102 protein-coding genes, 1 tRNA gene and 14 pseudogenes (1 of these 117 cut by a window edge) are annotated in these 111,381 nt (G+C 64.2%); 58 read left to right on the top strand and 59 right to left on the bottom strand.

Annotated elements, in window-relative coordinates:
- Positions 1-734, bottom strand: partial view of a helix-turn-helix domain-containing protein gene (locus ABIF91_RS38365; protein ID WP_028181846.1) — the 5' portion only. Its footprint begins 244 nt before the window's first position; only the first 734 of its 978 coding nucleotides appear in the window; it begins with the start codon at positions 732-734; its stop codon lies off the left edge, out of view.
- 199 nt (positions 735-933) lie between these two features.
- Between ABIF91_RS38365 and ABIF91_RS38360 the strand changes: the two genes are divergently transcribed.
- From ABIF91_RS38360 to ABIF91_RS38350, 3 genes are all read left to right on the top strand, one after another.
- Positions 934-2,448 (top strand): caspase family protein, encoded by a 1,515-nt coding sequence (locus ABIF91_RS38360; RefSeq protein WP_028181845.1) that lies wholly within the window; start codon positions 934-936, stop codon positions 2,446-2,448.
- Positions 2,449-2,836: 388 nt separating this feature from the next.
- On the top strand, positions 2,837-3,250 hold the full coding sequence (locus tag ABIF91_RS38355) for a hypothetical protein (RefSeq protein WP_035675947.1): 414 nt from the start codon (positions 2,837-2,839) through the stop codon (positions 3,248-3,250).
- Positions 3,251-3,403: 153 nt separating this feature from the next.
- Positions 3,404-4,651, top strand: a complete 1,248-nt coding sequence (locus ABIF91_RS38350; protein WP_424579716.1) for an FAD-dependent oxidoreductase — start codon at positions 3,404-3,406, stop codon at positions 4,649-4,651.
- A gap of 78 nt (positions 4,652-4,729) precedes the next feature.
- Here the strand turns inward: ABIF91_RS38350 and ABIF91_RS38345 are convergent.
- Positions 4,730-5,421 (bottom strand): annotated as a pseudogene (locus ABIF91_RS38345) (IS5 family transposase); the annotation flags it as partial.
- Positions 5,422-5,882: 461 nt separating this feature from the next.
- On the opposite strand from ABIF91_RS38345, the gene istA (ABIF91_RS38340) reads away from it, so the two are divergent.
- From istA (ABIF91_RS38340) to istB (ABIF91_RS38325), 4 genes and pseudogenes are all read left to right on the top strand, one after another.
- On the top strand, positions 5,883-7,640 hold the full coding sequence (gene istA, locus ABIF91_RS38340) for an IS21-like element IS1631 family transposase (protein WP_100214066.1): 1,758 nt from the start codon (positions 5,883-5,885) through the stop codon (positions 7,638-7,640).
- A gap of 4 nt (positions 7,641-7,644) precedes the next feature.
- Entirely contained in the window at positions 7,645-8,412 is a 768-nt protein-coding gene (istB, locus tag ABIF91_RS38335; RefSeq protein ID WP_038952109.1) for an IS21-like element IS1631 family helper ATPase IstB, read from the top strand.
- 298 nt (positions 8,413-8,710) lie between these two features.
- Positions 8,711-10,301 (top strand): annotated as a pseudogene (gene istA / locus ABIF91_RS38330) (IS21 family transposase).
- Positions 10,210-11,073 (top strand): IS21-like element helper ATPase IstB, encoded by an 864-nt coding sequence (istB, locus tag ABIF91_RS38325; protein WP_038952122.1) that lies wholly within the window; start codon positions 10,210-10,212, stop codon positions 11,071-11,073. Before istA (ABIF91_RS38330) ends, istB (ABIF91_RS38325) begins: the two are co-directional and overlap by 92 nt.
- A 2-nt stretch (positions 11,074-11,075) precedes the next feature.
- Here the strand turns inward: istB (ABIF91_RS38325) and ABIF91_RS38320 are convergent.
- The 4 genes and pseudogenes from ABIF91_RS38320 to parE all read right to left on the bottom strand — a co-directional run.
- Positions 11,076-11,819: pseudogene (locus tag ABIF91_RS38320) on the bottom strand (SDR family NAD(P)-dependent oxidoreductase); the annotation flags it as partial.
- Positions 11,820-11,840: 21 nt separating this feature from the next.
- A complete protein-coding gene (locus tag ABIF91_RS38315; protein WP_028177579.1) occupies positions 11,841-12,026 on the bottom strand; it encodes a hypothetical protein in 186 nt (61 codons plus the stop codon).
- Positions 12,027-12,334: 308 nt separating this feature from the next.
- The gene (locus ABIF91_RS38310) at positions 12,335-13,117 is read right to left on the bottom strand and encodes an outer membrane protein (RefSeq protein ID WP_028177578.1); all 783 of its coding nucleotides are present in this window, start codon (positions 13,115-13,117) and stop codon (positions 12,335-12,337) included.
- A 478-nt stretch (positions 13,118-13,595) separates the two neighbouring features.
- Entirely contained in the window at positions 13,596-15,638 is a 2,043-nt protein-coding gene (gene parE / locus ABIF91_RS38305; protein ID WP_028177577.1) for a DNA topoisomerase IV subunit B, read from the bottom strand.
- A gap of 273 nt (positions 15,639-15,911) precedes the next feature.
- Here parE and ABIF91_RS38300 point away from each other — a divergent pair, with 273 nt between their 5' ends.
- Complete coding sequence (locus ABIF91_RS38300; protein WP_028177576.1) at positions 15,912-16,442, top strand: DedA family protein; 531 nt, start codon at positions 15,912-15,914, stop codon at positions 16,440-16,442.
- A 39-nt stretch (positions 16,443-16,481) separates the two neighbouring features.
- On the opposite strand, the gene ABIF91_RS38295 is transcribed toward ABIF91_RS38300, so the two are convergent.
- A complete protein-coding gene (locus ABIF91_RS38295) occupies positions 16,482-17,483 on the bottom strand; it encodes an MBL fold metallo-hydrolase (RefSeq protein ID WP_028177575.1) in 1,002 nt (333 codons plus the stop codon).
- Positions 17,484-17,874: 391 nt separating this feature from the next.
- On the opposite strand from ABIF91_RS38295, the pseudogene ABIF91_RS38290 reads away from it, so the two are divergent.
- From ABIF91_RS38290 to ABIF91_RS38275, 4 genes and pseudogenes are all read left to right on the top strand, one after another.
- Positions 17,875-18,574, top strand: a pseudogene (locus tag ABIF91_RS38290) (FMN-binding negative transcriptional regulator).
- Positions 18,571-19,569, top strand: coding sequence for an N-acetyl-gamma-glutamyl-phosphate reductase (argC, locus tag ABIF91_RS38285; RefSeq protein ID WP_028177574.1), 999 nt, complete (start codon positions 18,571-18,573; stop codon positions 19,567-19,569). The pseudogene ABIF91_RS38290 and the gene argC (ABIF91_RS38285) overlap by 4 nt, the downstream one beginning before the upstream one ends.
- 100 nt (positions 19,570-19,669) lie before the next feature.
- Positions 19,670-20,717 (top strand): annotated as a pseudogene (gene argC / locus ABIF91_RS38280) (N-acetyl-gamma-glutamyl-phosphate reductase).
- Between the two features lie 14 nt (positions 20,718-20,731).
- Positions 20,732-21,325, top strand: coding sequence for a class I SAM-dependent methyltransferase (locus ABIF91_RS38275; protein ID WP_028177572.1), 594 nt, complete (start codon positions 20,732-20,734; stop codon positions 21,323-21,325).
- 3 nt (positions 21,326-21,328) lie between these two features.
- Here ABIF91_RS38275 and ABIF91_RS38270 read toward each other — a convergent pair whose 3' ends face one another.
- Positions 21,329-21,727 (bottom strand): MAPEG family protein, encoded by a 399-nt coding sequence (locus tag ABIF91_RS38270; protein ID WP_028177571.1) that lies wholly within the window; start codon positions 21,725-21,727, stop codon positions 21,329-21,331.
- Positions 21,728-21,789: 62 nt separating this feature from the next.
- Positions 21,790-23,598 carry a PHA/PHB synthase family protein gene (locus ABIF91_RS38265; RefSeq protein ID WP_028177570.1) on the bottom strand — a complete coding sequence of 603 codons (1,809 nt, stop codon included), beginning with the start codon at positions 23,596-23,598 and terminating at the stop codon, positions 21,790-21,792.
- 251 nt (positions 23,599-23,849) lie between these two features.
- On the opposite strand from ABIF91_RS38265, the gene ABIF91_RS38260 reads away from it, so the two are divergent.
- The 4 genes from ABIF91_RS38260 to glpX all read left to right on the top strand — a co-directional run bounded on the left by ABIF91_RS38260 (position 23,850) and on the right by glpX (position 27,986).
- Complete coding sequence (locus tag ABIF91_RS38260) at positions 23,850-24,125, top strand: hypothetical protein (RefSeq protein ID WP_028177569.1); 276 nt, start codon at positions 23,850-23,852, stop codon at positions 24,123-24,125.
- Positions 24,126-24,337: 212 nt separating this feature from the next.
- A complete protein-coding gene (locus ABIF91_RS38255) occupies positions 24,338-25,558 on the top strand; it encodes an LL-diaminopimelate aminotransferase (protein WP_028177568.1) in 1,221 nt (406 codons plus the stop codon).
- Positions 25,559-25,587: 29 nt separating this feature from the next.
- Complete coding sequence (locus ABIF91_RS38250) at positions 25,588-26,904, top strand: homoserine dehydrogenase (protein WP_028177567.1); 1,317 nt, start codon at positions 25,588-25,590, stop codon at positions 26,902-26,904.
- 80 nt (positions 26,905-26,984) lie between these two features.
- Complete coding sequence (glpX, locus tag ABIF91_RS38245; protein ID WP_028177566.1) at positions 26,985-27,986, top strand: class II fructose-bisphosphatase; 1,002 nt, start codon at positions 26,985-26,987, stop codon at positions 27,984-27,986.
- 77 nt (positions 27,987-28,063) lie between these two features.
- Here glpX and ABIF91_RS38240 read toward each other — a convergent pair whose 3' ends face one another.
- A complete protein-coding gene (locus ABIF91_RS38240) occupies positions 28,064-28,258 on the bottom strand; it encodes a hypothetical protein (RefSeq protein ID WP_028177565.1) in 195 nt (64 codons plus the stop codon).
- The gene (locus tag ABIF91_RS38235; protein ID WP_245285426.1) at positions 28,255-29,331 is read right to left on the bottom strand and encodes a hypothetical protein; all 1,077 of its coding nucleotides are present in this window, start codon (positions 29,329-29,331) and stop codon (positions 28,255-28,257) included. Before ABIF91_RS38235 ends, ABIF91_RS38240 begins: the two co-directional genes overlap by 4 nt.
- Before the next feature lie 88 nt (positions 29,332-29,419).
- On the opposite strand from ABIF91_RS38235, the gene ABIF91_RS38230 reads away from it, so the two are divergent.
- On the top strand, positions 29,420-30,148 hold the full coding sequence (locus ABIF91_RS38230; RefSeq protein WP_028177564.1) for a haloacid dehalogenase type II: 729 nt from the start codon (positions 29,420-29,422) through the stop codon (positions 30,146-30,148).
- Between the two features lie 7 nt (positions 30,149-30,155).
- Here the strand turns inward: ABIF91_RS38230 and ABIF91_RS38225 are convergent, their stop codons facing one another.
- Positions 30,156-30,749 carry a TetR/AcrR family transcriptional regulator gene (locus ABIF91_RS38225; protein WP_050995170.1) on the bottom strand — a complete coding sequence of 198 codons (594 nt, stop codon included), beginning with the start codon at positions 30,747-30,749 and terminating at the stop codon, positions 30,156-30,158.
- A gap of 275 nt (positions 30,750-31,024) precedes the next feature.
- Here ABIF91_RS38225 and ABIF91_RS38220 point away from each other — a divergent pair, with 275 nt between their 5' ends.
- Positions 31,025-32,230, top strand: a complete 1,206-nt coding sequence (locus ABIF91_RS38220; RefSeq protein WP_035680729.1) for an efflux RND transporter periplasmic adaptor subunit — start codon at positions 31,025-31,027, stop codon at positions 32,228-32,230.
- A 5-nt stretch (positions 32,231-32,235) separates the two neighbouring features.
- Positions 32,236-35,381: pseudogene (locus ABIF91_RS38215) on the top strand (efflux RND transporter permease subunit).
- A gap of 49 nt (positions 35,382-35,430) precedes the next feature.
- On the opposite strand, the gene ABIF91_RS38210 reads toward ABIF91_RS38215, so the two are convergent.
- From ABIF91_RS38210 to ABIF91_RS38195, 4 genes are all read right to left on the bottom strand, one after another.
- On the bottom strand, positions 35,431-36,402 hold the full coding sequence (locus ABIF91_RS38210) for an MBL fold metallo-hydrolase (protein WP_028177561.1): 972 nt from the start codon (positions 36,400-36,402) through the stop codon (positions 35,431-35,433).
- Between the two features lie 400 nt (positions 36,403-36,802).
- Positions 36,803-37,231, bottom strand: coding sequence for a cupin domain-containing protein (locus ABIF91_RS38205; RefSeq protein WP_028177560.1), 429 nt, complete (start codon positions 37,229-37,231; stop codon positions 36,803-36,805).
- Positions 37,232-37,280: 49 nt separating this feature from the next.
- Positions 37,281-38,024, bottom strand: coding sequence for an SDR family oxidoreductase (locus tag ABIF91_RS38200; RefSeq protein ID WP_028177559.1), 744 nt, complete (start codon positions 38,022-38,024; stop codon positions 37,281-37,283).
- Positions 38,025-38,425: 401 nt separating this feature from the next.
- Positions 38,426-39,502, bottom strand: a complete 1,077-nt coding sequence (locus tag ABIF91_RS38195; protein WP_028177558.1) for a methyl-accepting chemotaxis protein — start codon at positions 39,500-39,502, stop codon at positions 38,426-38,428.
- A gap of 289 nt (positions 39,503-39,791) precedes the next feature.
- On the opposite strand from ABIF91_RS38195, the gene recJ reads away from it, so the two are divergent.
- The 3 genes from recJ to ABIF91_RS38180 all read left to right on the top strand — a co-directional run bounded on the left by recJ (position 39,792) and on the right by ABIF91_RS38180 (position 43,402).
- Positions 39,792-41,633 (top strand): single-stranded-DNA-specific exonuclease RecJ, encoded by a 1,842-nt coding sequence (gene recJ, locus ABIF91_RS38190; protein ID WP_028177557.1) that lies wholly within the window; start codon positions 39,792-39,794, stop codon positions 41,631-41,633.
- 64 nt (positions 41,634-41,697) lie between these two features.
- Positions 41,698-42,507, top strand: a complete 810-nt coding sequence (locus ABIF91_RS38185) for an SDR family NAD(P)-dependent oxidoreductase (RefSeq protein ID WP_028177556.1) — start codon at positions 41,698-41,700, stop codon at positions 42,505-42,507.
- 97 nt (positions 42,508-42,604) lie between these two features.
- Positions 42,605-43,402: an aldolase gene (locus ABIF91_RS38180; RefSeq protein WP_028177555.1), complete on the top strand. Its 798-nt coding sequence runs from the start codon at positions 42,605-42,607 to the stop codon at positions 43,400-43,402.
- Between the two features lie 130 nt (positions 43,403-43,532).
- Here ABIF91_RS38180 and ABIF91_RS38175 read toward each other — a convergent pair.
- Positions 43,533-44,763 (bottom strand): annotated as a pseudogene (locus ABIF91_RS38175) (lytic murein transglycosylase).
- Between the two features lie 148 nt (positions 44,764-44,911).
- On the opposite strand from ABIF91_RS38175, the gene ABIF91_RS38170 reads away from it, so the two are divergent.
- The gene (locus ABIF91_RS38170; protein WP_028177553.1) at positions 44,912-45,169 is read left to right on the top strand and encodes a hypothetical protein; all 258 of its coding nucleotides are present in this window, start codon (positions 44,912-44,914) and stop codon (positions 45,167-45,169) included.
- Positions 45,170-45,235: 66 nt separating this feature from the next.
- Complete coding sequence (locus tag ABIF91_RS38165) at positions 45,236-45,487, top strand: hypothetical protein (protein ID WP_028177552.1); 252 nt, start codon at positions 45,236-45,238, stop codon at positions 45,485-45,487.
- Positions 45,488-45,553: 66 nt separating this feature from the next.
- Here ABIF91_RS38165 and ABIF91_RS38160 read toward each other — a convergent pair.
- Positions 45,554-46,337, bottom strand: a protein-coding gene (locus ABIF91_RS38160) for an IS5-like element ISBj2 family transposase (protein ID WP_424579715.1) whose coding sequence is annotated in 2 segments (ribosomal slippage) — positions 45,554-46,300 and positions 46,302-46,337 — 783 coding nt in all. Because the reading frame shifts where the segments join, the coding sequence is not laid out codon by codon here.
- 40 nt (positions 46,338-46,377) lie between these two features.
- A complete protein-coding gene (locus ABIF91_RS38155) occupies positions 46,378-46,905 on the bottom strand; it encodes a MarR family winged helix-turn-helix transcriptional regulator (protein ID WP_028177551.1) in 528 nt (175 codons plus the stop codon).
- A 54-nt stretch (positions 46,906-46,959) separates the two neighbouring features.
- On the opposite strand from ABIF91_RS38155, the gene ABIF91_RS38150 reads away from it, so the two are divergent.
- Positions 46,960-47,439 (top strand): carboxymuconolactone decarboxylase family protein, encoded by a 480-nt coding sequence (locus ABIF91_RS38150; protein ID WP_028177550.1) that lies wholly within the window; start codon positions 46,960-46,962, stop codon positions 47,437-47,439.
- 21 nt (positions 47,440-47,460) lie between these two features.
- On the top strand, positions 47,461-47,964 hold the full coding sequence (locus ABIF91_RS38145; RefSeq protein WP_028177549.1) for a cupin domain-containing protein: 504 nt from the start codon (positions 47,461-47,463) through the stop codon (positions 47,962-47,964).
- A gap of 27 nt (positions 47,965-47,991) precedes the next feature.
- On the opposite strand, the gene ABIF91_RS38140 is transcribed toward ABIF91_RS38145, so the two are convergent.
- From ABIF91_RS38140 to efp, 3 genes are all read right to left on the bottom strand, one after another.
- Positions 47,992-48,978, bottom strand: a complete 987-nt coding sequence (locus tag ABIF91_RS38140) for a DUF808 domain-containing protein (protein ID WP_424579714.1) — start codon at positions 48,976-48,978, stop codon at positions 47,992-47,994.
- A gap of 84 nt (positions 48,979-49,062) precedes the next feature.
- A complete protein-coding gene (locus tag ABIF91_RS38135; protein ID WP_028177547.1) occupies positions 49,063-50,664 on the bottom strand; it encodes a peptidase M23 in 1,602 nt (533 codons plus the stop codon).
- Between the two features lie 44 nt (positions 50,665-50,708).
- Positions 50,709-51,275: an elongation factor P gene (gene efp, locus ABIF91_RS38130; RefSeq protein WP_028177546.1), complete on the bottom strand. Its 567-nt coding sequence runs from the start codon at positions 51,273-51,275 to the stop codon at positions 50,709-50,711.
- 162 nt (positions 51,276-51,437) lie between these two features.
- On the opposite strand from efp, the gene epmA reads away from it, so the two are divergent.
- From epmA to ABIF91_RS38115, 3 genes are read left to right on the top strand one after another with little or no spacing between them, the layout of a single operon-like run.
- Positions 51,438-52,490 (top strand): EF-P lysine aminoacylase EpmA, encoded by a 1,053-nt coding sequence (gene epmA, locus ABIF91_RS38125; protein ID WP_028177545.1) that lies wholly within the window; start codon positions 51,438-51,440, stop codon positions 52,488-52,490.
- Positions 52,487-53,581, top strand: a complete 1,095-nt coding sequence (locus ABIF91_RS38120; protein ID WP_424579713.1) for a lysine-2,3-aminomutase-like protein — start codon at positions 52,487-52,489, stop codon at positions 53,579-53,581. Before epmA ends, ABIF91_RS38120 begins: the two co-directional genes overlap by 4 nt.
- Positions 53,582-53,623: 42 nt before the next feature.
- A complete protein-coding gene (locus tag ABIF91_RS38115; RefSeq protein ID WP_028177543.1) occupies positions 53,624-53,878 on the top strand; it encodes a hypothetical protein in 255 nt (84 codons plus the stop codon).
- A 167-nt stretch (positions 53,879-54,045) separates the two neighbouring features.
- On the opposite strand, the gene ABIF91_RS38110 is transcribed toward ABIF91_RS38115, so the two are convergent.
- From ABIF91_RS38110 to ABIF91_RS38075, 8 genes are all read right to left on the bottom strand, one after another.
- Entirely contained in the window at positions 54,046-55,131 is a 1,086-nt protein-coding gene (locus ABIF91_RS38110; protein WP_028177542.1) for a 3-deoxy-7-phosphoheptulonate synthase, read from the bottom strand.
- A gap of 235 nt (positions 55,132-55,366) precedes the next feature.
- The gene (locus tag ABIF91_RS38105) at positions 55,367-55,945 is read right to left on the bottom strand and encodes an HdeD family acid-resistance protein (protein ID WP_028177541.1); all 579 of its coding nucleotides are present in this window, start codon (positions 55,943-55,945) and stop codon (positions 55,367-55,369) included.
- Positions 55,946-56,018: 73 nt separating this feature from the next.
- Positions 56,019-57,059 carry a PrsW family glutamic-type intramembrane protease gene (locus ABIF91_RS38100; protein ID WP_424579712.1) on the bottom strand — a complete coding sequence of 347 codons (1,041 nt, stop codon included), beginning with the start codon at positions 57,057-57,059 and terminating at the stop codon, positions 56,019-56,021.
- A gap of 313 nt (positions 57,060-57,372) precedes the next feature.
- Complete coding sequence (locus ABIF91_RS38095) at positions 57,373-57,645, bottom strand: hypothetical protein (protein WP_035675605.1); 273 nt, start codon at positions 57,643-57,645, stop codon at positions 57,373-57,375.
- Positions 57,646-57,748: 103 nt separating this feature from the next.
- The gene (locus ABIF91_RS38090; RefSeq protein WP_028177538.1) at positions 57,749-58,369 is read right to left on the bottom strand and encodes a PilZ domain-containing protein; all 621 of its coding nucleotides are present in this window, start codon (positions 58,367-58,369) and stop codon (positions 57,749-57,751) included.
- A 174-nt stretch (positions 58,370-58,543) separates the two neighbouring features.
- Positions 58,544-59,215 (bottom strand): hypothetical protein, encoded by a 672-nt coding sequence (locus ABIF91_RS38085; protein ID WP_028177537.1) that lies wholly within the window; start codon positions 59,213-59,215, stop codon positions 58,544-58,546.
- A gap of 462 nt (positions 59,216-59,677) precedes the next feature.
- Positions 59,678-60,523 carry a hypothetical protein gene (locus tag ABIF91_RS38080; protein ID WP_284279706.1) on the bottom strand — a complete coding sequence of 282 codons (846 nt, stop codon included), beginning with the start codon at positions 60,521-60,523 and terminating at the stop codon, positions 59,678-59,680.
- Between the two features lie 80 nt (positions 60,524-60,603).
- Positions 60,604-60,735 carry a hypothetical protein gene (locus ABIF91_RS38075; RefSeq protein WP_283805386.1) on the bottom strand — a complete coding sequence of 44 codons (132 nt, stop codon included), beginning with the start codon at positions 60,733-60,735 and terminating at the stop codon, positions 60,604-60,606.
- Positions 60,736-60,776: 41 nt separating this feature from the next.
- Between ABIF91_RS38075 and ABIF91_RS38070 the strand changes: the two genes are divergently transcribed.
- Positions 60,777-60,914, top strand: coding sequence for a hypothetical protein (locus ABIF91_RS38070; RefSeq protein WP_155251805.1), 138 nt, complete (start codon positions 60,777-60,779; stop codon positions 60,912-60,914).
- Between the two features lie 39 nt (positions 60,915-60,953).
- On the opposite strand, the gene ABIF91_RS38065 is transcribed toward ABIF91_RS38070, so the two are convergent.
- Positions 60,954-61,028: transfer RNA gene (locus tag ABIF91_RS38065), tRNA-Glu, on the bottom strand.
- A gap of 221 nt (positions 61,029-61,249) precedes the next feature.
- Here ABIF91_RS38065 and ABIF91_RS38060 point away from each other — a divergent pair.
- The 3 genes from ABIF91_RS38060 to ABIF91_RS38050 are packed head-to-tail and all read left to right on the top strand — an operon-like array spanning position 61,250 to position 61,979.
- Positions 61,250-61,504: a PilZ domain-containing protein gene (locus ABIF91_RS38060; protein ID WP_028177535.1), complete on the top strand. Its 255-nt coding sequence runs from the start codon at positions 61,250-61,252 to the stop codon at positions 61,502-61,504.
- A gap of 56 nt (positions 61,505-61,560) precedes the next feature.
- Entirely contained in the window at positions 61,561-61,806 is a 246-nt protein-coding gene (locus tag ABIF91_RS38055; RefSeq protein WP_028177534.1) for a hypothetical protein, read from the top strand.
- Between the two features lie 5 nt (positions 61,807-61,811).
- Positions 61,812-61,979 carry a hypothetical protein gene (locus tag ABIF91_RS38050; RefSeq protein WP_035678397.1) on the top strand — a complete coding sequence of 56 codons (168 nt, stop codon included), beginning with the start codon at positions 61,812-61,814 and terminating at the stop codon, positions 61,977-61,979.
- A 217-nt stretch (positions 61,980-62,196) separates the two neighbouring features.
- Here the strand turns inward: ABIF91_RS38050 and ABIF91_RS38045 are convergent, their stop codons facing one another.
- From ABIF91_RS38045 to ABIF91_RS38035, 3 genes are all read right to left on the bottom strand, one after another.
- Positions 62,197-62,835, bottom strand: coding sequence for a glutathione S-transferase family protein (locus ABIF91_RS38045; RefSeq protein WP_424579711.1), 639 nt, complete (start codon positions 62,833-62,835; stop codon positions 62,197-62,199).
- 288 nt (positions 62,836-63,123) lie between these two features.
- On the bottom strand, positions 63,124-63,576 hold the full coding sequence (locus ABIF91_RS38040; protein WP_028177532.1) for a VOC family protein: 453 nt from the start codon (positions 63,574-63,576) through the stop codon (positions 63,124-63,126).
- A 137-nt stretch (positions 63,577-63,713) separates the two neighbouring features.
- Positions 63,714-64,373: an oxidoreductase gene (locus tag ABIF91_RS38035; protein WP_028177531.1), complete on the bottom strand. Its 660-nt coding sequence runs from the start codon at positions 64,371-64,373 to the stop codon at positions 63,714-63,716.
- Positions 64,374-64,625: 252 nt separating this feature from the next.
- Here ABIF91_RS38035 and ABIF91_RS38030 point away from each other — a divergent pair, with 252 nt between their 5' ends.
- The 3 genes from ABIF91_RS38030 (at position 64,626) to ABIF91_RS38020 (ending at position 67,261) form a co-directional block, all read left to right on the top strand.
- A complete protein-coding gene (locus ABIF91_RS38030) occupies positions 64,626-64,775 on the top strand; it encodes a hypothetical protein (protein WP_424579710.1) in 150 nt (49 codons plus the stop codon).
- A gap of 37 nt (positions 64,776-64,812) precedes the next feature.
- On the top strand, positions 64,813-66,072 hold the full coding sequence (locus tag ABIF91_RS38025; protein WP_424579709.1) for an IS256 family transposase: 1,260 nt from the start codon (positions 64,813-64,815) through the stop codon (positions 66,070-66,072).
- Between the two features lie 59 nt (positions 66,073-66,131).
- A protein-coding gene (locus tag ABIF91_RS38020) for an IS3-like element ISRj2 family transposase (protein WP_424578686.1) occupies positions 66,132-67,261 on the top strand; the annotation gives its coding sequence in 2 pieces (ribosomal slippage) (positions 66,132-66,390 and positions 66,390-67,261; 1,131 coding nt in all).
- Positions 67,262-67,296: 35 nt separating this feature from the next.
- Here ABIF91_RS38020 and ABIF91_RS38015 read toward each other — a convergent pair.
- From ABIF91_RS38015 to ABIF91_RS38005, 3 genes and pseudogenes are all read right to left on the bottom strand, one after another.
- The gene (locus ABIF91_RS38015; protein ID WP_424579708.1) at positions 67,297-68,994 is read right to left on the bottom strand and encodes a TonB-dependent siderophore receptor; all 1,698 of its coding nucleotides are present in this window, start codon (positions 68,992-68,994) and stop codon (positions 67,297-67,299) included.
- A 539-nt stretch (positions 68,995-69,533) separates the two neighbouring features.
- Positions 69,534-70,067 carry a KUP/HAK/KT family potassium transporter gene (locus tag ABIF91_RS38010; RefSeq protein WP_424579851.1) on the bottom strand — a complete coding sequence of 178 codons (534 nt, stop codon included), beginning with the start codon at positions 70,065-70,067 and terminating at the stop codon, positions 69,534-69,536.
- Positions 70,047-70,510: pseudogene (locus tag ABIF91_RS38005) on the bottom strand (KUP/HAK/KT family potassium transporter); the annotation flags it as partial. The pseudogene ABIF91_RS38005 and the gene ABIF91_RS38010, both read right to left, overlap by 21 nt.
- 95 nt (positions 70,511-70,605) lie before the next feature.
- On the opposite strand from ABIF91_RS38005, the pseudogene ABIF91_RS38000 reads away from it, so the two are divergent.
- The 3 genes and pseudogenes from ABIF91_RS38000 to ABIF91_RS37990 all read left to right on the top strand — a co-directional run.
- Positions 70,606-71,280: pseudogene (locus ABIF91_RS38000) on the top strand (IS630-like element ISRj1 family transposase); the annotation flags it as partial.
- A 59-nt stretch (positions 71,281-71,339) separates the two neighbouring features.
- On the top strand, positions 71,340-72,566 hold the full coding sequence (locus ABIF91_RS37995; protein WP_038960272.1) for an IS256 family transposase: 1,227 nt from the start codon (positions 71,340-71,342) through the stop codon (positions 72,564-72,566).
- 75 nt (positions 72,567-72,641) lie between these two features.
- Positions 72,642-73,041, top strand: a pseudogene (locus ABIF91_RS37990) (transposase); the annotation flags it as partial.
- Between the two features lie 140 nt (positions 73,042-73,181).
- Here ABIF91_RS37990 and ABIF91_RS37985 read toward each other — a convergent pair.
- Both ABIF91_RS37985 and ABIF91_RS37980 read right to left on the bottom strand, forming a co-directional pair.
- Positions 73,182-73,439 (bottom strand): hypothetical protein, encoded by a 258-nt coding sequence (locus ABIF91_RS37985; RefSeq protein WP_028180553.1) that lies wholly within the window; start codon positions 73,437-73,439, stop codon positions 73,182-73,184.
- A gap of 46 nt (positions 73,440-73,485) precedes the next feature.
- Entirely contained in the window at positions 73,486-73,608 is a 123-nt protein-coding gene (locus ABIF91_RS37980; protein WP_424579707.1) for a hypothetical protein, read from the bottom strand.
- A 113-nt stretch (positions 73,609-73,721) separates the two neighbouring features.
- Here ABIF91_RS37980 and coaD point away from each other — a divergent pair, with 113 nt between their 5' ends.
- From coaD to queA, 5 genes are all read left to right on the top strand, one after another.
- The gene (gene coaD, locus ABIF91_RS37975) at positions 73,722-74,219 is read left to right on the top strand and encodes a pantetheine-phosphate adenylyltransferase (RefSeq protein WP_028180552.1); all 498 of its coding nucleotides are present in this window, start codon (positions 73,722-73,724) and stop codon (positions 74,217-74,219) included.
- Positions 74,220-74,254: 35 nt separating this feature from the next.
- On the top strand, positions 74,255-74,818 hold the full coding sequence (locus ABIF91_RS37970) for a peptidylprolyl isomerase (protein ID WP_028180551.1): 564 nt from the start codon (positions 74,255-74,257) through the stop codon (positions 74,816-74,818).
- Positions 74,819-74,826: 8 nt separating this feature from the next.
- Entirely contained in the window at positions 74,827-75,237 is a 411-nt protein-coding gene (locus tag ABIF91_RS37965; RefSeq protein ID WP_028180550.1) for a hypothetical protein, read from the top strand.
- Complete coding sequence (locus ABIF91_RS37960; protein WP_028180549.1) at positions 75,234-75,698, top strand: peptidylprolyl isomerase; 465 nt, start codon at positions 75,234-75,236, stop codon at positions 75,696-75,698. The genes ABIF91_RS37965 and ABIF91_RS37960 overlap by 4 nt, the downstream gene beginning before the upstream one ends.
- Before the next feature lie 144 nt (positions 75,699-75,842).
- Entirely contained in the window at positions 75,843-76,916 is a 1,074-nt protein-coding gene (gene queA, locus ABIF91_RS37955; RefSeq protein WP_028180548.1) for a tRNA preQ1(34) S-adenosylmethionine ribosyltransferase-isomerase QueA, read from the top strand.
- Positions 76,917-77,014: 98 nt separating this feature from the next.
- Here the strand turns inward: queA and ABIF91_RS37950 are convergent, their stop codons facing one another.
- From ABIF91_RS37950 to ABIF91_RS37935, 4 genes are all read right to left on the bottom strand, one after another.
- Positions 77,015-78,052, bottom strand: a complete 1,038-nt coding sequence (locus tag ABIF91_RS37950; protein WP_035678929.1) for an aspartate-semialdehyde dehydrogenase — start codon at positions 78,050-78,052, stop codon at positions 77,015-77,017.
- A gap of 231 nt (positions 78,053-78,283) precedes the next feature.
- Positions 78,284-78,886, bottom strand: a complete 603-nt coding sequence (locus tag ABIF91_RS37945; RefSeq protein ID WP_028180546.1) for a PepSY domain-containing protein — start codon at positions 78,884-78,886, stop codon at positions 78,284-78,286.
- 250 nt (positions 78,887-79,136) lie between these two features.
- Entirely contained in the window at positions 79,137-79,883 is a 747-nt protein-coding gene (locus ABIF91_RS37940; RefSeq protein WP_028180545.1) for a TetR/AcrR family transcriptional regulator, read from the bottom strand.
- A 134-nt stretch (positions 79,884-80,017) separates the two neighbouring features.
- Complete coding sequence (locus tag ABIF91_RS37935; protein ID WP_028180544.1) at positions 80,018-81,202, bottom strand: patatin-like phospholipase family protein; 1,185 nt, start codon at positions 81,200-81,202, stop codon at positions 80,018-80,020.
- A gap of 215 nt (positions 81,203-81,417) precedes the next feature.
- Here ABIF91_RS37935 and tgt point away from each other — a divergent pair, with 215 nt between their 5' ends.
- Positions 81,418-82,563 (top strand): tRNA guanosine(34) transglycosylase Tgt, encoded by a 1,146-nt coding sequence (tgt, locus tag ABIF91_RS37930; protein WP_028180543.1) that lies wholly within the window; start codon positions 81,418-81,420, stop codon positions 82,561-82,563.
- 1 nt (position 82,564) lies between these two features.
- Here the strand turns inward: tgt and ABIF91_RS37925 are convergent, their stop codons facing one another.
- Positions 82,565-82,783: a hypothetical protein gene (locus ABIF91_RS37925; RefSeq protein ID WP_028180542.1), complete on the bottom strand. Its 219-nt coding sequence runs from the start codon at positions 82,781-82,783 to the stop codon at positions 82,565-82,567.
- 218 nt (positions 82,784-83,001) lie between these two features.
- Here ABIF91_RS37925 and cysK point away from each other — a divergent pair, with 218 nt between their 5' ends.
- On the top strand, positions 83,002-83,979 hold the full coding sequence (gene cysK / locus ABIF91_RS37920; protein WP_028180541.1) for a cysteine synthase A: 978 nt from the start codon (positions 83,002-83,004) through the stop codon (positions 83,977-83,979).
- A gap of 3 nt (positions 83,980-83,982) precedes the next feature.
- The gene (locus ABIF91_RS37915) at positions 83,983-84,222 is read left to right on the top strand and encodes a BrnA antitoxin family protein (RefSeq protein ID WP_035678505.1); all 240 of its coding nucleotides are present in this window, start codon (positions 83,983-83,985) and stop codon (positions 84,220-84,222) included.
- 85 nt (positions 84,223-84,307) lie between these two features.
- Here ABIF91_RS37915 and ABIF91_RS37910 read toward each other — a convergent pair whose 3' ends face one another.
- From ABIF91_RS37910 to ABIF91_RS37900, 3 genes and pseudogenes are all read right to left on the bottom strand, one after another.
- Positions 84,308-84,961, bottom strand: coding sequence for a peptidoglycan-binding domain-containing protein (locus ABIF91_RS37910; protein ID WP_424579850.1), 654 nt, complete (start codon positions 84,959-84,961; stop codon positions 84,308-84,310).
- 75 nt (positions 84,962-85,036) lie between these two features.
- A pseudogene (locus ABIF91_RS37905) lies at positions 85,037-85,695 on the bottom strand (caspase family protein); the annotation flags it as partial.
- Between the two features lie 237 nt (positions 85,696-85,932).
- Positions 85,933-86,808: a DMT family transporter gene (locus tag ABIF91_RS37900; RefSeq protein ID WP_424579706.1), complete on the bottom strand. Its 876-nt coding sequence runs from the start codon at positions 86,806-86,808 to the stop codon at positions 85,933-85,935.
- 151 nt (positions 86,809-86,959) lie between these two features.
- Here ABIF91_RS37900 and ABIF91_RS37895 point away from each other — a divergent pair, with 151 nt between their 5' ends.
- Entirely contained in the window at positions 86,960-87,358 is a 399-nt protein-coding gene (locus ABIF91_RS37895) for a RidA family protein (RefSeq protein ID WP_028180537.1), read from the top strand.
- Between the two features lie 49 nt (positions 87,359-87,407).
- On the opposite strand, the gene ABIF91_RS37890 is transcribed toward ABIF91_RS37895, so the two are convergent.
- The 3 genes from ABIF91_RS37890 to ABIF91_RS37880 all read right to left on the bottom strand — a co-directional run bounded on the left by ABIF91_RS37890 (position 87,408) and on the right by ABIF91_RS37880 (position 89,008).
- Complete coding sequence (locus ABIF91_RS37890) at positions 87,408-87,953, bottom strand: hypothetical protein (RefSeq protein WP_028180536.1); 546 nt, start codon at positions 87,951-87,953, stop codon at positions 87,408-87,410.
- Positions 87,898-88,248 carry a hypothetical protein gene (locus tag ABIF91_RS37885; protein WP_035678507.1) on the bottom strand — a complete coding sequence of 117 codons (351 nt, stop codon included), beginning with the start codon at positions 88,246-88,248 and terminating at the stop codon, positions 87,898-87,900. Before ABIF91_RS37885 ends, ABIF91_RS37890 begins: the two co-directional genes overlap by 56 nt.
- A gap of 172 nt (positions 88,249-88,420) precedes the next feature.
- Positions 88,421-89,008 (bottom strand): formyltransferase family protein, encoded by a 588-nt coding sequence (locus tag ABIF91_RS37880; protein WP_028180535.1) that lies wholly within the window; start codon positions 89,006-89,008, stop codon positions 88,421-88,423.
- A gap of 477 nt (positions 89,009-89,485) precedes the next feature.
- Between ABIF91_RS37880 and ABIF91_RS37875 the strand changes: the two genes are divergently transcribed.
- The gene (locus tag ABIF91_RS37875; RefSeq protein ID WP_028180534.1) at positions 89,486-89,704 is read left to right on the top strand and encodes a hypothetical protein; all 219 of its coding nucleotides are present in this window, start codon (positions 89,486-89,488) and stop codon (positions 89,702-89,704) included.
- 67 nt (positions 89,705-89,771) lie between these two features.
- On the opposite strand, the gene ABIF91_RS37870 is transcribed toward ABIF91_RS37875, so the two are convergent.
- The 3 genes from ABIF91_RS37870 to ABIF91_RS37860 all read right to left on the bottom strand — a co-directional run bounded on the left by ABIF91_RS37870 (position 89,772) and on the right by ABIF91_RS37860 (position 92,380).
- A complete protein-coding gene (locus tag ABIF91_RS37870) occupies positions 89,772-90,074 on the bottom strand; it encodes a hypothetical protein (protein ID WP_028180533.1) in 303 nt (100 codons plus the stop codon).
- Between the two features lie 205 nt (positions 90,075-90,279).
- On the bottom strand, positions 90,280-91,623 hold the full coding sequence (locus ABIF91_RS37865; protein ID WP_208086440.1) for an IS1380-like element ISBdi2 family transposase: 1,344 nt from the start codon (positions 91,621-91,623) through the stop codon (positions 90,280-90,282).
- Between the two features lie 529 nt (positions 91,624-92,152).
- Complete coding sequence (locus ABIF91_RS37860; protein ID WP_028182318.1) at positions 92,153-92,380, bottom strand: hypothetical protein; 228 nt, start codon at positions 92,378-92,380, stop codon at positions 92,153-92,155.
- Positions 92,381-92,656: 276 nt separating this feature from the next.
- Between ABIF91_RS37860 and ABIF91_RS37855 the strand changes: the two genes are divergently transcribed.
- Positions 92,657-93,742, top strand: coding sequence for an AI-2E family transporter (locus tag ABIF91_RS37855; RefSeq protein ID WP_035719594.1), 1,086 nt, complete (start codon positions 92,657-92,659; stop codon positions 93,740-93,742).
- A 145-nt stretch (positions 93,743-93,887) separates the two neighbouring features.
- Complete coding sequence (locus ABIF91_RS37850) at positions 93,888-94,280, top strand: NUDIX hydrolase (protein WP_028182320.1); 393 nt, start codon at positions 93,888-93,890, stop codon at positions 94,278-94,280.
- Positions 94,281-94,361: 81 nt separating this feature from the next.
- Here the strand turns inward: ABIF91_RS37850 and ABIF91_RS37845 are convergent, their stop codons facing one another.
- Positions 94,362-94,598 carry a hypothetical protein gene (locus ABIF91_RS37845; RefSeq protein WP_028182321.1) on the bottom strand — a complete coding sequence of 79 codons (237 nt, stop codon included), beginning with the start codon at positions 94,596-94,598 and terminating at the stop codon, positions 94,362-94,364.
- A 277-nt stretch (positions 94,599-94,875) separates the two neighbouring features.
- On the bottom strand, positions 94,876-96,144 hold the full coding sequence (locus ABIF91_RS37840; RefSeq protein ID WP_038952271.1) for an IS256 family transposase: 1,269 nt from the start codon (positions 96,142-96,144) through the stop codon (positions 94,876-94,878).
- A 590-nt stretch (positions 96,145-96,734) separates the two neighbouring features.
- On the opposite strand from ABIF91_RS37840, the gene ABIF91_RS37835 reads away from it, so the two are divergent.
- The 3 genes from ABIF91_RS37835 to ABIF91_RS37825 all read left to right on the top strand — a co-directional run bounded on the left by ABIF91_RS37835 (position 96,735) and on the right by ABIF91_RS37825 (position 101,549).
- A complete protein-coding gene (locus ABIF91_RS37835; RefSeq protein WP_028181765.1) occupies positions 96,735-99,842 on the top strand; it encodes a DEAD/DEAH box helicase in 3,108 nt (1,035 codons plus the stop codon).
- A 373-nt stretch (positions 99,843-100,215) separates the two neighbouring features.
- Positions 100,216-100,878 (top strand): hypothetical protein, encoded by a 663-nt coding sequence (locus ABIF91_RS37830; protein WP_028181764.1) that lies wholly within the window; start codon positions 100,216-100,218, stop codon positions 100,876-100,878.
- A gap of 401 nt (positions 100,879-101,279) precedes the next feature.
- Positions 101,280-101,549, top strand: coding sequence for a hypothetical protein (locus ABIF91_RS37825; protein WP_424579705.1), 270 nt, complete (start codon positions 101,280-101,282; stop codon positions 101,547-101,549).
- 46 nt (positions 101,550-101,595) lie between these two features.
- Here ABIF91_RS37825 and ABIF91_RS37820 read toward each other — a convergent pair whose 3' ends face one another.
- Together ABIF91_RS37820 and ABIF91_RS37815 are read right to left on the bottom strand one after the other, a co-directional pair.
- On the bottom strand, positions 101,596-101,838 hold the full coding sequence (locus ABIF91_RS37820; RefSeq protein ID WP_028181762.1) for a hypothetical protein: 243 nt from the start codon (positions 101,836-101,838) through the stop codon (positions 101,596-101,598).
- Between the two features lie 460 nt (positions 101,839-102,298).
- Positions 102,299-102,469, bottom strand: coding sequence for a hypothetical protein (locus ABIF91_RS37815; RefSeq protein WP_162832031.1), 171 nt, complete (start codon positions 102,467-102,469; stop codon positions 102,299-102,301).
- A 681-nt stretch (positions 102,470-103,150) separates the two neighbouring features.
- On the opposite strand from ABIF91_RS37815, the pseudogene ABIF91_RS37810 reads away from it, so the two are divergent.
- Positions 103,151-104,420, top strand: a pseudogene (locus tag ABIF91_RS37810) (IS256 family transposase).
- A 544-nt stretch (positions 104,421-104,964) separates the two neighbouring features.
- Positions 104,965-106,073: pseudogene (locus tag ABIF91_RS37805) on the top strand (IS3-like element ISRj2 family transposase); the annotation flags it as partial.
- Between the two features lie 212 nt (positions 106,074-106,285).
- Here the strand turns inward: ABIF91_RS37805 and istB (ABIF91_RS37800) are convergent.
- Both istB (ABIF91_RS37800) and istA (ABIF91_RS37795) read right to left on the bottom strand, forming a co-directional pair.
- A complete protein-coding gene (gene istB, locus ABIF91_RS37800) occupies positions 106,286-107,047 on the bottom strand; it encodes an IS21-like element ISFK1 family helper ATPase IstB (RefSeq protein WP_011090937.1) in 762 nt (253 codons plus the stop codon).
- Between the two features lie 18 nt (positions 107,048-107,065).
- Positions 107,066-108,606 (bottom strand): annotated as a pseudogene (istA, locus tag ABIF91_RS37795) (IS21-like element ISFK1 family transposase).
- Between the two features lie 206 nt (positions 108,607-108,812).
- On the opposite strand from istA (ABIF91_RS37795), the gene istA (ABIF91_RS37790) reads away from it, so the two are divergent.
- A complete protein-coding gene (gene istA / locus ABIF91_RS37790; RefSeq protein WP_424579704.1) occupies positions 108,813-110,534 on the top strand; it encodes an IS21-like element IS1631 family transposase in 1,722 nt (573 codons plus the stop codon).
- A gap of 4 nt (positions 110,535-110,538) precedes the next feature.
- Positions 110,539-111,306 carry an IS21-like element IS1631 family helper ATPase IstB gene (gene istB / locus ABIF91_RS37785; RefSeq protein WP_038952109.1) on the top strand — a complete coding sequence of 256 codons (768 nt, stop codon included), beginning with the start codon at positions 110,539-110,541 and terminating at the stop codon, positions 111,304-111,306.
- Positions 111,307-111,381 lie beyond the last annotated feature (75 nt).

The following is a 111,381-nucleotide window of genomic DNA, read 5'->3' as shown; positions in this document are numbered from 1 at the left end:
AGCAGGTCGGCCACCATGGCCGGTGCGAGATGGGGGTCCTGAAGGTGGCGTGCGATCAGGCGCCGGGCCTGCGACAGGCGGGCCGTTCGCAGCGCGGCCTGGCCGCGCCGGCTGCCGGGCCGCACGATGCCGCGCTCGATCAGCGCCAGATGGGCCAAAGCTTGAACCAGGGAGGCCTGGACGAGAGGGGGCGCATCCGCGGCGGCAGGATCATCCGCGGCCTCGCCGAGATCGGCAAAGCAGGCAGCGAGCAGGGGCGCCAGGGTCGGATCGTTGAACGTCCGGGGCGCAAGCTCGCGCATGCGCCTGTCCTGCGTCGGGATGCTGCTCACGGGAATCTTCAGGATCCGCAGGTGGAAGCCCGCGGCGCCCTGTGGCGCGGTGCGGTAAGGCAGGTCGGTATGGCTGGTGGCAAAGCTGCCGTTGGCGATCGAAAAGTCGCTTGCGCGCATGCCGCCGAACCAGCCGCCGCTGCCGAGCTGCTGGTAGACGCAGATTGCGTCACCCGGGGCGTTGGCGATGTCGGACGCGCTGCGCTCGACCGCGTAGGGCGAGGCCTTCAGCTCGACGAGGCCGGCCCCGCCAAGCCGGCGCAGCGAGAACTCGCCGAAGAAGTTCGTTCGCCGCTCGCGCTCGAGCTCGGCGGTAATGCCGAACAATCCCTTGGCGCGCACCTCGCGCCAATACTCGAAGCGGTCGTGTGGGTCCACCTCGTCCGTACACCAGTGAAACACGGCTGCCCCTCACGTCCGGCGAAATCGTCCAAGAAGAACCAGATTCCAACGCAATCTGCCAGAGCCAGATCGAGGAATCGGCGCCCAGGGCCCTTGAACCGTCGTTGCCTCTGGGCCGACTATCACACAGCGGCAGGGGATCCCGTGAACTGCTGTTCGAAGGAACCGGCGCAGGGCCGATCTGCAGGGAAATTTTGCGATGACGCGTCGGCTTTTCGGAATTCTGGCGGCCCTTGGTCTTGCGGCTTGCCTGAGCGGCTTCGCAGCGCCTGCCCATGCCGAGAAGCGCGTCGCGCTCGTCGTCGGCAACAACGACTACAAGAACGTCCCGAAGCTGCTCAAGGCCGTCAACGACGCCCGCACCATGGGCGACACGCTGAAGCAGCTCGGCTTCTCGGTGATGGTCGCCGAGAACCAGAGCCGGCAGCAATTCTCGGAGACGCTGCTCGCCTTCGACAAGGCGATCGAGCCCGGCGACACGGCGTTCTTTTTCTATGCCGGGCACGGCTTCGAGATCGCCGGCCAGAACTATCTGCTGCCGACCGACGTGCCGGCGGCGACCGAAGGTCAGGAAGAACTGGTGCGCGACGCCTCGATCCTGGCCGACCGCATCGTCGAGCGCCTTCAGAACAAGAAGGCGCGGACCTCGATCCTGGTTTTCGACGCCTGCCGCAACAACCCGTTCGAGCGCAAGGGCACCCGCGCGGTCGCCGGCGGCGGCGGGCTCGCGCCGATGACGCAGCTGCCCGAAGGCGTGTTCTCGGTGTTCTCGGCAGGACCTCGCCAGACCGCGCTCGATCGCCTGTCCAACGACGACGCCAATCCCAATTCGGTGTTCACGCGCACCTTCGCCAAGGAGCTGCTCAAGCCCGGCGAGAACCTGGTGCAGGTGGCGCAGCGCACGCGCCGTGCCGTCAGCGAGATGGCCGACACGGTCAAGCACAGGCAGGTGCCGGTCTATTTCGATCAGATGGTCGACGACGTCTTCCTCAGCGGCATGGCGAAGGATGCGGCCGCGCGCCCGGCCGATCCGCCGCAGCAGAAGCTTGCGGCACTGCCGCCGGTGTCGGTGCCACAGATGCCGAAGGAGGAGACCATCAACGCGCCGATCGCGAGCTTCTCGCGGCACAATGGCGGCTGGAGCGTTACCTTCTCCTTCGCCGACCCGACGCTCGGCATTTCCTGGCGCATGGCCGGCAAGAGCGATTTCCGCGAGACCGGATTCATCGACACGCTCGATCCGCGCACGCGCAAGCGGATGCCGAACCCGTCGATCGAGCTGCCGCCTGATGCGCAGGCCGGCACCATCGAGGTCCGCTATGTCGATCAGTCCGGCGAGATGCAGGGACCGTTCCCGATCAGGTTCGATCCCGAGGCCGCGCTGATCCGCGACCAGCGCAAGATCCTCGACATGACCTCGACGAGCTGGCTGTCGTTCCGCGAGTTCAACGGGCTCCTGGTCTACTACACGCATCTCGTGTCCTACCGCTGCGCCATCCGCGAGGTGCGCATCGGCATCGACACCGCCGTGCCCAACCAGGTGCTGAAGATGCCGCCTTGCGACATGCGCGATCCCAGCGCCGTCACCGCCGGCATGCCGCTCTACATGAAGCTCGCGCCAAGCACGCAGTCCGTCTCGGTGGAACTGACCTACCGCGATGGCAGCGTCTCGGAGATCAAGAGTTTTCGTAGCGCGAACCGCAGTAACAATTGATGTGCTGTTCAGCCGGCGGATTGTGACGGGATCACCTGACGGAGTGGACGAACTTAAATCGGGACAGGCCAAGGTGAAAGTGCTAGAGCCGGGGATGACAAAGTTCATCATCGTCGCGGTCGTTACGACGCTTCCGGTTTTGGCCCAAACGACTCCCGCCCCCACAGCGCCGCCACTCACCGACCGTGAACGTGTCCAGGCGGACCGCGCGAAGGCCGCCGCGGATGAGAAGGTAGCTCCGATCACGCGACCCTGGGATCGCGACGCCGACGGAAAGCGCCCATGGGAACGGAAGTCGTCGAAGCCCTGAGGCAAGCGCACGTCGATCTCCGCGGAAGGAACAACTCCTTGGGCACCTGGATTGTCTGTCAAACCAGGGAGACGATCCATGATCCGCAAATCCATCGTCGTAATCATTGCTTGTGCTGCGCTGTCGACGGCCGCCTTTGCGCAAGGGGGAGGTGGTGGCGGAGGCGGTGGTGCGGGTGGCGGTGCCGGTGCGGGTACCGGTGGCGCCAGCGCGGGATCTGCGGCCAGCTCAGGCGCCGGAATGGGCACGTCATCCAGCAGCGCCAACTCGGGGCCGTCGGCTCCCTCGGGAATGGGGACGCATGGCACCACGACCGGAGCGAACATCAGTACCAACAACAGCCTGAACAATCCGAACGCGCAGCCCCCGACCGCGGCCGGCAAGACGCCCGCGGCGGCGCAAGCCGAGCGAAATGCGGGTGTCGGTCATGCGCCCAATGGGCTGCCGATCGGCAGTCCGGGCACCGGGACCAGCAACGAGGACCAGAAATAGTCATCCCGCTTTCAGGCAAAGGCCCGCGATCTGCGGGCCTTGGTGCTGCGAACCGGCCGCGGCGGGCGATTGCTGCAAATTGAGACCGCCTTAGGACTGAATTGCGCTAGTATCGTCAGGCGTATCTCGATCGATACTTGAATCGCGGCGGCAATGACATCCGACCGACAACCAAACCGCACCATGAAGGTCCGCTGCTGCGTCGTCGGCGGCGGGCCGGCCGGCATGATGCTCGGCTATCTCCTGGGGCGGGCCGGGATCGACGTGGTGGTGCTGGAGAAGCATGCGGATTTCTTCCGCGACTTCCGCGGCGACACCGTGCATCCCTCGACGCTTCAGGTGATGGACGAGCTCGGCCTGATCGACGGCTTCCTGAAGCTGCCGCATCAGCGCTTGCAGAAGATGGACGGCTTGTTCGGCGGCACGCCGGTGCGCATTGCCGATCTCAGCCGGCTCCATACCAAATACCCCTTCATCGCCTTCATGCCGCAATGGGACTTCCTGAACTTCCTGCGCGAGGCCGGGCGGCGCTTTGCCTCGCTCGAGGTGATGATGAGCACGGAGGCGGTCGATCTGATACGCCGCGGCGAGACCGTCGCCGGCGTACGGGCGAAAACGCCTGACGGCATCATCGACATCGAGGCCGATCTCACCATTGCCTGCGACGGCCGGCATTCGACCGTGCGCGAGCGCGCCGGCCTCGAGGTCGAGGAGATCGGCGCGCTGATGGATGTGCTCTGGTTCCGCGCCGGCCGCAGACCCGACGAGACCGAGAACGTGTTCGCGCGGGTCGAGCCCGGCAAGATGATGATCACGTTCGACCGCGGCGACTATTGGCAATGCGCCTATGTCATCGCCAAGGGACAATACGAAGCGGTGAAGGCGGGGGGATTGCAGGCGTTGCTCGACGACGTCGTGCGCATGGCGCCGATCCTTCGATCCGGCATCACTGATGTGAAGAGCTTTGACGATATCAAGCTGCTCACGGTCGCGATCAACCGCCTCAAGCGCTGGACGCAGCCGGGCCTGCTGTGCATCGGCGACGCCGCGCATGCGATGTCGCCGGTCGGCGGCGTCGGCGTCAATCTCGCCGTGCAGGACGCGGTCGCGACCGCCAATCTGCTGGCGGACAAGCTTCAGCGCGGCTGCCCGACCGAGGACGAGCTCGATGCTATCAGGCGCCGACGCGAATTTCCGGTGAAGATGACGCAACGCATGCAGGTGATCGTGCAGAACAACATCATCAGCGGCGCCTTGCAGGGCGGCGATCGGCCACTCAAAGTGCCGCTGGTCGTGCGCCTCGTCACCGCGCTGCCGTGGCTACAGGGCATTCCCGCGCGCCTGCTTGCGCTCGGTGTGAGGCCCGAGCACGTGCACTCGAGGGCCGCGCCGGGATACTAGGGTCCGGACTCAATTGATCCACCAAGTGATCGCAGCGGCCAGAAGGATTGCAGACAGGAAGATGTCTGCACGCTTGTCGTATCGGGTTGCGATCCGGCGGAAGTCCTTGAGACGGCAGAACATACGCTCGATGACGTTGCGCCCTTTGTAAGCGGTCTTATCGTAGCGATGCGGATGCTTGCGGGTCGGATTTGGCGGGATCACAGCCTTGATGCGGCGTGCGGCCAGTTCGTCGCGCAAGCTCCTGGCATCGTAGGCACGATCAGCCAACAGACGGCGCGGGGTACGAACCATGCTGATCAAACCGCGTGCACCGACCAAGTCGTGGGTGTTGCCAGGGGTAATCAAGAAGGCAAGCGGACGGCCGATATCGTCGGTCAGCGCGTGGATTTTGGTGGTCTGCCCGCCGCGTGAGCGGCCGATCGCATTGTTGAAGGCCCCCCCTTTGCGCCGGCCGCGGAGCGATGGGCTTTGATGTAGCTGGAATCCACCGACATCGATCCGTACATGCCGGTCGATCCGGTCAGGGCGTAAAAAATATCCGTCCAAATCCCCTGTCGGCTCCAGCGGTTGAAGCGGTTGTAGGCCGTCGTGTAGGGGCCGTAGACTTCCGGGCAATCGCGCCAGCGCGAACCAGATTTCAGCATGTGCATAATGCCGCTGATCACGCGTCTATCATCGACCCGATGCGCTCCCTTGCGCCCTCGTGGCAACAACGGCTCAATCCGCCGCCATTCCGCATCGCTGAGCCAGTAGACCTGCTTTGCCATTCAAGCCTCCCTTCCGCTGAGAAGCTTGAATCACAGTCCAATTCCAGATGGAATCTGGAGGGTTCTGTGAGGTCGCGCTCACGCGAGGGCGCGGCAAGCGCTTGTAACGCGACCTCATTGAAGCCGGATTGAACGAAGCCGCGGGAGAATATGCACGGTGGTGCGGCTATGGGGATAGTTTGAGATCGCGGGTTGCTATCGGCAGACTGCGGAGCTGACGCGGCGACGTTTTGGTTGCGCAATGGCGGCAACTTGAGACAGAGAGCATTTTACCGGCTGTAGCGATCGATGGCCCGCTGCATCGAACAATTTCCATCGCGCTGTTTGGCCGCACGGATTCGGCAGCGTCTGCGACCCCGTGGGTCGGTCAAAATCCCCCGGGTATGGTCACTTGAAACTCCCCCACCTGATGATCGCCGTCAGCGCCGCTGAACAGCAGTAGCCGGTCAGGCAGGACGTTTATGTTCGACCCCTTTAGCCAGCAAGGGGCCGGGGAGTTGAACGTCTTGAAGCGACATCTGCAAAGCACCGTACTTACATTACTTGATCGCAACACCAGCCAGCGCGAGATTCACCGGCTGACGGGTGTCGATCGCAAGACGATCCGGCGTTATCAGGCGCTGCGGGCCGGTGCGGAGGCAAATTCCCCCGGGGAAGTGACCACCGGCTCGGTGAGCGCGGACGGCCAAATTCCTCCACCCCGACCACCGGCTTTTGGGACATCGGAAGCGACGGTCACCAGCAGCCTGGCCCGTTCGGCTTGCGAAGCGCATCGGACGTGGATCGAAGAACAGGTCCGGCTGAAGCGGAACGCGCAGGCGATTTACCAGGACCTGGTTGATCAATTTGGCTTTCCGTCCAGCTACCAGAGTGTCAAGCGGTTTGTGCGCCGGTTGCGGCACGCTGATCCTGAGCAGTTTGATCGTCTTGAGTTCCTCCCCGGCGAGGAAGCTCAGGTCGACTATGGCGAGGGCGCGCCGACGGTTGATCCGAAGAGCGGGCGGTACCGTCGTCCCCGCCTGTTCGTGATGACGCTACGCTACTCGCGGCGCAGCTTCCGGCGGGTAGTCTGGAAGTCCAGCCAACAAGTCTGGGCGCAGCTCCACGAAGAGGCGTTCCGGTATTTTGGCGGGGTCCCCAGCTATGTCGTGCTCGACAACCTGAAGGAAGGCGTCCTCAAGCCGGATTTGTACGAGCCCCAGCTCAACCCGATTTACAGCGCGATGCTGGCTCATTACGCCGTGGTCGCCGATCCCGCGCGCGTGGCCGATCCAAATCGGAAAGGATGCGTCGAGAATGCGATTCAACATACCCAGGGCACTGCGCTGGCCGGACGGCGCTTCGAGACGCTGGAGGCGCAAAACGAGTTCTTGAGGCACTGGGAGGAGAACTGGGCTTCCAAACGCATCCACGGCAGCACGCGCCGTCAGGTCGAGGCGATGTTCCAGGAAGAGAAGCCGCACCTGCGGCCGCTGCCTGTCGCTCCCTTCCGCATCTTCACCGAAGTCGTCCGGACTGTCTGCGACGACACCACCGTACGCGTCGACAACAGCTATTACGCCGCGCGGCCCGCGCCGATCGGCAGCCAGGTCGTCGTGCGCATCTACACCACCACGATCGAGATCCGTGATCGCCACACCCGTGCGCTGCTGCGTGTTCATTCCCGGATGGCGCACCCCGGTTCTGTCGTCCTGCCGACCAGCGAACGGCCGTTCAACCCGTCGCGGCAAACCGCCGTGCTGCTGGCGAGCGCCGAGCGCATCGGACCGCAGACCAGGGCCTTGTGCCAGCAGGTGTTCGACACCGAAGGGCGCCCCGGACAGCGCGCGATGTGGGGCATTGTCGGGCTGGGCCGGAAGTATCCGGCGCGGCTGGTCGAGCAGGCCTGCGCGCACGCCATCGACAACCGCATCTACCGCTACAAGCACGTGCGTGCGACCGTCGAGCGGTTGTTCGAACAGGCGATCGAGCAGGTTGGAGTGACGCCACAGCCGGCATCGCCGCTCACCCAGGATCATCCGCTGATCCGTACCCCCGCGGAATACGGCGACCTCTTCAGCCGCGCTGTGCGGCGCGACGCCGACGACAATGGTCGGCAGGCCGAGGCTCACGACGATCACGCCACGGCAATCCGCGCTCGTGTCGCCTGCGCAACCCCGGCCAACTCCGGCGCCACGAGCGCTCCCGCTGCACCTTCTCACCTTAAACTGGAGACCTAGCCACATGATGACCATGCCGGAAATTGAGCGTTGCCTACGACAGCTGCGCCTGTCGGGTGTCCGCGACACGCTGCAGACGCGCGTGCTCCAGGCGCAGGGCGCCAACCAGCCCTTCCTCGAGACCTTCTCCCTTATCCTGCAGGATGAACTGGACCGTCGTCAGTCCCGTCTTATCGAGCGGCGATACCAGCAATCCGGGCTCGACGAAAAGCTGACGCTCGCCGAGTTCGACTGGTCCTTCAATCCCAAACTGCCACGTCAGACCTGCTTCCAGCTCCACACCCTGGCGTTCATTGCCGCTGGCGAGAACGCTCTGCTTGTTGGCAAACCTGGCACCGGGAAGTCGCACATCGCCAAGGCGATTGCCTATCAGGCGATCCTGCAAAGCCACAAGGTCCAGTATCTTGAGACCGACGACTTCTTCCACCGCTACGCCCTGAACTCTCCGGCACAACGCGAGGTCCGGCTGCGAACCATCATCGACTGCGATCTCCTCGTGCTGGACGATCTATTCCTCGCACGCGCCATCCCCGACGACGCCGGCACTTTGCTGCAGACCCTGATCCATCAGCGTTACAAACTGCGCCGCAGCGTCATCGTCACCTCCAATCGCGTCGTGCAGGATTGGGGGGCATACCTTGGGGACAACACTATGAGCACGACGATCCTCGATCGCCTTATGCATCATTGCCATCTGCTTGAGTTCGACGGACGCAGCTATCGGCTCAAAGAAGCCGCTGAAGCTCTTGCCCGGGAAACAAACTCAAACTAACAGTCCCTTGTCCTGCCTCGCGGGTGGAGGAATTTGACTGACCACACCCGGAGGAATTTGAAGTGACCCGCGGGGTCTGCGATGATCGAGACGATGGGATCATAATGACGAATGACGATCTTCGTGCACGGTATAAGTTGGCTCACGATGTGTCGCACCGGTACGATTGGGTGGGAGCGCCGGAACTGTGTTTCGGCATGGAATAAGGACCCCGTTTTCGGGGTGATCGGCATCCAATCGGGACCCCGGGATAAGGGTCCACAGTGGCTTCCATCGAGTCATGGAAGCCGAGGTTGGGATGCTGGTGGTGGAGACGATTGGTAAGATCCGTCGCGCCTACTTTGTTGATGGTCGTCCGATCAAGGCGATCTGCCGAGAACTTGGCGTATCGCGGAAGGTGGTTCGCAAGGTCATTCGTTCTCAAGCGACGGAGTTCCGGTACGAGCGCGAGACGCAGCCGCTCCCGAAGATGGGTGCCTGGAGTGCCGAGCTTGATCGGTTGCTGGCAGGGAATGAGAGCAAGGCGGCGCGGGAACGGCTGACGCTGATCCGGCTATTCGAGGAGCTTCGCGGCCTGGGTTATGCCGGCGGCTATGATGCGGTTCGTCGATACGCACGACGGTGGAGCAAGGAACGCGGCACCTCGACAGCGTCGGCTTATGTGCCGCTGAGCTTTGCACCCGGCGAAGCTTACCAGTTCGACTGGAGCCACGAGGTCGTCCTGCTGAGCGGCACCACGGTGATGGTGAAGGCTGCTCATGTCCGGCTCTGTCACAGCCGCATGCTGTTCGTGCGGGCCTATCCGCGGGAGACGCAGGAGATGGTGTTCGACGCCCACGACCGGGCATTCGCCTTGTTCAAAGGCACCTGCACCCGCGGCATCTACGACAACATGAAGACCGCGGTGGAGACGATCTTTGTCGGTAAAGGCCGTCTCTACAATCGCCGCTTCCTGCAGATGTGCAGCCACTATCTGGTCGATCCGGTCGCCTGTACGCCAGCGTCGGGCTGGGAGAAGGGGCAAGTCGAGAACCAGGTCGGGCTGGTCCGGGAACGCTTCTTCACGCCGCGGCTGCGGTTCAAAACCCTCGACGAGTTAAACGCCTGGCTGCTCGACAAATGCATCGCCTACGCCAAGGCTCATCGCCATCCGGAGCTGACCGATCAGACGATCTGGGACGTGTTCGAAGCCGAACGCCCCAAACTCGTTCCCTATGCCGGCCGCTTCGACGGCTTCCATGCGGTGACGGCATCGGTCTCGAAGACCTGCCTGGTGCGCTTCGACAACAACAAGTACTCGGTCGCAGCCAGCGCAGTCGGACGACCGGTCGAGGTTCAAGCCTATGCCGATCGCATCGTGATCCGTCAGGATGGACGTATCGTTGCCGAGCACCCGCGATCATTCGGTCGCGGCGAGACGGTCTACGACCCTTGGCACTATGTGCCCGTGCTGGTGCGCAAGCCCGGTGCCTTGCGTAATGGCGCTCCCTTCAAGGACTGGGTGCTGCCCGCAGCGATTGAGCGTGTACGGCGCAAACTCGCCGGTGCCGACGATGGCAATCGACAGATGGTCGACATCCTCAATGCGGTGCTGACAGACGGATTGCCCGCGGTGGAAGCCGCCTGCGCCGAGGCGGTCGCTCATGGCGTTCATTCCGCCGATGTCGTTCTCAATATCCTGGCCCGTCAACGTGAACCCGCCCCACCGGCCAACATCATGACGCCGGCCGCACTGACGCTCCGTCATGCACCGATCGCCGATTGTGCCCGCTACGACAACCTCCGGAGGACCATCTGATGGAACGAACCCAAATCTTCGACCTCATGGGCGAACTCAAGCTCTACGGCATGAAGGCTGCCTTCGACGAGATCATGGCAACTGCCGTTAAGCGCCAGCACGAACCTCAGCGCATTGTCGGCGACCTGCTCAACGCCGAGATCAACGAGAAGCAAGCCAGGTCGATCAAATACCAGCTCACCATTGCCAAGCTGCCGCTCGCCAAGGACATCGCCGACTTCCAGTTCGACGGCACGCCGATCAATCAGACTCTCGTCAATGATCTCGCTGACGGCGGCTTCATCGCCCAACAACGCAACGTCGTGCTGGTTGGCGGCACCGGTACAGGCAAAACACACCTGGCCATTGCCGTCGCCAGAAGTTGCATCCGCAATGGCGCTAGAGGACGCTTCTACAACGTCGTCGACCTCGTCAACCGGCTCGAGACCGAAACCCGCAACGGTCGGCAGGGACGGCTCGCCGAGCATCTGACCCGCATGGACTTCATCGTCCTCGACGAGCTGGGCTATCTGCCGTTCGCGCAATCCGGCGGTCAGCTCTTGTTCCATCTCATCAGTCGGCTCTACGAGCGCACCTCAGTCATTGTCACCACAAATCTTGCGTTCGGCGAATGGCCGAGCGTGTTCGGCGATGCCAAAATGACCACCGCGCTACTCGACCGATTGACCCATCACTGCGACATCGTCGAGACCGGCAACGACAGCTGGCGATTCAAAAGCCGCGACGATGTTCAAACAACCCGCGCTCGCGCCGTCTCCGCAACCCCGACCAGCTCCGACGACCCGAGCGCTACCAGCAGAGCACGCCGATCAAAGGGGTCCCTTTTGGAGGCCGATAGGGGGTCCCAGTCAAACGCCGATTGACAGACGGGGATCGCTGTGCCCGTGACGAAGTTCGACGCGGGCGAGGCGAGGAACACGGCGATGCCGGCGAAGTCGTCGATGTCGCCCCAACGCCCCGCAGGCGTGCGCGCCAGCACGCGCTCGTGCAGCCCCGACACCTGCTGCCGCGCGCCGCGGGTGAGGTCGGTGTCGATCCAGCCCGGCAGGATGGCGTTGACCTGGATGTTGTCGGGCGCCCAGGCGTTGGCGCAGGCGCGGGTGTACTGCACGATGCCGCCCTTGCTCGCGGCATAGGCCGTTGCGAAGCTCGCGCCGAAGATCGACATCATCGAACCGATATTGATCACCTTGCCGTTGCCGGACGCCTTCAGCGCCGGGTAGGCCAGCTTCGAGCACACGAAAGCGCTGGTCAGGTTGGTGTCGATCACCTTGTTCCACTCGTCGAGCTCGAGCTCGTGCGGCGGCTTGCGGATGCTCATGCCGGCGTTGTTGATGAGAACGTCGATGCGGCCGAGCTCCCCGACGACGCGCTCGATCATCGCAGCGACCGCCGCCTTGTCGGTCACGTCGGTGGTGACGGCGATCGCCTTCACGCCGCGCTGCCTGAGATCGGACACGGCGGCGGCGGACTTGGTCTCGTTGCGTCCGACCACGGCGATATCGGCGCCGGCGTCGGCAAGGCCGCGCGCCATGCCGAGGCCGATGCCACCATTGCCTCCCGTGACGATCGCGACCTTGCCGCGAAGATCGAACCGGCTGGATGTCATGCTTTCATTCCCTGGTTTATCTTATTGATGACTCTGCCAGATCAGCACCAGCCCGAAGCCGGCCATGGCAGCGCCATAGCCGGCCCATTGCAGCTGGTTGACCATGAAGCTCGATCGCGGCCACGGAACGGCGCCCGTGCCCTGTCCGATCCAGAGCAGCCCGACGGCAGTCGCAAGCAGGCCTGCGACCAGCAGAAATCTGCGCATGGATTCCCTCCCATCGGTCCGCTCCTGTCAGCGGTGCGGCGATGAAGGATCGCCGCGCCGCGAAAGCTTGAGCGCACACTAACCGTAGCTTCGGTGTGGATACAATGGCGGCACCGGCGCAAGCTGCCGGCGGGGAGGAAGCGTGTCCCTGGAAAGGCATTTCGCGGCTGGGCGATCGGCCGTGCCGATAGTCGGCGAGCGGAGCCCGGCTCGCCGTACAAGTCATTGCAGACGAGCCTCGGCCGCTCGGACCAAAACGAAAAAGCCCCGGCGATGCCGGGGCTTTGACGTTTGATCGTGAGATCGGATCAGTACTTCGCGACGACCGGACCGGTCCAGTTGAAGCGGTAGACCAGCGAGGTCGAGATCGTCTGGTTCCAGCTGTTGGCGCGGATGCTGTTGCCGACCGGAAGGTTGGTGCCGTCGAACAGTTCGTCCTGAGTCTTGGCATTGTAGAAAGCCGAACGATACTCGGTCTTCATGAACCAGCCGGGCGACGTGATGCCGAAGATGTTCAGGCTGTTCTCGACGCCGCCACCCACGAACCAGCCATGCCGGTCGTAGCTGCTGAGATGGGCGCCCACGGGAGTGCCGCCCAGCGTCGTGAAGTTGGTCTGGCCGAAATGAGCGCCCGAGTAACCGCCGTTGACGTAGGAGAGAACGTTCGGGGCGACCAGCCAACCGAGGCGAACACCCGCGGCCCAGGAGGTTTCCAGCTTCTGGTTGCCGGTGATGTCGAGGGTCGGATCCTGGATGGTGGCGCGGATGCTGCCGAACTGACCGTCGGCGAACACACCAGCGACCCAGGTGCCGCTGAACTGCCAGTCGTAGCCGGCGCCAACCGTACCGAACCAGCCCGAACCGCCCTGGCGCTGGGTGATCGTCAGCGGGGTGCCCGTGCCGGTGTCGACAACGCTCTGGTCGGCATTCGAAAGGCCGCCGCCGCCACCGCCGAACACGTAGAAGCCGGTCCAGTTGGCAACGGGCGCCGGCATCGGGGCCTTCACGTAGGGACGGGCGCCAAGGTCAGCCGCCGAGGCCGAACCGGTCATCGCCGCAACCGCGGTCAGAGCGAGCAAAGTCTTCTTCATGTTAAAATCCCCAACCTTGGTCTGTCGTAGCAGGCGCGAGCGCGCTGAAGTTCGTGTCATCTGATGGTCGGACTATAGACGGTTCTCGCCGAAATGCTGTTGCCGGGCAGGCACAGTCGCCGGAAAACGCCGGTGCTGGGGTATTTCGAAGGCTGTTGCTCGAATCCGTAATAGTCCATATCTTTCAATATGTTGTTTGGGGTCTCAAGACTTCGGTTTCGGGTAACTTGTCGTTAGCAAATCCGGCTTTGTTCGAAATGGAGGCAATCCTGGCTCGGCGTTTGAGTTCCTGAGTCGATGGCCGAGTCGCCCGGTCCGGCGCGAATCGAGTCGTCCGCGCCGTGGCCGACTTGGAGGAGCCAAAAAGCAAAAAGCCCCGGCCGAGGCCGGGGCTGGTTTCGAAGAAGCGGCGGCGCGGTCCTTCGCCACCGCCGGACCACCGAGCTTGTAGCTGGCGCGCCCGGCACGGACCAATCCCTCAGACGTCCAGCAGCTCTTCGCTGGCAAATTCGGCCTTGTCCGAGATGAAGGCGAAGCGTGCCTCGGCCTTGGTGCCCATCAGGCGCTCCACGGAATCCGCGGTGGTGTCGCGGTCGTCGGCGAGCAGGACCACCTTGAGCAGCGTCCGCTTGCTTGGATCCATGGTGGTCTCCTTGAGCTGCGCCGGCATCATCTCGCCGAGACCTTTGAAGCGGTTCACCTCAACCTTGGCGTTGGCGTTGAACGCGGTCTTGATCAACTCGTCCTTGTGCTTGTCGTCGCGGGCGTAGACCGATTTGGTGCCGTGCGTGAGTTTGTAGAGCGGCGGCACGGCGAGGAAGAGGTGGCCCTCGTCGATCAGCCGCGGCATCTGCCGATAGAAGAAGGTGATCAGGAGCGAGGCGATGTGCGCGCCGTCGACGTCGGCGTCGGTCATGATGATGATGCGCTGGTAGCGCAGATCCTCCTCGCGGTACTGCGCCAGCGTTCCGCAGCCGATCGCCTGCACGAGGTCGGCGAGCTGGGCGTTCGCCGTCAGCTTGTCCTTGCCGGCAGAAGCGACGTTGAGGATCTTGCCGCGCAGGGGCAGTACGGCCTGGGTCTTGCGGTCGCGCGCCTGCTTGGCGCTGCCGCCGGCCGAGTCACCCTCGACGATGAACAACTCCGAGCCATCGGTGCCGGCGTCGGTGCAGTCGGCGAGCTTGCCGGGCAGGCGCAGCTTCTTGCCGGCGGTTTTTCGCGCGGTCTCTTTCTCTTGCCGCCGCCGCAGCCGTTCTTCGGCGCGGTCGATCACGAAGTCGAGCAGCCGGTTGGCCATGTTCGGATTGCCCGACAGCCAATGGTCGAACGGATCCTTCATCGCCTGCTCGACGATGCGCTGCGCCTCTGCGGTGGCGAGGCGATCCTTGGTCTGGCCCTGGAATTCCGGCTCGCGCACGAAAACCGACAGCATCACGGCGGCGCCGACCATCACGTCTTCGGAGGTGACGGAGGCCGCGCGCTTGCCCTGACCGACGCGCTCGGCGTGATCCTTCAGGCCGCGCAAAAGCGCGCTGCGCAGGCCGGATTCGTGCGTGCCGCCATCCGGCGTCGGCACGGTGTTGGTGTAGGAGGAGAGGAATCCGTCGGCATCCGCGGTCCAGGCCACGGCCCATTCGCAGGCGCCATGCGCGCCATTGCGGCCCGACTTGCCCGAGAAAATGTCGGGATGCACCAGCGTGTCGGCGTGGATCGCCGCGGCGAGATAATCCTTGAGGCCGCCGGGGAAGTGGAACGTCGCTTCGGCCGGCACGTCCTCGATGCCCTTGAGCAGCTCGGGCGCGCAGTTCCAGCGGATCTCGACGCCACCGAACAGATACGCTTTCGAGCGCGTCATCTTGAACAGGCGCTGCGGCTTGAACGCGGCCTTGGCGCCGAAAATATCGGTATCGGGCTTGAAGCGCACGCGCGTGCCGCGGCGGTTGTTGATCTTGCCGAGGTCCTCGAGCTTGCCCTTCGGGTGGCCGCGCTCGAACGTCATGCGGTAGAGTTTCTGGCTGCGCGCGACCTCGACCTCGAGACGCGAGGAGAGGGCGTTCACCACGGAGATGCCGACGCCGTGCAGGCCGCCCGAGGTCTCGTAGACCTTGCTGTCGAACTTGCCGCCCGAATGCAGCGTGCACATGATGACTTCGAGCGCCGACTTCTTCGGGAATTTCGGATGAGGATCGATCGGAATGCCGCGGCCATTGTCGGTCACGGTCAGGAACCCGTCCGCGCTCAGATCGACCTCGATGAAGGTTGCGTGCCCGGCGAGCGCCTCGTCCATCGAGTTGTCGATGACTTCGGCGAACAGATGATGCAGCGCCTTCTCGTCGGTGCCGCCGATATACATGCCAGGCCGGCGACGCACCGGTTCCAGGCCTTCGAGCACCTCGATGTCGGCTGCCGTGTAATCGGCTTCGCCGCCGCTTCCGCGCGGCGCCGCCTTGGCGGCACGAGGTTTCGGCTCGTCGCCGCCGAAAAAGTCGTCTTTTGCTTTAGGCTTCAACTGCTTGGACATATATCTTGATGCGTTTTGAGGGCCGCAGGGGCGGCGAATCGGTTGGGCCGACTATGCCACTTCTGCCTTGGAAAGGTTACCGCGCCGGGGCTGGCGGTGTGGGTTGGGAGCCAATCCCGGCGATTTTACGCCGCAGGGCCCACAAGTTCCCGGCAATTTGACGGTTCGCTAGGTGTCATGTCGGGTTTTGTGACTTGATGTCACACAAGTCCTTGGCTTACCAGTCCTTTTCATCGAGCAGCACCTTGAGACGGGGCGGGAAGGCTATTTTTGATGGAGCAATTTGCGCACGCCCTGGCCGATTTCGTGCGCGTTCACCAGGCCTGGGCGGCACCGATCGTGTTTCTGCTCGCCTTCGGGGAGTCGCTTGCGTTCATCTCGTTGCTGGTTCCGGCCTGGGGCGCGCTGGTGGCCATCGGTGCGCTGATCGGGGCCAGCGGCATCAGTTTCTTTCCGGTCTGGATTGCCGGCGGCCTTGGCGCGGCGCTGGGCGACTGGGTCTCCTACTGGTTCGGCTACCGCTACAAGGAGAGGGTTGCCCAGATGTGGCCGCTCTCGCGCTATCCCGACCTGCTGCCCAGAGGCGAGGCTTTCGTGCGCAGCTGGGGCATACCCAGCATCTTCATCGGGCGCTTCTTCGGCCCCTTGCGCGCCTCCGTGCCGCTTGCGGCCGGCATCTTCGAGATGCCCTACTGGAGCTTCCAGGCCGCCAATTTCGTCTCGGCCCTGATCTGGTCCGCCGTGCTCCTGCTGTTCGGCGACGTGCTCGCCAAGATCATGGAATGGATCTGGCGGGTGATTTGACCGGGCGGCTGGGCCACCCGGCCAGCGCGTCAAACGAGCCTATAGCGAGGCGTTCCAGATCGACGGAATCCAGCGATAGCCCGAGCCATCCTTTTCCTTCTCGACGCGGACAAGACCCGGGAAGGCGGCGTGGAAGGCCTGGATCGGCATCTTCTCGGCAATGGCCATATCGTAGAGCTTGCGCCGCGTTGCCTGTGCCAGAGGCTTGTCGACGTCGGAGGCGATGTTCCATTCGGGATGCTTGACGAACAGGAAGGCCGCACCGGCGGTGATGTCGACCTGCACCAGGACCTTTTCGGGACCCGATGCGACAATGAACGAAGTGTGGCCGGGCGTGTGACCGGGGCTCGCGACCGCTGTGATGCCGGGAGCTACCTCCTTGCCCGACTCATATTGCGTGACCTTGCGGCCGAGCGCGTCGAACACGCGGCGGATGTTCTTGAAATTGTTCTCGAGGATAGGATTGCCCATCCCCTTGCTCATCTCGCCGTCGTCCATCCAGAACTTCCATTCCACCGCCGGCACCATGATTTCGGCGTTGGGGAAGGCGGGCTTGTTCTCGGCTGCCAGCAGGCCGTTGATGTGGTCGCCGTGGAAGTGGGAGATGACGACGGTATCAACCGCCGAGCGGTCGATGCTGGCGGCTGCAAGGTTGCTGTGGAACTGTCCGACCTTGCCCTTGCTCTGCGCGAACTGGTCGGGCCCGAGACCGGTATCGATGACGACGAGCTTCGGTCCGGTGTTGACGACGACGGGGTTGAATGTGTGAGTCACCTTGTCGATCGGCAGATGATGCTCGGCGAAGACCTTGTTAATGTCGTCCTTGCTGGCGCCCGCCGCGTAATTGTCGGTCAAATTGACCGTGGCAACGCCGTCGCAGACCACCGTGACCTGATGGGTGCCGACATTGTAGCGATAAAAGCTCGCATTCTGCTTGTCGGCCAAGGGCGCGGCGGCGCTCGCAGGCGAGGTGTTGACGATAGGCAGGAGCGCCGAAGCGGCGACGCCGGCGAGCGTTGCGCGACGAGTAATCTCGGTCATGGCGATGTCCTATGGCGAGGCTGGTTATGAGACTTGACCGGCGGGGCCGTGCCCCTCAGTCCTTCTCGCAAACCCCTATTGCTAGTGGAAATTCCGTGGCAGTCCGATGACATTCCGTGCGGTCTCCTGCATCGCGAGGTGCGGCATCCTGCCGTCACGTCGGATCGATTTGCTCTTGACCTTGGAACCCGTCGGCCTTATAGCCGCGCGCCATGATCAACGCCGCGACCATCCTGTTCGCCCGTCGCCGCCGCCGCTCCTTAGCGGTTTGGGCGGTCGATCGCGTTTGAGATCATCGTCTTTGCCGCTGGATCCGATCCGCGGCATTCTCTCTCCTGTCAGCGCGATCTGATCCGGCGGCTCCCCCGAGGAGGCCCAGCAGGAGACCACGATGTACACGCCACCCTTTTTCAAGCAGGACCGCGCCGCGAGCCTGAAGTTTGCCGACGAGCGCGGCTTCGGGACCATGTGCGCCCCCCGACGAGCGCGGCTTCGGGACCATGTGCGCCTTCGACGGCCACAAGCCCATCGCCTCGCCATTGCCGTTCTATCTGACCTACGGCGCTGACGGCACGCCGCAGGCCGCCTTTCATCTGGCCCGTCACAATCCGCTGCTAAAGCTGGCGGATGGCGCTGTGTCCTGGCTGCTCGCAGTCAACGGCCCAGATGCCTATGTATCGCCGGACTGGTACGTCTCGCCGGATCAGGTGCCGACCTGGCTCTATCAGTCGGTGCATCTGAGCGGGCCCGTGCGGCTGCTGTCGGATGACGAGCTGTCGGTGCAGGTCGACACGCTCAGCGAAAAGTTCGAGAGCTGGCTGTTGCCGAAGAAGCCATGGACGTCGGGCAAAATGACCGCCGGGCGGTTCGAGGCGATGAAGAAGGCGATCGTGGGTCTGGTCATGACGGTTGAAGAGGTCGAGGGCAGCTTCAAGCTGAACCAGCACAAGTCGGATGCCGATTTCGCAGCGATCGCGAACGCGCTTGGCGCCGGTGACGCCGACGCAAGAGAGATTTCACGGTTGATGCGGCACACCCGGCCGCAGATCTTCGCAGACGACACGAACATGCTCGAAAGGAGCGCGCCATGAGCCTTTCTGAAACCGGCCTCGCTGAGACCACGAAAGCCCCGACCACCAGCGCGGCCAGGAAGCCCGCGACCGTCTTCGTCGACGGCGGCTCCGGCACCACCGGCCTCGGCATCAACGAGCGCCTCAAGCTCCAGAGCGATGTTGTGGTGAAGACCATCGCCGACGACAAGCGCAAGGACCCCGCGGCCAAGAAGGCGCTGATGGAGGAGGTGGACCTCGTCATCCTCTGCCTGCCCGACGATGCCGCCAAGGAGACCGTCGCGCTGGTCGACAGCATGGGCGCGTCGGCGCCGAAGGTGCTGGACGCCTCGACGGCGTACCGGGTCGTGCCGGACTGGGCCTACGGCTTTCCCGAGCTCACGCCGGACCAGGCCGGCAAGATCAGGGCGGCGAAGAAGGTCTCCAATCCCGGCTGCTATCCGACCGGCGCGATCGCACTGTTGCGGCCGATCGTCGATGCCGGCCTGCTGCCATCAGATTATCCCGTCACCGTCAATGCCGTGAGCGGCTATTCCGGCGGCGGCAAGTCGATGATCGCGAGCTTCGAAGATGGCAGCGCGCCGTCCTTCGAGCTCTACGGCCTCGGCTTCGAGCACAAGCATCTGCCGGAGATGCAGCTCTACTCCAACCTGACGCGGCGCCCGATCTTCATTCCCTCGGTCGGCAACTACCGCCAAGGCATGCTGGTCTCGGTGCCGCTGCAGTTCGACGCGCTGCCGGGCAAGACCGGCGGCGCCGACCTGCAGGCGGCGATGGCAAAGCGCTACGCCGGGTCGAAATACGTCAAGGTGATGCCGCTCCAGAACGAGGCGACCAAGGCCGGCCGGCTCGAGCCAGAGGCGCTCAACGAGACCAACATGCTCGAGCTCTACGTCTTCGCCAGCGACAAGTACCATCAGGCACTGCTGGTCGCCCGGCTCGACAATCTCGGCAAGGGCGCATCGGGCGCCGCCGTGCAGAACATGCGGCTGATGCTGGGCCTTGCCGACAAGTAGCTGATCGAGCGTTGCTCGCGAGGCCAGCCCGGTGAAGGAAGCGGCGCTGCAACTTTCTACCCCGGCAAGACGATCCAATGACGCCTGGAAGGGACGCGTGATGAGCTCGAAGAAGATCGGCATTCTCGGCGCCTCCGGTTACACCGGGGCCGATGCGGTGCGCCTGTTGGCGCGGCATCCGGATGCCGAGATCGTCACGCTCACCGCCAATACCCACGCCGGCAAGTCGATGGGCGACGTGTTTCCGCATTTCTTCATGCTGAACCTGCCGAAACTGGTGGAATGGGAAAAGGTCGACTGGAGCAAGCTCGATGCGGTGTTCTGCGGGCTGCCGCACGGCACCACGCAGGAAATCATCGCCGCGGTCCTCAAGGCAAATCCCAAAATCAAGGTCCTCGACATGTCCGCCGATTTCAGGCTGCGCGGACAAGAACACCTATGCGCAATGGTACGGCCACGAGCACCGGGCGCTCGAATTGCAGGCCGAAGCGGTCTATGGCCTGACCGAATTTTATCGCGAGGAGATCACATCGGCGCGGCTGGTCGCCTGTCCCGGCTGCTATCCCACGGCGGCGCTGCTCGCGCTGGTGCCGCTCGCGAAAGCCAAACTGATCGACATCGACGACATCGTCATCGACGCGAAATCGGGCGTCACCGGCGCCGGCCGCGGGCTGAAACAGAACACGTTGTTCAGCGAGGCGGGCGAGGGGCTGTCGCCCTATTCGGTCGGCACCCACCGACACGCGCCCGAGATCGAGCAGGAGATCGGCGTCGCCGCCGGTTCCGCGGTGACGATCAACTTCACGCCGCATCTTATTCCGATGGCGCGCGGCGAACTCTGCACGTCCTATGTCAAGCTCAACGGCGCGACACCGGACGATCTGCGAACCGTGCTGGAGCAGGCTTATGCCAACGAGCCCTTCGTGCATGTTGCCAGGAAGGGCGTGCTGCCGCAGACCCAGAATGTGCGCGGCTCCAACTATGTGCAGATCGGCGTCGTCGCTGACCGGATCAAGAACCGGGCGATCGTGATTTCCACGCTCGACAGTCTGGTGAAGGGGTCGGCCGGGCAGGCGATCCAGAACATGAACCTGATGTTCGGGCTGCCCGAGACGACGGGGCTGGAGCAGATCGCGCTGTTCCCATGACACGAGGTACTGCGGTGGACGAAGCGACCTTGCAATTCTACCGCGGCCATGCCGCGTCCTATGCTGGCTGGGCGAAGGCACCGTCGACGCGGCTGCTTGACTTCCTGGCCCTGCTGCCATCCGGCGGCGCGATCCTCGAGCTGGGCTGCGGCGCCGGCAATCATGCGGCGGTGATGCTGGCCGAAGGATTTTCGGTGCGCGCGACCGACGGTTCGCCTGAAATGGCCGAGATTGCCTCGCAGCGGCTCGGTCATCCCGTCGAGACGATGCGGTTCGACCAGCTGGACGCGCAGGAGGCCTATGACGGCGTCTGGGCCAGTGCCTGTCTCCTGCACGTCCCGCGCGATGAGCTTGCCGGCATCCTCGGGCGCATTCATCGTGCGCTCAAGCCTTCAGGCGTGTTCTACGCCAGCTACAAGATGGGCGAGGGTGACGGTCGCGACAGCCTCGATCGCTACTACAACTATCCGCCGCGCGAATGGCTCGAGGCGACTTACGCTGGCGCAGGTCCGTGGATCACGCTGTCAGCCGAAACCAACGTGATCCAGAGTTTCGACAAGACGCCGGCCAACATGCTGCATCTCGTCGTTCGCAAGGTCGCGGCCTGATCTCTAGAAGATATTGAAGATCGCCAGCGCCAGCACGGCCTGCGCGAGGAAGCCGACGGTGAAGGCCAGGGTGCGGAACACCGGGATTCCCATCGTGTAGACGATGATATGTGCGACACGCGACCAGAAATAGACGGCGCAGGCGAGTACGGTCCATTTCGTGGAATAGTCGATCGCGTTCAGGATCAGAACCAGCGGGGCGAAGACGATGAGGTTCTCGACCGCGTTGTCATGCGCGAACATCAGCCGGTTCGCCCACTCCGCCTGCGGCTTGTCGCCGCGCGAGGGGTTGGCCATGGCACCGCTAAGCCCGCGAACCTGGCAGCGGTTGATGGTGTAGGGAACCCAGAGGATCCCGGTCAGGATCACCGTCAGTGTCAGCCAGAACAATTCGCGCGTCATAGTCCGGTTCCCTCAGTCGTCGCGGTGCTGCAAGCGAGTTTATACAAGCGCGGGAGATTCCGCTATGCGCGAACCCTGACATAGCTGCCGGGTGCATCCTCGATCGGTGGGAATGCTTCGCTGCCGACCGCGCGCGCCGGGATTTCCTCGGGATCGAGTTCGCCCAGCCATTGGCGCCAGTCCGGCCACCACGAGCCCTTGTGCTCCACGGCGCCCTTCATCCACTGCGCGATACTGATGTCCTTGACGTTGTCGTTGGTCCAGTACTGGTACTTGTTCGAGGCGGGCGGATTGACCACGCCGGCGATGTGGCCCGAGCCGGACAGGACATACTTCACCGGACCGCCGAAGAATTGCGAGCCGTACAGCACCGATTCGGCCGGCGCGATGTGGTCCTCGCGGGTGGCGAGATTGTAGACGGGCACCTTCACCTTGGAGAGGTCGAGCAGGGTGTTGTCGAGCACCATCGTGCCGGTGGAGAGCCGGTTCTCCAGATAGCAATTGCGCAAGTAATAGGAATGGTTGGCTGCGGTCATCCGTGTCGCGTCCGAGTTCCAGTGCAACAGGTCGAACGCGCCCGGCTGCTGGCCCTTCAGATAGTTGCTGATGACATAAGACCAGATCAGGTCGTTGGAGCGCAGCATGTTGAAGGCCATCGCCATCTTGGAGCCTTCGAGCACGCCGGCGGCCTTCATGTCCTGCTCGAGCGCCGAGACCTGCTCCTCGTCGACGAACACGAGGAGATCGCCGGCATGGGTGAAGTCGATCTGGGCGGCGAAGAACGTCGCGGACGACACGCGCTGGCGGCGCTTCTCGGCGAGCCAGGCGAGCGTGGTCGCGAGCATGGTGCCGCCGACGCAATAGCCGGCGGTGTGCACCTTCATCTCGCCGGTGACCTTCTCGATCACGTCCATCGCCGTGAGCGGGCCCTCCTTCATGTAGGCTTCCCAGCTCTTGTTGCCGAGCCGCTTGTCGGGATTGACCCATGAGATCACGAACACGGTGATGCCCTGATCGACGCACCACTTGATGTAGGATTTCTCCGGCTTCAGATCGAGGATGTAGAACTTGTTGATCCAGGGCGGCACGATCAGGAGCGGCGTGCGCAGCACCTTCTCCGTGGTCGGAGCGTACTGGATCAGCTGCATGATCTCGTTCTGGTAGATCACCTTGCCCGGCGTCGTTGCCATGTTGACGCCGACGACGAGATTGTCCGGATCGGACTGGCGGATCTTCAGCATGCCCTTGCCGGCCGCGATGTCCTCGGCCAGCATCTTCAAGCCGCGCGCGAGGTTCTCGCCGCTGCTCGCCACCGTCTCGCGCAGCACCTCCGGATTGGTCAGGACGAAGTTGGACGGCGACAATGCGTTGATGACCTGCTGGACGTAGAACTCCGCCTTGCGGCGGGTCTGCGGATCGAGCCCTTCGGCATCGCGCACCAGCTCCTGCGCCCATTTGGTCGTGAGCAGATAGAGCTGCATGACGAAGTCGAAGAACTGGTTCGACTTCCATTCCGGATCGGCAAAGCGCTTGTCGCGCGGCGAGGGCGCGATCGCGGGCTGGGCGTCCTGACCGGCCATGCGGCGCACCGCCGAGCCCCAGAGGTCGAGATAGTCCTTCGCGAGCTTGGTCTGCAGATCGGAGGAGCGGGAGGTGTCCGACAGCCAGTATTCGGCGACCGACGTGAAGGTCCTGACGACCTCGGCAAGCTCGGCCGGCGGGCGGTCCTGCACCTCGCCGCTCTCGCGCGGCTTGAGATAGGCGGCGAGCGCCTTGCCGCCGCTCTCCATCGCCCGCGCGACATTCATCGCGAAGGCTTCCGCGTCGAACTTCGTCCCGGGTTTCGGCGTGTCGGTTGTGGCCATGCTCATGAGCAGAACAGTAACGATTCATTCCGTATTCGTCACCGCGAAGCTCGCATGTTTGACGTTAAACACTCTCGAAGATGTGTTGCACTGCGACAAATCTTCTTGGTTCCGTCACAATCGAGCCGCACCGCTCGTCTTGTTGGGCAGGGGCTGTTTTCGCTCGCACCATTTGGGCAGCAATGGTTTGAGCTTGGGCGCGGTCTTGGGTAAGGTTGCCCGGGGCCGTGCTTTGGGACGAGTAGGGGATTTCCCAAGTGTTGGCGTTATGGGACCTGCAAAAGACGCGGCCGATCTGCGGCGCGATGCTGATCGCGGCACTCGCTCTCGGCGGATGCTCGAGTCAGCTCGCGGATCTGACGCCGGGGGATGCACAGCCGCATGTCAGGGAGCCCGGCACTTATCTGCCGGTGCATGACCTGCCGCCGGACCGCGATGAGGCGATCATCCCGCCGGAGCGGCGCGCCAAGATCGAGGCCGAGCTCGCCGCGGCACGCGATCGCCAGGCGGTGGCCGCCAAGGACGCCAAATGAGGCGCAAGGTAATCGCTGGCGCCTCCGCCTTGCCGTGCTAAAAGATCCCGGTTCAGCCAGAGTCAGGGCGAACGACTTCAGTCCTCGTCGACGATGATTGCTCTAAGTATTTGATTTTGAGTGATTTTCGCGATGATCATGAGCGCCTTTTGACATGGCCCTCGTGGCCTGTCGATTCTGTCCTGACCGGTTGCCCGGAGCCCTAGAGAGCCATGGAAGAGTTTTACCGCATCCGCCGCCTGCCGCCTTACGTGTTCGAACAGGTCAACCGGGCCAAGGCAGCCGCGCGGAATGCCGGCGCCGACATCATTGACCTCGGCATGGGCAATCCGGATCTGCCGGCGCCGGCGCATGTGCTGGAGAAGCTGAAGGAGACGCTGGGCAAGCCGCGCACCGACCGCTACTCGGCCTCCCGCGGAATTCCCGGACTGCGCAGGGCCCAGGCCGGCTACTACGCCCGCCGTTTCGGCGTGAAGCTCAATCCCGAAACCCAGGTGGTGGCGACGCTGGGTTCGAAGGAAGGCTTTGCCAATGTGGCGCAGGCGATCACCGCGCCCGGCGACGTCATCCTCTGTCCGAACCCGAGCTATCCGATTCATGCCTTCGGCTTTTTGATGGCGGGCGGTGTGATCCGCTCGGTGCCGTCCGAGCCGACGCCGCAATTCTTCGAGGCGGCGGAGCGGGCGATCGTGCATTCGATTCCGAAGCCGCTGGCGCTGGTGGTCTGCTATCCCTCGAACCCGACCGCCTATGTCGCGAGCCTCGATTTCTACAAGGACCTCGTCGCCTTCGCGAAGAAGCACGAGATCCTGATCCTGTCCGATCTCGCCTATGCCGAGGTCTATTTCGACGAGAACAACCCGCCGCCCTCGGTGCTCCAGGTGCCCGGCGCGATGGACGTCACCGTCGAATTCACCTCGATGTCGAAGACCTATTCGATGGCCGGCTGGCGCATGGGCTTTGCGGTCGGCAATGAGCGCGTGATCGCGGCGCTCGCCCGCGTCAAATCATACCTCGACTACGGCGCGTTCACGCCGGTCCAGGTCGCCGCGACCGCCGCGCTGAACGGGCCGGACGATTGCATCAAGGAGATGCGCGACACCTACCGCAAGCGCCGCGACGCGCTGGTGGAATCGTTCGGGCGCGCCGGCTGGGAGATCCCGGCGCCGGAGGCCTCGATGTTCGCCTGGGTGCCGCTGCCGGAAGCCTTCCGCAGCGTCGGCAGCATGCAGTTCGCGACCCTGTTGGTGGAGAAATCCGGCGTTGCGGTCTCGCCCGGCGTCGGCTTCGGCGAGCATGGTGAAGGATATGTCCGCATCGCCATGGTGGAAAACGAGCAACGGATCAGGCAGGCCGCGCGCGGCGTGCGCCGCTTCCTTGAAAGCGGCATCGAAACGTTGCACAACGTCGTTCCGCTCGCCAATCGGCGTTGAGTTCTCTTCGGCAGGTTTTCTAAGACACCATGGTTGCACCCCTGAAAGTGGGCATAGCGGGGCTCGGCACCGTGGGCGCCGAAGTTGTCCGTTTGATCGAAACGCAGGCGCGCGTGCTCGCGGGCCGCAGCGGCCGCGGCATCCGCGTCGTCGCCGTCACGGCGCGCTCGAAGGCCAAGAAGCGCGGCGTCGACCTGCGCGGCGTCGAATGGGCCAGGGATCCGATGGCGCTGGCCACCCATCCCGAGGTCGACTGCTTCGTCGAACTGATGGGCGGCGCCGGGGATCCGGCGCTGTCGGCGGTGGAAGCCGCGCTGAACGCCGGCAAGTCGGTGGTCACCGCCAACAAGGCGCTGCTGGCCAAGCACGGCCTCAAGCTCGCCAAGGCGGCTGAAAAGCACGGCGGCGCGCTGAATTTCGAGGCAGCGGTCGGCGCGGCGATCCCCGTCATCAAGACGTTACGTGAAGGTCTCGCCGGAACCGGCATCGACCGCGTCTACGGCATCCTCAACGGCACCTGCAACTACATCCTGACCCGGATGGAACAGGAGGGGCTGTCCTTCGCCGAATGCCTCAAGGACGCGCAGCGGCTCGGCTATGCCGAGGCCGATCCGTCCTTCGACGTCGACGGCCACGACACCGCGCAGAAGCTCGCCATCCTCGCCAGCCTCGCCTTCGGCACGAAAGTTGCTCAAAGTGCCGTGTATGTCGAAGGCATCTCATCCATCGCGCCGGAAGATCTGCGGGCGGCGGCCGATCTCGGCTACCGCGTCAAGCTGCTCGGCGTTGCGGTCCGCACCACCAAGGGCATCGAGCAGCGCGTGCATCCGACCATGGTGCCGAAATCATCCTCGATCGCACAGGTGATGGGCGTCACCAATGCGGTCACGATCGACGGGGAGGGCATTCCGCCGATCACGCTGGTCGGTCCCGGCGCCGGGGGGGCTGCGACCGCGTCCGCCGTCGTCGCCGACATCGCCGACGTTGCGCGCGGCATCCGTGCCAATCCGTTTGGCCGGCCGATCTCGCAGCTTCGCGACACCAAGAAGGCGCCGATGGAGCGCCACGAGGGCGGCTATTACATTCGCCTGCTCGCGCGCGATTTCCCCGGCACCGCGGCCGCGATCGCGACGCGGCTGGCCGAGCAGAAGATTTCGATCGAGTCGATCGTGCAGCGTCATCCCAATGGCGGCGCTGCGCCCGCTGACGGCAAGGCGGTCCCGGTGCCCGTCATCCTGATCACCTATGCCACACACGAGGATGCCGTCCGCCGTGCGCTCGCCGCCGTGCAGAAGGACAAGGTGATCAGCGGGCGGCCGCAGGTCATCAGGATTGAGAAGAACTGACACGGTTCGAACGAACTGTGGGTGTTACGAGTTGATGCGGACGGAGATTTCCGGCCCAAACGTTTCGAAGGAGTGAGCCGATGTCGACCCATATTGAAGTCCCCCCGCACGCCTTGCTCGAGCGCATTCTCACGCTGGAGATCGTGCGGGTGACGGAGCGGGCGGCGGTGTCCTCGGCGCGGCTGCGCGGGCACGGCAACGAGAAAGCGGCCGACCAGGCCGCCGTCGACGCCATGCGGCGCGAGCTCAACAAGCTGCCGATCCAGGGCACCATCGTGATCGGCGAGGGCGAGCGCGACGAGGCGCCGATGCTCTATATCGGCGAGGAGGTCGGCCTCAAGACCGGACCCGAGGTCGACATCGCGGTCGACCCGCTCGAGGGCACCACGCTGTGCGCCAAGAACATGCCGGGCTCGATCGCCACCATGGCGATGGCTGACGGCGGCACGCTGCTGCACGCCCCCGACGTCTACATGCAGAAGCTCGCGATCGGCCCCGGTTACGACAAGGGCGTCGTCGATCTCGATGCCAGCCCTGCCGACAATGTCCGCCGCCTCGCCAAGGCCAAGGGGGGCAAGCCGGAAGGCATCACGGTGCTCGTGCTCGATCGTCCGCGCCATGCCGACATCATCGCGGGCGTGCGCTCGACCGGCGCCGCCGTGCGCCTGATCACCGACGGCGACGTCGCCGGCGTGATCCACTGCGCCGACCCCGACAACACCGGCGTCGACATGTATCTCGGCACGGGCGGTGCGCCGGAAGGCGTGCTCGCCGCCGTGGCACTGCGCTGCATCGGCGGCCAGATGCAGTGCCGCCTCATCCTCGATTCCGACGAGAAGCGCGAGCGCGCTGCCAAGATGGGCGTCAACGACCCCAAGATGATCTACGGCATCGAGGACATGGCGCGCGGCGACTGCCTGTTCGCCGCCACCGGCGTCACCACGGGCTCGCTGCTGTCAGGCGTCAAGTTCCGCAAGGACGGCGTCATCGAGACCGAGACGGTGGTGATGCGCTCCGTGACCGGCACCGTGCGCTACATCAAGGCCGAGCACCGCGAACTGGCGAAGTTCCATCTGGATTGATGTCGCGACCGTCCGCGCGCGATCGTTCGGCTGGTCCGGTCGGACGTCCGCCGCGGACTTGATCCATTGTCTGTCAGCTACAGGCTGCGGAGCGGCGCGGGCATGAACAGGAACGCGTCGCACAAGGTGAGGCCGAGCTTGGCGGCCAGCTGAAGCTCGCCGACTTCCTCGGCCCAGGGCTGGAGAATGGACCTCGCGGACGCCATGTCTCCATTCGCGAGCGCACGGCGCGCGTTCGTGTCGGCCTCGGCATAGATGTCGGTTGACATCATGCCGGACAGCGCCCGTGAGAGGCCTTGATCGAAGGCCTCGAGGCGGACCTCTGTTTGGTAGTGATCCGGCCTGAGCCTGATTTGGTTCTCTGCCTTTGCAGGATCGAAAAGCCCGACCTTGCCCAGCATGACGAGCAGCGGATGATTCCGGGCGATGGCGGGGGGATAATAGGGTAGGTCCTAATTCTCCCCGATCGATCATCAAGGGATGAGAATGAGATGACCGGCCCGATGTTGAAGCGCGAGTTGCGATGGAGCACCGCGACGCGATGATCGATTTCGGAGTCGGCCTCGAACACCGCGCCGCTCTTGGGTCCGTCGTCCGGGCCGTTTCCGATCAGGTATGCCGACAGCTGGGCGACACGGACGGTGACGGTGTGTTGATCGAGCCCATCGACCTCGAACTCAATCTCTCGTCCAGTGAACGCGGACAGTCCGACCGTATAGGCTCCTATGGTCTTGCCCGAACGGTAGGGGACGATCTCCATCCACAATGCGAACGGTTGATCTGGATAAGGGGCAAACGCGCTGCGTGACTGCTCCAGCCACATCTCGGGCGAACGGCCGACGTTTCCCAGCCAGACGACGGCGACGACACCAGGCAGAGCCGCGACCACGGCCCCCACAAAGGCCGTCGCGAGGCGAGCATTCTCGGCAAACCCCAGCGCCTTCACTCCAGCGTTGCTTTCGGCAGGGCCCATCGGCGAGACGATGAGGTGCGCACGATGGCGGCCGGCGGCGTGGAGCGCTTCCGGCCACAGCCAGGAGGCCCGTTGCCACAGTTGCTGATCGAAAGGTATGGGAGCCGGCATCATCCGGATCGTCATGAGATGATCGCCGGCACGGATGAACATCGGACCGCCGGCGCCGTCGCTTGGTGCGACCGTGCTGCGGCTCCACCGCAAGTCGGGATGACGAGCGCGCAATGTCCGGATCAACGTCTCCTCGTCCGGGAGGCGGGCATCCTCGAGCAAAATGTATGCGACAGGGATGGTTGTCATGGCAGATGCATACGGACCCCAACCGGTTGAGGCATGACATTGCTCGTCGCGGACGAACTCGATGGCGGACAACCGCTATTGTTGCATGGAAAGGATCATGCTTTAAAGCCCTCGATCTCGACTTGAGCCAACTGGGCGCAGGAAATCCGCGGAGCGAAACATGACGCCGACATCCGATCTCTCCGCCGTCAAAGCCCTCGTCTTCGACGTGTTCGGCACCGTCGTCGACTGGCGCACCAGCCTGATCTCCGACTTCATGTGGTGGGCGAAAGGCCGCGGCGTCAGCGCCGACTGGACCGCGCTGGTCGACGGCTGGCGCGGCATGTACATGGCCTCGATGGACGACGTGCGCCAGCATCCCGAGCGTGGCTATGTCATGCTCGACGATCTGCATCGCCGCTCGCTGGAGAAGCTGGTCGAGAAGTTCGCGATTCCGGGCCTCACGGACTCCGATCTCGATTACCTCACCAAGGGCTGGCATCGCCTGCATCCCTGGCCGGACAGCGTCGCCGGCCTCACGCGGCTGAAGTCGAAATTCGTCATCGCGCCGCTGTCGAACGGCAATGTCGCGCTGCTCACCAACATGGCCAAGTTTGCAGGGCTGCCGTGGGACCTCATCCTGTCGGCCGAGCTGTTCGAGCACTACAAGCCCGATCCGGAAACCTATCTCGGCGCCGCGCGCCTGCTTTGCCTCAAGCCGGAGCAAGTGATGATGGTCGCCGCCCACAACGGCGATCTCGCAGCCGCGCAGAAGAACGGATTGAAGACGGCGTTCGTGGCGCGGCCGACCGAGTACGGACCGTTGCAGAAGGTCGACTTCGAGGCGACCGGCAACTGGGACATCGTCGCAAAGGATTTTGGCGGGATCGCCGACAGGCTCGGCTGCTGATCGTCGCTCAACCCGGGCGAGGCAGTTCGTCGGCCTTGTCGTCGGGCGCGCAGAAGGTTGCGATCGCAAGGTCGATCCGTCGGTCCACGACGCGGCGGTTGAGCCTGAATCCGGTGTCGGTCAGCAGCCTGAAATGATCATGGCCGAACACCATGCCGAACAGCATCTCGGCGATGAGGCGGAGCGGCACGGCCTCGAAACGAGGCTGCAGACGAACCGACTTGAGCAGGTCGACGACGTGTTCCGTGCCTGCGTCGATGATGATCTCCGCGAACATGCGACCGAGTGCAGGCGAGGCCTGGCGTTCGCCAATGATCAGGCGTTGCAGCGCGATCTCGCCGGGCGTAAGCGCCACGTCCGCGGCCTCTCTCAGGGTATTCCGAAGCCGGCTCGTCGGTGATCCCTCCCAGGGAGCGTCTGCGAAATCGGTATCGGGCAGGCTGCCCAGCAGCATGGCGCGGAACAGCTCGGTCTTGCTCTCGAAAAGTTTGTAGAGCGTTTTCTTCGACATCCCTGCGGCGCCGGCGATGTCGTCCATCGTCGTCGCGGCAAACCCCTTGCGGGTGAACGTGTCCTTTGCCGCCGCCAGCAATTGCGTCATGCGCGCGTCCGGGGCGGGGCGGTCGCGATCCCGCTTGCTTCGCGCTGGGGGCGGGCTGCCCTCGATGGGCCTGTGGCCGCCGGATCCTCTCGCCATGTCAAACCTGCCGCCGAATGTGAGCCGCTTCACGACTGCTTGAATGCAAATCTGCGGGCAGTCTAGCACTTGACTTCGGGTTTGGAAACTACCAAGTTTCCCGAGGGAAACTGAAAAGTTTCCAATTGTTTCCGCCCGCGACCTCGTCGAGGCGGCGTAACTTCACCGATGGATCGTTCATGCGTGCCCAGATCGTCCAAATCGTTCCCTTGATCGCTCTGCTGTCGCTCACGGCCTGCGGAGAGCAGGGACAGATGCCTGCCGCGCGACAGATGGCGCCGGAGGTGGGCGTGATGACGCTGAAGCCGCAGGAGGCGGAGATATCGACCGTCCTGCCGGGGCGCGTCGTCGCCTACCAGGTCTCGGAGGTCCGGCCGCAGGTCACGGGCATTCTGCTCAAGCGCGACTTCGTGGAAGGCGCCGAGGTCAAGGAGGGCGATCTTCTCTATGAGATCGATCCGGTGCAGTACAAGGCCGCGCTGGCGAGCGCCGAGGCTTCGGTGCAGCGGGCGGAGGCGACGCTCGTCAGCGTGCGCCTGAAGGCCGCGCGCAAGACCCAGCTGCTGCAGACCAATGCGGCCAGCCAGCAGGACGTCGACGACGCCGTCGCCGCCTACAAGCAGGGCGAGGCCGATCTGCATGCGGCGCAGGCCAACCGCGACACCGCGGCGATCTCGCTCGACCGCACCAGGGTGACCGCGTCGATCTCGGGCCGGATCGGCAAGTCGACCATCACGCCCGGCGCGCTCGTCACCGCGAGCCAGTCCACCGCGATGACGACGATCCAGCAGCTGGATCCGGTCTATGTCGATCTCGACCAGTCGACCTCCGAGATGGAGCGCCTGCGGAGCGAGATCGCCAGCGGCAAGCTCAAACGTCCGGCCGGGGGCGTGCAGGTCGAACTCCTGATGGAGAGCGGCAAGGTCTACGGCCACAAGGGCAAGTATGGCTTCACCGATACGAGCGTCAACGAGAGCACCGGCTCGGTGTCATCGCGCGCGATCTTCGCCAATCCCGACCGCCTGCTGCTTCCCGGCATGTATGTGCGCGCACGCATCGTCGCCGGCGTCGACACGGCCGCGATCCTGGTGCCGCAGCGGGCGGTCTCGCGCAATCCGCTGGGGCAGGCGGTGGCGATGTTCGTCGACAGGGACGGCAAGATCGAGCAGCGGACGCTGGACCTCGGAGAGGCGGTCGACGGCAACTGGCTCGTTCGCGCCGGTGCCAAGGCCGGCGATCGCCTGGTCGTCGAGGGAACGCAGAAGGCGCTTCCCGGCGCGCCGGTCAAGACCGTCGAAGTCACGGTGGACCGGGCGACCGGCCTCACGGTGAGCCCGATCCGGCAGGCCGAGGCGCAGCCGGCAGCCGCGGCAACGGAGCGGTAATCGTCATGTCGCATTTCTTCATCAAGCGGCCGATCTTCGCCTGGGTCATCGCCATCCTGGTCATGCTGGGCGGCGTGCTCGCCATCATGCGCCTGCCGATCGCGCAATACCCGCAGATCGCGCCGACCGTCGTCACGATCAGCGCGACCTATCCCGGCGCCAACGCCCAGACGGCCGAGAACTCGGTGACCAAGGTCATCGAGCAGAACATGACCGGCCTCGACCATCTGCAATACATGTCGTCGTCGAGCACCTCGACCGGTGCCGTGTCGATTTCGCTGACCTTCACCAACGAGGCCGATGCCGACATCGCCCAGGTGCAGGTGCAGAACAAGCTCCAGCTCGCCACGCCGCTGCTGCCGCAGGTCGTGCAGCAGCAGGGCATCAAGGTCGTGAAGTCGTCGTCGAGCTTCCTGATGGTGCTCGGCTTCGTCTCCGATGACGGCCGGCTCAGTGCCAGCGACATCGCCGATTACGTCGCGTCTCAATCAACGACCCGATCAGCCGTGTCGCCGGTGTCGGCCAGGTGCAGCTGTTCGGCGCCGAATACGCGATGCGGATCTGGCTCGATCCCGACAAGCTCGCCAAATACAATCTGATGCCGGGCGACGTCACCGCGGCGATCCAGACCCAGAATACCCAGGTGACGTCCGGGCAGCTCGGCGGTCTTCCGGCCGTCGGCGGCCAGCAGCTCAATGCCACCATCACCTCGCAGAGCCGCCTGCAGACGGTCGAGCAGTTCAAGGACATCATCCTGCGCACGGCCACGACGGGCCAGACCGTCCGTATCGGCGACATTGCGCGCATCGAGCTCGGCTCGAAATCCTACGACTCCAGCGCGCGCTACAACGGCAAGCCGGCCGCCGGCATGGGCATCAGCCTTGCAACCGGTGCCAATGCGGTCTCAACCTCGGAAGCGGTGAAGGCGCGCATCGCCCAGCTCACGGCCGCCATGCCGGAGGGGCTGCGCGTCATCTATCCCTACGACACCACGCCGTTCGTGAAACTGTCGATCGAGAAGGTGATCCATACGCTGGTCGAGGCGATCGCGCTCGTCTTCGTCGTGATGTTCGTGTTCCTGCAGAGCTGGCGCGCCACCATCATTCCGACCATCGCCGTGCCGGTGGTGCTGCTCGGGACGTTCGGCGTGCTTGCGCTGGCTGGTTATTCCATCAACACGCTGACGATGTTCGCGATGGTGCTCGCGATCGGCCTGCTGGTCGACGACGCCATCGTCGTGGTCGAGAACGTCGAGCGCGTGATGGCGGAGGAACATCTCTCCCCGCGCGAGGCAACCGAGAAGTCCATGCGCGAGATCACCGGCGCGCTGGTCGGGATCGGCGTCGTGCTGTCGGCCGTGTTCATCCCGATGGCGTTCTTCAACGGCTCGGTCGGGATCATCTATCGGCAATTCGCGCTGACCATCGTCACGGCGATGCTGCTGTCCGTCCTGGTGGCGCTGGTGCTGACGCCGGCGCTGTGCGCCACCATCCTGAGGCCGCCGAAGGAACACGGCGCCCGGCGCGGCTTCTTCGGCGTGTTCAACCGCGGTTTCGACCGCATGGCCGATGGCTATCAGCGCGGAGCGGCCGGCGCGATCAAGCGTGTCGCCGGCGTCCTGATCGCGTTCGCGGCGATCGTCGCCGCCATGGTCGTCCTGTTCCAGCGGCTGCCGAGCTCGTTCCTGCCCGAGGAGGACCAGGGCTCGATCATGACCCTGATCCAGCTTCCGGTCGGCGCCACCTCGACGCGCACGCTGGACGTCATCAAGCAGGTCGAGCGCCAGTACCTCGACAACGAAAAAGATGCCGTGCAAGGCGTGTTCGCGATCAGTGGATACAGCTTCGCCGGCCAGGGGCAGAACGTTGGTCTTGCCTTCGTCAGCCTGAAACCGTTCGACGAGCGCAAGCATGCGGGGGCCTCGGCGCAGGCCGTGGTGGGCCGCGCCATGGGTGCGTTTGCCGGGATTCGCGATGCGATGGTGTTCGCCGTGCTGCCGCCGCCGATCCCCGGCTTCGGCAATGCCGGTGGCTTCGACGTCTATCTCCAGGACACCGGCGGGAACGGTCACGAGGCGCTGATCGAGGCGCGCAACCAGCTTCTCGGCCGGCTCGCGGCGGACAAGCGCGTGGCGCAGGCGCGTCCGAACGGACAGGACGACACGCCGCAATTCAATCTCGACGTCGACCAGGCCAAGGCCACGGCGCTCGGCGTGAGCCTGAGCGATCTCAACACCACGCTGTCGGCGGCGTGGGGCGGTGCCTATGTCAACGACTTCATCGACCGCGGCCGCGTCAAGCAGGTCTATGTCCAGAGCGATGCGCCGTTCCGCATGGACACCAGCGACATCGGCCGCTGGTACGTGCGCAACGCCGCGGGCTCGATGGTGCCGTTCTCGGCGCTCGCCACCAATCGCTGGAGCTTTGGTTCGCCGCGCCTCGAGCGCTACAACGGCGTCGCCGCCGTCGAGCTCATGGGACAGGCGGGGCAGGGCATCAGCTCGGGCGTCGCCATGCAGGCGGTGGAGGAGCAGATGGCGAAGCTTCCCCAGGGCTTCGCCCACGAATGGACCGGCTTGTCGTTCCAGGAGCGGTTGACCGGCAGCCAGACGCTGTATCTGTATTCGATCTCGCTGCTGATCGTCTTCCTCAGCCTCGCCGCGCTCTACGAGAGCTGGTCGGTTCCGTTCGCCGTGATGTTGACGGTGCCGATCGGCGTGCTTGGCGCGCTGCTCGGGGCGACGCTCTTCGGCCAGGCCAACGACGTCTATTTCCAGGTCGGCCTGCTCACCACGATCGGTCTCGCCTCGAAGAACGCGATCCTGATCGTCGAGTTCGCCCTGGAGCAGATCGCGGCCGGCCGCAGCCTCGTCGAGGCCACGCTGCACGCCGCGCGCCAGCGGCTGCGCCCGATCCTCATGACCTCACTCGCCTTCATCCTCGGCGTGCTGCCGCTGGCGGTCGCGACCGGCGCCGGCTCCGCCAGCCAGAACGCGGTCGGCATCGGGGTAGCCGGAGGCATGATCGCGGCAACCGCGCTCGGCATCTTCTTCGTCCCCGCGTTGTTCGTGCTCGTTCGGCGGATGTTTCCGGGCGTGCGGCCGGACGCAGCCGGCTCGAACTCACTTGCTCGCGTGGAACCCGCGGAATGAGCTGAATCGGTCCCGGGCGGCTCGCGCCGCCCGGAGCTGATTTGCCGGCCTACAGCGTCATCTTCATCGGTTCCGGATAGTAGTGGAATCCGTCGCCCGCTTTGGCGACATGGCCGTAGCCGGGCCAGGCGAAGTGATAGGACATCACCGGGGTCTTGTTGGCCGCAAGCATCGTCAGCAGCTTGACGCGCGTGTCCGCCGCCTGCTTCGGATCGGTGTCGTAGGAGAACTCCATCCGCGGCCGCTCCAGCAGCAGCACCGAATGGTGCGAGAGATCGCCGAGGAAGGCGAAGGATTTCCCCGCCGAGGAGACCAGGAAGATGGTGTGGCCCACGGTGTGGCCGGGCGCCGCGATCGCCTGCACGCCGGGCAGGAATTCCTGGCCGTCCTTGAAGAACACGATGCGGTCGCGCACCGGCAGCAGGTTCTTGCGGGCGTGAACGACGAAGTCCTTGGCCGGGCTGCCGAGCTTGGCCTCGTCAGTCCAGAAGTCGAAATCGATCTGCGAGATGTAGACCTGCGCGTTCGGGAACAGCGGCTTGCCGCCTTCGTCGACGATGCCGCCGATATGGTCGATATGGGCATGCGAGCACACCACGGCGTCGATGTCGCCCGGCTTGATGCCGGCCTCGGTCATGCTCTTCTGCTGCCGGCCGGTGCTGGCGCCGAACATTTTCGAGCTGCCCATGCCGGTATCGAACAGGATCAGCTTGTCGCCGGTGTTCACGATCGGTGAGTTCTGCTCCAGCACGACATTGTCCGGCGACAGGAAATTGTCGGCGAGCATCTTCTTGACCTCTTCCTTGGGAACGCCGGTGAAGGTCCCTGAGGGGTCGCCGAGCGGCAGCGGCCCGTCGGATACGACCGTCACCTCGGCGTCGCCGAGAATGAAGCGGTGCCAGTAGGGTGTCTGCGTGCCGAGCTTGGGAGCCCGCGCCAGCGCGCTGCTGCCGAGCATGGCGCTGGCGCCGAGACCCGCCCCGAGTGCGAGCAGGGACCGACGAGAGACATCGATTGTCATGTGTTTCCTCCGCTTTAGTCTTTTGTATTGCGTATCTTGCGCAATTGTCTGCGCGTTGCGACCGGCCTGGAGCCGACCGCACAATGCTGCGCTGGTTTGGACAAGCTAGCAAGTGGAATTGGTTGGGAGATGATCGCTGCTCGTCCAGGCTGGTATGGCAATTCCGGCGCATGGCATGCACGCCGTCGCCGACGTTCTTGCCGTCAGAACGATTCAACAGATCTGGCGTAATGCAATCAAGGTTTGTGTCGCGATTGTGTCTGCTGGTCGCCTGACCGGCGCGATCGCGGGAAAGAGTTTGACTGCCGGCCGGCGAATGCCTTCAACGCGAACGTGGCCTTCGTGGCTGCGTCGCAACGATGCTGGCTTCGAAGCAGCAAGGCCGCCTGTTGGCCCGGTGCTACTTCGCGATCGGCGTCGTCAGCTCCTTGTCGGTCGTATCTACCACGAAGACGGCAAGCAGCTTCGCGGGCTCGCTATTGCTGGCATTGGCGCTGACGGCGTGGCGGTCGCCGGGCCTTTCAGAGAAGTTCTCTCCCTTGTGAAAGACTTTGGCCGGGCCATCATTGACCTGACTGCGGATCGCGCCTTCGAGGACGGTGGCATAGATGAAGGCGGTCGGCGCGTGAATGTGCGCCGGCGAGGAGCCTCCGGGCCCGTATTCGACCAGCACGCCTTTCATGCTCTTGCCGGGGACATTTGGCAGCGCCTGGTCAAAGACGATCGTGACCTTGGCCGAGGGTGCGGCCAAGGGTGCGGCGGTCTCGGCTGCATGGGCCGCCAGGAAAGATGCGGCATAAACCGCGGTTGCGATCAGCAATCTGCGCATGGGATTCCCCTTCCTTGTCATTTCCATCGTGATTGAGTCTGGCGGAACTTCAGAGGCTCGCGAGCCATGTTGCGAGCGGCGTCTTCCCCAGCCGCGCCTCGCCGAGCGGGGTTAGCGACCTATCGTCAATGAGGGCGCCGTAATATGGCGCCTTCGGATCTCCCACCACTGGGCGGACATCGCCGGATGCCTTCAGGCGCCGTGCGATGAATTCATTGAAGGGGGCGTTCTCGGGTCCTGCGATATCGATCGTGCCGTTGAGCGGCTTGCCCGTTGCGACCTCCGCGAGACGATCGACGACGTCGTCGGCCGCGATTGGCTGAAACTGGGCCGTAGGAACGACGATCTTGCCATCGATCACCCCTGTTTCGGCGATGGCACCGAGGAATTCGAAGAACTGGGTGGCGCGCACGATCGAGTAGGGGACCGAGGCGGATTTGATGATGGTTTCCTGCGCCAGCTTGGCACGGAAATAGGCGTTGTCGGGCGCACGGTCGGTACCGACGATCGAGAGCGCCACGTGATGTTTCACGTCTGCTGCGGCCTCTGCCGCGCCGAGATTCGTGCTCGACCGCTGGAAGAATTCGAGCACGGCAGCCGGCTCCCAGGACGGCGCGTTGGCGACATCGACGACGACATCCGCGCCTGCCAGCGCGGCGGCAAGGCCTTCGCCGGTCACGGCGTTCACGCCCGATTTCGGCGAGGCTGCCACCGCCTCGTGGCCCTGCTGCTTGAGCTTCGCGACGAGCCGCGATCCGATCAAGCCGGTTCCGCCGATCACGACGATCTTCATGGCATGTCTCCTCGGTATGTCGGAGCGCGAGACGAACCAGGGGAGCTCGCGCTGTCACGTCGATCGACGTGATGCGAAAGGACTCTATGCGAGTCGCGGCGCAGGCTCTTGCCTGTAACGGGCGAGCCTTGCCGGAAAATGCTTCAGAAGCTGGGCTGCGATATCACAAGATCGCATCGGAAGGGATCAGTCCCTCATGCCGTGCACACAACCTGCGATGATCACAGATTGCCAGTGTTTTGCCCGACATGTCAAAGCGTTTTGACGGAGGCAAGACGGCAGGGAAGCCCTTGAGAAACACCAATGAAAACAACCCCTAGGCTACTGTGCATGGGGTTGTTTTCCAGCATTTTGATCGGGCAGGCGAGAACGATCGGCTTCGCAAGCGGCCGCTGCTCGCCTCAGGCCCCGCAGACGATCACGCCATACCAGCCGAGGCCCCGATAGGTCTCGTAGCCCGGCGTCGCATGGAAGGCGACCATCGTGCCGGAGCGGTCCTGATAGAAGCCGGACCGCTGGCCATCCAGCGACAGCGAGATGCGCTCGCTGAGGATGCCCTGGCCGTCGGAGGCCGCGATCACGCGAAAATTCGAGTCGACCAGCAGCACGCGGGCCTTGTCGCTGTCGCCGACGCGCACGCCCTGGACGATGGCGCGGGCCTGCGGCTCCCAGTCAAAGTGGATGGCGAGCACGCCGATCGGCGCGCCATTGGCCTGGCCGCCGTCGCGGACGCTGGCGCAATAGGTCGCGACCTGCGCGTTGCCGAGCAGCGGCTGGTTCTCGACGTCGCCGGCGACATAGTCGTCACCGGAGCGCAAGGACCGCGCCTCGCGAAACCATCTGGTGTGGGCGACGTTCTGGCCGACGACGCGAAAGCGGTCGGCGCGGCCGTTGGCGATGACGTTGCCGTCGAGATCGCAGAGCCAGAGGTCGAGATAGACCGTGTAGGCCCCCAGGATCACGCCGAGGCGCTGCGAGGCATGGGAGACGGCCGCTGCGCCAGGCGAGGCCGCGCAATCGACCACGGCGGAATCGGTCGCCCACCAGCGCACGTCGCAGGTGCGCTCATAGAGATTGCGGTCGATCAGTTCGATGGCGTTCAGCGACAGGTCGACCATGCGCTCGCCGCGCGAACGCTGGCTCATGCGCTCGATCGAGGAGACGAGATCGCCGGTGCGTTTCGTCAATTGGGTTTCGAGCTCGCGCGCGATGGTCTCGACCTGCTGGCCGACGCCGCGCACCTCCTGCGCTACCACCGCAAAGCCCGCGCCTTGCGCGCCTGCGCGCGAGCTCTCAATCAGCGCGTTCAGCGCCAGCATCTTCATCTGGTTGGTGATCTGCTGGATCGACTTGGTCTTGTCGATCGCGATCTGGTTGACCTCGGCAGTGAGGCGGTTGATCAGCGCGGAGATGTCGGAATCATCGTCCGTAGCTTCGGGGGCAATCGGCTTGGCTTTCAGACCCAGCGCAGCAGACATCGGGGAGCTTCCCTTGGCAATGAGGCCTGATCTGCAATGAACGGGGAACAACGACTTACAGATCGAATACGATTCTTTTTCGAAGATTCCGCCTAACGCCTGCTTAATTTGCTGTTCCGCGGAATGCCTAAATGGTAGTCACCCCGGCCGGCCGAGCGGCCATCCACCGCTTTGTGCGGTCGGGCCGTTGCAAATCCCGGCCGATTGCCGGCCAATCCTCCGGACAGCCCAGTGACCGTGCGTCCGCGTGATCGCCTGGATCCCGAGCTCCCACCAAGTTGCCTCCGCCATGACGCCGCCCGCCACCGCCTTGCCCGTCGAAGCCCCCCAAGCTTTCCTGGGCGTGGCGCGCTCGCTGACCGACAAGCTCTGGCGCGACCGCCTGGACGCCCGCGGGGCGGCGCAGGCGCTCGCGATCGTGCAGCGGCACCAACTGCCGGAGCTGCTGGCGCGGGTGCTGGCCGGCCGCGGGATCGATATCGACGCCGTGCCCGACTTCCTCGATCCGACCATCCGAAAGCTGCTGCCGGACCCGTTCACGGTGACGGAGATGGAGGCCGCCGCCAAGCGGATCGCCGATGCGGCGGCGAGGGGCGAGAAGGTCGCGATCTTCGGCGACTACGACGTCGACGGCGCCACGTCGGCGGCGTTGCTCGCCTGGCACCTGCGCCATTGCGGGCTCGATCCGCTGATCCATATTCCCGACCGGATATTCGAAGGCTACGGCCCCAACACCGAGGCGGTGCGGGCGCTTGCAGCGAAGGGCGCGACGCTGCTCGTTACCGTCGATTGCGGCACCACCAGCATCGAGCCGCTCGCAGAAGCAAAACGTCTCGGCATGTCCGTGGTCGTGATCGACCACCACCAATGCGGGCTCGATCTTCCCGAAGTCGATGCGCTGGTCAATCCGAACCGCCCTGACGATCTCTCCGGCCTCGGTCATCTCGCCGCCGTCGGCCTCGTGCTGGTGACGCTGGTCGCCGTCAACCGCGAGCTGCGCCAGCGCGGTTTCTGGACCTCCGAGATGCCGGAGCCCGATCTGCTCGGCATGCTGCATCACGTGGCGCTCGGCACGGTCGCCGACGTGGCGCCGCTGATCGGTCTCAACCGCGCCTTCGTGGCCAAGGGGCTGATCGCGTTGCGACGGCGCGACCATGTCGGGCATACCGCACTGATGGACGTGGCGCGGCTCAACGGCCCGCCGGAGGCCTGGCATCTCGGCTTCATGCTGGGGCCGCGCGTCAATGCCGGCGGCCGCATCGGTCGCGCCGATCTCGGGGTGCGGCTGCTGCTGGAGGGCGACAGCGTCGAGGCTGCGCGGATCGCCGCGGAGCTCGATCGCCTCAACAGCGAACGCCGCGTCATCGAGCAGGCCGCCGAAGCCCAGGCCGAAGCCGAGGCACTGGCCTCGATCGGGCTGGAGGACAAGCTCGCCGTGATCGTCACGGCCTCGGAAGGCTGGCATCCCGGCGTGGTCGGCCTCGTCGCCTCCCGCCTGAAGGAGAAGTTCTCGCGGCCTGCCTTTGCCATTGCGCTGGAGCCCGGCGGCATCGGCACCGGCTCGGGCCGCTCGATCGCCGGCGTCGATCTCGGCAAGGCGGTGCGGCAGGCGGTTGCCGACGGCATCTTGCTCAAGGGCGGCGGCCACGCGATGGCCGCCGGCGTGACGCTGCGGAAAGAGAAGCTCGCCGAATTCCGCGCCTATCTCGAAAACGCGCTGGCACGCGATGTCGCGGAGGCGCGCCACGTCAACGAGCTCTATATCGACGGCGCGGTCTCCGCACGTGCGGTGACGCCGGAGCTTGCGGCGACGCTCAACCGTGCCGGTCCCTTCGGCAGCGGCAATCCGGAGCCCGTGCTGGCACTGCCGGCGCACCAGCTCGTGTTCGCCGACGAGGTCGGCCAGGCGCATCTGCGCCTGCGCTTCAAGTCGGGCGACGGCGCCATTGTCAATGGCATCGCGTTCCGTTCGGTCGGCCAGAAGCTCGGCAATGCGCTGCTCGCCAATCGGGGCCAGCAGCTGCATGTCGCGGGCTCGCTCTCGGTCGACCGCTACCAGGGCGCCGAGCGCGTGCAATTCCGCGTCGTCGACGTCGCGCTACCCGATCAAGGGCCATCCGTGATTAGATGACGCATGATCCGACAAGATCATGCGCAAAGATAACGCGCTCAAACAACAAAAAAAGGGAGTGAACATGGCAGGACAGGTTGAGGGCAAGGTCGCGCTGGTGACCGGTGGCGCTTCCGGCATTGGCGAGGCCATCGTCGAGCTGTTCGCGCGCGAAGGCGCCGCGGTCGTCATCACCGATATCGACGAGCTGCGCGGCCCGGAGCTCGCCAGGCGCGTCACCAAGGCCGGCGGCAAGGCGATCTTCCTGGAGCAGGACGTCACCAGCGAGGAGCGCTGGATTGAGGTCGTCGCCGAGATCGCCAAGCGCTACGGCCGGCTCGACATCATGGTCTCCAACGCCGGCATCGGCATCGCCGTGCCCTCGATCGTCGACATGACGCTCGCTGACTGGCGCAAGCAGAATGCGATCAATCTCGATGGCGTGTTCCTCTCGGTCAAGCATAGCCTGCCCTTGATGCGCAAGGCCGGCGGCGGCTCGATCGTCATGATGTCGTCGCTGGCGGGCTTGCGCGGCTCGCCCGGGTTGTCGGCCTATTCGGCGACCAAGGGCGGCGTGCGGCTGTTCGCCAAATCGATCGCGATGGAGTGCGCGGCGGCGGGCGACGGCATCCGCGTCAACTCGGTTCACCCCGGCATCATCTATACCCCGATCTGGGGCAAGATCCCGACGGGGGCGTCCGGCGCCGGCCAGAACGCGCCGATCGATCCGGAGGAGCGCGCGCGTGTCGTCACGCCTCTCGGCCGCGCCGGCCATGCCGCGGAGATCGCCTCCGGCGTGCTGTATCTGGCGTCCGATGCCTCGCGCTATGTCACCGGCAGCGAGCTCGTCATCGACGGCGGCATGAACGCGGGCGGCGTGCCGCGGCGGACCTGAGCGCGCGCAGGGCAGGGCGGCGGTTGCAGGGGCTGACGCGCAGGCGCAGTCCCTGTACAAGGCTGGCAGCTCCCGACCGACAGAGGTGTCCTTCGCCATGGCGCACAGCCTTCACGCTTCCTCACCCGCGCCCGCTCCATTCCGCTCCAACCGGCCGGACCTCGCGACCGACGCGATCCGCACCGCGCGCGAGGATCTGGCCGCCTGCTTCCGCATGGCGGCGCGCAACGGCTTCGAGGAAGGCATCTGCAACCACTTCTCGGCCGTCGTGCCCGGCCATGACGATCTGTTCCTCGTCAATCCCTACGGCTACGCCTTCCGCGAGTTGACTGCGTCGAAGCTCCTGATCTGCGACTTCCACGGCAACGTGCTCGACGGCGAGGGTGTGCCGGAGGCGACCGCCTTCTACATCCATGCCGAGATGCACAAGCGCCTTCCGCGCGCCAAGGTCGCCTTCCACACCCACATGCCCTATGCCACGGCGCTGTCGATGACCGAGGGCGATCCCCTGATCTGGGCCGGCCAGACCGCGCTGAAATTCTACGGCCGTACCGCGGTGGATCGCGATTACAACGGCCTTGCGCTCGACAACCGCGAAGGCGCGCGCATAGCCTCCGCCGTCGGCGATGCCGACATCGTCTTCATGAAGCATCACGGCGTGATGGTGCTGGCGCCGACCATCGCAGAGGCCTGGGACGATCTCTACTACCTCGAACGCGCCGCCGAGGTGCAGGTGCTGGCGATGTCGACGGGACGAAAGGTGTTGCCGGTCGATCCCGCGATTGCGGCCGCGACCTACAAGCAGATGCGCGAGGGCGATACCGAATCCGCGCGGCTGCACCTCGCCGCCATCCGCCGCCAACTCGATGCGGAAGAGCCGCAATACAGGCACTGAGGCAGACTGTCATTCCGGGGCGCGCGAAGCGCGAGCCCGGAATCCATCGTGCATCAAGTCAGGCAGAAAAATGGCTTCCGGGCTCGCGCCAAGTGGCGCGCCCCGGATGGCGGGGTGAGAGAGTGCGCGCCTACGAGCCCTGCCGCAGCTTCGCCAGCACCTTCAGCCCGCCATAGCCATCCGCCGGCGTGATACCGGCGCGCTGCTGAAAATCCTTCACCGCCTTCATCGTGTCGTTGCCGACGCGGCCGTCGGTGCCGCCGGTATCGAAGCCGGCCTTGGTCAGGCGCGTCTGCATCTCCTGCACCTCGGCCAGCGTCAGCGCACGCTCCGAACCGGGGAAGGGCTGGATGAAGGGTGGCGCTCCCAGGCAGCGGTCGCCGAGATGGCAGATCGCCAGCGCATAGTTCATGGAAGGGTTATAGCTCTTCACCGAATAGAAATTCGGTCCGAGCAGGAAGGTCGGCCCGCCCGCAACCGGCGTCCACATCTGCGCGGATGCGTTCGGCTGCGGAAACGGCTGGCCGTCGGCGCGGGTGACGCCGGCCGCCTGCCACGCTGCGTAGGTGCGGCTTCCGCTCACGCTGCCGAGGCGCGCGCACCTCGTAGCCCCAATGCTCGCCGCGATGCCACTTGCCGCGATTGACGAGATACTTTGCCGTCGAGCCCAGCGCGTCATCGGGCTTGCCGAATGGCGACACCTTGCCGTCGCCGTCATAGTCGATGCCGACATTGAGCCAGACCTCCGGCATCCATTGCGAATGCCCCATCGCGCCGGCCCAGGATCCTCGCATTTCGTCCGGCGTGCTCCAGCCCTTGTCGACGATCCGCAGCGCGTTGATCAATTCGGTCTCCCAATAGGCCTTGCGGCGTGGCTCGTTCCAGGCGAGCGCGGCCAGCGAGGGAAACACCGGCCTCATGTGGTTCTGCTGCACCAGGGGATCGCCATAGGCGGACTCGACGCCCCACAGCGCCAGCAGCGTGCCGCGCTCGACGCCGAAATCGCGCTCGACGCGCGCAAGCAGCGCCTCGTTGTTCTTCAGCGCGATCTTGCCGTTGATGATGCGCCAGTCGGAGACGCGGCGGTTGATGTATTGCCAGAGCTGTTCGTTGAATTCCGGCTGGTTGCGCATCTGCTTGAACACGCTCATGTCCGGCTCGACCCGCCCCATCGCGCGCTGCCATGTCGCGGCTGAAATACCTTTCGCCATCGCGCGGGCGCGAAAGCTCTCGCGCCATTCGTCGAAGCCCGGAGGCGCGGCGAGAGCGCGCGTCGGGACGGCGAGCAAGGCGGCTGCCCCGAACGCCGATTGGAGCAGAGCGCGGCGAGTTGGACGAGGCGAAGAATCGGCGTGCGTCATGGGCGCATTCTAGCCGGAAACATGGCGCGTGTGAGTCGGTTCCTGGAACGGCGGCGATGCGAGAATTCTGCCTGATTGCGTCGGCGGTTCCCACCGGAACAAGTGTCGCACTCCCGCATTCCCTCCACACACCGGGAAGGAGGAGAAGATGAGGAAATATCTGCTTGTCGCAGCCATGGTCACCGCCGTCGCAGCGCCTGTGTTCGCCGACGAGGTTGGCGTTCACGTCGGCCCGGCCGGCGCAGGCGTAACGGTCGGCCAGTCGCACGAATATCGTGAGCGCGACCGCGACCATGACCGCACCACTGTCATCAGGGAACGCGAGCCCGCCGACCGCACCACGGTGATCAAGAAGGAAGATGAATTCGGCAACCGCAGCAAGACCGTCATTCACGACAACGACTGACGGAGCAGGGTCCCGGCTTGATGCCGGGGCCTTTCTCGCACGATCGGCAAATCGAATCGGGGTCGAATGAAGATACGCACGCATGCGGAAAGCCATGTCGTCGAACTCGACGACGGATCGCAGTGGCAGATTTTCCCCGGCGACCTCGCGACCACGCTGAGCTGGAAGCCAGAAACCGACTTGCGTCTCGAGCAGAGCCTTGACGCGATGAGTTCGCACGTGCTGGTGAATACCGCCGATCAAAGCCGCGTGCGGGTGATCGCGGCGGACAAGACCTGGCCCGACGGCGAGGTCAAGAACGCGTTGAAGGGCGGATAGACTCGCTGCTGCTGCAGCAGAGGCGGCAACCAACGTCTGCGAATGTCGGTGGCCTAGGGTCCAGACTCAATTGAGCCAATATGCGACGAGAGCGGCGAGATGAACAGCGGCCAAAAAATTACGGGCGAGCTTGTCATATCGCGTGGCGATGCGCCGGAAGTCCTTGAGCCTGCAAAAGCAGCGTTCGATGACATTTCGTCCTTTGTAGGCGCGTTTGTTGAAGCGATGGATGACGACACGGTTAGATTTATTGGGGATTACGGGCTTGGCGCCACGACGAATGATTTCGCCGCGAAGCTTGTCGCCATCATACCCTTTGTCGGCGAGGAGCACGCTCATGGGTGGCGCGAGCGCCAGGACATCGGGAGCCGCAGCGATATCGGCATCCTGGCCTGGAGTCAGATGCAGGACGACCGGCCGGCAGAGCGGATCGCTCAGCGCATGGATTTTTGTCGTGCGGCCTCCGCGCGAGCGGCCGATTGCTTGATTGTGCTCCCCCCTTTTCCCGCCGGAGGCACACCGGTGAGCTTTAATCGAGGTCGAGTCGAGCGACAGTACGACGCCGTCTTCGCCAGGCTTGGCCAGCGCTTCGAAGATTGCGCACCATCGTCCTCGCTTGGCCCAGCGATTGAAGCGATTGTAGATCGTCGTGTAAGGGCCGTATTCACGTGGACAATCACGCCATCGTGCACCCGATTGCAGCATGTGAATGATGCCGCTGACGATGCGTCGGTCGTCGTCCCGATCCGGCCCCGTCAGTCCCCTCGGCAGATGCGGTTCGATACGCGCCCATTGCCTGTCGTTCAGCCAAAACAAACCAGCGCGCATTCTCTCGCCTCCGAATCAACACGTAGGCAAGAGAATCACGTGGCGCTATTTAGGTACAGACCCTAGTCCCCCTGCAGATCCTTCGCGATTCCGGCAAGCCAGCGCCGGATCGTGGTTTCCGCCTTTGAATCCAGATCCCGAGCCAGGCGCTTCTCCAGTTCGAGCACACGCTGCCGGCACGCGTTCAACAGCGTCGCGCCGCGCGGCGTCAGCGTCCATTGCAGGATGCGGCCGTGGACGGGATGAGGTGTCATCACAATCGCGCCGTCGCGTTCGAGGTTGCGAACAATGACACCGACGGTCTGGGGCGTCAGGAAGGTGAGGCGGGCGACATCGGCCCCCGACAAGCCCGGATAGGCGTTGAGCATCGTCAATACCGCAAATTGCGGCGACGTCACGCCGAGATCGGCGAGAGTCCGTTCCATCGTCAGGCGAACCGCGGCATGGGCCTGACGCAGGAGATAGCCGAGATAGCCCTGCTCGCCGCGCTTGCCTTCGCCGGGAGCGGGGACACGCGTGGTGTCGTCGGCAGGCGCGGGTGCCTTGCGCACGTTTTTCAGTCTTGTAATGGCAGCGGTCTTGCGTGTCATATAAGAGCTCTGATAATATATAAGAACACTTATAACAATCCGAGGTGAACGGCAATGTCGCACGCCCGCAGCGAATACGAGGATTTCAAGAGGATCGCGCCGGACGCGTATGATCTGGTGCTTGCGCTGGGCCAGCTGGCGGGCAAGGCCGGCCTCGACAAGCAGCTGCTCGAGCTCGTCAAGCTGCGCGCCTCTCAGATCAATGGTTGCGCCTTCTGCGTGCAGCACCACGTCCTGCTGTCGGAACGGATCGGCGTTCCTGTCGACAAGCTTCATCTGGTCGCGGTCTGGCGCGAGGCGCCGATCTTTTCGCCGCGCGAGCGTGCGGCGCTGGCCTGGGCCGAGGCGCTGACCTGTCTGCCCGATGGCGTCAGCGAGGAGGTCTACGCGGAAGCGTCTGGCGAATTCTCCGAGACGGAACTGACGTACCTGACGTCAGCGGTCGCCTCGATCAACGTCTGGAATCGTTTCGGCGCGGCGTTTCGCTGGACGCCAGCAAAGCGGCCGGTCGCAGCCGCCACAGTTGCTTCCTGACCGAGACAAGGGGAGGTCACGATGACTGCCATGAGCTTTTCTGCCGTGCAGCGCCCGATGCCGTCACGTTCAACGGCGCTTGCCATCGTCGCAGGGCTCGCCTGCGCGCTTGCGATCGGCAAGGTGCTGCCGGTGACGATCGACAGTGTATCCGGAGTGCTGGCACCGCTCTGCGCCACGGCGGCGGAGAGCTCACCGCTCGACAAGGTCGAGCCGATCGGGTCCTATGCGCTTCCGAACGTCCCGGGCAAGCGCGTCACCATCGTGCGCGTGTCCTATGGTCCCGGCGGATTTTCGCGGCCGCACCGACACTCGGGATCCGTCACCGCCTACATCACCAAGGGGGAGATCCGCTCGCAGCTTGGCGGTGGCCCGGTCGAGACGTTCGGCGTCGGCCAGTCCTTCTTCGAGCCGCCGGGCTCGACGCATCTGGTCTCGGCCAATGCCAGTATGACGGAGCCGGCGGAGTTGATCGCTGTGTTCGTCGCAGACGAGGGCGCACAACTGACGACGTTCATCGAGTAGCTGCACGCGCAATGCGCCACCGCATGTTCAGGCCGATCGCGATCGCCTCAACCGTTTCCATGCCGGTGCGAGACCGTATTCGACCGCCGGAATCGCAAGTGCGCCGACAAGCAGCCCAAGCACGCCCGAGATGGTTGCCTCGACCGACCATTCGATGATGCCCGCAACGGAGGGAAGGAGGTGTGCGGCAGCTCCGGTGGCGGCATGGACCATGTGGCCGACCACGGGTGGGCCGTATTTTTCGATGCCGTGCAGGATGATGCCGCCGCCGACCCATATCATGGCGGCGGTGCCGACGGTGCTCAGCACCGCCAGGAAGATGGGCATGCCGCGGACGAGCGCGCGTCCAAGCAAGCGGATTCCGCTGCCGATAATCGAGGTGCCGTCATAGCGCGCAAGGGCCATGCCGACATCGTCCGCCTTCACGATCAGGGCCACCACGCCGTAGACCCCGACGGTGATGCAGAGGCCGACCAGCGCCAGCACCAGCGCCTGCGTCCAGATGCTGCCCGCCGGGAGGGCCGCCAGCGTGATCGCCATGATCTCCGCCGACAGGATGAAGTCCGTCTTGATGGCGCTTGAGACCTTCTCGTCCTCGACCGACCGGGCATTCAACGCAATCGGCTGCAGCTGAGCTTCGTGGTGGTGCGCATGATGCGGCAGCACGGCTTCGAGCACCTTCTCGGCCCCCTCATAGCAGAGGAAGGCTCCGCCCAGCATGAGCAGCGGCGTGACCGCGGCGGGAAGGAAGTAGCCAAGCAGCAGGGCGATGGGAAGCAGAATCAGCAATTTGTTGCGCAGCGATCCGACCGCAATCTTGCCGACGATCGGCAGCTCGCGTTTCGAGGCAAAGCCGATGACGTAGTTCGGCGTGACGGCGGCGTCGTCGATGACCACGCCTGCCGCCTTCGTGCCCGCCTTGGCGGCCTGGCTCGCCACATCGTCGAGCGAGGCTGCTGCCACCTTTGCAATCGCCGCGACATCGTCGAGAAGACCGATCAGTCCGACACTCATGAAACGTGTCCCTTCTTCATTGAGCCGGCGGGTTTGCGCGACGACACGCTCTTGCGCCGCCCGGAATCGGGAGCGAGCAAGCCGTCAATTGTCCTCGCCGCTCGATCCCTCGCGCAGGTCCGGCTTGATCACGTCCTCCGGCAGCGCATGGGCGACCGGCTGCGCCGTGCCTGCGATCTCCGGGCCGACTTCGCGGCCGCGGGCGCGGATCAGGCGCTCATAGGCCGAGACCAGCGTGACGTAGGGGCTGACCCAGATCCAGCCGTCGCGTGTGAACACCTGCACATCGAAATGCAGGTGCATCGATGTGCCGGCGGGATGGTCGAGATAGTTCGAGATCACACCGATCTTCTCGCCTTCGGTGACGATGCGGCCATTGAGCACGCCATCGGCGTTCAACGTGTGCGGGTTCATATGCATGTAGCGGAAACGGATGTGCTCGGTGCGGCTGTTGACTTGAAGTGTCGCGGCCTGGTCCTTGGCACCGCGGATGACGATCGCGTCACGCACGGCGACGACGGCGCGCTGCTTGGGATCGCAGGGCTCGCGGCCTTCACCGGGCGGCGGGCAGTCGGCGGCACGGATGTCCTCGCCCTGGTGGCCGTAGCCTCCGCCACATTGCCACACCTCGAAACTGCGCGACTCGCAGAAATTGTCGCGCCAGGGATAGGCGGTCGGACCTTCGCTCTTGTCGCGCCTGCCATAGGATTGCGAGCGCACGAAGGCGGGCGCCTTGTCGAGGGGAAAGCGGATCTGGGCATAGGCCATCATATCGGGATGGCCGCCTTGCTTGCGGTAGCCGGTGTTCGGGATGATGTCGCCGCTCTGCCGGTAGCTGAAGTCCGGTGAACGTCGCGCGGGACGGTCGAGGACGTTGGAGGCAATGTCCATCAACGGCCGCATGCGCTGGCCACCGGCGATACGCAGGGCCTTCAAGAAGCGCTCGGCGACTGGATAGGCTTCCTTGCAGGCGAGCCGCCGCGGCTTGGCGATGCTGTCGAGGCACTGGATCGACACCACATAGGCGACGCCGAAGCGGGTGAAAGCGTAGCGTACGTAGCCTTCGCGGATGAACTTGCGCAGGTCCGGGTAGGTTGCCGCGAGCGGCTTGACTGGCTCCCCCTTGCCGCCGGCTGGATCGGCGATGTCGTAGACGAGCGCCGAGCCCGTGATCTGCACCTCGACCGGCCTTGCGAATACCCGGCTCGGCATACCCTCGCCGGCGCCGGGCTCGAACGAGAAGGTCGCGCTGTAGCCGGCTGGACCTGCATCGAACATGTCGACGGGATTGAAGTCTGCCTGGTAGCGCGACAGCGTGAGCGACGCCGGCGCGCCGCTGCGCTGCGCCTCGAGGTACGCGGCAGCGTCGAACGGCAGCAGCACGGGTACGGGACTTCGGGTGATGCCGGTGAAGAAGCGCGAGGAGATCGCGTTGAGCTGCACCAGCGCGGGCATCGCGCGCGGATCGTAGCGCGGCACCGAACGGCGGGGTGCAAAGATGAAGTCGCCCGCAATCTGCGGGCGACTGTTGATCTCGACACGGAGCTGGTCGAGCGCTGCGCGCCAGTCGACGCGCAGGGCCGTGAGCGAGGGGCCGCGGAATTCATCCGCAGCGACCGGCGCGGCAGCGAGGAGCGACAGCGACGCCAGGAGAAGCGGGACGAAGCGGAAACTCTTCCTGTCCACTGCCTCGCCCCCGGCGGTACCTGTTCCGATCCTCGATTGCCCGCTTAGTCCTTGGCGCGCTCGGCGTAGGAGCCGTCTTCGGTCATCACCACCACGCGGGTGCCGACCGTGATGTGCGGCGGCACGGTGGTGCGCACGCCGTTGGAGAGCACTGCGGGCTTGTAGGAGGAGGAGGCGGTCTGACCCTTGGTCACGGGCTCGGTGTCTACCACTTCCAGCGTCACGCGCTGCGGCAGCGCGATCGACACCGGGTTGGTGTCGTGCATGGACAGCTTGACCGTCATGCTCTCCTGGAGATACGCGGCGGCGTCGCCGACGACGTCCTTCGAGACCTGGACCTGGTCGTAGGTCTCAGGGTTCATGAAGTGGTAGCCGTCGCCATCCTCATAGAGATAGGTGTAGTTGCGCTCTTCGATCGTGGCCTTTTCGACCTGGTCGGTGGTCTTGTAGCGTTCGGAGATCTTTACCCCGTCCGAGATTCGGCGCATTTCGATCTGGCTGACCGGGGTGCCCTTGCCGGGATGGATGTTCTCGGCGCTCACGACGACATAAAGCTTGCCGTCTTGCTCGATCACGTTGCCCTTGCGAATAGAACTGGCGATGACTCTCAAAGCTGTATTTCCTGCTTGCTTGGCCCGGCGAGGGCCAGGACGTGGTCAAATTGATGGGGGACTTGGGGCCTCAAATCGGACCTCGGCGCCCGTTTCGGGCCGCAACATACTGATTTTGCCGTTGGATGCCAGCACTTTGCTGCTGGCTGGAGCGGTCGGTTAATGGCTGGGGACAAGCCGATGTCGCCGTTCTGGTCGCCCGGCAGACACCTCGACCGGCGGCCGTTCCTCCAGGCCCGGGGCGCGGTGACCGGAGCTTTACGGGCCTTTTTCGCCGAACAAGGCTTTATGGAGGTCGAAACCTCGGTCCTTCAGGTCTCCCCGGGCAACGAGACCCATCTGCACGCCCCCCGGACCGAGATCATGCGGCCCGACGGCAGCCGGGCCCGCCGATACCTGCGGACCTCGCCCGAATTCGCCTGCAAGAAGCTGCTGGCGGCGGGCGAGACGCGGATTTTCGAATTCGCCCGGGTGTTCCGGGACCGCGAGCGCGGTGACCTGCATCTGCCCGAATTCACCATGCTGGAATGGTACCGGGCGGGTGCCCCCTATGATGCCATCATGACCGATTGCGTCGTCGTGATCGCTCGTGCGGCGCAGGCGACCGGCATCGGGACCTTTTCCTTTCGCGGCAGGACCGCCGATCCCTTCGCCGAGCCCGAGCTCCTGACGGTCGCGGGTGCCTTCGAGCGCTTCGCCGGCATCGATCTGCTGTCGACAATTTCGGGTGGCGAGGGTAACCGTGACGCGCTCGCCGCGGCGGCCCGTGGCAAGGTCCGTGTGGCCGAGGACGACACATGGTCCGACATCTTCAGCAAGGTCCTGGTCGAGCATGTCGAGCCGCGTCTCGGGCAGGGGCGTTTGACCATCCTGTTCGAATACCCATCTCCAGAGGCGGCGCTGGCGCGGGTGAAGGCGGACGACCCGAGGGTCGCCGAGCGATTCGAGGTTTATGCATGCGGCGTCGAGCTCGCCAACGGCTTTGGCGAACTGACCGATGCGGAGGAGCAGCGAAAACGCTTCACGGAATCGATGACGGAGAAGCAGCGCCGCTACGGCGAAGCCTATCCGCTCGACGAGGACTTTCTGGCCGCGGTCGCCGCAATGCCGGAGGCGAGTGGTGTCGCACTCGGCTTCGACCGGCTGGTCATGCTGGCGAGCGGCGCAACACGAATTGATCAGGTGGTGTGGACACCGCCTGCGGATGAGAGATGACGAAGACGAACCTTGCACGCACTTTGCGCGAGCCTACCGAGCTCGTCGCCGAGGGTCTGGCCCCCGCAGCGGCGCTGCCGGCGCTCGAACGCGTTGCCGCGCGCTATGCCGTGCAGATCACGCCGGCGCTGGTCGAGCTGATCGACACCAGCGATCCCGACGATCCCATCGCGCGACAATTCGTTCCCACCGCAGCCGAGCTGAGCCTGGAGCTGGGCGAGAATGCCGATCCGATCGGCGACCACCCGCATTCGCCAGTTCCCGGAATCGTGCATCGCTATCCCGACCGCGTGTTGTTCAAGCTCGTTCACGTCTGCGCGGTCTATTGCCGATTCTGCTTCCGCCGCGAGATGGTGGGGCCCGGCAAGGAGAATGCGCTGTCGGACAGCGCTTATCGCGCGGCGATCGACTACATCCGAGCGCACGACGAGATATGGGAAGTGATTCTGACCGGTGGCGATCCCCTGATGCTGTCGCCACGGCGGATGAGCGAGATCATGGCCGAGCTGGCTGCGATTGATCACGTCAAGATCATCCGTCTTCACACCCGCGTACCGGTGGCCGAACCCGCGCGCGTCAGCGAGGAGATGGTTGCGGCATTGAAGGTCGCGGGCGCGACCACCTGGCTGGCAGTGCACGCCAACCACGCACGCGAGCTGGCAGGGCCCGCGCGTGCTGCCTGCGCACGGCTCGTCGACGCCGGAGTTCCCTTGGTGAGCCAGTCCGTGCTGTTGCGCGGCGTCAATGACAACATCGCCGCTCTGTCGGATTTGATGCGAGCTTTCGTCGAATGCCGGATCAAGCCCTACTATCTGCATCACGGCGATCTCGCGCCGGGCACCGCGCATCTGCGAACGACGCTGGCGGAGGGACAGGACCTGATGCGGCAGCTGCGCGGGCGGGTGTCAGGACTATGTCAGCCGGACTATGTCATCGACATTCCCGGCGGCGCCGGCAAATCGCCCGTGGGGCCAGGTTACGTATTGGCGCCGCAAAATACCGCACCCGATGCGGATGATGCGGGAGCCGAAACGCGGTATCGTATCTTGGATTATTGCGGCGGCGTTCATCTTTACCCGCCCGAAATCTGAGCGGGGTAGAGAGTGTGCCGATCTGAAAATGGAGCACTGAAAATGAAGAAGATCATGGTGGCAACATCGCTCGTGGTCTTGCTTGGTGGCGAGGCGGTTGCGCAGACCAACGGCTCGAAGGGATCGACCTCCGGCGGCGCAAGCCGTGGAACGGCGTGGCCGGCGCCTGTTGGTCACCGCCAGCCGCGTGCGGCTGACGTGCCGAGTGAGAAGAATCTGAGCGATCCGAACACCCCCGCGAACAAGGAAGATGCGGAGCTCGATCGCAAGATCAGGAGCATCTGCCGCGGCTGCTGATTGCTTCACCTCTCCCGAAGGGAGAGGTCGGATCGCATCAAAGATGCGGTCCGGGTGAGGGTTACACTCTCGCCCCAACGCTGCGACCGCTCACCCGGATTGCTGCGCAATCCGACCTCTCCCGTCGGGGAGAGGTGATGAGCCAGCCAACCCAGCCGAGTCGTTGCTCAGGCCGACCGTTCGTGCCGCCCTGCGTGCCGGGTGTTGCGACGGATTTCGACGGCGTCGGCGAGCTGCTCGAGCGCGCTTGCCGTGGTCGGCCAGTCGATGCAGCCGTCGGTGATGCTCTGGCCGTAGGTGAGCGGCTTGCCCGGCACCACGTCCTGGCGACCGGCGACGATGTTGCTCTCGATCATCGCGCCCATGATGCGGCTCTCGCCGCCCGAGATCTGACTGGCGATGTCGGCCATCACCAGCGGCTGGTTCTCCGGCTTCTTGCTCGAATTGGCGTGGCTTGCATCGACCATCACGAGCGGCGCGACGCCGGATTTGGTCAATTCGTTGCAGGCGGCCGCAACGCTTGCCGCGTCGTAGTTGGGCCTGCTGCCGCCGCGCAGGATGATGTGGCAGTCCTCGTTGCCCGCGGTCGAGGCGATCGCCGAACGGCCGAGCTTCGTCACCGCCATGAAATGATGCGGATGCGAGGCCGACTTCACCGCGTCCGCCGCGATCCGCACGTTGCCGTCGGTGCCGTTCTTGAAGCCGACCGGGCAGGACAGCCCCGAGGCCAGCTCGCGATGGATCTGGCTCTCGGTCGTGCGTGCGCCGATCGCCGCCCAGGAGACGAGGTCGGCGATGTATTGCGGCGTCGTCATGTCCAGGAATTCGGTGCCTGCGGGCAGACCGAGATTGTTCACGGCCGACAGCACGTTGCGCGCCAGCCGCAGGCCCCTGTTGATGTCGAAGCTGCCGTCGAGATTGGGGTCGTTGATCAGGCCCTTCCAGCCGACGGTGGTCCGCGGCTTCTCGAAATAGACCCGCATCACGATCTCGAGCTGGTCGGCAAGGTCCTCGCGCAAGCGCGCAAGGCGCTCGGCGTAGTCGAGCGCGGCCTCGGGATCATGCACCGAGCAGGGGCCGACCACGACCAGCAGGCGGTCGTCCTGGCCGCCCAGGATGGCGTGGATGGCATTGCGGGCGGCCATCACCACGCGCGTCGCGGTGAGCGTGCGCGGGACCTCCCGCATCACCTCTTCCGGCGTGCTCAGTTCTTTCAGTTCGCGGATACGAAGATCGTCGGTCGTGCTCAGCACGGCGGGCTCCTGTCTGTTTTAGAACCTGCCGGCCAATAAAAAAGCCGCCAGGTCTGGCGGCTTGTTCGGACGTTTGCTGCAATGTGTCAGATTGAGCGCGATCCTCCCGCCGCCAGCGAGCTGTCGTAGCTAAAGTACCAAAAATAGCTGGTGGCGACGGTGATCATGGCAGGCCATATAGCCTGCCGCTGGCGGCTTGTCACCCCCCAATCGGCGCGTAGGGCGGCGAGGCGCCTCAGGTCTTGCTGTTGCGTGCGGCCATTGCCATGCCGATCAAGGTGGCGCCGCCGAACAGCAGGTTGATACCGACGAGCACGCCGATCGCCCAATCCGCCGAGCTCGGCAGTCCCGTGATCACCATGAACGAGATCGCGATGTCGACGAGACCGGAGACCAGGAGCCACGACCAGCGGCCGCTCAGCTCGCGGCGGTGCTCCAGCGCGTACATGATGGTGGCGACGCCCTCCGCGAGGAAATAGGCGCCGAGCACGATGGTCAGCGTCAGTACGGCCTGCATCGGCCGGGCCAGCAGCAGCATGCCGGTGAGCACGGCCAGGGCGGCGGAGATCAGCGACCACCAGAAGCCGGGCGTGCTGCGCGCCCAATAGGTCGCGATCAGTCCGCCGATGCCGCCGATCAGGAACATCCAGCCGAGGAAGATTGCTGTCGCAAGACTGGCGAGCGGCGGCAGGACCAAAGCGGCAATGCCGAGAACCACGAGCAGGATGCCCTCGAACAGGAAGGCCTTCCAATGCGTCTTGACCGCCTGGTTCATTGCGGATTGCAGCCGTGAAAATTCCTCAGGCGATGTCATGAAGTCCTCGATCTCGTCAGCAGCCCATGCCGCTCAATCTAGTATGTGTGCACCGCGCTTGCCATCGCGCGGCTCAGCCGCCGCCGGGCGCCGACGAAAAGCCTTCCGCGCTGGTGCGGATGCGGTTGCGGCCGAGAATGTAGATCGCCGTCGTGACAATCAGAAGCGCGAGGCCGAGCAGGATCGAGACGAAACCAATCGGGATCAGCGCCAGCGTCAGGTTGCGCTCGGGGTTGATCAGCCAGTGATGGATCGAGGTCAGCACGAAGGCGAGCCCCAGAAAGCCGATGCCGCCGCCGGCCAGCAGCAGCGCCCACATCCGGCGGAGCTGGCTGAGCCGCTCGCGCGCGACATCGGTTCGCGGCGCATGGTGGCGCGCGACGCGCCGGACCAGGCGGATGGCGAAAGCAATCGAGCCGAAGCCGACCAGGAGGCTCGCGGCGCCCAGCCACATCCGGAGCGTCGGATCGAGATCGGGCATGCGCTGGAGCGCCAGCAGCGGGAAGTCGAAGGCCGAATGCAGCGCGAGCGGGGCGGCGAAGATCAATAGCCGGCTGGAGAGGCGTGCCCAGTCGCGATGGCGGCGGTTCACGCCCAGTGCCGTGCCTGCGCGCGCGATCGTCAGGTAGGCGCCCGCGATGATGCCGAGTGCGCCGTGGAAGGGCACGGTCAGCACGCTGCGCAGGGCGGCCAGCGAGCGCCACATCTCCGCGTGCTGGACCAGATAGGCGAGGTTCTCGTAGGCGGCGAAGCCGAGGCCGACCGCGGCGCCATAGACCACGGTGTCCATTGGATTGGAGAAGGTCCGCCGCTTGGTCGACGAAATCAGCACGATGGCGATCACCTTGACGGCCTCCTCAGGCAGCGCGACGCCGAAGATCGAATGCATGGCCAGCGCCGCCCAGGGGTCGTCGGGGGCCGCGACCATCTTGGCGAAGGGAGCGCGGGCGAGCCCAAGGAGCGAAATGCTGGCCGCGCCGAGCAGGAAGGCAGTCCAGACCTGGGCCGGCGGGCCAGGGCGCTCCTCGGCAGCGATGACAAGCCACAGCATCAGCAGCGCCGGGGCGATGGCCGCAGTTCCAATGACGGTGGGGAGCGCTTCGATCAGGTACATTGGCGCCGAAAATAGGTTCCCTTGATCCGCTTATCTACGTCGGGCCGATGCGACCATGTGTCATGCGCCTGCTGTCCGCTCGCTGAACGCGGGCGATAGCTGCCGTTCATTCCCGTCGCCTGCAAAGAAGTAGAATATAAGCGCAATCAATTGCATGACAAAAAATGCTCGTCATCCATGGCAACGATCGCGCATCGGATGTCGGGTCGAGATTTGTGAGCGAGATCAAGGAAATGCGCAGGTTTCTTCGATCCACCGCGCACCTGTCCCGGCAGTGGATCCGCAGGCGGGATGGCGTCGGCAGGGATGTGTATCAATGCGTGGTGAATGGCGGCGGCGCGCCGGGAGCAACGTCGAAGGCGCCGAGGTGGAATTCTTCGCCGATCGATGCGTCCGGATCGGCCGGTTGCGCCAGCAGGGTGAACGCAGCCTGTGGGTATCGCTTCCATATCTCGATATCGCCGGCGGTGATGGTGAGCCAGCCGAACGTGTACATGTAGCGGCCGGGCTCGGTGACCCGGCCGACCCTGTCCCAAGTGATCTTATCGACTGTGATCTTGTCAGCTGTGATCTTGTCGACTGCCATTCGGTCCCCCGAGCGCAAGTCTGCACATGACGTCCGGCCCGAGGCACAGACCTACATAGGCTGAGACCGCATTTTGGCCGCGATAGGGCAGCGATCCGGTGGATCAGGCCGGTTGCGATGAGCGCACGATCAGGCGGACGAGGTCGTCCCGGGACTGCTTCTCGGCGAATTTGACCGCAAAGCCATGCGCGAATTTGCGGATCACCCGCCCGACGCAGGCGCCGACCGCAAGCGGGGTTCCGACCGGCGGATCGTACTCGGAGGACACCGCGACGCCGGCGGTCGAGACGTCGATGATGAAGCAGGAATGAGTGCTCCCGTCCGCAAGGGTCAGGACCGTGTGCGAGACCTGCGGAACGAAGCGCGCGTCACGCCGTAGCTCGCGAACGCTGGCATCCTTCTGCTTCTTCTCGAGCCAGGTCAGCTTTTCCGACATCCAGGCGCGCCGCGCCCGCGTCATGTCGAGCTCCATCAGGAAGCCCGCCTTCAGTGTCGCGCTGATGGTGCACTGGAATTCGCCGAAATCCTGGAAGTAGGAGGTCACGCGCTCGCCGACCTTGCCGACGACAGGCACGTCCACGATCATGCGGAAGGGCGAGACGCGCTTGGTCCGGCAGGCGAAGCTGCGGAGCTTGCCCTCGCAATCGTACCAGCGGGAGAGCGAGTAGCTGCCGCTCACCGCAACGTCCACGGCCCGTTGCCTGAGAAACTCTTCGACGGACATGAGCGCCGATCTGTTTGGGATTCCGTGGGTCCACGGCTAGCGGCCAAACTCTAAGCAATTGATACCGGCGCACATGAGCAGGGGTAAATTTCCGGTAAACGCGCGGACCAGAGTCGTGCGATGGCTCGCGGCGTAAGGTCGCAACATCGTCACTGCGGAATCAAGCTGTGGCGTTCAGACCAACAGCACCAGCAGCGCCAGCACGCCGACGAGAACGACGGTCTTTATCGTCGTCCAGGCCAGGCCGTCCGGCCTGATCGACAAGTTGAACCACGGAGCTCCGCGCCGGATCGTCAGCGCGGCGAGCGCATCGAAAATGGCGAACGCGAGAGCGATGCCGGCGATCCAAAACCATGAGGCGGCCGGTGGCATCCACGCGGCGAGAAAGGCGGGGACGGAGCTTCTCATGGATACGAGCAGCGCGATCCAGGCGAACCAGAACACGGAGCTCTTGACGATCTCGGGGCCGATCGTATCGGGCTCAAACCTGATCCCGACCGCTCCGAGCGCGTTTTCGATGCGCGTGCCGTCGCCCAGGAAGAGAAACGTGCCGAGGTAGAGAGGAACGCTGGACTGGAACAGGAGCGCAATGAGGCCGAACAGGATTGCGTAGCCGCAGGCATCACCGAAAATCGTCATACCCGCCGCGAGCGGCGACGATATCTTGGGCTGCGTCTTGGGCTGCGCAGCCGCGGCCAGGCGCTGCGGAAGCGATCTGGCGCGCGCCATGTGCTCGAGCATCCTGGCAAGCCGGTCCGGCGCATGGGGGGCCGCGCGATGCATCCAGGCCGGCAGCTGCGGGGCAGCGCCGGAATGGCTGTTGGGCATGGTCTCGCGCGGCTCCATGGGCCTGTACCGGTTCCGATCGGAGATTGGTCGGAGGGCGGAGGCGGGGAGTTCATGCCGCGGGGGAGGATTATCGGCGTTGACGAGCCACCGCGCAGCTGGCGCTCCCTGGCGCAAGGGCCATCATGAGCAATCTCAGATGGTTAATCCCGGTGATTCGCCAGCATGTTGCTCCCCGGTCCCGGATCGCTGGCTAACCTGCTAAAGGGGCGCCGAAGGCCGAGGCTGAAGGACGCCGAGGCTTCGCCCAAGCCGGGCGTGCCAAGCTGAAGGGGATCGGTTAAGAGAAGGCCGTCATGCGTAGAAAGCCAACCGACCCTGCTGCCTCACCAGCCCCAGACGCGGCGCTTCAAGTTCGGATCGAGCGAATGGCCAGATGGGTTGGCAGGGTCACCGCTGTGCTGGTCCCACTGGTCACAATCGTCTCACTCGTCTTTTGGCGCCGACCGTGAACTCGACGGCTCATCTCCACCGGGTCTGCGTCTCGACGTTGCGCCCGAGCACCGTACTGATCTTGGCGAAGATTCTGAACCACCTCACCCGAAGTCGCGTGTACGGGATCGTTCCTGGCTGCGGTGAGAACAGCCGGCCGTCCTTTTCCCGCCAGCGTCGCAGCTGCCACTGCATGTATCGCTTGTGAGCGACCCGATAATAGTGCGCGACAGCGGGTTGCATCGTCGCTATGGGGATCGCGTGCGCACGCAGGCATTCGGACAGAGCGATCTGCTCGATGGTGAGCTGCCGTGCGCCATGGTCGAGCACGGCATCGATCCATGCTATGGCATCCTGCACCACCGGAAGATGCCGCTCCGGATCAACGGCCGTGAGCCCACTGTTGTATTCAACGGCGAGCTTTGGATCGTAGCGATAGGGACCTGCATTGGGCAGACTGGTTGCGAACCCCGCGAGCTGGGGCATGGGATTGCGGCCGTGACGGCGATCGACGGCGACAGCACCGGATCTCAGTGAGGCCAACAGACGTTCGAAGAATCCCTCGCGGAAGAAGGTGTCGGTGTCAGCCATGACGCAATAGTTCGTGCTGGTCTCCATTTCCTTCAGGAGGACGCATGGCTTGATGCGGTGATGGTAGAGACCATCGCGGGAAAATTCCGAAATCTTGCCGGAGATGTCGACCAGCCGAACCGGCAAATCCGCGTGGCGATATGGTTTGTCAGTGTAAACGACAACATCCAAAGCGAATGGGCGGCCCCAATATAGCAAGGTCGAAAGACTGTACCTCAGCTCCAATTGGAGCCGCTCCATGTCGCCATACTCAACGTAGATGAACGTGAGCCCCCGGGGCGTCATCGCTGCGGATCCATAGATTGAAACCGCACCGGTAGCCGAGTTTCTGCGCAGAAACAATGTGTCCGCGGCTCGAGCATCTGCTACCGCCGCTTGATCTCCCGGTAAGCTTTGCGGGCCTTCTCTTGCACCTCCCGCATCTGCCTGCGCAGGTCATTGATCAGCTCGGACCGGCTCTTGGCGTCCTGGGTCTTGCCGCCCGGTGGTCTGTGCAAGACGCTCTCCAAGCAGCCCGCGCTCCACAAGGCGACGACGCGTGGGGCAGATCGACGTGCTTGGCCACGACAGCATCGAGCACGCCGAACTCCATATCCGAGAGCCTGAACAGCAGGTCACGGCGGCGATGGCGATGGAACCGCTGATGAACCGGCGGAGGCCGAAGATGGGTGGCTAACCACCCCGGCCAACCTGCCTGCATCGCCATAGGTGTTTTTGGCGCTCCCTAGCGGAATCGAACCGCTCTCTCCACCGTGAAAGGGTGGCGTCCTAACCGATAGACGAAGGGAGCAAACGCAGGGCCCCGCCGCTTGCCACGGCACGGCCGCTGGCCGGCCGAACAGCGCCCGGCGGCTTGCAGCGGGCGAACGTATAGTGGCGTTTGCGCTCCCGGGCAAGCCGTTCGGGAACGGACTTTTGGCGCCCGTGGATAGCGTGGACCGGGGGCATCGGGGGCGATTTCAACGGTTTCTTAGGGTTCCCTGCGTAGCGCTGGAGCGGGAGATTTTCCAGATGCCACCGCCGAAAAAGCGCGCTGCCCGCAAGCTGTTGTCGCAACACGCCTGGATCACCCTCGACGGCGGCTTCGCCGCGCGGCATTGCCTGGTCCGGGACATCTCGGACACGGGCGCGAAAATCACGCTGGACGAGGACGCGAGCCAGCTTCCGGGCGTGATCCGGATGGCCTTCGCGCGCGACGCGCGCACCGGGCGGAGCTGCCAGGTGGTCTGGCGCCGCGGCAAGTCGGCCGGCGTCAAGTTCATCTGATCGCGGACGCGGACGCCCCGATGGCGCGCCCCGCCGGTCCGGGCTACAAGGCGGCGATGCGCACGCCGCTCCTCATCCTGATCTCGTTGCTGGCCACGTCCGCGACCGCGGCCGAGAGCCTTCGCCTTCCGCCTGCCGAACGGCAGCAAGCGGGCAACGCCCCGCCGTTGAAGAGCACCGCCGGAAAGGCAAGAGCGGGCTCCTGCGCCTCCTACGGCCCGCGCTTCGTCATGGTCGAGGGCACCGGGACCTGCGTGAAGGTCGGTGGCTCGATCAGCATCGACACCAGCGTCAGGCGCTAAGGGCCATGCCGGCGGATCTGCTGCGGCTCGACCTCATCGTTCCCATCATGATGTATTGCGCGCTGCTGTGGTGGGTCGGCCGCGGCCTGAGCTGGACGGCACGGCTGGCGACCGCCGTGGTGACGCTGGTGCTTATCATCGCCGTCCTGCTGGTCGAGCGCGGCTGGCGCTGAAGCCCAGACAAAACTGCGAAAACAACCCCATGCACAGTAGCCAAGTCACGGCAAACGCTGGTCATTCCGCTCTTAGGATTTAGCGAATATGGCTTTGACGCGTCGGGCAAAACAGGGGTATGATGTCATCGTTGAAAGGTGCGGCCGATAGATCGCGCGGCTTGCTCAGACATCACCTCCGCTCGCGCGATCACTGCAGCTTGCACGCTGCCAGCGGTCACGACATCGGCGGTGCGACGAACTGTGCGAATCCGGGCCGTTTGCCGAGCTCGGCGAGCCAGCGGGCGAGGTGCGGCTGCGCGGGTCGGCTGATGCCTTCGACCCCGAGCCAGCGCCGCGCATAGGACCCGATCGCGATGTCGGCCAGCGTGAACGCATCGCCCTCGATGAAGCGGCGCGAAGAGAGCAGGCGGTCGGCGATGGCCCAGACCTCGGCGGCGGCATCGGCATCGCGCTGCACCTGGATCATGTCGCGTTCGGCGGGCGCCGTGCGCACGATGCCCCAGAACACCGGGCGGTCGACCGGCTGCACCGTCGACAGCGTCCAGTCGAGCCAGCGGTCGACCGAGGCGCGCTGCTTCGGCGCCTCCGGGTAGATCGGCGTGCCGCTTCCATGCGCGAGGCAGAGATAGCGCATGATCGCGTTGGACTCCCACAGCACGAAGTCGCCCTCGACCAGCGTCGGGATCCGCGCATTGGGGTTCATCGCGAGATAATCAGCCTCGCGGGTCTTGCCGTATTGCATGCCGGCGTCGACGCGCTCGCAAGCGAGGCCGAGCTCGGTCAGGCACCACAGCACCTTCTGCACGTTGACCGAATTGGCACGGCCCCAGATCGTCAGCTTGGTCTCAGGCATGAAGCGTCTCCCCGCATTGTCGCTTGTTGCGGGTGATAGCGGAATCCGGTGCGCGGAGCGATGCGCGATTGCGGCGCGCCCCTCATGCAAAAAGCTCCGCACACGGCGGAGCTTTCGTTGCAAAGTTCAACCCGACGGGTCAGCGGCCGAAGAACAGCCACAACAGAATGATCACCGGGATCGGCACGCCAATCATCCAAAGCAACAGCCCTCTCGCCATCGCATCCTCCTCCAATTGCATCACTGGAGGGTGAACGCGGGCCGCGCGCGCTTGTTCCGCGCGCAAACCTACCAATGACCGGTGTTCGGCATCGAGGCCCACGGCTCCTGCGGCGGCTTCGGATCGCCCTTCTGCAGCAGCTCGATCGAGTGCAGGTCCGGCGAGCGCACGAAGGCCATGTTGCCGTCGCGCGGGGGACGGTTGATGGTGACGCCGGCCTTCATCAGCTTCTCGCAAGTGGCGTAGATGTCGTCGACCTCATAGGCGAGATGGCCGAAGAAGCGATCCTCGCCGTAGGTCTCCTCGTCCCAATTGTAAGTGAGCTCGACCAGCGGCGCGCCGCGCGTCGGCGGCTGCTTTTTCAAGGCCTCGAGATCGTCCGACGAGCACAGGAACACCAGCGTGAACCGGCCCTTGTCGTTCTCGATCCGCCGCACCTCCTTCAAGCCGAAAGCATCAACATAGAATTTCAGCGCGACATCGAGATTGCGCACGCGCAGCATGGTGTGGAGGTATCGCATGGTTGTTGCTCCCTGGAACGGATGGAGAGTTTTGTATTGGGACGGGACGGCGGGGTAGGAAATAGCAGGAAAAGAAGAGGAGGGGCAGGGGGCCGAGGCAAATGTGCGTGAAGGGTGCCGGGACGGCTCGGACTGCATCACGTTCGAAGCAGTGCCGCCATCTCTTTCCAATGATAGATTCGCACCTTCTCGGTTTGATGCCGCGCGGCTTTGGCGATGGCGTGCGCGATGTCGTGCCCGGCGAGCCCGCGATACCGGTCGGCTGGGCCAACGAGCAGCGGATTGAGCACGCCCCATATCGTGATGATGAGGCGTTCACGCGGGCGGTCCTCGTCGCGCTCGCCGAGGATCATCGACGGGCGGAAAATATGCGTGTGATCGAAATCGAGCGAGAGAATGTCCCGCTCCACCTCGCCCTTGGTCTTGAGATAGAACACGCCGGAGCCGGCGTTGGCGCCAACGGCCGTGACCAGAAACACCGAGCGCGCGCCGTTCGCCCTGGCGATCTCGGCCGCCAACAGCGGATAGTCATGATCGATCTTGTAGTACTCGGCCTCGTCAGGGGTGTGCTTGCGCGTCGTCCCCAGCGCGATGAAGATCTCATCTCCAACCAGTTGCGGCTTGAGTGCGGGCAGGGAAGCGAGATCGCCGATCAGCACCGTGAGCTTCGGATGGCTTACCGCCAGCGGCTTGCGGGCCACCGCCACAACCTGCGAATAGTCGGGACTGTCCAACAGGTCGCGCAGCAAATGCGAGCCGATGAAGCCGGTTGCGCCGAAGACAAGTGCGGTTTTCATTCAAGCCACCGTTTTGCGTTGACTGCCTGATCGCTCATTGAAAGTTAGGGGGAGTGGCGCCCGAGGTCGTGCAGGCTGCGCAATATCCGGATCGAGGTTTCCGTTACGGTACAGGCCGCGACATGGCGTGCCGACAGTGCACTCAACTGGCATTGTCTGCGGCCCGCTCGAATCCGGACAACACCTTTGGGAGCTAGTGCACTGTCACCGCAATCACGGCGGCTCTCAAAATTATCAATGGAGAGCTGTGCCGTGTCCGACCATAAATTCGAGATCAGCTTTTGGGGTATCAAGATCAGCGCTCCAGGTCCGGCCGGCATCAGTGCCGCCGTCCTTGCCGTGGAGCTATGGCGGAATCTGGGTGATGACGGTGTGAGGAAGGCGGCGTATCGAGGCGGGTGACGAGCCTGCCAGAACCTCTCGAGGAGAGCGATACGCCATGACCGAGACTACCAATGTTCTTGCTTTCCGTCAGCCGTCCGCGGTTGATGATCCACTGACCGATATCGTTCGTGCCGGCGCGCGGGACCTGCTTGCCAGGGCGATCGAGATCGAGGTTGGCGCGTTTCTGGCCAGCACGGCCAATCTGACGCTGCCCGACGGTCGAGCGCGCCTGGTCCGACATGGGCACGGTCCGGTGCGCGAGATTGCGACCGGCATCGGTCCGGTGGAGGTCGCTCGTCCCAAGGTCCGCGACCGCGGAGCGAGCGGGCCAGGCGACCGCCTCCGCTTCAGTTCGGCAATCCTGCCGCTATGGGCGCGGCGGACGAAGAGCCTGGATGCCTTGATCCCGGTCCTCTATTTGCGCGGCATCTCGACCGGCGACTTCCAGGAGGCGCTCTCGGCGCTGCTCGGCAAGGATGCGCCGAACCTGTCGCCTTCGGTGATCGCCGGCCTGAAGGCCGATTGGCAGGTCGAGTACGAACGCTGGCAGAGACGCGATCTGTCGGCGCGTCGCTATGTCTACATCTGGGCCGATGGCGTGTACCTGCAGGCCCGCATGGAAGATCACAGCGAATGCATGCTGGTGCTGATTGGCACCACGCCGGAAGGCAAGAAGGAGCTGATCGGCTTCCAGGTCGGCGTGCGCGAGAGCGCGCAGAGCTGGCGCGAACTCCTGATCGACCTGCGGCAACGCGGGTTACGGATTGCCCCGCAACTCGCCATCGGCGACGGCGCCCTCGGCTTCTGGAAGGCACTGGACGAGGCCTTTCCCGGCACGCGGCACCAACGATGCTGGTGCCATAAAGTGAGCAACGTACTCGACAAGGTCGCCAAATCCGTGCAGGGCCCCATGAAGAACGACCTGCGGAACATCTATCTGGCCCCACACCGGGCCGAAGCTGAAACCGCGATCGACGTCTTCGTCGAGAAATACCACGTCAAATACGGACGTGCGGTGGAGTGCCTGATCAAGGATCGCCATGCGCTGCTCGCCTTCTTCGACTTCCCTGCTGAGCGCTGGATCCACCTACGCAGCTCGAACCCGATCGAGAGCGTCTTCGCCACGGTGCGCCACCGAACGGTGCGGACCAAGGGATCGCTGTCGCAACAAACTGCGAAGCTGATGGTGTTCAAGCTCATCGACGCCGCATCGAAGACCTGGCGGCGATTGAAGAGCACGAACCAGTTGCCGAAAGTCATCGCCGGTGTAAAGTTCATCGACGGAAAGAGCTGGCCCCGCAAATTCGGACAGTAGCTTGAGTGGATTTTCTGCCTGACAGCGGCGAGGATTCTTGCTGCGAATCAGGAGCGAAGATGACGAAGAAGAGCCGCCGGACGCATTCTCCGGCATTCAAGGCGAAGGTTGCTTTGGCTGCGGTCAAAGGCGACAAGACACTGGCGGAGCTGGCGCAACTGTTTGATGTTCATCCGAACCAGATCACGATCTGGAAAAACCAGCTCCTGGAAGGCGCCGCCGGCGTGTTTGGGCATGACAAGACATCGGCCGAGACGCCGGTCGATTTGAAGGCGTTACATGCCAAGATCGGCGAGCTGGCGTTGGAAAACGATTTTGTGTCCGGCGCGCTCACCAAGGCGGGCCTGCTGAGCGCAAAGCGATGATCGACCGCGATCATGATCTTTCTATCGTGCGCCAGGCGAAGGTCCTGAAGCTGGCTCGCAGCACGGTCTACTATGAACCTCGGCCAGTTTCGGCCGAGGACCTTGCCTTGATGCGTCGGCTCGATGAGCTGCATCTCGATTATCCCTTCGCGGGAGCGCGTATGCTGCGATCGTTGCTGCGGCGGGAGGGCGTATACGCCGGTCGCCGCCACATCGCGACGCTGATGAAGCGCATGGGGATCGAGGCGGTCTATCGTCGCCCGAACACGAGCAAGCCGGCTCCGGGTCACAAGATCTACCCGTACCTGTTGCGCGGATTGAAGATCGAGCGGCCCGACCATGCGTGGGCAATGGACATCACCTACATTCCGATGCGGCGTGGCTTCGTCTATCTCGCGGCGGTCGTCGATGTGTTCAGCCGACGGGTCCTGGCCCATCGCGTCTCGATCACAATGGAGGCGGCCTTCTGCGTCGAAGCGGTCCAGGAGGCGTTGGCGAAGCACGGCAGGCCCGAGATTTTCAACACGGATCAGGGCAGCCAGTTCACCAGCCTCGAGTTCACCGATGTGCTGCTGGACGCGAAGATCGCCATCAGCATGGACGGCAAGGGCGCCTGGCGCGACAACGTGTTTGTCGAGCGGCTCTGGCGCACGGTCAAATACGAAGAAGTATATCTCCGCGCCTACGACAGCGTGTCCGAGGCGCGAGCGTCAATTGCCAAGTATCTGGCCTTCTACAATCAGGGACGCCCTCACTCGAGCCTTGACGGGCGCACGCCCGACGAGGCTTACTTCGGCACGCAAGCTATGGTGATGGCCGCATGACCGTCGCCGACGGTTTTGTCGTCGCTCTGGTCGGGCTACGCCCTCCCGACGCAACGACAAAACCGTAAAGCCCCGCGTTCAGCATAACCCGGCAGGAATCCACTTAAATCCAGCGGGGCGCTGTCCAAACAACCGGGGCCAGCTCTATATTGCCCACGCAGGCTCAGGCCGGGCAGGGGGCTTCCGACCACCGATCCCTCGAAGCCGCGCGAGCTGACCTCGCCGATCTGTGCGGTGGTGTTGGGCGGAACGCCGGGGCCGGTGATGGTGGTCAGGACATTCCGCTGCTTGAGGTCGTAGATGGCAGCCGTGAACATCAAATTGGTGCCGACCGGCTGGTATTTCACCCCGGCCTCATACTGCTCGCCGGTGGTTGGTTTGCCGGGCTGGCCGTTGACCAGCGTGCCGACGCTGGTCGGTTGGAATGACGTCGAGTAACTGACGTAGGGCGCGACGCCGCTATCAAAATTGTAGATCGCGCCGATACGACCGGTCGGTTTCTGATCGTCGTTGAGGACGCGCACGCCGGTATTTTGGGCCAGCGTGTTGCCCTCGGCCCAGTCGTAGCGGATGCCGCCGAGCACGGTCAGCCGCCCGAGCTTCGCCTCGTCCTGAACATAGAGGCCGCGCTGTTGCAGGTGCTGGTCGAGGTTCTGGAACGGCGCGGTCGGGACCAGGATGTTCTGGGTGTAATTCGGTGCCAGGATGTCGAGTGTGTTGGTAGCGGCGAAGCGGGCGAAATTGTTGAAGTCGAATCGCTGGTAGTCGAAGCCGGCGAGCACGGTGTGCTGCAACGGTCCCATGTTGAATTTGGCCTGGAGCTGGTTGTCGGCGGCAAACGTGTCGAGATTCTCGTTGGTCGAGAAGAAGTTTCGCCTGATGGTGCGGCCGTCGACCAACCGAAGCGTGGCACCGGCGCCCGTCGTCGTGAAGGCGCTGGGCTGCACTTCGACATAGTTGAGCTCATTGTGCAGATAGCGCACGTTCTGCCGCACGGTGAAGACGTCGTCGAAGCGGTGCTCGAATTCGTAGCCGGCGGTTGCCTGCTTGTATTTGAGGCTCTCATAGTTGAGGTCGCCGGCGAAGAAATTTCTCGGAATTTGCCCGTAGGTGCCGGGCACCAGCGTGCCCTGGATCGGCAACAGTGCGAAAGCTCCGCCCTTCGGGTCCTGCCGGTAGCTGGTCAGGAAGGTGATCGTCGTGTCGACATTCGGACGCCAGGTCCAGGCTGGCGCAATCGCGAACCTTTGCTCGCCGATATTGTCGACCTGCGTGTTGGCGGTGAGCCCGATTCCGGTGATCCGATAGAGCAGGGTCTTGTCCTTGTCCACGGGGCCGCCAACGTCGAACGCACCCTGAATGCGGTCGAACGAGCCAGTTTGCAGCGAGACCTCGCCAAAGGCCTTTTCGGTCGGGCGCTTGCTCACCATGTTGAGGATGCCGCCCGGCGAGGCCGCACCGTACAGGATCGACGCTGGTCCGGTGATGAGTTCGGCGCGCTCGATAAGATAGGGATCGATGCGCGGAAAGCCGAACGGTCCGCCCTGCAGGCGCAAACCGTCCAGATATTGCTCGACGGTGAATCCGCGCGCTCTGACCTCCTGGAAGCGAAAGTCGGTATCGTTGCTGAAATAGATGCCGGGTGCGTAGCGCATGAGATCGCGGATGCTCTGCGCGCGCCGCACGTCGATTTCGTCGCGGGTGATGACGGCGATCGATGCCGGCGTCGACATGATGGGCGCATCCGTTTTGGTGGCGCCGGAGGCGCGTGTTGCGACGAACCCGTCGGTACCAGCGTTGACGCGCGCTGCTGTTCCCACCAGCGCTTGGGGCTCCGGCTGTCGTGTCGAACGGTTGGCCTGTTGAGCGGACCGCTGGCTCACACTGCGCCGCGCCGATGCGCTGCGCCGGACTTGGACCGGGCGTTGGACGGGGGCGTCGACCATCACCGGCGGCAGGGCGGATGCACCGGATTGGCCTGCGTTCTGCGCGTTCGCCGGCGTGACGGCCATCAGCAAGCAGCCCAGCGTGAGTGCGCTGGCTGTGCTCCTAAAAGTGTTCTCTAAAAAATGGTCCGCACGACCACGCGGGCCGTGTCCATCGCATTCCATGTCAGCACCCCATCCGGCGATTGCCGCGCCGGCGGAATGATCATTCTGACCTCACGCGACTTCGCACCCGCGCGCGTGTTTAGGTGGTGACGTTGCGAGCGTCGAGTTGCTCAAACTTTGAATCACTCGAAACATCATAATTGGAGAGATTCTTAGAACTTCTAAAAAAGCGAAGCTAACTGATCGGCAAAACATTGGAATTTGTCGCTGCAGATGTCGTGCGGCGGAGCCAGACAGAATTCGAGTGCGCTCGAATGTCGCACACTCCTGGCTAAGTGGGTGGACCAGGCTCTGCCTGTCGGCGAACAGCATCCAGTCGAGACGGGCTGATGAAAGTCGGCCTTGCCCTCGAAGGTCGATCCGATCTCACGACGTGACGGCGACGCGTCGATCAGATTTCCTGCCCGGTGCCGAACTCCACCACCTGCTTGGTCGGCACGCCGAAGAACGCGGCCGAGCATTCGGCGTTGTGCTGGAGGAAGGCGAACAGGCCTTCGCGCCAGACCCACAGGCCCCGGAATGTCCTCGCTGGGGATGATGGTCTCGCGGCCGACATAAGAGGTGATATCGGAGAGATCGACGCCGGGCAGCTTGCTCTGGCGGCAGACGAGGTTCAGTCCTTCATAGATCGTCGGGTTCTGCGTGAAGCCGTAGTGCAGGATCACACGGGTGATGCCGGCGCCCTGCTTCTGCATCATGAACAGGCTGACCAGGATGGCGAATGGTCACGGGCACCACCATAGGCGCGAGCGAGGGTGCATCGACCTTGAGGCCTTCGATGGCGCTGAGCACGGATATCCCCGGCGTGATCGCGCCGTCGCCATACGGCAGCGCGGCGCCGACGATGCCGACGACCAGCAAATGGGCGCCAGGTGCCGGGTTGGGCGTGGCAGGCACGCAGCAGCGCCAGCAGGGCGACGATGCCGCCTTCGCCGCGGTTGTCCGCGCGCAGGATCAAGAGCGCATATTTCAGCGAGATGGTCAGCAGCAGGGCCCAGAGGATCAGCGAGGCAACGCCGAGGACGGCGGCGTGACTGAGTGTGCCGCCATGGGCAGCCGCCTTGGCGGCCTCCGTCAGGGCGTAGAGGGAGCTGGTGCCGATATCGCCGTAGACCACCCCGAGGGCGCCCATGGTCATGGTAAGCGGCAGCGGATCAGGATGGTGGCCGGAAGCGACTCCGGGCGTACTAGTACCCACTTTTCTTGGAACGTGAGTCGTGATTCAAGGTCGGGATGATACCCGAAGCAAGAGAAGTCCGCCTTTCGAGGAAAGATCGCAAGGTGCTTGAGGCGTGCTGTCGCTCACCGGTGACGTTGCAGCGCGATTTGAAGCGGGCGCGGATAGTTCTGTTGGCGGCGGATGGGCGCAGCACCCGGTCGATCGCCAAGGAAGTCGGGGTCCAGCCGCGGATTGTCAGCCTTTGGCGGCATCGCTATGCCGACCATGGCCTTGAAGGGCTGCAAGACAAGCCGCGGCCTGGCAAGCAGCCGATCTATACGAAGACGACCGACAAGCGGATTCTGAAGCTGCTGGATAAGCCGCCACCGCAAGGGTTTGCGCGCTGGACCGGCCCCCTGCTGGCCGAGGCGCTGGGCGATGTCGATGTCCAATATGTCTGGCGGTTCCTGCGCAGCCACAAGATTGACCTGGTGGCTCGCAAGTCCTGGTGCGAGAGCAACGACCCGAACTTTACGGCCAAAGCCGCCGATGTTGTCGGCCTCTATGTCGCGCCGCCGGCGAAGGCCATTGTGCTGTGCGTGGACGAGAAGCCCTCGATCCAGGCTTTGGAGCGAGCGCAGGGTTATCTGAAGTTGCCCAATGGCCGCGCCTTGACCGGCCAAAGCCACGATTACAAGCGGCATGGCACCACAACATTGTTTGCGGCGCTCGAAGTCGCCACCGGAGAGGGTGTCAGTAACTCGGTGTAAGATGGTTTCTGTGAGTTTACCTTTGACAGGAGACTCACATGGCTACGGATTTTTCACCTGAGATTTTGGACCAGCTTCTTGCCGGGGGCAGCCTCAAGCCAGAAGACTTAGCCGGCGAAGACGGGCTTTTCAGACGACTGAAGAAGGCGCTTCTGGAGCGCGCACTGGGTGCGGAGCTGACCCACCACCTTGGCTATGAGAAGGGCGACCCGGCGGGCCGCGGGTCGGGCAACAGCCGCAACGGCACAAGCAGCAAAGCGCTGTTGACGGACGACGGCGAGATCGAGATCGAGGTGCCGCGCGACCGCGCCGGCACGTTCGAACCGGTGATCGTCGCGAAGGGCCAGACCCGCTTCGACGGCTTCGACGAGAAGATCATCAGTCTCTACGGGCGGGGCATGACGGTACGGGAGATCCAGGGCCATCTGGCCGAGCTCTACGGCACCGAGGTGTCCCCCGATCTGATCAGCAAGGTCACCGACGCGATTCTCGACGAGGTCCGCGAATGGCAGAGCCGGCCGCTGGAAGCGATCTATCCGGTGGTCTTCTTCGACGCGCTCAGGGTCAAGATTCGCGATGAGGGGATGGTCAAGAACAAGGCAGTCTACGTCGTGCTGGGCATCACTGCATCGGGCGAGAAAGACGTGCTCGGGCTTTGGATCGAGCAAACCGAAGGCGCCAAATTCTGGCTCAAGGTCATGAACGATCTGAGGAACCGCGGCGTCGCCGACATCCTGATCGCCGTCGTCGACGGTCTGAAGGGCTTTCCCGAGGCGATCAACAGCGTCTTTCCCAAGGCGATGGTCCAGACCTGCATCGTGCATTTGATCCGCAACAGCCTATCCTTCGTGTCCTGGAAGGATCGCAAGGCGATCCTTCCCTCGATCAAGGCGATCTATCATGCCGAGAATGCCGACGCCGCTCTGCTCAGGCTCGAGGACTTCGAAGCCGAGTGGGGCAAGCGCTATCCCGCGATCGGGGCGGCCTGGCGCCGGGCGTGGGAGCACGTCATTCCGTTCTTCGCCTTCGCGCCGGAGATACGCAAAATGATCTATACCACCAACGCGGTCGAGGCGCTGAACCGTTCGCTGCGCAAGATCATCAAAACACGCGGCAGCTTCCCCAACGACGAGGCGGCGATGAAGCTGCTTTACCTCGCCATCAGAAATGCCGGCATCCATTGGCGACGACCGGTTGCATGGACGGCCGCAATGGGCCAGTTTGCCATCCAGTTCGGCGAGCGCTTTGCAGGCTCAGCGGACTGACCCCATGGGGTCAGTCCGCTGACCCCGCAAACCCCTCACAGAGACGCTCTTACACAAAACTTCTGACACTCCCCCACCGGAAAGATCATCGCGACCCATTCAAAACGCCGGCGCCGCGTCGAGTTTCTCGATTTCATGAACAGCGTCACCGCGGCTTTTCCGAACCGCAAGCTTCACGTCATCCTCGACAACCTCAACACCCATAAAAAGAACGAGGACTGGCTCAAGGCCCACCCCAACGTGCAATTTCATTTCACGCCGACAAGTGCGTCATGGCTCAATCAGGTCGAAGTATGGTTTTCCATCTTGCAGGGGCAGTCGCTCAGCGGCACCTCCTTCACGAGCCTCAAGCAGCTTCAGGAACACATCGATGCCTACGTCAACGCATACAACGACAGAGCCGAGCCCTTCGTCTGGACCAAGAAAAAAGGTCCGTCAACGCCGTTTCAAAGGCCGCCGTATCACTCAGCTCTGATTCCGGGTACTAGACAAGGGCGGGCCCCCATTGGGATCGCGCCCAACGGGCCATTCCGGCCGGCGCGAGCGTCACACGGTCTGTGTCGGGACGTCGCAAAATTCCATCGGGATTATATGACGTGAAGTTGGCAGGCCGGCCTACGGGGTCCGATCGGCAGTCACGAGGCGCGCCTCGCGGACATTGGCCTTCGTGCCGGCGGTGCGCAGGCAGGAGGCCTCGAAGTTCGGCCAGGCCTGCTGGGAGCAGTCCTTTCCAATGTTGCGGATGTCGAGCCGGTCGCTCTTGGCCAGCGGCTGCGGCACGCTGGCTTCGACGGTGGGGGCAAAGCCGGGCAGGAGGGTGAGGCCCGCGGCAACACATGCAGAGAGTGCGATCGCTGAAAGGGTCTTGATCATTGACGGTCCCCTGTGATGCGGCCGCTCACGCCCTGTGTGCGGCCCGTCATTCGTTGACCGGATTGGTAACCATGGCCAGTTTCCGGACGTCTTCGCCGATGCGGGAAATGGTTTCGTTCTCGCTCCGTTTTGTTTCGTGGCTGCCCCGGGGACGAAACAAACCAGCCATTGCCGACACGTCCGGCGAGACATTTCCGGGCGACATGGCAGGAAGCGGGCAAGGAAGCGGGCAGGGAACCTGCCCGGCTTGCCGGGCCGGGCCGGGCGCGGTAGGAGGGAGCCATGCCGCGCATTGCCTTTTATCCCGGTTCCTTCGATCCCATCACCAACGGCCACCTGGACGTGGTCCGGCACAGCGCTTCGCTGTGCGACAGGCTCGTGGTCGCGATCGGGGTGCACCCGGGCAAGAAGCCGCTGTTCTCGACAGAGGAGCGGTTGACGATGCTCCGTGACGTCTGCGGGCCCGTGGCAGCCCAGGCTGGCTGCGTGCTCGAGGCTGTGACCTTCGACGATCTGTCGGTCACCTCGGCGCGCAAGCACGGCGCGACGATCATGATCCGGGGCCTGCGCGACGGCACCGACCTCGATTACGAGATGCAGCTCGCCGGCATGAACGAGGCGATGGCGCCCGAGGTGCATACGGTCTTCCTGCCGGCCTCTCCCATGGTCCGCCCGATCACCGCCACTTTGGTGCGCCAGATCGCCGGCATGGGCGGGGATGTCTCGGCCTTCGTCCCGCCGCAGGTCGCGGCACAGCTCAAGGCCAAATTCGCCGGATAACGGCTCGCTTCCTTCTCATCCTGACCGGAGTTGTCATGATCCGAATTCTCGCAGTTCTTGCCGCGCTTCTGTTCGCGGTGCCGGCGGTGGCGCAGCAATTGCCGGCGAACCTCGACAAGGCCAACGCCATCGTCATCGACAGCACCAAGGGTCGCATCGTCATCAAGCTCAGGACCGACATTGCGCCGCAGCATGCCGAGCGCATCAAGCAGCTGGCGCGCGAGGGGTTCTACAACAACGTGCCGTTCCATCGCGTGATGGACGGCTTCATGGCGCAGACGGGCGACGGCCAGAATTTCAACGGCACCGGCGGCTCGAAATACCCGAACCTGAAGCAGGAATTCTCCAAGGTGCATTTCGCCCGCGGCATCGTCGGCATGGCCCGCCGCGGCGACAGCGTCGACAGCGCCAACTCGCAGTTCTTCATCATGTTCGCCGATGGCGGCAGCCTCGATGGCCAGTACACGGTGATCGGCGAGGTCGTGCAGGGCATGGACGTCGTCGACAAGCTGAAGAAGGCGCCCCCGGGCTCGCCAGGCGGCTCCGTCACCGATCCCGACAAGATGGTGAAGGTTCAGGTCGCCTCCGACATCAAATAGGAGCGACCATGGCGCGCCGCGGTGGCAAGGTCCTGCTGGTTGCCGCGATGCTGCTGCTCGGCGTCTCCAGCACGGCCGCGGAGGACGCGCAGGTCAACACCATCCAGGACATTTTCCGGCACTTGCTTACCTGCTGGAGACCGCCGTCGCCCGCCAAGGCCCGCCCACTCGACATCACCGTCGTGGTGAGCTTTAACCGGGCCGGAAACATCCTGGGCCATCCGAGGATTACCTATGAATCCGCGGAGGCCTCCGACAATGACCGGCTGCAATACCGGATCGCGGTGATGGAGGCGTTGCAACGCTGCACGCCGATGCCATTTACCGATGCAATGGCCGGCGCCGCCGCGGGACGTCCGTTCGCGATCCAGTTCCGCAACCGGAAGACTTCACCCCCAACACAAGAGAGACGAGCATGAGCGTCACCGAAAACACCCTGATCCTCGAGACCACGCAGGGCCCCGTCACCATCGAGATGCGGCCCGATCTCGCGCCCGGCCACGTCGCGCGCATCAAGGAGCTCGTGCGCGAGGGCTTCTATGACGGCATCGTGTTCCACCGCGTGATCGAGGGCTTCATGGCGCAGACCGGTTGCCCGCACGGCACCGGCACCGGCGGCTCCGGCAAGAAGCTGAAGGCCGAGTTCAACAAGGAGCCGCATGTGCGCGGCACCGCTTCGATGGCCCGCGCCGCCAACCCCGATTCCGGCGACAGCCAATTCTTTATCTGCTTCGACGACGCCCGCTTCCTCGACAACCAGTACACGGTCTGGGGCAAGGTCACCGAGGGCATGGAGAACGTCGACAAGATCAAGCGCGGCGAGCCCGTGATGAATCCGGACAAGATCGTCAAGGCGCGGATGGCGGCTGACAAGGAATAGTCACCCGACCCTCATCCTGAGGAGCGCGGAACGCGCGTCTCGAAGGATGAAGGCCCCGCTGCTGCAACCCGGCCTTCATGGTTCGAGACGGCGCGACGCGCGTCCTCACCATGAGGGTCTGGCTGTGTCGCGCCAAGCCCGCTTATGCGCACCGAGCTCTTCGATTTCGACCTGCCGCCCGAGCGCATCGCGTTGCGCCCGGCGAGCCCGCGCGACTCTGCGAAAATGCTGGTGGTGGAGAATGGCGCGTTGCGTGACCAGACCGTTGCCGACCTGCCGCAATGGCTGGAGCCTGGCGACCAGCTCGTCGTCAACGACACCAAGGTGATCGCGGCGCAATTGAAGGGCCGCCGCATCGGCCGCGAGACCGAGCCGAAGATCGAGGCGACCCTGATCAAGCGCCTCGACGGCTCGCGCTGGCAGGCGCTGGTGAAGCCGGCGAAGAAGCTCATGGCCGGCGACCGCATCCGTTTCGGCAACGAGGGCAAGGTGTGCCTGCTCGGCCATCTCGATGCCGAGGTCGAGGCCAAGGGCGGCGAGGGCGAGGTGACGCTGTCGTTCTCGTTCCATGGCCCTGCGCTCGACCAGGCCATCGCCGATCTCGGCAGCCCGCCGCTGCCGCCCTACATCGCCTCCAAGCGCACGCCCGACGATCAGGATCTTGCCGACTACCAGACCATGTTCGCGGAGAACGAAGGCGCGGTCGCTGCGCCCACCGCCGGGCTGCATTTCACCCCGGCGCTGGAGCAGGCGCTGCGCGCGCGCGGCGTCGGTCTCAACCGCGTCACGCTGCATGTCGGGGCAGGGACGTTCCTGCCGGTCAAGGTGGACGACACCGAAGCCCACAAGATGCATGCCGAGTGGGGCACGATCTCGGCCGAGACGGCGCAGCGCCTCAACAGCGCCCGAAAAAATGGCGGCCGCATCATCGCCGTCGGCACCACGTCATTGCGCCTGCTCGAAAGCGCGGCGGGCGAGGACGGCACGATCCAGCCGTTCGCGGCGGAGACCTCGATCTTCATCACGCCCGGCTATCGCTTCCGCGCCGTCGATGTCCTGATGACCAATTTCCACCTGCCGAAGTCGACGCTGTTCATGCTGGTGTCAGCGTTCTCGGGACTGGAGACGATGAAGCACGCCTATGCGCACGCTATCGCGAACGGCTATCGGTTCTATTCGTACGGCGATGCGTGCCTGTTGTTTCGGGCAGTGCCGTAGGGTAGGCAAAGCGAAGCGTGCCCACCATCCTTCTTGAGTACGGAAGGGAAGTGGTGGGCACGGCGCTTGCGCGCCTTTGCCCACCCCTACAGGACCTCCTACGCCATCACCCGCTGCGGCAAGAGCTCCGCGATCTGCACCGCATTCAGCGCCGCGCCCTTGAGCAGCTGATCGGCCGCCACGAACATCGAGATCGAATGGCCGCTAGCGTCGCTCAGGTCCTTGCGGATGCGGCCGACCAGGACGTCGTCCTGGCCCGAGGCGTCGATCGGCATCGGGAAGTAGTTCCTGGCGCGATCGTCGACGACCTTCACGCCGGGCGCCTGCGCCATGATGGCGCGGACCTGGTCCTCGCTGATCGGCTTCTCGCATTCGAAGGTGATGGCTTCGCAATGGGCGCGCAGCACCGGCACGCGGACGCAGGTGACGCCGACGGCGATGGTGTCGTCCTCGAAGATCTTGCGGGTTTCCTTGATGACCTTTGTCTCTTCGTCGTTGTAGCCGGTGTCGGGATCGACGGCGGTGTTGTGGTTGAAGAGATTGAAGGCGTAGGGGTGCGGCATCACCCTCGGCGTATAAACCTGCCCGTTGAGACTGGCGCGGGTGGATTCGACGAGCTCGTCCATGGCGGCGGCGCCTGCGCCGGAGGCTGCCTGGTAGGTCGAGATGATCACGCGCTTGATGCGGTTCTGCTGGTGGATCGGCCACAGCGGCACCAGCGCGGTGATCGCGGCGCAGTTGGGGTTGGCGATGATTCCCTTGTGGTCGCGGATGCGGCTGGCGTTGATCTCGGGGATCACCAGCGGCACGTTCGGGTCCATGCGGAAGGCGGAGGAGTTGTCGACCACCACGGCGCCGGCCTTGACCGCGATCGGCGCGAACTTCCTGGAGATGCTGCCGCCGGCGGAGAACAGGGCGATGTCGACGCCCTCGAAGGCGCGCTCGGTCAGCTCCTCGATGACGACATCCTTCCCCCGGAACGAAACCGTCTTGCCGGCCGAGCGGGCACTGGCGAGCGCCTTGAGCCTGCCGACGCGAAAGCCGCGCTTGTCCATGGTGGCGATGAATTCGGCGCCCACCGCACCGGTGACGCCGACAATCGCGACGACGGGATCGTTACTCACTTTGTCCTCCATTGCTTTTGAAATCCAGACAACAAAAAAGCCCCGGACCATCGAGGGCGGGGCTTCGGTAGAGCTGATGCGTTTTCGTCGACGACTACGCGCGCACGCCTCCCCGGGCCCCTGAGGCCGTGGTGGTTTTGGTCGTGCGTTTGGTGGTCGTGAACATGGCGGCGACTTATGCGGGAAAGTCTTGCGGCCGTCAATGGCTTTTCGCCCCGGTTGGTACCGGGGGAAAATCTGTCGCTATCGGGCCCGGGCGCCCGGCGGCTCCAGGATGACCTCCTTGAGGTCGTCGCCGCTGATCACCACGATCGCAAAATTGAGCCGGCCGCGTTCGCGCACGAGGCCGCCGCTGATGGCCTTGCCCGAGGCTGCGCGCTCGGCGACGCGCACGGCATCGGCAAGGCGGTGCCTGATCGCACCGAGCGCTGCGAGGTTGCTGCGGTCCTCGTTGTCGAGCTCGGTGAGGGGCAGGGCGGCCTCGCCACCGACGAGCTCGCCGGTCGCGGCATTGATGGTGTGGCGCCAAATCCGGTCGTTGTGCAGGGTCTTCACCCGGTAGACCGGGACGCCTGAAGCGCCGTCGAAACTCACGTCGGCGGTGGTGGCGCCGGCATGGCGGGCTTCCGCGATCGCCATGGCCTGGCTGATCGTGATCGACGAGCTGCGGAAGCGTTCGATCTCGCGGGTGACTGCCTGGCGGTCTACTTCGGCATCACCATCTGTGTCGTTGTGGAGCGCGGTCGGCGTGTCCGCGGTCACGATCGCCTGCGACGGCGCGGCGAGGAGCAGCGCGGGCAAGGCGATCGCAAGCAGTTGCAAGGTCCGTCGTCTGGCTGTCGTCATGCTCGAAACCTTCGGCCTGCGAGTGTGCCGGATGAACGTAAAGAATTCGCGGCCGGCCCTGCGCAAAGGCCGGCCGCGGAACGCCACGGCGGGCTGTACCTGCCGTGACGATCGAAGCGGTCCGGACCTCTTTGGGGCTGGTGAAAAGCGGCCCGTACCAACTTATAACTAAACAATACCGTATCGTTTTGTTTTGGTCAATGCCGTTGCGGCGGCCCCTTTGGGGAAAGAGCGTGAGTTCACGGAATCGTCAGCGGGAGGAGCGGCGGCGCGCCGGGCCCTTTGCGGCGTCCCGGACCCGGTCTGCAGGACCGAGGGCACCGGCAAGGAAGAGTTTGATCGCGATGCGCATGCGCTTCTCGGCCGATTTCGGCTCGAGCGCCGTTCCGAACGTTGCCATGCGGTGGGTGTGTCCGACGACGACGTCGAGGAACACCTCGGCTGCGATGGTGGTGTCTTCGACATCGAGCGCCCCTTGCGCCACCAGATGGTCGAAGAAGCGCGCGGTGGTGGCGACGGCCTTGAGCCAGCCTTCCTCCAAGCCGAGCTTGGCGACGTCAGGGAAGTTGATGGCCTGCGACGTCATCATGCGGCTGAAGGCGACGGCATCGGGACCGCAGGTGAATGAGAGCATCTCGCGCCCGATCTCGACCAGCCGCTGCTCGACCGAGATGTCGGCGGCGCTGCTCAGCTGGGTCTCTGCCGCGGCCGACAGCGGCGCGAGCCAGCGCGCGATCTCCCGCCTCAGTACGGCCGCGAACAGCCCGCGCTTGTCGCCATAGCGCGAATAGACCGTGGGCTTGCTTACCCGGGCCGCTTCCGCGACCGCGTCGAGCGAGGTCGCCTCGAAGCCGCGATCCAGGAAAAGGCGGGTGGCGACCTCGATCAGCCGCTGGTCGCGCTCGATCGCGGCGGTTTTCGTCGGCCGGCCGCCGCGGGATTTTGGCATCTCGCGCCGCGGTGCTGCCGGTTTTGTCCTGGTCGCAGTCAATCCCATGCCCAATGATTCCTGCGCGTTTCTGACAGTCGTCTTTGCTCTATAACGCGCAGCAGCCGGGGCGTCATCGCGAATCTGGCCGAATTGGCCGCATCGTCAACGGCCTCGACACGGCCTCGTTCCGTCGCGCGGACTCACGGAGGCGCCGAGGTCCAGGCCTGGCCGGATGCGGCCTTCTCGTATCCGTACTGATACAGCGCCCGCATATAGGTGGTATCGAACCCTTCGGACGGCGGGGCGGGGTAGTCGCGCGCGATGTAGGAGAGATGGAAGCCCAGTCGGTTGCGCTTGGCGAAATCGTAAGTCGAGAGGATGATCGAGCGCGTCTGCGATTGGGTGATCGCCGACAGGCTGCGTGAGGCAACGTCGATGGTGCCGTTGGAGACCAGCTCGAAGTTGCGTTCGATCTTCTTGTTGACGAGGATGTAGATGTCCATCTTCGCACTGCCGGGCAGGCGGCCGCCCTGGAACAGCAGGGCTTCCGGCAATGTCAGCACCGGGGCCGTCACGCCGCCGTCGACATGCATCTCCTGGAACTTGCGGCCCTGGCCTTCGGCGTCGATCATGATCGGCGGAAACACCAGGGGAATGCTGGCCGAGGCCGCCATCACGTCGCGAAACAGCTTCAGGGCTTCCGGCGTTCCGACCGCGGCGATCTTGCCCATGTCCCAGATCGCAGTGCGCTGGGTATCGAGGTCCGTCGTCACCACCAGCAGTGTCCGACCTTTCGCATGCTCGCGCGCGACCTGGGCCATGATCTCCGGACCGACATAGCGCGCGACCAGCTCGCGCAGCCGCGTGTTGCCGAACAGGCCGGATCCGAACAGCACGCGCACGATGCTGGGATCGTTCAGGAGGCTCTCCGCGATGCCGCTGGTGTAGACCTCCTTCAGCGTGTCGTCATATTGCGGGCCGAGGAAGGCGAACGGCGCGATCAGGCCGCCGGTGCTGACGCCCGAGACGACCGAGAAGGTGGGGCGGGTTCTGGCTGCGGTCCAGCCGTTGAGCACGCCGACGCCATAGGCCCCGTCGGCGCCGCCGCCGGACAGCGCCAGATAGGATCTCGTCGCGGTGCTGTTGTCCTTCTCGAAGCTGAACTTCGTGACGGGATCGTCCGCGTAGCGCCGGAGGCCGTCGATATCGAGCACGCGCGACGTGCTGGCTTCAGCGGCCGTATAGGGCGTGCGGGGCAGGGAGGTGCAGGCGCCGAGCGCCAGGCTGCACACCAGGACCAGCGATCCGGTCAGGCGGACACAAGTCTGCCTGATCCAGTCACACGAGGAGACGGATGCGTCGGTCGAACACGAAGGGTGAGGCATTGTCGGTGGCTGGCGATCACGCGTTTACCGCCGCCGGCAAATTCGCCACGGCATCTCGTCCAGTCCCCAGGAAGAAACTACACGGTATCGTTTTGTTTGACAAGCTGGACCGCACCGATCCTCGCGCTGGTTGGTGTTCCAGTCTGGAGCACAAATCAGCCGGAGCGCAGTCTGGCGGGTTGATCGGCCTGCCCCGACACGCAATAAGCACCGCCATGAATCCGGACAATGACCTCCCCAATCACTTTGAATTGCTCGCCGTCGATGGGGCCGCGCGCACCGGGCGGCTGACCACGCCGCATGGCGTGGTGCGGACGCCGGCCTTCATGCCGGTCGGCACCGCCGGTGCCATGAAGGGGATGCACTGGCGCGAGGTGCGCGATGCCGGCGCCGACATCGTGCTCGGCAACACCTACCACCTGATGCTGCGTCCGAGCGCCGAGCGGATCGCCGCGCTCGGCGGATTGCAGCGGTTCACCGGCTGGAACGGACCGATGCTGACGGATTCCGGCGGCTTCCAGGTGATGTCGCTGGCGGATTTGCGCAAGGTCAGCGAGAACGCCGTCACCTTCCGCTCGCACATCGACGGTGCCAAGGTCGAGCTGTCGCCGGAGCGCTCGATCGAGGTGCAGCGTTTGCTCGGCTCCGACATCGCCATGCAGATGGACGAATGCGTGCGGCTTCCGGCCGAGCGCGCCGACATCGAGCGTGCGATGCAATTGTCGCTGCGCTGGGCCGAGAGAAGCAAGCGCGCCTTCGAGAGCGCCCCCGACGGCTACATGCTGTTCGGTATCGTGCAGGGCGGCGACATCCCCCAACTGCGTCACGCGAGCGCCGAACGTCTCGTTGCGATCGGCTTCCATGGCTATGCGATCGGCGGTCTTGCGGTCGGCGAACCGCAGGCAGTGATGCTGGCGATGATCGACGAGACCGCACCGTTGCTGCCGAGAGAGCGCCCCCGCTACCTGATGGGCGTCGGCACGCCCGACGACATCCTCGAAGCCGTGAAGCGCGGCATCGACATGTTCGATTGCGTGATGCCGACGCGCAATGGACGGCACGGCGTCGCCTTCACGCGCTTCGGCCAGGTGAATTTGCGCAATGCGCGCCACGCGGACGATCCGCGTCCGCTCGACGAAGAGAGCTCATGGCCTGCGGCGCGCAACTACGCGCGTGCCTATCTGCACCATCTCGTCAAGGCGGGCGAGACGCTGGGCGCGATGCTGCTGTCCGAGATCAATGTCGCTTACTACCAGTTCCTGATGCAGGGCATCAGAGGTGCGATCGCGCAGGGAAAATTCGACGAGTTTTATCAGCGCACGCGCGAGGACTGGGCGAGGGGCGACATCGCCCCGCGCTAGGTCAGTTGCAAGTGAAGCGTTGCTTCAGGGCGTGCTTGGTCACGAAGCCATAGCCGCAATTGTCGCAGGTCCAGAGATAGCTGATCATGCGGTCCGAGACGTAGGCCGATGCTTCGGCGGCGACCATGGAGTCGGCGCAGACGGGACAGGTCGGCAGCTCGCTGCAACGAGGATCGCGGGTCGACGCGACGGTCGGCAACACTTCAGCAATTGCTGACATCGTGGACCTCCCTGCTTGAGATATGAACCTAACATAAGCAGAAGCGGTTGACGAGGTCGCAACACAAATGCGTAGCTTTTCTGATTTTACCGCTCACGTGATTTTGCGATGCAGCGTATTTAACATGTGCCGCATTGTCGCTTGCGTGTCGCCGCAAGCTGTCTGTAACTGCGCAATGGTCGGACGGAAATGCAGATCGTTGCCACAGGGAGTTCATCATGGACGCATCGTCCACCACGGGTGCAGCGCACCAAGCCGGCCGCGGCCGGATCTATGACTCGATCGTCGATGCCTTCGGCAACACGCCCGTCGTGCGCTTGCGCCGGCTGCCCGGCATGCACGGCGTAAACGCGACCATTTTGGCAAAACTTGAATATTTCAATCCTGCAGCAAGCGTGAAAGACCGCATCGGCGCGGCCATGATCATCGCGATGGAGAAGGCGGGTATCGTCAAGCCCGACACCGTGCTGATCGAGCCGACCTCCGGCAACACCGGTATTGCGCTCGCTTTCGTGGCGGCTTCGCGCGGCTACCGGCTCAAGCTGGTGATGCCGGAGTCGATGTCGATCGAGCGGCGCAAGATGCTGGCTTTCCTCGGCGCCGAACTGGTGCTGACGCCGGCGGCGCAAGGCATGAAGGGTGCGATCGCTGCCGCCGAGGAGCTGGTGAAGACGACGCCGAATTCGGTGATGCCGCAGCAGTTCAAGAACCTCGCCAATCCCGAGGTGCACCGCCGCACCACCGCGGAGGAAATCTGGAACGACACCGGCGGCAACATCGATTTCTTCGTGGCCGGCGTCGGCACCGGCGGAACGATCACCGGCGTCGGCCAGGTGCTCAAGCCACGCAAGGCCTCGCTGCGGGTGGTTGCGGTCGAACCGGAGGAGAGCCCGGTGCTGTCCGGCGGACAGCACACGCCGCACAAGATCCAGGGCATCGGTGCCGGCTTTGTTCCTGACATCCTCGACCGTTCTGTGATCGACGAGATCGTGAAGGTCAACTCGACGACCGCGATCGAGACCTCGCGCGCGCTGGCCCGGCACGAAGGCATCCCGGGCGGCATCTCCTCGGGCGCGGCGATTGCGGCCGCGCTCGAGATCGGCAAGCGGCCGGAAGCTGCGGGAAAAACCATCCTGGCGATCGTGCCGTCGTTCTCCGAGCGCTATCTCTCGACAGCGCTGTTCGAAGGAATCTAGCAGATGGCGGATCAACCGAGACGACCGCGCACGCTTGGCGATGCTAGGACCGAAGCGGAGGCGGCATTCAAGAAGGTGACCGCTAAGGTCGCCGCGGCGCCGCCGAAACAAAGCGCCGTTCCCGGCATCAAGGAGCAGGTCACCCTGCGCATCGACCAGGACGTGCTGGAATTCTTTCAGGAGGGCGGTCCCGGCTGGCAGGACCGCATCAACGAGGCGCTGCGGAAAGCTGCGGGGAAGTAGGCACCAACTCGACACCACCGCGAGGACGACCAAAGAAAAAAGCCCGGCGTGAGCCGGGCTTTTGTGTTGTCGATCTCGCCTCGGCTCAGCGGCGGAACATGCCGCCCATCATGCCGCCGACGACACCGCCGACGAAGGCCGCACCAGCTGCATCGCCGGGACTGCTGCTGCGTTGAGGTGCCGGTGCCGGCCCACTGCTCGGAGGCGGAGCGCTGGCGCGCCGGGCCGGCTTCTGGCTGGTGTCGCTGGCAGTCGCCGGGCCAGCGACGATCTCCGCGAGCAGGGCCTTGTGCTGGTTCTTGTTGAGATAACCCGACGAGGGATAGCCGCGCGCGGTCTGCCAGCGCTTGAGCACGGACCGCGTCTCGTCGTTGAATACGCCAGTCTGCTTGGTGTCGAACCCTAACGCCGTCAGTCGACGCTGCACGTCGCGGCGCTTGTTCTTGTCGAGGCCGATCTGGTCCTCGGTGACTTGGGTGGCCTCGTCGGTGAAGGTAGCGGGATCGACGCCGGCGTTGAGCGTGCGGGTCGCGGTCGAGGCGCCGCTCTTGATCGCCGCGAGGCGCGCCAGCGCCAGCGCCTTGAACTGGCCGTTCGGGTAGGCGGTGAGGTAGGCGTTGAGCTCTTCGGGCTTGTTGGACTCCTTGACCGAGCGCCAGTATTCGAGCTCGACACCATCCCCGGCCGCCGCCGGCACGATGCCGGATGCGGTCGGGGCCGCGTTGGCGACCTGGGTCATCGGCGCCTGATTGAGATAGACGGAGCCCGTCAGGTTGGTGTGGCCCCACGGCAGCTGGCCTTTGCGGGTCTCTTCATTGACCTGGGCGCGCACCGACGTCATCGCCTGCTGGATCTCGACGCCGGGCTTGGTGATGTTGTCGATCAGCGCGCGGGTGAACGGGCTGTTGTTGCCCTCCTGGCCGTCGAGCGCGGTCTGGCCTGGGCCGGTGGCGAAGGCGATCAGGGTGCCTCGCCGGACTTCATCTCGGCGAGACCGCTCTGGACGTTGACGCTGCGGGTCGCCGCGTTCGACTTGATCTTGGCGGCGAACGGATTGTCGCGGCAGGCATCGAGGAAGACGAGCTTGACCTTGGCATCGCCCATGGTCTGCTCGAGCGTCAGGTCGATGTTGATGGCGGCCCCTAGCTTGACGTCCATCTCCGATTTGATGTCGGCATCGACCGGGAGAAGATAGTTGGTGCCGCTGACGGCGATGCCGTGGCCGGCATAATAAAACAGCGCGATGTCGGAGCCCTGCGCCTTGCGGCCGAAATCGAGCAGCTTCTCCGTCATCTGGTCGCGGCTGAGATTGGAGCCTTCGATGACCTCGAAGCCGACATTGCGCAGCGTGGCTGCCATCGCCTTGGCGTCGATCGGCGGGTTCGGCAATTGCGCGACATTCTTGTAGGAGCCGTTGCCGACGACGAAGGCGACGCGGCGGTCAGCCTTGGCGGCACCGATCGACAGTGCCATGCACACCAGCGAAGTGAGGAGGGTGAGATAGCGCATTCTGAAATCCCCAGAATCGAATTGCAGGCAGCAACAAATTGGCAACGAACCTACACGAAGTGCCCGACGTCGCGCCACCAAAACGGCCGGTCCGTTGCGTCAACCCGCTGCTGTGTGGCCGAATGTGCACGATGGAGTGCCCCTCCAACGTGATCCAGATCACACGGCCACTTCGTTTTGTCGCGCGAGGCGGCGCGAGGTTCACTGCGCGCGAGCGACAACGGGCGAAGCGGGCTTCAAATTCAGCAGATTACCGCCCAGGATCAGCACCGCGCCGAGGACGGTCCAGGCGTCGAGCCGCTCGGAATACAATAGCCAGCCGGCGGTCGCGGTCAGGGGGACCCGCAGGAAGTTCATAGGAACCACGATCGTCGCGTCGGCGTAGCGCATCGCGCTGGCGAGGCAATAGTGTGAAAATGTGCCGCAGACGGCGATCACGCCGACCCAGGCCCAGACATAGACCGATGGCCAGGTCCAGACGAACAATGTCGGAATGAAGCCTGCGGCGGATTGCACCACCAGCATCCAGAACAGGATCGAGAGCGCACTTTCAGTGCGGGTCAGCGATTTGACCAGCGCCATCGACACGCCAAATCCCATGGCGGCCCCGAGCGCGATGAGCTGGCCCAGATTGATCTCCCCGGTCGCGGGTCGGACGATGACGATCACCCCGACGAGTCCGAGCACGATGGCGGCGATCTTCCATGGCGTCATCCGCTCGGACAGGAAGCTTGCCGCGAGGATCGCCGTCCAGATCGGCATTGTGAACTCGATCGCCACCACCTGGCCGATCGGAATCAGCGTCAGCGCGAAGAACCAGCCGAGCTGGGCGACATAGTGCACCAGGTTGCGCCCGACATGCTCCGGCAGGCGAGATGTCTTGAACACCTTCAAGCCGCCGGCGCGGTAGATGATCGGCGAGAGCAACACGAAGCCGACCAGCGATCTCACCTCCATGATCTGAAAAACATTGAGTTCGCGCGTGGTCTCGCGCCCGGCAATCGCCATGACCAGCATCAGCGACAGCCAGCCGGCCATCCACAGTGCAGCCATCGTTCTGGACGGTGTCGCGCTCATTGGGGCAGGATGCCGGAGGAAGGAAACCCGAAGGGACGGCCGGTATCGGCGACATCACCGGCGTTTGCAACGGCCAAATCTGCGGATGCAGCGATGCAGGGTGTCGTGCTAGGCATCTCCAGACAACGAGAAGATCGGGGGAGCGTCGCTCATGCATATCTTGCAGCCGGCCGAGTGGAAAAAACCGCGCGGCTTTTCCCATGGCGTCGTGGTCCAGGGGCCAGGGCGCTGGGTGGTTCTGGCCGGCCAGACCGGCGGCGACGAGGCCGGCAATTACGCGCCCGACATGGCAGCGCAGGTCGCGACGGCGCTGAAACGGATCATCAAGCTCCTGGGCGAGGCCGGCGCCGGCCCCGAGCACATCGTCCGCCTGACCTGGTACCTGACCAGCCGCAGCGAGTATGAAGCGGCCGGTGCTGGCATCGGTGCGGCCTGGAAGGAAACGCTCGGACGAAATTTCCCGCCCTCGACGCTGCTCTATATCGGCGGCCTCGTGGACGACCGGGCCAAGGTCGAGATCGAGGTCACGGCGTTCGTGCCGGGCGCATAAAAAAGACCCGGCGAGACCGCCGGGCCGATTGTGACAATTGTGGTCCGCCTTAGCGCGACATCGAGATGTTGGCGCCGCGGAACTGGCTGTCGGCGCGCATCGTGACGGTCTGCTTGTTGCCGTGCGTCCTCAGCGCGAGGTTGGCGTTGAAGCCGGCGGCAGAGGCGACCACCTCGAAGTTTCCGCCGCCACCGCGGCCCTGGAGCGAGCCGGAGATGTTGCGGCTGGCCTCGCTCCAGCTTCCCGTAATGGCATTTCCCGCCGACTGAACGTTGGCGGAGAGGATGAACTTGTAGGCGTCGCTGGCGCAGGTCAGCGTCATTTCCATTGTGGGGCCGACGGGTGCGTATTTGGCCCGGCAACGGATGCGTTCCGTCGATCCGTCCTCGAGGCTGACCGTGCCGCCGCCACTCCAGCTTCCCGCCATCGGAGCGAATGGACCGGATTGCGCCTTGCTTTCGGAATTGGCGGCTGCGGCCGCAAACAAAACGGCGGCCGCGATCAACAGCCGCCGATTCCGGGCACGAACCTGCGTTGGTTTATTGGCGCGATGCTTCCCAGCGCCCGCTGCAAGGTATGCCTGCTGATGCTCCATTCCACTTCCCCGATCCGGCGTTGCCGTTGAGTTGACCGTTGGCATATGCACCATTGATCGAAACTTTCACAAGTCCCTCGCGGCCGATGGTGCCGGAAACGTTAGCGCCGGGCGCGGTAATCTTGCCATCGGCAACCGTCAGCATGGAACTCGCGGTCGGCTCGCACGAGCCGCTCTTGGTCACGATAGTGACGTGCCAATTGCCGTCATAGGGGCTCTGGGCGAAAGCGGGGGCGGCGAGGGTGCCTGCGAAAACTGAAGCGGCACAGAACACCGCAATGCGACCAAAACGCATAAATCCCATCCTTGAATTTGTCTGATATGCTGACGCTTATTCGGACGAAATGTGACGGAAATTTGTTGCGACGCCAAATCGAAAATTGTTCCTGTTGGTACAATGGTTTATTTGCGATTCTGGCTCCGATTTTCGAAGCGGAATCAACGCGGGCTGACATTAAGGGTAAACGTTAGGAGAGACTCGGCGCGGAGGTTGCGAACTGTTCGTCCTGGGCTTTGGCAGGCAGCGCCTTGTGGACCTTGGCGTAGTCGATCACATCGGCCAGCAGCTTGAGCCCGAGCGGCGCCAGCGCGCGCTCCCAAAGCTCCCGTGCGGTCTCGCCCTTCTTGACGAAGCACCAGTCCTGGGCGGCGATGGCGCCAGCGTCCATACGGTCGGCGAGATGATAGATCGTGCCGCCGGCGATCGGATCGCCTTCCTTGATGGTCCATTCCACGGCGGCCTTGCCGCGATGGCGCGGCAGCAGCGAGGGGTGATATCCGATCCCGCCGAACTTGGCGACGGCAAGCGCGTCCTTGCCGATCCGGGCGTGGCTGTGGGCCGTGATGATCAGATCAGTGTCGGGAGCAATCTCGGCAGCCACCACGAGCTTCGGATTGGCCTGGACCACGACCTCGATTCCGGCGGCCCTCGCCGTCGCGGCGAGGCGATCCTCGGCATCGGCTACCACGACCCGGACGACCGAGACGCTGTGCTCCCGGAGCATGTTCAGGGTGGTCACGCCAAAATGGCGGGAGCCGACGAGGGTAATGCGCATGGGTGTCCGATCCGTTTCGCAACTGCGTCATTCCCCGATAACACGTCAGCACGCCCTGTCACCACCCGCGCAATGTTTGCGTGGGTTATCAACAATGCGCCGGGCGCCAGCCGCCGGCGAACCTATTTCTGCGTCACGGACAGCGTTGCCGCGCCGCAACGGTCGGACGATAAGCGACCCACAAGCGGTTCCTGTGTCTCGTTTTTAACAGAGATGCCCCCGATTGGCTGGTAACATGCACCGACCGGGGCTGGCGACATTTCAACCCGCATCCATTTTCGAACCCGGCTTTGGCCGCTGGCGTGATCGCCGGCGGCCTTTTCTCGTGCCACCCATCACGAAATCATCCGACGGTAACACGATCTCAACCAGCTTGGCGTATCGACGAAGCCGTCGCGGATTTGTATTGCGTACCGCGACACCGAAAACGTCCGCCGGCGTGGGCGCGCCGCCGGGCCTTTTTACGGGACAGATTTCATGCCGAGCGCAATCGAGCAGATCGTCGACGCCTATGTGCGTCTGAAGAACCGCCGCGGACTCGACGAGCTGATGATGCACAGGCAGCGGCTTGCGGTCGATCTGAAGAGCAGGTCTGGCTATGATTTCAGCCTGCCGATCGGCCAGATCGACGAGGAGATCGCGATCATCGAGGCGGGGCTGAGCCGGCTCAAGGCGGAGAACTCCACGGCGACCTAGAGGTCTGCGGCGCGCGCGCCCCGCATGTCTGCGCGCTGACCGATGGCGGGTCTAAAATGTCTGTCGCTCAGTCGCGACGGCCGCCGTCGATGACCGTGAGCAGCGGCCGCGCCGGAGTCGGCTCGACCAGCAGCTCCTCCACCAGCGCGGTTGCCGCATCGACATATTTGCGCGTCGGCTTGTCGAGCGGGCGCTTGGCCTCGTCATCGAGCGCGACCTTCGCGGCCTCGACCAGCTTGCGCATACGTGCCGCATGGTCGTCGCCGGCCGTCAGCGTCGCGCGTGCCAGCGAGCGCAGCACGAATAGCTCGCCCTCGAGGCGGAGCAGACGATCGTTGAGCCTGGTCAGGACGGCGTTGAGGTCGGCCATGATTGGGGTTTGGCGCGGAGGATCCATCCTCTGATCTAGCCCGTCCTATTCGTGAGAGTGCGGCTTTTGGGCCCGATTGATGCGGCCGCACATCTTGTCTGACGAGGCGCACAGGATTGCCTTCGGCTTTTCGCCGCCTGACGACCGGTACTTTGCAACGCGCTTGAGGGATGGGTTGGGCGAACGGGGGCGGACGCCCCGCCGGTCAAGGACCGAGCGGCAGCAGCGCGCCGGGCAAGCCGCAGATCAGGTCGGCTTCGGGACATGCCGCGGCAAACGCAAGGCGAATGCGGCTCGTGGTCTCGACGACACGGGCGGCGATTTTCAAGAGCCGAAGACGCAGCGTCGCGAACTCGGCAGCGGCCAATTCCCGGGCTTTGGGAATGGCGTCGCGCACGGTCAGCATCAGCCAATAAGCGGCCGTATGGAGCACGAGACGGACCTGGTTGGCGAGCGCCGAACGGCAGCTGGTGCGATCGGAGGCGAGCTGCGTCTTATGCAGCTTGATCAGATTCTCGGCTTGGCCGCGCGCGCAATACAGGCTGTCGTAGATCCACTCGGCCGAGCCGACATCGAGGCTGGTGACGACGAAACGGATGTCGAGGCCGAGCATCGTCGCCTCAATACGGGCGACGGTGCGCCGTTCGCGATCCCAGGACTTTGCCTTGTGGCGCGTCTCGGTATAGCCACGCAGAACCGGCAGGTTCTCGATGGCGCGTCGCGTGCGGATGTCGTCGGCGACCTCGTCGACTTTTCTGGCGAGAGGCTTGGTGCCGGACAGACCGAAGATGTAGTCGATGCCGTTGGTCTCGCACCACGCCATTGCCTCCGGCCGGGCATAGTGCCCGTCGCCACGGAACGTAATTTGCGTGTTGTGCCATCGCGTCCGGATATGCCGTACCAGGCGGCGCAGATGGGCACGCACCTCGACGCCGCCCGGCGTCTTGCCGGGCCTCAGCACGACCGCCACGGGCCGGCTCTTCTCCGTGTCGTAGACGTGGATCGGCAGGAAGCAGCGTTCGTCATAATGAGCGTTGAACAGCGAGAGCTGCTGATGGCCGTGGACGACGTCGCAGGTATCATCGATGTCGAGCGTGACGGATGCCGGCTCGCGCGGGTAGCTATCCATCCATGCGTCGACCAAAGTGTAGGTCAGCCGGATCACGTCGCGCAGGCGCGGAGCATTCTCCAGCCGCGACAGCGTCGGCTGGGAACACAAATCCCGGCCCGTGTCCGGTAGGCGACCGCAGGCCAGTTTGAATGCCGGATCGGACCTCAGATGATCGAGGTCGTCGGCGTCCTCGTAGCCGCAGCAGATCGCGAACATGCGAGCGCGGAACATATCGACCAGGCTGTGCACGACCCGCGTCGGATCGCGCCGATCCGGGAACACCCGGGCCAGATTGTTGGCCAAACCGAGACGCCGCTCGGCCATCGCCAGAAGCATCACGCCCCCGTTCGAGGTTAGGCGCCCACCATCGAAGGCAGCTGTGACTTTCTTGGCGTGAACGGCTGGAAACGAGAAGGGCGGAATCGTATCGTCGGTCATGGCGGGCGTGGCGTTCGCGGTTGGAGGTGATGGGGTTGGCTTCGCAACCGAATCCTACGCCGCATCAGCGCTTTACCCCTCAGGCGCACTCTTACGAATAAGACGGGTTAAGTTGAAGAAAGATTGAGTGACTCCCGATCATTTCTGTGCCGAAACGTGGAGTCGCGGTCGTGCCGCGTCCAAAGAAACCGGCGCGAGCGGCCTATTAGACGCGGTAGGTGCTCAGCCTCCGAAACGAGACTATCAAGCATGAAGAGATCGAGCGCGAGGCAGAGGTTTTATTTGTGTTGAATTCTTGCTTCTCGATAGTGGTCTGAAATCGTATCATCGGTCATGGCGGGCGTGGCGTTCGCGGTTGAAGGTGATGGGGTGGCTTCGCAACCGAATCCTACGCCGCATCAGCGCTTTACACCACGCTCGCCAGCCTCTCAGGCGCCCTCTCGCGAATAAGACGGGCTAGCGGCGACCGGTGAACGGAGTGCAAACGGCGGCGGTGCAATTGGGCCGATCCTGCGACGCCGCGGACGGCTTACCACCCGACGCCCGCCCAGCGCTTCCCGAACACCGGCGGTCTCGTCTTCACGGCCTGCCAGCCGAAGAAATGATGCTTGCCGGACCAGGCGTGCACGACGCCGCTACAGATGCCGCACTTGAAACTGCCGGTATGGGCCTCGCTGTGCTCCTCCCTGGTCGCGGCGTAGTTCATGCCGCAACCCGCACAGGTGAACTCTTCAATCGTCCAGATGCTGTTGGCCATTGCACAGAATGCGTTTCGGTGACCTCGATCCACGATAGCCGCCAGCGTTTGCAGCGGCGTAAACCGGCGTGGGGAAATCCGGTTAACGGGCGTTAGCCAAGCCGGGCTGGGGCGCGGACCGGGATGGCGCGTCATCGTCGCGCAATGCCGGATGGCCCGGTTGGGGCCTGATCGAGGCGCGGTCGGCTCCGGTCGTCTTGACGCCGGATGCGTTGCTGGCAATAACGGCCGGGCCGTGCAAGCGCCGGAAGTTGCGTTCATGCCGCAAGGAAAGCCGTGCCCGTGAAAAGTCTCCGTCAGCTGCTGACGGGAGAGGACGTCATCCAGCTCGTGATCCGGCTTGGCCTGCTCGCCCTGCTGATCATCTGGACCTTCCTGATCATCCGCCCGTTCGTGCCGATCCTGGCCTGGAGCGGCGTGCTCGCGGTCGCGTTCTATCCGGCGTTCAGCTGGGTCGCCAAGATCCTCGGCGGCCGGCCCAAGACTGCAGCAGCGATCTTGACCCTGATCACGCTCGGCATCGTCATCGGTCCGGCGACCTGGCTCGGCATCAGCGCGGTGGACGGCGTGCGCGAGCTGGCGCACCAGCTCGGCACCGGCGACCTCGCGCTCCAGTCGGCGCCGGAGCAGCCCAAATCGTGGCCGCTCGTCGGGCCCTGGCTCTACGAGCTCTGGGACCAGGCCTACAACAACGTCCGGGCGGTGGTGCGCGAGGTGGCGCCGTATCTCCAGCCGCTGGCAGGCCCGCTGCTCTCGCTCGCCGGAGACGCCGGTGTCGGCACGCTCCAGTTTCTGGTCTCCGTGTTCGTGGCCGGATTCCTGTTTCCGCACGGGCCGAGGCTGGTCGCGGCCGGCCGCGGCTTCCTGTTTCGCATCGTGCCCGAGCAGACCGAGCATTTCCTGGGTCTTGCGGGTGCGACCATTCGCGCCGTGGCGCAGGGCGTGATCGGCGTCGCGATCGTGCAGGCGTTGCTCGCCGGCATCGGCTTCAAGCTCGCCGAGGTGCCCAGTGCGGGCCTTCTCGCCTTCATCGTGCTGCTGCTCTCGATCGTGCAGATCGGTGCCTTCCTCGTGCTGCTGCCGGTGATCATCTGGATCTGGACTGCCAAGGACGTCACCACGGCGTTGCTGCTCACCGTGTTTTTCGTGCTCGTCGGCTTCATCGACACCATGCTGAAGCCGCTCGTCATGGGGCGGGGACTGACCACTCCGACCATCGTGATCTTCGTCGGCGTGATCGGCGGCACGCTGGCCCACGGCATCGTCGGACTGTTCATCGGGCCGATCATCCTATCGGTGGCCTGGGAGATCATGATGGCCTGGATCAGGACCGAGGATCAGGCGGAGGCGGGCGAGGGCTGATCTCGCGGCCCCGACCGTGCATTCTTCCGGCCGTGCCGCGCCAGGACCCGATGGCTCGTGGCCTGTGATCAAAACATGCCGCGAACTTGTCTGTTCGACTAGACAAGTTACGATCGGGTCGATTCTGTTCTTGATGACGGCAGCAATGGCGAAATCTTCCAAGCTGGTTGCCGCCAGGCGCGGCAAGGTATTGTTGGTCAGGCGCCGGTCGGATGGCCTCTGGATGTTTCCGGGCGGCCGCAAGCGTCCGCGCGAGTCGGAGAAGGACTGCCTGCGGCGGGAGATCAAGGAGGAGCTTCCAAAGCTGAAGCTCGGCAGGATCACCCTCTGGAAAGAAGTGAAGACGAGGAATAAGCGCTCCGGCCGCAAGATGAATGACGCGATCTTCATCGCCAAGTCTGCCAAGGGCAGGCTGGCGATCGGCGACAAGAAGGAGATCGACCGCGCCGCCTGGCAGAAGCCCCGCGGCATCCGCCTGACGCCGACCTCGCGCTACATCCGCGACCGCCTGTTTCCGCGAAAGCGGCGGCGGAGCTGAGCTGGTCCTCTCACCCCGCGCGGCAAATGACCGCGGACCATGCGCGCATTGCGCCAAGGCGCCGGTTGGAACGGTCAGCCGTTATTGCTTGGCCGCCATCGCTTCCAGGCAATGGTTGAGAAAGGCGGTGCGATCCCTGGGCAGCACTTTCTCGAGATCGGCCTTCAGCGCGCATTCACGCTGGCGCAACTGCTCGGCGCGGCGTTTCTCGGCTGCCTCGCGGTATTCGGGAGCAACCTTGTTGGGATCGACCAGCGTCTGTGCGTGGGCGGCCGTCGCAAACAGTGCGATGGCGCCGATGAAAATGAATGACCTCAAATGAGCCTCCGTAAAAGCGGGCATCCTAACGCGTGGCGCGTGCGCACTCAAACCGGGAGACAAGGTACTCCGTTCCGGCATGATTGGAGCGCCCCAGCAGGTTGGGCGTGGATCATTGGAACGACTCTGCGTGGCGTGCGTCGAATCTAGGCTCATGGCCCATCCCCAAGCTCCAAAGCCCCCGGGCCGCGAGAAAACCTTACCCATAAAGGTTGGCGACCTCAGGGCCTCTCGCGCTGAGGTCGAGCTATGGCTGATTTTGGGTGACGCGGCCTGATCAGGCGGCGTGGCTTTCAGTGTTCGGAATGACTTCGATTCCGTCGATGAACTTTACACCGGCGATGACTTTCGGCAACTGGTTCGTGCTCTTCAATCGCCGCCAGGTCTTCGATGCGGCGTCGATGAGCTTGAACACCATCAGCTTCGCAGTTTGTTGCGACAGCGATCCCTTGGTCCGCACCGTTCGGTGGCGCACCGTGGCGAAGACGCTCTCGATCGGGTTCGAGCTGCGTAGGTGGATCCAGTGCTCAGCAGGGAAGTCGAAGAAGGCGAGCAGCGCATGGCGATCCTTGATCAGGCACTCCACCGCACGTCCGTATTTGACGTGGTATTTCTCGACGAAGACGTCGATCGCGGTTTCAGCTTCGGCCCGGTGTGGGGCCAGATAGATGTTCCGCAGGTCGTTCTTCATGGGGCCCTGCACGGATTTGGCGACCTTGTCGAGTACGTTGCTCACTTTATGGCACCAGCATCGTTGGTGCCGCGTGCCGGGAAAGGCCTCGTCCAGTGCCTTCCAGAAGCCGAGGGCGCCGTCGCCGATGGCGAGTTGCGGGGCAATCCGTAACCCGCGTTGCCGCAGGTCGATCAGGAGTTCGCGCCAGCTCTGCGCGCTCTCGCGCACGCCGACCTGGAAGCCGATCAGCTCCTTCTTGCCTTCCGGCGTGGTGCCAATCAGCACCAGCATGCATTCGCTGTGATCTTCCATGCGGGCCTGCAGGTACACGCCATCGGCCCAGATGTAGACATAGCGACGCGCCGACAGATCGCGTCTCTGCCAGCGTTCGTACTCGACCTGCCAATCGGCCTTCAGGCCGGCGATCACCGAAGGCGACAGGTTCGGCGCATCCTTGCCGAGCAGCGCCGAGAGCGCCTCCTGGAAGTCGCCGGTCGAGATGCCGCGTAAATAGAGGACCGGGATCAAGGCATCCAGGCTCTTCGTCCGCCGCGCCCATAGCGGCAGGATTGCCGAACTGAAGCGGAGGCGGTCGCCTGGCCCGCTCGCTCCGCGGTCGCGGACCTTGGGACGAGCGACCTCCACCGGACCGATGCCGGTCGCAATCTCGCGCACCGGACCGTGCCCATGTCGGACCAGGCGCGCTCGACCGTCGGGCAGCGTCAGATTGGCCGTGCTGGCCAGAAACGCGCCAACCTCGATCTCGATCGCCCTGGCAAGCAGGTCCCGCGCGCCGGCACGAACGATATCGGTCAGTGGATCATCAACCGCGGACGGCTGACGGAAAGCAAGAACATTGGTAGTCTCGGTCATGGCGTATCGCTCTCCTCGAGAGGTTCTGGCAGGCTCGTCACCCGCCTCGATACGCCGCCTTCCTCACACCGTCATCACCCAGATTCCGCCATAGCTCGCTGAGGTCGTTTGCTCGGTGCAAAGCGTGTGAACCAGTTCACAAGCGCGCGGCGAAACCGCTGCTATGAAGACGTCATTGCTTAACTTATTCATGTTGACCGAAACGCCCCAGTGTGGCTCCAAGCGCTGGGGCTTTTTCGTGGCTGCTTGCGCGCACGACGTCTTCGATCGTCGCAATGCTTGCATCGGGCGATGCCGATCGCGGGCCGCATGAGTTCCGCGCTGCAGGCCTACCAAAACAGCCAGATTGTCGGGATCGCGGCGCCGCCTTTGAACGTTGCCACGAGGGGTGCGTTCGCGGGGCAAATCCCATATGCATGGCGGCGAGTTGCCGATTCGAGATGAGGGCGGCTCGCATTCTGTTGGCTACAATGCAAGACCAGAAACGGGTTCAAGTGAGGCTTTCGAAAAAGACAGGGGTGGCCAAGAAGGCGCCGAAGAAGAGCAAAGGATCGCAGCGCGCCACGATCTCGTCGTCGTCGCCCCTCGGCATGATGGCTCTTCACCTGCTTGCACAATGGAAGCAGTCCGGACGCAGCGGGATCGTCTTCCTCGCCGAGAACGAGAACAGGGCGGAGCGGCTGGGCAGCGTCATTCACGCGCTCGACCCGTCCTGCGAGGTGCTGGTGTTTCCGCGATTGAACACCTTGCCGTTCGACCAGCTCGAGCCGTCGCACGAGCTCGCAGGGCGCAGAGCCTCGGTGCTGAGCCGGCTCGCAAAATCCAGGAAGCCGTTGTTTCTCGTGTCGACCGCGGAAGCGGTGATGGAGCGCCTGCCGCCGCCGGCGAGCCTGTCGCGCCTGAGCCTGAGCCTGAAAGTGGGCGGTCCGTTCTCCGAGCGGGACCTCGAGACCCGCCTCCAGGCCCTCGGATACGATCTCGACGACGAGCCGGACTATCCGGGCGGCGCGCTGTTCCACGGACAGACCTTCGAGATATTTCCCGCAGGCGCGCTGGGGCCGTTCCGGATCGAGCATTCGGAGCGTGCGATCAGGCGGATCGTGGCATTCGACCCGAACGAGCACAGGATCATCTTCGAGACCAAAGAGCTGCTCGTCGATCCCATGTCGGAGCGGCTCGGCCTTGCCGGCAAACGCGGCAAGCGCGCGAGCCTGTTCGACTATTGCGGGGGCGCCAAATGGATCGCGGACGCCGGCGTCCCGTTGCATGCCGACGCCTGGCTGGACACGATCGAGGAGGCCGCAGGCCGGGCGGAGCGGGAGCGTGAATATCTCGCACGGCGCGACTGGAAGCAGCTCTCCAAGAGCATGAAGGTGCTGCCGCGGACGGCGCCCTTCCAGCACATCCCGGAGTTTTCGAAGCTGACGTCTTCCAGGAAGGCGCTGCGTGGCTTCGTCGAGGAGACACGCCGGGCCGGATCGCGACTGATCCTCGTCGCAGCGCACGAGGACGATCTGCGCGTGATGGAGCGGATGAGCGGCGTCAAGGCGGAGCGCTCCGATGACTGGGACGAGGCGGCGCGGGGGCGGGGCGGCGAGGCGACGCTGCTGGCCGATCTCGATGCCGGCTTCGTCGTGCCGGGGAAGAAGCCCCTGGTCGTGGTGACGGCGTCGGACGTGCTCGGCAGCCGCGCGCATCATCCGCAACCGATGGCGCGCGCCTGGAGTGCGGCCTTCGACCATGCCGATGTGCCCGAGCAGGGCACGGTGGTCGTCCACCTCCAGCGCGGCCTTGCCGTGCTCGACGGATTGCAGACCGTCAACACCGGCGGCGGCGCCATGCGCGAGATGATCCGCCTGAAGTTCGCAGGCGACAATGCGGTTCTGGTGCCGCCGGCCGATCTCGCTTTGATGTGGCCTTACGCGACCGAGCTCGGCAAGCTCGCGCTGGACAAGGCGGATGGCAGCACATGGTGGGCCCGCCGCGGCGAGGCCGAGCGCGAGATCCAGGCCGCGGGCAAGGTGCTGGCCAAGCACATCAGCCAGCGCCGGCGGCGGCGCGCCGATAAGCTGGTGCCGCCGGGGTCGGCCTACGAGAAGTTCGTCGCGCGTTTCCCTTACTTCACGACGATCGACCAGGCCCAGGCCATCAGCGACGTGCTGGACGATCTTGCATCCGGTCATCCCATGGACCGGGTGGTCTGCGGCGACGTCGGCTTTGGCAAGACCGAGGTGGCGCTGCGCGCGGCGGCCGCGGTGGTGCTGTCGGGCAAGCAGGTGGCGATCGCGGTGCCGACGACGGTGCTGGCAAGGCAGCACGTCGCGACGTTCCAGAAGCGCTTTGCGCCGTTCGGCATCGAGGTGGGAAACCTGTCGCGGGCAACATCCGGCGCGCAGCTGCGGGAGACCAGGGAGGGCCTGCGCAGCGGCCGGATCAAGGTCGTGATCGGCACGCAGGCGCTCACCGGCAAGGACGTCAAATTCGACGATCTCGGCCTCGTCATCATCGACGAGGAGCAGCATTTCGGCGCAGCCGAGAAGGCCAAGCTCGCCGGCCTCGCCAAGAACGTCCACGTGCTGATGATGAGCGCGACGCCGATCCCGCGGACGCTCGCCGCCGGGCTTGCCGGCTTCCGCAACCTCAGCGTGATCGCCTCGCCGCCGGTGCACCGGCTTCCGGTCGCAACCCGGATCGCGCCGCTGTCGGATGCCGCCATCGCCTCCGCGCTGCTGCGCGAGCAGCGCCGCCACGGGCAGAGTTTCCTGATCTGTCCGCGCATCCACGATCTCGATCCAATGCTGGCGCGGGTGCAGGCGGTGGCGCCGGACCTGCGCATCGTCTGTCTGCACGGCAAGCTGCCTGCCGACGAGATCGACGACCGGATGATGAGCTTCGTCGAGGGCGGTGCCGACGTCCTGCTCGCGACCAACATCGTCGAGAGCGGCCTCGACATTCCCCGCGCCAACACCATCGTGGTGTGCTGGCCGGAAAAGTTCGGCCTTGCCCAGCTGCACCAGCTGCGCGGACGCGTCGGCCGCAGCGGCATCCGCGCCTTCGCCCATCTCTTGACCGAGACGGCGTCGGGACAATCCGAGAAGCGGCTGGCCGTGCTCGAGGAGTTCAGCCGGCCGGGCGCCGGCTTTGCCATCAGCGAGCGCGACCTCGATCTCAGGGGCGCGGGCGATTTGTTCTCGGAGCAGCAGTCCGGCCATGTCCAGGTGTTCGGGCCGGTGCTCTACAGCCACCTCCTGAAGATGGCCTCGGAGAAGGCCGACGAGGAGCGCGCCGCGGTGTGGGTGCCCGACCTGAACCTGCCGGTCGGGGACATGCTGCCCGAGACCTATGTGCAGTCCGAGCCCGTGCGGCTCGAGCTCTATGCGCGCGCCGCAAGATGCAATGGCGAGGACGACCTCGAAGACCTCGAGGAGGAAACCTCCCGCCGCTTCGGACCCTTGCCGAAGGTGGCGCGCGATTTCTTCGCAGCAGCCAGGCTCAGGATCGAGTGCAAGCGCAGAGGCATCATCCGCCTCGACGTCGGTCCCGAGGCGGTGGCTGCGACGTTCCTGCCGGGGCGCTTGCGGAAATCGAGAGGCAAGTCGCTGCAACGCGACGGCGATCGGGTGGTCCATCACAGTGCGACGCGCGATGCGCCGTTCGAGCGGGTGGAGGCGCTGTTCGAGGTGCTCGACGAGGGGTGAGCTGTAAAAAAACGCGAAAACAACCCCATGCACAGTAGCCAAGTGCTTCTGCCACAACGCCTTCTGCATCAGGCGCCAAAAGCCCGTTTGACCTGTCGGGCAAAACAGTGGCATGATGCCAACTTCGGAAAATCCGTCGGGAGGAAGCCGCCACTGCGGGGCGCGTGCTCGGCGCTCCAGAGCGAGTGCGAAGCGCAACAGCCCCGTAATCGGCCGGGGGCGTCGGGCCCGTCAGCCGGCCAGGCCGCTAACGTGGAATTAATCCGAAAAGCCCACAATTTTAGGCAGTTGGAGATGGGTGCTGCGTACAGGAGCCGTCACGAGGACGTTCCGGCGACGGCGTCCTGTTGCTCGCTCATTGGGGTCAACGCAGATGACCACGTCCCTGGAAACGCCAAGCTTCGCCGAAGAACTCGACGCGGTGGCCCTCGCAGCCGCCGCAGCCGCGCACGATCCCGCGGCCCCGGAAGCTCCAGTGCCGCACAGGCGGCCCGGCCGGAAGACGGTGCTGCTCCTGGCAGTGTGTGCGCTGGCCATCAACGGCGCGGCGGCCGTCTATACGTCGCCGTCCGGCTTGCCGTCGCTGAATGTCGGCAGCCTGGCTGAGCTGCTTCCGCGCCAGGAAGCGTCCGCGCCGAAGCCGGATCCGGTCGTCGCTGCCCTGAAGGACATTCAATCCGCCCAGCAGCAGCACACGGCTTCGCTGCAGGCGAACAACCACGCCTTGCAGCAGAATGCGGCTCTGCTGCAGCAGGATTCACTGGTGCTGCTGTCCCTGCGGCAGAGCATCACGGACGAACGGGTCGATGTGAAGAAGATATCTTCGCAGCTGTCCACGCTGATCGCGAAGGTCGACTCGCTGCAAAACGTGATGATGTCGGACGTCACCTCCTCGATCCGGCGCGCGAACGCTCGCTATGGACTGTCCGCAGCGATGCGCAAGCGGCTGGTCCGGCCGTCGAAGCCGGCAGGGCCTGTTTCGGTGGGAGGAGCTCCGCTGAGCGTGCCGGCGACGGTTTCAGCGCCGGAAAGCTGAAGATCGAAAGATCGTTCATCTCCGCACCCGGCCTGATTTGAAGCGTGCAGGGATGAGGCTTGATTGCTGCAACGACGCAGGTGCACTCTCTCCCGCTTGCGGGCTCGGGAGAGGGTGTATCCCAAATGGGACAATCGCCAAGAGGAAAAAGCCCTGTCCCGGCCCACGGGACGAAGCTTCGCTTCGCCCGGACGCGCCGGCCTCTCTCGCAGGCGGGAGAGGTGAACGGCCCGCGGCGATCGGATTCAAGCCATTTCGCATCAGGGCTGAGACGGCCACGTCGAAGCTCCGCCAATTGCCCTCATGACTGCCCCGGCGTGCTTTTCAGGAATCTGTGTCTTGCTGAAGCGATGTCCGCATCCCAGTTCCACTGGTGTGCGATCAGAAGTGCGGAGGACAAGATGCGCAGACTGTTGGTGATGTTCCTCGCGTTGGCTTCGCTGGCCCAGGCCCACGCGGAGGGGAAGGTGAGCGGCCCGGACGCCTCGTGCAGCTATACGCTGGCGAACGGGGACACGTACCAGATCCCAGCGGGCCAGAATCTCTGCTGGCGCGTCCCGCCGCCCTCTTACAAGGTGTACACGCTCCTGCGTTGTGATCCGCCGTTTCAGGAACTCAGCCGGGTCCAACAGGGCGATGGCCGCTGCAACAAGTACGAGGAACGCCAGTGACTGGTGCTGGATGCGCGCCTTCGATGGCGGCTCTCACCGCGAGGCGTCACTTCAAGGCGTGATCGATCTTGTGCGCCAAGTGCCCGGTGTCGTGATCGCGGCGCAGCTGGCTCAGCGACGTCTCGTTCAGCTGGGCCAGGACCTCGCTGAGCTGCGCCGCATCGGGATAGCCGGCCGCAAAACCCTTTCCGTAGATCTTGCGCAATGTGCCGACCAGCGTGTTGCCGTGCTTCTTGCTGATCTGGCCATCCTTGTCCCGATGGCGGCCATCCAGGCCCGGTTCCTTCATGTGTCTCTCCCGTGCGGCGTCTGAAGCGCCTGGAGAGAGCGTGCGCCCAAACGAGTCGACTGGCAATGGGAGCGCGCGCCCGCGTCACCGATTGCCGGTGCCGCCGCAAGAGCCCGCGCTTGTCTCGCCTGCTTGTGAAGGCGTGGTCGATTGTGGTGAACCGATCGGGGCAACACATAGGGAGCGATTGCTCGATTGGAGCCGATGCGATGCGCTCTCTTTTTGCCTTGTGTCTCATGGGTCTGTCGCTCGTGCTGTGCACCGCCGCAGACGCAGCAACGGTGCATCGCCCTCGCGCACGCCCTCTTGCGGTAGACCGGCCACGCACGAATGCGACGCCACCGGCGCGCTTCGCGGTCCCCGGTTGGAGTGACGAAGCAACACGGCGCTGGCTCGACAATGCCTCGTCGAACGTCGGGCGCGGCGGATAGCGGCGACAGGCGCGGGTGATCGCTCGGAACTAGGCGGCCTGCTCTTCAAACGAGGTGTAGACGTGGCCGCCGGGATCGACGACCCGAACGTCCCAGCATCCGTCCTCAACAAGCTCCTTGGCCTTCTTGAGGGCGGCGGCGAGTGACAGCCGCTTGAGTTTGACGACGCCCGCCGTGTCGAAACCGTTGATTTCAAACATGCTGTCCCTCCGGTTTTGGTGAAGGCGTACACGTTTCCGGCGGAGTGTCTTCCGATTTTTGGGGTGGGAGGGCTTTGGGAACGGCAGCCAAGTGCCAAGCAGGGGCGGTAAGCGCGATAGTTGCGTGCATTGTCACCGCAACTCCAACCGTAACTCCAACGCGTTCAGAAATGATGACATCAGGTGCAGCTTCCAGAGGCGCAGAGCCATCGCTGTGCGGCATCGATCGCATCGGGGACGAGGGATCTTCCTTTTGGGAGGTCGGACGGCCACCCTCATCTCGCCCGGCACTCCCGGCGCTCTGATCCGCAATTGAATCGGCAGCCGGGAGCATTTGGGGGCTGGAACCCGAGCCGTGCCACATTCGCATCCGGGCGGCAATGCGTAGAACATCGCACTCCGGTAGTTATACGGAGTCCATTTTCGGAACGGGGTGTTCTATAGACTGAACACCGGCGCGATTTAAGTACTTGGTTCTATTTCTGCCGGGAATGCCGCAGTGGGGGCTGGAACCACGCTGCGGCTTTTCCCATTTGTTCGTTAGTTCACTTGATCGGTCGCCGTGAGGGCCATCGGCGGTTTACTCGAGCTATGCGGGAAACTGGGTGATGACGGAATGAGATAGGCGGCGTATCGAGGCGGGTGTCGAGCCTGCCAGAACCTCAAGGAGAGCGATACGCCATGAACGAGCATAGCAACATTGTCCCACTGCGTCAGCCCGATGAGATCGACGATCCACTGACGAATATTTTGCGATTCTGGAGCTCGGCAGCTGCTTGCGCAGGCTGTCGAGATGGAAGCCGAGGCGTTTCTCGCCGCGATGAAGGGCTTGAAGCTTCCCGATGGCCGCGACCGCCTCGTGCGACACGGCCATGGTCCAGTGCGGACGATCCAGACGGGGATCGGCGCCGTCGAAGTCGCCCGGGTAAAGATTCGCGATCGCGCGGTGACCAGCGATGGCGAGCGGATCCGCTTCACCTCGGCGATCCTGCCGTTGTGGGCACGGCGCACGAAGAGCTTGGATGCACTTTTGCCGGTTCTGTACCTGCGAGGCATCTCGACGGGCGACTTCCAGGAGGCGCTGGCGGCGCTCTTGGGCAAGGATGCGCCGAATCTTTCTCCGGCGGTGGTTTCCAGACTGACGACGGAGTGGCAGCTCGAGTACGAGCGTTGGCAGAAGCGCGATCTGTCGGCGCGCCGGTACGTATACGTGTGGGCGGACGGCGTCTTCCTGCAGGCTCGCATGGAAGACCACAGCGAATGCATGCTGGTGCTGATCGGCGCGACGCCGGAAGGCAAGAAGGAACTCATCGGCTTCCAGGTCGGCGTGCGCGAGAGCACGCAGAGCTGGCACGAACTGCTCGTCGAGGCGAAAACCCGAGGGCTGAAGATCGCCCCGGAAATCGCCGTCGGTGACGGCGCGCTCGGCTTCTGGAAGGCGCTCGACGAGGTCTTTCCCGCCACGCGACATCAGCGGTGCTGGGTGCACAAAACCGCGAATATCTTGAACAAAGTCGCAGTGTCGGTACAGGCCAGCATGAAGAAGGATCTGCGCGAGGTCTATTTGGCGTCCAACCGAGCTTCGGCCGAAGTGGCGATCGATGTCTTTGCCGAGAAATACGGAGCGAAGTACGACAAGGCGGTCGAGTGCCTGACGAAAGATCGCGACGCAATGCTTGCGTTCTACGAATTCCCCGCCGAGCATTGGGACCACTTGCGGACGACGAATCCCATCGAAAGCGTGTTCGCGACGGTCCGGCACAGAACGGTGCGCACGAAAGGTTCGTTATCGTCAACGACTGCCAAGTTGATGGTGTTCAAGCTGCTCTGCGCCGCATCAAAGACCTGGCGGCGGCTGAAAGGCACAAATCAGTTGCCGAAGGTCAGCGCAGGTGTCAGATTCGAAAACGGCATCGAGGTCATCCAAGTGCCGGAAAACCACGCCGCCTGATCGCCTCGTCACCCAAAATCCCGCATAGCTCGGTTTACTCCGGCCGAACATCGGCGCCGCGCCGACCGCACGCTCTGCAGACAAACCGCCGCTCGAGATCTGTCGGCCGCATGTCGTCAGGCCTGCGGTCAGCCGGCCGCTTGCGTGGTTTCTGCGGCTTTGAGGAGGACATAGTCCTGCACCGTGGCGGAGTTGGTGGCGGTAATATCGACGTCGGTCCCAGCCGACTGGCGCCAGGCGACCACCCCGAAGCACAAGGTCAGCGGGTAGGATGGATTGAGCTCTTGCGAAACCCATCGCCGGCAATTCGGTCGGCCACTCCGCGATCCTTCGATGATTGCTCCGATAATCGATTGCGGATCGCAGCGGCGCTGACGGGCTAACCGCCACAACGACGATTTACCTGGTCGCCCAGGTCACCTTGACGGGGGCTTGCCGATGCTGGCCTACGGAAAGAGAGCTGGCCCCGCAAATTCGGACAGTAGCTTGAGTGGATTTTCTGCCTGACAGCGGCGAGGATTCTTGCTGCGAATCAGGAGCGAAGATGACGAAGAAGAGCCGCCGGACGCATTCTCCGGCATTCAAGGCGAAGGTTGCTTTGGCTGCGGTCAAAGGCGACAAGACACTGGCGGAGCTGGCGCAACTGTTTGATGTTCATCCGAACCAGATCACGATCTGGAAAAACCAGCTCCTGGAAGGCGCCGCCGGCGTGTTTGGGCATGACAAGACATCGGCCGAGACGCCGGTCGATTTGAAGGCGTTACATGCCAAGATCGGCGAGCTGGCGTTGGAAAACGATTTTTTGTCCGGCGCGCTCATCAAGGCGGGCCTGCTGAGCGCAAAGCGATGATCGACCGCGATCATGATCTTTCTATCGTGCGCCAGGCGAAGGTCCTGAAGCTGGCTCGCAGCACGGTCTACTATGAACCTCGGCCAGTTTCGGCCGAGGACCTTGCCTTGATGCGTCGGCTCGATGAGCTGCATCTCGATTATCCCTTCGCGGGAGCGCGTATGCTGCGATCGTTGCTGCGGCGGGAGGGCGTATACGCCGGTCGCCGCCACATCGCGACGCTGATGAAGCGCATGGGGATCGAGGCGGTCTATCGTCGCCCGAACACGAGCAAGCCGGCTCCGGGTCACAAGATCTACCCGTACCTGTTGCGCGGATTGAAGATCGAGCGGCCCGACCATGCGTGGGCAATGGACATCACCTACATTCCGATGCGGCGTGGCTTCGTCTATCTCGCGGCGGTCGTCGATGTGTTCAGCCGACGGGTCCTGGCCCATCGCGTCTCGATCACAATGGAGGCGGCCTTCTGCGTCGAAGCGGTCCAGGAGGCGTTGGCGAAGCACGGCAGGCCCGAGATTTTCAACACGGATCAGGGCAGCCAGTTCACCAGCCTCGAGTTCACCGATGTGCTGCTGGACGCGAAGATCGCCATCAGCATGGACGGCAAGGGCGCCTGGCGCGACAACGTGTTTGTCGAGCGGCTCTGGCGCACGGTCAAATACGAAGAAGTATATCTCCGCGCCTACGACAGCGTGTCCGAGGCGCGAGCGTCAATTGCCAAGTATCTGGCCTTCTACAATCAGGGACGCCCTCACTCGAGCCTTGACGGGCGCACGCCCGACGAGGCTTACTTCGGCACGCAAGCTATGGTGATGGCCGCATGGCCGTCGCCGACGGTTTTGTCGTCGCTCTGGTCGGGCTACGCCCTCCCGACGCAACGACAAAACCGTAAAGCCCCGCGTTCAGCATAACCCGGCAGGAATCCACTTAAATCCAGCGGGGCGCTGTCCAAACAACCGGGGCCAGCTCTTTCAGACGATCGTGAGCAGCCCGCTACGGCCGATGGGAGATAGAGTCAGTGTTCTGGTTGGCCGTCAAGGGTGATGGTTTTGGCGCTGCGTTTTCGCATGCTTTCTCCGGTGAGCTGGAGGCGGTGGGCGTTGTGGACGAGGCGATCGAGAATGGCGTCGGCGACCGTGGGGTCCCCAATGGCTCCATGCCAGGTGTCCACGGGGAGCTGACTTGTGACGATGGTGGATGCGCGGCCATGGCGGTCCTCGAGGATTTCGAGCAGATCGCGGCGTTCCGCGGCGGTGAGCACCGATAGTCCCCAATCATCCAAAATCAGAAGCTGAGCGCGGCCGAGGCTTTTGAGGAGCCGGGCGTAACGTCCGTCTCCGCGCGCGAGCGCGAGCGCCTCGAACAGCCTTGGAACGCGATGATAGAGGACTGATCGGTTGTCGCGGCAGGCCTTGTGGCCGAGCGCGCAGGCTAACCAACTTTTGCCCAGGCCGGTTGCCCCGGTGACGAGCAAATTCTCGTGGCGATCGATCCAGCGACCTTCGACGAGTTTGGCGAAAACGGCGCGGTCGATGCCCCGCGGGGTGCGCAGATCGACGTCCTCGACGCAAGCAGTCTGGCGCAGTGCGGCGATCTTGAGGCGCGTGGTGAGCCGCCTGGTGTCGCGTTCGGCGGCTTCGCGGTCGACCAACAGGCCGATGCGATCTTCGAACGGCAGGGCTTCGAGATCGGGCGATCGGCGCTGCTCCTCGAAGGCCTTGGCCATTCCGGTCAGGCCAAGCTCGATCAGCCGTTCGTGGGTTGGGTGGTTAAGCATGCCGGGTCTCTCCTTGCTTCAGTGGAAGTAGTCGCGTCCGCGGATGTTGCCGTGGCGCAGGGGCTGGTGCTCGAAAGATTCGTCGAAGAACGTGCGATCGAGGCCGTTCTGGAGGATCGATCTAATCGAGGCGACGGAGCGCGCCTTGATGAGGATGCCCCTCCGGCAGGCTGCGTCGAGGCGTTCGGCGCCGTAGCTTTTGACGAGCGCCAGAATGCCAAGGCAGGTTCGAAAGCCTTGTTCTGGATGGGGGCGGGCGTCGATCACGGCCTGGAAAAACGCTGCTGTCGAAGGACCGATCCGCTCGCCGGCGGCGATCACCGCGGCGGGGGTCCATTTGCCGTAGCGGCGATGGGCGCTGGGCATGTGGTCGGCGATGGTGGTGTGTCCGCGTCGGTTGGGCGCGCGGGCATGGCTGGCGATCCGCTGGCCCTTGTGGAAGATCTCGACCGTCCGATCGTCGATACGGGCATCGACCAGCTCGCCAATCAGACGATACGGCGCGGAGTACCAATGGCCGTCGACCTCGACATGATAATCGGGAGCGAGGCGGCAGCGCTTCCAGCGTGCGAAGGCATAAGGCTGATCTGGCAGCGGGGTTAGCTTGGGTTTGTCGAGTTCGGCAAACAGTTCGGCGCGGCTTGAGCCGAAGCCACGCATTTGACGAGCATTGAGTTCGTCGACGAGTGTCTTGATGGCGGCGTTGAGCTCGGCCCGGGAAAAGAAGCGCTGATTGCGCAGCCGGGCCAGAATCCAGCGCTGGGCGATTTGCACCGCGACCTCGACCTTCGCCTTGTCTTTTGGGCGCCGCGGCCGTGCGGCGAGAATGGCCGTGCCGTAATGGCTCGCCATCTCGGCATAAGTGCGATTGAGGCCGGGATCGTAGCGGTCGGGGTTGCTGACGGCGGCTTTGAGGTTGTCGCAGACCACGAACGTCGGCGTTCCGCTCAAAAACGTGAACAAGTTGACGTGGGCCCGGTCCAGTCGGCCAAGCTCTCGCTGGGGCAGGCCTCGGCGTAGGTGTAGTTCGAAGCGCCCATCGCCGCGACGAACAGCTTCATCGGCTGCACTTCCCCGGTCAGGGGATCGACGATGTCGATGGTGTCGCCGGCGAAATCCACGAACACCTTCTCGCCGCCCAGATGAATCTGCCGCATCGAAGGTCGGACCCGCCCCTTCCAGGCCTCGTAGGTAGTGCAGAACCACGTGTACCCGAAACCGTCGGGATTAACGGCGCGATACTCCTCCCAGAGCAGGCGACGGGTTACGTTGCGCCGGCGGAGCTCTTTATCGATGTAGCTCCAGTCGGGCACCGGCCGCTGCGGGCTCTGAGACGCTGGTCGTGGGGCCGGGAAAAGCAAAAGCTCCAGGTCTTCATCGGTCATTCCCTCCGGAAGCGGCCAGCTCAACCCAGCAGAGCGGGCGCGGCTCAGGTAGCTGTGCACAACGCCGTTGCTGACGCCCACGCTCCGCGCGATGGCCCGCTCTGGCAGGCCTTGAAAATGTTTTAACCGAAGGACTTCCTTGATCCGGCGCATCGACAATCTCTGGGTAGGCATTGGACTTCCTCGTTAACCACGAGGTCATCCCTAAGCCGGTTGAGTTGTCGGCCGAAGCGCTGCAAGGCTCCGAAAGCCTTGCTCACGATCCCGCGAAATCGTTGCTCACGATCATCTGAAATCTCTGCTCACGATCATCTGAAATCTCTGCTCACGATCCCCTGAAATCCGCGCTCACGATCCCGCGAAACGCGCAGGCCGGGGAGTTGAACGTCTTGAAGCGACATCTGCAAAGCACCGTACTTACATTACTTGATCGCAACACCAGCCAGCGCGAGATTCACCGGCTGACGGGTGTCGATCGCAAGACGATCCGGCGTTATCAGGCGCTGCGGGCCGGTGCGGAGGCAAATTCCCCCGGGGAAGTGACCACCGGCTCGGTGAGCGCGGACGGCCAAATTCCTCCACCCCGACCACCGGCTTTTGGGACATCGGAAGCGACGGTCACCAGCAGCCTGGCCCGTTCGGCTTGCGAAGCGCATCGGACGTGGATCGAAGAACAGGTCCGGCTGAAGCGGAACGCGCAGGCGATTTACCAGGACCTGGTTGATCAATTTGGCTTTCCGTCCAGCTACCAGAGTGTCAAGCGGTTTGTGCGCCGGTTGCGGCACGCTGATCCTGAGCAGTTTGATCGTCTTGAGTTCCTCCCCGGCGAGGAAGCTCAGGTCGACTATGGCGAGGGCGCGCCGACGGTTGATCCGAAGAGCGGGCGGTACCGTCGTCCCCGCCTGTTCGTGATGACGCTACGCTACTCGCGGCGCAGCTTCCGGCGGGTAGTCTGGAAGTCCAGCCAACAAGTCTGGGCGCAGCTCCACGAAGAGGCGTTCCGGTATTTTGGCGGGGTCCCCAGCTATGTCGTGCTCGACAACCTGAAGGAAGGCGTCCTCAAGCCGGATTTGTACGAGCCCCAGCTCAACCCGATTTACAGCGCGATGCTGGCTCATTACGCCGTGGTCGCCGATCCCGCGCGCGTGGCCGATCCAAATCGGAAAGGATGCGTCGAGAATGCGATTCAACATACCCAGGGCACTGCGCTGGCCGGACGGCGCTTCGAGACGCTGGAGGCGCAAAACGAGTTCTTGAGGCACTGGGAGGAGAACTGGGCTTTCAAACGCATCCACGGCAGCACGCGCCGTCAGGTCGAGGCGATGTTCCAGGAAGAGAAGCCGCACCTGCGGCCGCTGCCTGTCGCTCCCTTCCGCATCTTCACCGAAGTCGTCCGGACTGTCTGCGACGACACCACCGTACGCGTCGACAACAGCTATTACGCCGCGCGGCCCGCGCCGATCGGCAGCCAGGTCGTCGTGCGCATCTACACCACCACGATCGAGATCCGTGATCGCCACACCCGTGCGCTGCTGCGTGTTCATTCCCGGATGGCGCACCCCGGTTCTGTCGTCCTGCCGACCAGCGAACGGCCGTTCAACCCGTCGCGGCAAACCGCCGTGCTGCTGGCGAGCGCCGAGCGCATCGGACCGCAGACCAGGGCCTTGTGCCAGCAGGTGTTCGACACCGAAGGGCGCCCCGGACAGCGCGCGATGTGGGGCATTGTCGGGCTGGGCCGGAAGTATCCGGCGCGGCTGGTCGAGCAGGCCTGCGCGCACGCCATCGACAACCGCATCTACCGCTACAAGCACGTGCGTGCGACCGTCGAGCGGTTGTTCGAACAGGCGATCGAGCAGGTTGGAGTGACGCCACAGCCGGCATCGCCGCTCACCCAGGATCATCCGCTGATCCGTACCCCCGCGGAATACGGCGACCTCTTCAGCCGCGCTGTGCGGCGCGACGCCGACGACAATGGTCGGCAGGCCGAGGCTCACGACGATCACGCCACGGCAATCCGCGCTCGTGTCGCCTGCGCAACCCCGGCCAACTCCGGCGCCACGAGCGCTCCCGCGGCACCTTCTCACCTTAAACTGGAGACCTAGCCACATGATGACCATGCCGGAAATTGAGCGTTGCCTACGACAGCTGCGCCTGTCGGGTGTCCGCGACACGCTGCAGACGCGCGTGCTCCAGGCGCAGGGCGCCAACCAGCCCTTCCTCGAGACCTTCTCCCTTATCCTGCAGGATGAACTGGACCGTCGTCAGTCCCGTCTTATCGAGCGGCGATACCAGCAATCCGGGCTCGACGAAAAGCTGACGCTCGCCGAGTTCGACTGGTCCTTCAATCCCAAACTGCCACGTCAGACCTGCTTCCAGCTCCACACCCTGGCGTTCATTGCCGCTGGCGAGAACGCTCTGCTTGTTGGCAAACCTGGCACCGGGAAGTCGCACATCGCCAAGGCGATTGCCTATCAGGCGATCCTGCAAAGCCACAAGGTCCAGTATCTTGAGACCGACGACTTCTTCCACCGCTACGCCCTGAACTCTCCGGCACAACGCGAGGTCCGGCTGCGAACCATCATCGACTGCGATCTCCTCGTGCTGGACGATCTATTCCTCGCACGCGCCATCCCCGACGACGCCGGCACTTTGCTGCAGACCCTGATCCATCAGCGTTACAAACTGCGCCGCAGCGTCATCGTCACCTCCAATCGCGTCGTGCAGGATTGGGGGGCATACCTTGGGGACAACACTATGAGCACGACGATCCTCGATCGCCTTATGCATCATTGCCATCTGCTTGAGTTCGACGGACGCAGCTATCGGCTCAAAGAAGCCGCTGAAGCTCTTGCCCGGGAAACAAACTCAAACTAACAGTCCCTTGTCCTGCCTCGCGGGTGGAGGAATTTGACTGACCACACCCGGAGGAATTTGAAGTGACCCGCGGGG

The sequence above is a fragment of the Bradyrhizobium sp. USDA 241 genome (assembly GCF_049739505.1).
GTDB lineage: Bacteria > Pseudomonadota > Alphaproteobacteria > Rhizobiales > Xanthobacteraceae > Bradyrhizobium > Bradyrhizobium liaoningense.
Note: the sequence above shows the minus strand (reverse complement) of the source record. Positions and strands in the feature narration are given on the sequence as shown.

Bases quoted from the DNA above. Each gene is read 5' to 3' on its own strand.
- ABIF91_RS37900 (WP_424579706.1), bottom strand. From the start codon at position 86,808: ATGAGCGCGACACCGTCCAGAACGATGGCTGCACTGTGGATGGCCGGC.
- ABIF91_RS37880 (WP_028180535.1), bottom strand. From the start codon at position 89,008: ATGCGCATTACCCTCGTCGGCTCCCGCCATTTTGGCGTGACCACCCTG.
- recJ (WP_028177557.1), top strand. From the start codon at position 39,792: ATGACGCCGCCCGCCACCGCCTTGCCCGTCGAAGCCCCCCAAGCTTTC.
- ABIF91_RS37815 (WP_162832031.1), bottom strand. From the start codon at position 102,469: ATGTTTGAAATCAACGGTTTCGACACGGCGGGCGTCGTCAAACTCAAG.
- ABIF91_RS37875 (WP_028180534.1), top strand. From the start codon at position 89,486: ATGCCGAGCGCAATCGAGCAGATCGTCGACGCCTATGTGCGTCTGAAG.
- coaD (WP_028180552.1), top strand. From the start codon at position 73,722: ATGCCGCGCATTGCCTTTTATCCCGGTTCCTTCGATCCCATCACCAAC.
- istB (WP_011090937.1), bottom strand. From the start codon at position 107,047: ATGCTTAACCACCCAACCCACGAACGGCTGATCGAGCTTGGCCTGACC.
- argC (WP_028177574.1), top strand. From the start codon at position 18,571: ATGAGCCTTTCTGAAACCGGCCTCGCTGAGACCACGAAAGCCCCGACC.
- ABIF91_RS38140 (WP_424579714.1), bottom strand. From the start codon at position 48,978: ATGAGTGTCGGACTGATCGGTCTTCTCGACGATGTCGCGGCGATTGCA.
- ABIF91_RS37865 (WP_208086440.1), bottom strand. From the start codon at position 91,623: ATGACCGACGATACGATTCCGCCCTTCTCGTTTCCAGCCGTTCACGCC.
- ABIF91_RS38210 (WP_028177561.1), bottom strand. From the start codon at position 36,402: ATGACAATCGATGTCTCTCGTCGGTCCCTGCTCGCACTCGGGGCGGGT.
- epmA (WP_028177545.1), top strand. From the start codon at position 51,438: ATGGCTGGGGACAAGCCGATGTCGCCGTTCTGGTCGCCCGGCAGACAC.
- ABIF91_RS37860 (WP_028182318.1), bottom strand. From the start codon at position 92,380: ATGGCCAACAGCATCTGGACGATTGAAGAGTTCACCTGTGCGGGTTGC.
- ABIF91_RS37915 (WP_035678505.1), top strand. From the start codon at position 83,983: ATGGCGGATCAACCGAGACGACCGCGCACGCTTGGCGATGCTAGGACC.
- ABIF91_RS37835 (WP_028181765.1), top strand. From the start codon at position 96,735: ATGATGGCTCTTCACCTGCTTGCACAATGGAAGCAGTCCGGACGCAGC.
- ABIF91_RS38050 (WP_035678397.1), top strand. From the start codon at position 61,812: ATGCCGGCGGATCTGCTGCGGCTCGACCTCATCGTTCCCATCATGATG.
- ABIF91_RS38025 (WP_424579709.1), top strand. From the start codon at position 64,813: ATGACCGAGACTACCAATGTTCTTGCTTTCCGTCAGCCGTCCGCGGTT.
- ABIF91_RS37985 (WP_028180553.1), bottom strand. From the start codon at position 73,439: ATGATCAAGACCCTTTCAGCGATCGCACTCTCTGCATGTGTTGCCGCG.
- ABIF91_RS37890 (WP_028180536.1), bottom strand. From the start codon at position 87,953: ATGGAGCATCAGCAGGCATACCTTGCAGCGGGCGCTGGGAAGCATCGC.
- ABIF91_RS38015 (WP_424579708.1), bottom strand. From the start codon at position 68,994: ATGTCGACGCCGGCATCGATCGCCGTCATCACCCGCGACGAAATCGAC.
- ABIF91_RS38040 (WP_028177532.1), bottom strand. From the start codon at position 63,576: ATGCGATACCTCCACACCATGCTGCGCGTGCGCAATCTCGATGTCGCG.
- ABIF91_RS38300 (WP_028177576.1), top strand. From the start codon at position 15,912: ATGGAGCAATTTGCGCACGCCCTGGCCGATTTCGTGCGCGTTCACCAG.
- ABIF91_RS37995 (WP_038960272.1), top strand. From the start codon at position 71,340: ATGGCTACGGATTTTTCACCTGAGATTTTGGACCAGCTTCTTGCCGGG.
- ABIF91_RS37970 (WP_028180551.1), top strand. From the start codon at position 74,255: ATGATCCGAATTCTCGCAGTTCTTGCCGCGCTTCTGTTCGCGGTGCCG.
- ABIF91_RS38315 (WP_028177579.1), bottom strand. From the start codon at position 12,026: ATGCGCAGATTTCTGCTGGTCGCAGGCCTGCTTGCGACTGCCGTCGGG.
- ABIF91_RS37940 (WP_028180545.1), bottom strand. From the start codon at position 79,883: ATGGGATTGACTGCGACCAGGACAAAACCGGCAGCACCGCGGCGCGAG.
- ABIF91_RS38220 (WP_035680729.1), top strand. From the start codon at position 31,025: ATGCGTGCCCAGATCGTCCAAATCGTTCCCTTGATCGCTCTGCTGTCG.
- ABIF91_RS38250 (WP_028177567.1), top strand. From the start codon at position 25,588: ATGGTTGCACCCCTGAAAGTGGGCATAGCGGGGCTCGGCACCGTGGGC.
- ABIF91_RS37945 (WP_028180546.1), bottom strand. From the start codon at position 78,886: ATGACGACAGCCAGACGACGGACCTTGCAACTGCTTGCGATCGCCTTG.
- ABIF91_RS37980 (WP_424579707.1), bottom strand. From the start codon at position 73,608: ATGGCTGGTTTGTTTCGTCCCCGGGGCAGCCACGAAACAAAACGGAGC.
- glpX (WP_028177566.1), top strand. From the start codon at position 26,985: ATGTCGACCCATATTGAAGTCCCCCCGCACGCCTTGCTCGAGCGCATT.
- queA (WP_028180548.1), top strand. From the start codon at position 75,843: ATGCGCACCGAGCTCTTCGATTTCGACCTGCCGCCCGAGCGCATCGCG.
- parE (WP_028177577.1), bottom strand. From the start codon at position 15,638: ATGTCCAAGCAGTTGAAGCCTAAAGCAAAAGACGACTTTTTCGGCGGC.
- ABIF91_RS37850 (WP_028182320.1), top strand. From the start codon at position 93,888: ATGGCGAAATCTTCCAAGCTGGTTGCCGCCAGGCGCGGCAAGGTATTG.
- ABIF91_RS38225 (WP_050995170.1), bottom strand. From the start codon at position 30,749: ATGACGCAATTGCTGGCGGCGGCAAAGGACACGTTCACCCGCAAGGGG.
- ABIF91_RS38010 (WP_424579851.1), bottom strand. From the start codon at position 70,067: ATGCAGAAGCAGGGCGCCGGCATCACCCGTGTGATCCTGCACTACGGC.
- istB (WP_038952122.1), top strand. From the start codon at position 10,210: ATGGAACGAACCCAAATCTTCGACCTCATGGGCGAACTCAAGCTCTAC.
- ABIF91_RS38055 (WP_028177534.1), top strand. From the start codon at position 61,561: ATGCGCACGCCGCTCCTCATCCTGATCTCGTTGCTGGCCACGTCCGCG.
- ABIF91_RS38270 (WP_028177571.1), bottom strand. From the start codon at position 21,727: ATGACGCGCGAATTGTTCTGGCTGACACTGACGGTGATCCTGACCGGG.
- ABIF91_RS38360 (WP_028181845.1), top strand. From the start codon at position 934: ATGACGCGTCGGCTTTTCGGAATTCTGGCGGCCCTTGGTCTTGCGGCT.
- ABIF91_RS38085 (WP_028177537.1), bottom strand. From the start codon at position 59,215: ATGGAGCCGCGCGAGACCATGCCCAACAGCCATTCCGGCGCTGCCCCG.
- ABIF91_RS38295 (WP_028177575.1), bottom strand. From the start codon at position 17,483: ATGACCGAGATTACTCGTCGCGCAACGCTCGCCGGCGTCGCCGCTTCG.
- ABIF91_RS38255 (WP_028177568.1), top strand. From the start codon at position 24,338: ATGGAAGAGTTTTACCGCATCCGCCGCCTGCCGCCTTACGTGTTCGAA.
- ABIF91_RS37830 (WP_028181764.1), top strand. From the start codon at position 100,216: ATGACCACGTCCCTGGAAACGCCAAGCTTCGCCGAAGAACTCGACGCG.
- ABIF91_RS38155 (WP_028177551.1), bottom strand. From the start codon at position 46,905: ATGACACGCAAGACCGCTGCCATTACAAGACTGAAAAACGTGCGCAAG.
- ABIF91_RS38205 (WP_028177560.1), bottom strand. From the start codon at position 37,231: ATGCGCAGATTGCTGATCGCAACCGCGGTTTATGCCGCATCTTTCCTG.
- ABIF91_RS37925 (WP_028180542.1), bottom strand. From the start codon at position 82,783: ATGTCAGCAATTGCTGAAGTGTTGCCGACCGTCGCGTCGACCCGCGAT.
- ABIF91_RS37910 (WP_424579850.1), bottom strand. From the start codon at position 84,961: ATGACCCAGGTCGCCAACGCGGCCCCGACCGCATCCGGCATCGTGCCG.
- ABIF91_RS38035 (WP_028177531.1), bottom strand. From the start codon at position 64,373: ATGAAAACCGCACTTGTCTTCGGCGCAACCGGCTTCATCGGCTCGCAT.
- ABIF91_RS38240 (WP_028177565.1), bottom strand. From the start codon at position 28,258: ATGATGTCAACCGACATCTATGCCGAGGCCGACACGAACGCGCGCCGT.
- ABIF91_RS37840 (WP_038952271.1), bottom strand. From the start codon at position 96,144: ATGACCGAGACTACCAATGTTCTTGCTTTCCGTCAGCCGTCCGCGGTT.
- ABIF91_RS38180 (WP_028177555.1), top strand. From the start codon at position 42,605: ATGGCGCACAGCCTTCACGCTTCCTCACCCGCGCCCGCTCCATTCCGC.
- ABIF91_RS37960 (WP_028180549.1), top strand. From the start codon at position 75,234: ATGAGCGTCACCGAAAACACCCTGATCCTCGAGACCACGCAGGGCCCC.
- ABIF91_RS37895 (WP_028180537.1), top strand. From the start codon at position 86,960: ATGCATATCTTGCAGCCGGCCGAGTGGAAAAAACCGCGCGGCTTTTCC.
- ABIF91_RS38045 (WP_424579711.1), bottom strand. From the start codon at position 62,835: ATGCCTGAGACCAAGCTGACGATCTGGGGCCGTGCCAATTCGGTCAAC.
- ABIF91_RS38100 (WP_424579712.1), bottom strand. From the start codon at position 57,059: ATGTACCTGATCGAAGCGCTCCCCACCGTCATTGGAACTGCGGCCATC.
- ABIF91_RS38120 (WP_424579713.1), top strand. From the start codon at position 52,487: ATGACGAAGACGAACCTTGCACGCACTTTGCGCGAGCCTACCGAGCTC.
- ABIF91_RS38230 (WP_028177564.1), top strand. From the start codon at position 29,420: ATGACGCCGACATCCGATCTCTCCGCCGTCAAAGCCCTCGTCTTCGAC.
- ABIF91_RS38265 (WP_028177570.1), bottom strand. From the start codon at position 23,598: ATGAGCATGGCCACAACCGACACGCCGAAACCCGGGACGAAGTTCGAC.
- ABIF91_RS37965 (WP_028180550.1), top strand. From the start codon at position 74,827: ATGGCGCGCCGCGGTGGCAAGGTCCTGCTGGTTGCCGCGATGCTGCTG.
- ABIF91_RS37885 (WP_035678507.1), bottom strand. From the start codon at position 88,248: ATGCGTTTTGGTCGCATTGCGGTGTTCTGTGCCGCTTCAGTTTTCGCA.
- ABIF91_RS38170 (WP_028177553.1), top strand. From the start codon at position 44,912: ATGAGGAAATATCTGCTTGTCGCAGCCATGGTCACCGCCGTCGCAGCG.
- ABIF91_RS38080 (WP_284279706.1), bottom strand. From the start codon at position 60,523: ATGACGCCCCGGGGGCTCACGTTCATCTACGTTGAGTATGGCGACATG.
- ABIF91_RS38115 (WP_028177543.1), top strand. From the start codon at position 53,624: ATGAAGAAGATCATGGTGGCAACATCGCTCGTGGTCTTGCTTGGTGGC.
- ABIF91_RS38145 (WP_028177549.1), top strand. From the start codon at position 47,461: ATGACTGCCATGAGCTTTTCTGCCGTGCAGCGCCCGATGCCGTCACGT.
- istB (WP_038952109.1), top strand. From the start codon at position 7,645: ATGATGACCATGCCGGAAATTGAGCGTTGCCTACGACAGCTGCGCCTG.
- ABIF91_RS38185 (WP_028177556.1), top strand. From the start codon at position 41,698: ATGGCAGGACAGGTTGAGGGCAAGGTCGCGCTGGTGACCGGTGGCGCT.
- cysK (WP_028180541.1), top strand. From the start codon at position 83,002: ATGGACGCATCGTCCACCACGGGTGCAGCGCACCAAGCCGGCCGCGGC.
- ABIF91_RS38355 (WP_035675947.1), top strand. From the start codon at position 2,837: ATGATCCGCAAATCCATCGTCGTAATCATTGCTTGTGCTGCGCTGTCG.
- ABIF91_RS38350 (WP_424579716.1), top strand. From the start codon at position 3,404: ATGACATCCGACCGACAACCAAACCGCACCATGAAGGTCCGCTGCTGC.
- ABIF91_RS38200 (WP_028177559.1), bottom strand. From the start codon at position 38,024: ATGAAGATCGTCGTGATCGGCGGAACCGGCTTGATCGGATCGCGGCTC.
- ABIF91_RS38095 (WP_035675605.1), bottom strand. From the start codon at position 57,645: ATGGCAGTCGACAAGATCACAGCTGACAAGATCACAGTCGATAAGATC.
- ABIF91_RS38090 (WP_028177538.1), bottom strand. From the start codon at position 58,369: ATGTCCGTCGAAGAGTTTCTCAGGCAACGGGCCGTGGACGTTGCGGTG.
- istA (WP_100214066.1), top strand. From the start codon at position 5,883: ATGTTCGACCCCTTTAGCCAGCAAGGGGCCGGGGAGTTGAACGTCTTG.
- ABIF91_RS37935 (WP_028180544.1), bottom strand. From the start codon at position 81,202: ATGCCTCACCCTTCGTGTTCGACCGACGCATCCGTCTCCTCGTGTGAC.
- ABIF91_RS37825 (WP_424579705.1), top strand. From the start codon at position 101,280: ATGCGCAGACTGTTGGTGATGTTCCTCGCGTTGGCTTCGCTGGCCCAG.
- istB (WP_038952109.1), top strand. From the start codon at position 110,539: ATGATGACCATGCCGGAAATTGAGCGTTGCCTACGACAGCTGCGCCTG.
- ABIF91_RS37870 (WP_028180533.1), bottom strand. From the start codon at position 90,074: ATGGCCGACCTCAACGCCGTCCTGACCAGGCTCAACGATCGTCTGCTC.
- ABIF91_RS38150 (WP_028177550.1), top strand. From the start codon at position 46,960: ATGTCGCACGCCCGCAGCGAATACGAGGATTTCAAGAGGATCGCGCCG.
- ABIF91_RS38060 (WP_028177535.1), top strand. From the start codon at position 61,250: ATGCCACCGCCGAAAAAGCGCGCTGCCCGCAAGCTGTTGTCGCAACAC.
- ABIF91_RS38165 (WP_028177552.1), top strand. From the start codon at position 45,236: ATGAAGATACGCACGCATGCGGAAAGCCATGTCGTCGAACTCGACGAC.
- ABIF91_RS38105 (WP_028177541.1), bottom strand. From the start codon at position 55,945: ATGACATCGCCTGAGGAATTTTCACGGCTGCAATCCGCAATGAACCAG.
- tgt (WP_028180543.1), top strand. From the start codon at position 81,418: ATGAATCCGGACAATGACCTCCCCAATCACTTTGAATTGCTCGCCGTC.
- ABIF91_RS38310 (WP_028177578.1), bottom strand. From the start codon at position 13,117: ATGAAGAAGACTTTGCTCGCTCTGACCGCGGTTGCGGCGATGACCGGT.
- ABIF91_RS38195 (WP_028177558.1), bottom strand. From the start codon at position 39,502: ATGTCTGCTGCGCTGGGTCTGAAAGCCAAGCCGATTGCCCCCGAAGCT.
- ABIF91_RS37950 (WP_035678929.1), bottom strand. From the start codon at position 78,052: ATGGAGGACAAAGTGAGTAACGATCCCGTCGTCGCGATTGTCGGCGTC.
- ABIF91_RS37820 (WP_028181762.1), bottom strand. From the start codon at position 101,838: ATGAAGGAACCGGGCCTGGATGGCCGCCATCGGGACAAGGATGGCCAG.